Annotated in this window: 101 protein-coding genes, 3 tRNA genes and 1 pseudogene; 55 read left to right on the top strand and 50 right to left on the bottom strand. The window is 62.7% G+C overall.

The window, feature by feature from the left end; all coding sequences use genetic code 11:
* Positions 1–430: 430 nt before the first annotated feature.
* Positions 431–1,090 carry a hypothetical protein gene (locus NE850_RS22645; protein WP_012431345.1) on the top strand — a complete coding sequence of 220 codons (660 nt, stop codon included), beginning with the start codon at positions 431–433 and terminating at the stop codon, positions 1,088–1,090.
* Positions 1,091–1,292: 202 nt separating this feature from the next.
* Here NE850_RS22645 and dinB read toward each other — a convergent pair whose 3' ends face one another.
* Complete coding sequence (gene dinB, locus NE850_RS22640; protein WP_012431346.1) at positions 1,293–2,450, bottom strand: DNA polymerase IV; 1,158 nt, start codon at positions 2,448–2,450, stop codon at positions 1,293–1,295.
* Between the two features lie 1,151 nt (positions 2,451–3,601).
* On the opposite strand from dinB, the gene NE850_RS22635 reads away from it, so the two are divergent.
* The 3 genes from NE850_RS22635 (at position 3,602) to NE850_RS22625 (ending at position 6,295) form a co-directional block, all read left to right on the top strand.
* Positions 3,602–4,063, top strand: a complete 462-nt coding sequence (locus NE850_RS22635) for a nuclear transport factor 2 family protein (protein ID WP_012431347.1) — start codon at positions 3,602–3,604, stop codon at positions 4,061–4,063.
* Between the two features lie 56 nt (positions 4,064–4,119).
* Complete coding sequence (locus tag NE850_RS22630; protein WP_012431348.1) at positions 4,120–5,559, top strand: FAD/NAD(P)-binding protein; 1,440 nt, start codon at positions 4,120–4,122, stop codon at positions 5,557–5,559.
* A gap of 67 nt (positions 5,560–5,626) precedes the next feature.
* Positions 5,627–6,295 carry a glutathione S-transferase family protein gene (locus tag NE850_RS22625; protein WP_012431349.1) on the top strand — a complete coding sequence of 223 codons (669 nt, stop codon included), beginning with the start codon at positions 5,627–5,629 and terminating at the stop codon, positions 6,293–6,295.
* A 27-nt stretch (positions 6,296–6,322) separates the two neighbouring features.
* Here NE850_RS22625 and NE850_RS22620 read toward each other — a convergent pair whose 3' ends face one another.
* Complete coding sequence (locus tag NE850_RS22620; protein WP_012431350.1) at positions 6,323–7,078, bottom strand: helix-turn-helix transcriptional regulator; 756 nt, start codon at positions 7,076–7,078, stop codon at positions 6,323–6,325.
* 131 nt (positions 7,079–7,209) lie between these two features.
* Between NE850_RS22620 and NE850_RS22615 the strand changes: the two genes are divergently transcribed.
* From NE850_RS22615 to NE850_RS22560, 12 genes are all read left to right on the top strand, one after another.
* Entirely contained in the window at positions 7,210–8,586 is a 1,377-nt protein-coding gene (locus NE850_RS22615; RefSeq protein ID WP_202945180.1) for an MFS transporter, read from the top strand.
* A 115-nt stretch (positions 8,587–8,701) separates the two neighbouring features.
* A complete protein-coding gene (locus NE850_RS22610; RefSeq protein ID WP_012431352.1) occupies positions 8,702–10,027 on the top strand; it encodes a lysine N(6)-hydroxylase/L-ornithine N(5)-oxygenase family protein in 1,326 nt (441 codons plus the stop codon).
* 37 nt (positions 10,028–10,064) lie between these two features.
* Entirely contained in the window at positions 10,065–10,433 is a 369-nt protein-coding gene (locus NE850_RS22605; RefSeq protein ID WP_012431353.1) for a cupin domain-containing protein, read from the top strand.
* Positions 10,433–11,497 carry an FAD-binding oxidoreductase gene (locus NE850_RS22600; protein ID WP_106352135.1) on the top strand — a complete coding sequence of 355 codons (1,065 nt, stop codon included), beginning with the start codon at positions 10,433–10,435 and terminating at the stop codon, positions 11,495–11,497. Before NE850_RS22605 ends, NE850_RS22600 begins: the two co-directional genes overlap by 1 nt.
* A gap of 47 nt (positions 11,498–11,544) precedes the next feature.
* Entirely contained in the window at positions 11,545–13,182 is a 1,638-nt protein-coding gene (locus NE850_RS22595) for a methionine--tRNA ligase (RefSeq protein ID WP_083772027.1), read from the top strand.
* Positions 13,175–14,305 (top strand): FAD-binding oxidoreductase, encoded by a 1,131-nt coding sequence (locus NE850_RS22590; RefSeq protein WP_012431356.1) that lies wholly within the window; start codon positions 13,175–13,177, stop codon positions 14,303–14,305. Before NE850_RS22595 ends, NE850_RS22590 begins: the two co-directional genes overlap by 8 nt.
* Before the next feature lie 1,496 nt (positions 14,306–15,801).
* Entirely contained in the window at positions 15,802–16,068 is a 267-nt protein-coding gene (locus NE850_RS22585) for a hypothetical protein (RefSeq protein ID WP_134163151.1), read from the top strand.
* Positions 16,065–16,628, top strand: coding sequence for a Chromate resistance protein ChrB (locus tag NE850_RS22580; RefSeq protein WP_012431357.1), 564 nt, complete (start codon positions 16,065–16,067; stop codon positions 16,626–16,628). The genes NE850_RS22585 and NE850_RS22580 overlap by 4 nt, the downstream gene beginning before the upstream one ends.
* Positions 16,629–16,645: 17 nt before the next feature.
* A complete protein-coding gene (locus tag NE850_RS22575; RefSeq protein ID WP_012431358.1) occupies positions 16,646–17,452 on the top strand; it encodes an endonuclease/exonuclease/phosphatase family protein in 807 nt (268 codons plus the stop codon).
* A gap of 107 nt (positions 17,453–17,559) precedes the next feature.
* Positions 17,560–18,822: an MFS transporter gene (locus NE850_RS22570; RefSeq protein ID WP_039364540.1), complete on the top strand. Its 1,263-nt coding sequence runs from the start codon at positions 17,560–17,562 to the stop codon at positions 18,820–18,822.
* 7 nt (positions 18,823–18,829) lie between these two features.
* Positions 18,830–19,192, top strand: a complete 363-nt coding sequence (locus NE850_RS22565; protein ID WP_039364538.1) for a hypothetical protein — start codon at positions 18,830–18,832, stop codon at positions 19,190–19,192.
* An 863-nt stretch (positions 19,193–20,055) separates the two neighbouring features.
* Positions 20,056–20,637 carry a hypothetical protein gene (locus tag NE850_RS22560; protein ID WP_012431360.1) on the top strand — a complete coding sequence of 194 codons (582 nt, stop codon included), beginning with the start codon at positions 20,056–20,058 and terminating at the stop codon, positions 20,635–20,637.
* A 1,127-nt stretch (positions 20,638–21,764) separates the two neighbouring features.
* Here NE850_RS22560 and NE850_RS22555 read toward each other — a convergent pair.
* Positions 21,765–22,751, bottom strand: a complete 987-nt coding sequence (locus NE850_RS22555) for a GTP-binding protein (protein ID WP_012431361.1) — start codon at positions 22,749–22,751, stop codon at positions 21,765–21,767.
* A gap of 101 nt (positions 22,752–22,852) precedes the next feature.
* Here NE850_RS22555 and NE850_RS22550 point away from each other — a divergent pair, with 101 nt between their 5' ends.
* From NE850_RS22550 to NE850_RS22535, 4 genes are read left to right on the top strand one after another with little or no spacing between them, the layout of a single operon-like run.
* Complete coding sequence (locus NE850_RS22550; protein ID WP_012431362.1) at positions 22,853–23,842, top strand: metal ABC transporter solute-binding protein, Zn/Mn family; 990 nt, start codon at positions 22,853–22,855, stop codon at positions 23,840–23,842.
* 22 nt (positions 23,843–23,864) lie between these two features.
* Positions 23,865–24,668, top strand: coding sequence for a metal ABC transporter ATP-binding protein (locus tag NE850_RS22545; RefSeq protein WP_223274387.1), 804 nt, complete (start codon positions 23,865–23,867; stop codon positions 24,666–24,668).
* Positions 24,665–25,585: a metal ABC transporter permease gene (locus NE850_RS22540; protein ID WP_012431364.1), complete on the top strand. Its 921-nt coding sequence runs from the start codon at positions 24,665–24,667 to the stop codon at positions 25,583–25,585. The genes NE850_RS22545 and NE850_RS22540 overlap by 4 nt, the downstream gene beginning before the upstream one ends.
* A 2-nt stretch (positions 25,586–25,587) precedes the next feature.
* Positions 25,588–26,400 (top strand): metal ABC transporter permease, encoded by an 813-nt coding sequence (locus tag NE850_RS22535; RefSeq protein WP_012431365.1) that lies wholly within the window; start codon positions 25,588–25,590, stop codon positions 26,398–26,400.
* A gap of 383 nt (positions 26,401–26,783) precedes the next feature.
* Here the strand turns inward: NE850_RS22535 and NE850_RS22530 are convergent, their stop codons facing one another.
* Together NE850_RS22530 and NE850_RS22525 are read right to left on the bottom strand one after the other, a co-directional pair.
* The gene (locus tag NE850_RS22530; protein WP_012431366.1) at positions 26,784–26,975 is read right to left on the bottom strand and encodes a hypothetical protein; all 192 of its coding nucleotides are present in this window, start codon (positions 26,973–26,975) and stop codon (positions 26,784–26,786) included.
* Between the two features lie 284 nt (positions 26,976–27,259).
* A tRNA-Arg gene (locus NE850_RS22525) sits at positions 27,260–27,344 on the bottom strand.
* 338 nt (positions 27,345–27,682) lie between these two features.
* On the opposite strand from NE850_RS22525, the gene NE850_RS22520 reads away from it, so the two are divergent.
* A complete protein-coding gene (locus NE850_RS22520; protein WP_012431367.1) occupies positions 27,683–27,829 on the top strand; it encodes a hypothetical protein in 147 nt (48 codons plus the stop codon).
* The gene (locus tag NE850_RS22515) at positions 27,826–28,563 is read left to right on the top strand and encodes a hypothetical protein (RefSeq protein WP_012431368.1); all 738 of its coding nucleotides are present in this window, start codon (positions 27,826–27,828) and stop codon (positions 28,561–28,563) included. Before NE850_RS22520 ends, NE850_RS22515 begins: the two co-directional genes overlap by 4 nt.
* A gap of 894 nt (positions 28,564–29,457) precedes the next feature.
* On the opposite strand, the gene NE850_RS22510 is transcribed toward NE850_RS22515, so the two are convergent.
* Together NE850_RS22510 and NE850_RS22505 are read right to left on the bottom strand one after the other, a co-directional pair.
* On the bottom strand, positions 29,458–30,654 hold the full coding sequence (locus NE850_RS22510) for a Fic family protein (protein WP_106352133.1): 1,197 nt from the start codon (positions 30,652–30,654) through the stop codon (positions 29,458–29,460).
* Between the two features lie 306 nt (positions 30,655–30,960).
* A tRNA-Lys gene (locus NE850_RS22505) sits at positions 30,961–31,036 on the bottom strand.
* A 203-nt stretch (positions 31,037–31,239) separates the two neighbouring features.
* Here NE850_RS22505 and NE850_RS22500 point away from each other — a divergent pair.
* Complete coding sequence (locus tag NE850_RS22500; protein WP_007179723.1) at positions 31,240–31,644, top strand: PaaI family thioesterase; 405 nt, start codon at positions 31,240–31,242, stop codon at positions 31,642–31,644.
* 39 nt (positions 31,645–31,683) lie between these two features.
* A complete protein-coding gene (locus tag NE850_RS22495; protein ID WP_007179722.1) occupies positions 31,684–32,562 on the top strand; it encodes a patatin-like phospholipase family protein in 879 nt (292 codons plus the stop codon).
* A gap of 82 nt (positions 32,563–32,644) precedes the next feature.
* On the opposite strand, the gene NE850_RS22490 is transcribed toward NE850_RS22495, so the two are convergent.
* The gene (locus tag NE850_RS22490; RefSeq protein ID WP_035518441.1) at positions 32,645–33,658 is read right to left on the bottom strand and encodes a D-2-hydroxyacid dehydrogenase family protein; all 1,014 of its coding nucleotides are present in this window, start codon (positions 33,656–33,658) and stop codon (positions 32,645–32,647) included.
* A 380-nt stretch (positions 33,659–34,038) separates the two neighbouring features.
* On the opposite strand from NE850_RS22490, the gene NE850_RS22485 reads away from it, so the two are divergent.
* Complete coding sequence (locus tag NE850_RS22485; protein WP_310699424.1) at positions 34,039–35,895, top strand: phosphoenolpyruvate carboxykinase (GTP); 1,857 nt, start codon at positions 34,039–34,041, stop codon at positions 35,893–35,895.
* A gap of 339 nt (positions 35,896–36,234) precedes the next feature.
* Positions 36,235–37,338 (top strand): LysR family transcriptional regulator, encoded by a 1,104-nt coding sequence (locus tag NE850_RS22480; protein ID WP_007179719.1) that lies wholly within the window; start codon positions 36,235–36,237, stop codon positions 37,336–37,338.
* 163 nt (positions 37,339–37,501) lie between these two features.
* Here NE850_RS22480 and NE850_RS22475 read toward each other — a convergent pair whose 3' ends face one another.
* The 3 genes from NE850_RS22475 to dprA all read right to left on the bottom strand — a co-directional run bounded on the left by NE850_RS22475 (position 37,502) and on the right by dprA (position 42,148).
* Positions 37,502–40,168, bottom strand: coding sequence for a DNA topoisomerase III (locus NE850_RS22475; RefSeq protein ID WP_007179718.1), 2,667 nt, complete (start codon positions 40,166–40,168; stop codon positions 37,502–37,504).
* A gap of 247 nt (positions 40,169–40,415) precedes the next feature.
* Positions 40,416–40,793, bottom strand: coding sequence for a thioredoxin family protein (locus NE850_RS22470; protein WP_007179717.1), 378 nt, complete (start codon positions 40,791–40,793; stop codon positions 40,416–40,418).
* 89 nt (positions 40,794–40,882) lie between these two features.
* Positions 40,883–42,148 carry a DNA-processing protein DprA gene (gene dprA / locus NE850_RS22465; protein ID WP_310699423.1) on the bottom strand — a complete coding sequence of 422 codons (1,266 nt, stop codon included), beginning with the start codon at positions 42,146–42,148 and terminating at the stop codon, positions 40,883–40,885.
* A gap of 244 nt (positions 42,149–42,392) precedes the next feature.
* Between dprA and def the strand changes: the two genes are divergently transcribed.
* The 14 genes from def to NE850_RS22395 all read left to right on the top strand — a co-directional run bounded on the left by def (position 42,393) and on the right by NE850_RS22395 (position 55,293).
* Entirely contained in the window at positions 42,393–42,896 is a 504-nt protein-coding gene (def, locus tag NE850_RS22460; protein ID WP_310699422.1) for a peptide deformylase, read from the top strand.
* Positions 42,897–42,927: 31 nt separating this feature from the next.
* Positions 42,928–43,914 carry a methionyl-tRNA formyltransferase gene (gene fmt / locus NE850_RS22455; protein WP_007179714.1) on the top strand — a complete coding sequence of 329 codons (987 nt, stop codon included), beginning with the start codon at positions 42,928–42,930 and terminating at the stop codon, positions 43,912–43,914.
* Between the two features lie 113 nt (positions 43,915–44,027).
* Positions 44,028–44,669 (top strand): LysE family translocator, encoded by a 642-nt coding sequence (locus NE850_RS22450; protein WP_007179713.1) that lies wholly within the window; start codon positions 44,028–44,030, stop codon positions 44,667–44,669.
* 104 nt (positions 44,670–44,773) lie between these two features.
* Positions 44,774–45,631 (top strand): zinc metalloprotease HtpX, encoded by an 858-nt coding sequence (gene htpX / locus NE850_RS22445; protein WP_165184246.1) that lies wholly within the window; start codon positions 44,774–44,776, stop codon positions 45,629–45,631.
* Between the two features lie 312 nt (positions 45,632–45,943).
* Positions 45,944–47,383 carry a 16S rRNA (cytosine(967)-C(5))-methyltransferase RsmB gene (gene rsmB / locus NE850_RS22440; RefSeq protein ID WP_310699421.1) on the top strand — a complete coding sequence of 480 codons (1,440 nt, stop codon included), beginning with the start codon at positions 45,944–45,946 and terminating at the stop codon, positions 47,381–47,383.
* Positions 47,380–47,979: a DUF4390 domain-containing protein gene (locus NE850_RS22435; RefSeq protein WP_310699420.1), complete on the top strand. Its 600-nt coding sequence runs from the start codon at positions 47,380–47,382 to the stop codon at positions 47,977–47,979. The genes rsmB and NE850_RS22435 overlap by 4 nt, the downstream gene beginning before the upstream one ends.
* On the top strand, positions 47,969–50,383 hold the full coding sequence (locus tag NE850_RS22430) for a PAS domain-containing sensor histidine kinase (RefSeq protein ID WP_007179709.1): 2,415 nt from the start codon (positions 47,969–47,971) through the stop codon (positions 50,381–50,383). The genes NE850_RS22435 and NE850_RS22430 overlap by 11 nt, the downstream gene beginning before the upstream one ends.
* The gene (gene esaR / locus NE850_RS22425; RefSeq protein ID WP_007179708.1) at positions 50,384–51,073 is read left to right on the top strand and encodes a response regulator transcription factor EsaR; all 690 of its coding nucleotides are present in this window, start codon (positions 50,384–50,386) and stop codon (positions 51,071–51,073) included.
* A 120-nt stretch (positions 51,074–51,193) separates the two neighbouring features.
* Positions 51,194–51,269, top strand: a tRNA-Phe gene (locus NE850_RS22420).
* A gap of 389 nt (positions 51,270–51,658) precedes the next feature.
* Entirely contained in the window at positions 51,659–52,390 is a 732-nt protein-coding gene (gene queC / locus NE850_RS22415; RefSeq protein WP_007179707.1) for a 7-cyano-7-deazaguanine synthase QueC, read from the top strand.
* A gap of 99 nt (positions 52,391–52,489) precedes the next feature.
* Positions 52,490–53,122, top strand: coding sequence for a 7-carboxy-7-deazaguanine synthase (gene queE, locus NE850_RS22410; protein ID WP_007179706.1), 633 nt, complete (start codon positions 52,490–52,492; stop codon positions 53,120–53,122).
* A 6-nt stretch (positions 53,123–53,128) separates the two neighbouring features.
* Positions 53,129–53,575 carry a 6-carboxytetrahydropterin synthase QueD gene (gene queD, locus NE850_RS22405; RefSeq protein ID WP_007179705.1) on the top strand — a complete coding sequence of 149 codons (447 nt, stop codon included), beginning with the start codon at positions 53,129–53,131 and terminating at the stop codon, positions 53,573–53,575.
* A 237-nt stretch (positions 53,576–53,812) separates the two neighbouring features.
* Positions 53,813–54,595, top strand: a complete 783-nt coding sequence (locus NE850_RS22400; protein WP_007179704.1) for an HpcH/HpaI aldolase/citrate lyase family protein — start codon at positions 53,813–53,815, stop codon at positions 54,593–54,595.
* 50 nt (positions 54,596–54,645) lie between these two features.
* Positions 54,646–55,293 (top strand): tetratricopeptide repeat protein, encoded by a 648-nt coding sequence (locus NE850_RS22395; RefSeq protein WP_232064235.1) that lies wholly within the window; start codon positions 54,646–54,648, stop codon positions 55,291–55,293.
* Between the two features lie 146 nt (positions 55,294–55,439).
* Here the strand turns inward: NE850_RS22395 and rodA are convergent, their stop codons facing one another.
* The 6 genes from rodA to NE850_RS22365 all read right to left on the bottom strand — a co-directional run bounded on the left by rodA (position 55,440) and on the right by NE850_RS22365 (position 62,256).
* Positions 55,440–56,588 carry a rod shape-determining protein RodA gene (rodA, locus tag NE850_RS22390; protein WP_007179702.1) on the bottom strand — a complete coding sequence of 383 codons (1,149 nt, stop codon included), beginning with the start codon at positions 56,586–56,588 and terminating at the stop codon, positions 55,440–55,442.
* Positions 56,589–56,598: 10 nt separating this feature from the next.
* Positions 56,599–58,917, bottom strand: a complete 2,319-nt coding sequence (mrdA, locus tag NE850_RS22385) for a penicillin-binding protein 2 (protein WP_007179701.1) — start codon at positions 58,915–58,917, stop codon at positions 56,599–56,601.
* A 141-nt stretch (positions 58,918–59,058) separates the two neighbouring features.
* Positions 59,059–59,571, bottom strand: coding sequence for a rod shape-determining protein MreD (gene mreD / locus NE850_RS22380; RefSeq protein WP_007179700.1), 513 nt, complete (start codon positions 59,569–59,571; stop codon positions 59,059–59,061).
* Positions 59,568–60,677 (bottom strand): rod shape-determining protein MreC, encoded by a 1,110-nt coding sequence (gene mreC / locus NE850_RS22375; protein WP_165184249.1) that lies wholly within the window; start codon positions 60,675–60,677, stop codon positions 59,568–59,570. Before mreC ends, mreD begins: the two co-directional genes overlap by 4 nt.
* 153 nt (positions 60,678–60,830) lie before the next feature.
* Complete coding sequence (locus NE850_RS22370; RefSeq protein ID WP_004189550.1) at positions 60,831–61,874, bottom strand: rod shape-determining protein; 1,044 nt, start codon at positions 61,872–61,874, stop codon at positions 60,831–60,833.
* A gap of 232 nt (positions 61,875–62,106) precedes the next feature.
* The gene (locus NE850_RS22365) at positions 62,107–62,256 is read right to left on the bottom strand and encodes a hypothetical protein (protein ID WP_157187803.1); all 150 of its coding nucleotides are present in this window, start codon (positions 62,254–62,256) and stop codon (positions 62,107–62,109) included.
* On the opposite strand from NE850_RS22365, the gene gatC reads away from it, so the two are divergent.
* The 5 genes from gatC (at position 62,255) to NE850_RS22340 (ending at position 67,516) form a co-directional block, all read left to right on the top strand.
* A complete protein-coding gene (gene gatC / locus NE850_RS22360) occupies positions 62,255–62,554 on the top strand; it encodes an Asp-tRNA(Asn)/Glu-tRNA(Gln) amidotransferase subunit GatC (RefSeq protein WP_007179698.1) in 300 nt (99 codons plus the stop codon). The two genes, NE850_RS22365 and gatC, sit on opposite strands and share 2 nt — an antisense overlap.
* Positions 62,555–62,748: 194 nt before the next feature.
* Positions 62,749–64,236: an Asp-tRNA(Asn)/Glu-tRNA(Gln) amidotransferase subunit GatA gene (gene gatA / locus NE850_RS22355; protein ID WP_165184251.1), complete on the top strand. Its 1,488-nt coding sequence runs from the start codon at positions 62,749–62,751 to the stop codon at positions 64,234–64,236.
* Positions 64,237–64,241: 5 nt separating this feature from the next.
* Positions 64,242–65,717, top strand: coding sequence for an Asp-tRNA(Asn)/Glu-tRNA(Gln) amidotransferase subunit GatB (gene gatB, locus NE850_RS22350; RefSeq protein ID WP_007179696.1), 1,476 nt, complete (start codon positions 64,242–64,244; stop codon positions 65,715–65,717).
* Between the two features lie 133 nt (positions 65,718–65,850).
* The gene (locus tag NE850_RS22345; protein ID WP_310699419.1) at positions 65,851–66,690 is read left to right on the top strand and encodes a PPK2 family polyphosphate kinase; all 840 of its coding nucleotides are present in this window, start codon (positions 65,851–65,853) and stop codon (positions 66,688–66,690) included.
* A 46-nt stretch (positions 66,691–66,736) separates the two neighbouring features.
* Complete coding sequence (locus tag NE850_RS22340; protein WP_007179694.1) at positions 66,737–67,516, top strand: exodeoxyribonuclease III; 780 nt, start codon at positions 66,737–66,739, stop codon at positions 67,514–67,516.
* 98 nt (positions 67,517–67,614) lie between these two features.
* Here NE850_RS22340 and NE850_RS22335 read toward each other — a convergent pair whose 3' ends face one another.
* The 7 genes from NE850_RS22335 to argB form a co-directional block, all read right to left on the bottom strand.
* Positions 67,615–68,874 carry a M48 family metallopeptidase gene (locus NE850_RS22335; protein WP_007179693.1) on the bottom strand — a complete coding sequence of 420 codons (1,260 nt, stop codon included), beginning with the start codon at positions 68,872–68,874 and terminating at the stop codon, positions 67,615–67,617.
* Complete coding sequence (locus NE850_RS22330) at positions 68,871–70,265, bottom strand: AmpG family muropeptide MFS transporter (protein ID WP_007179692.1); 1,395 nt, start codon at positions 70,263–70,265, stop codon at positions 68,871–68,873. The genes NE850_RS22335 and NE850_RS22330 overlap by 4 nt, the downstream gene beginning before the upstream one ends.
* A gap of 14 nt (positions 70,266–70,279) precedes the next feature.
* The gene (metW, locus tag NE850_RS22325; RefSeq protein ID WP_007179691.1) at positions 70,280–70,888 is read right to left on the bottom strand and encodes a methionine biosynthesis protein MetW; all 609 of its coding nucleotides are present in this window, start codon (positions 70,886–70,888) and stop codon (positions 70,280–70,282) included.
* A complete protein-coding gene (locus NE850_RS22320) occupies positions 70,885–72,030 on the bottom strand; it encodes a homoserine O-acetyltransferase (protein WP_007179690.1) in 1,146 nt (381 codons plus the stop codon). The genes metW and NE850_RS22320 overlap by 4 nt, the downstream gene beginning before the upstream one ends.
* 311 nt (positions 72,031–72,341) lie before the next feature.
* Positions 72,342–73,043, bottom strand: coding sequence for a nucleoid occlusion factor SlmA (gene slmA, locus NE850_RS22315; protein WP_007179689.1), 702 nt, complete (start codon positions 73,041–73,043; stop codon positions 72,342–72,344).
* Complete coding sequence (locus tag NE850_RS22310) at positions 73,010–73,813, bottom strand: pyrimidine 5'-nucleotidase (protein ID WP_007179688.1); 804 nt, start codon at positions 73,811–73,813, stop codon at positions 73,010–73,012. Before NE850_RS22310 ends, slmA begins: the two co-directional genes overlap by 34 nt.
* A gap of 227 nt (positions 73,814–74,040) precedes the next feature.
* On the bottom strand, positions 74,041–74,940 hold the full coding sequence (gene argB / locus NE850_RS22305) for an acetylglutamate kinase (protein ID WP_007179687.1): 900 nt from the start codon (positions 74,938–74,940) through the stop codon (positions 74,041–74,043).
* A gap of 265 nt (positions 74,941–75,205) precedes the next feature.
* Between argB and NE850_RS22300 the strand changes: the two genes are divergently transcribed.
* Positions 75,206–75,421: a cysteine-rich CWC family protein gene (locus tag NE850_RS22300; protein WP_084747773.1), complete on the top strand. Its 216-nt coding sequence runs from the start codon at positions 75,206–75,208 to the stop codon at positions 75,419–75,421.
* A gap of 64 nt (positions 75,422–75,485) precedes the next feature.
* Here the strand turns inward: NE850_RS22300 and NE850_RS22295 are convergent, their stop codons facing one another.
* On the bottom strand, positions 75,486–77,123 hold the full coding sequence (locus NE850_RS22295; RefSeq protein ID WP_007179686.1) for a tetratricopeptide repeat protein: 1,638 nt from the start codon (positions 77,121–77,123) through the stop codon (positions 75,486–75,488).
* 129 nt (positions 77,124–77,252) lie between these two features.
* On the opposite strand from NE850_RS22295, the gene NE850_RS22290 reads away from it, so the two are divergent.
* Positions 77,253–78,563: an ATP-binding protein gene (locus NE850_RS22290; RefSeq protein ID WP_007179685.1), complete on the top strand. Its 1,311-nt coding sequence runs from the start codon at positions 77,253–77,255 to the stop codon at positions 78,561–78,563.
* Positions 78,560–79,102, top strand: coding sequence for a response regulator transcription factor (locus NE850_RS22285; protein WP_007179684.1), 543 nt, complete (start codon positions 78,560–78,562; stop codon positions 79,100–79,102). The genes NE850_RS22290 and NE850_RS22285 overlap by 4 nt, the downstream gene beginning before the upstream one ends.
* 149 nt (positions 79,103–79,251) lie before the next feature.
* Here the strand turns inward: NE850_RS22285 and hslU are convergent, their stop codons facing one another.
* From hslU to NE850_RS22240, 9 genes are all read right to left on the bottom strand, one after another.
* Positions 79,252–80,598, bottom strand: coding sequence for an ATP-dependent protease ATPase subunit HslU (hslU, locus tag NE850_RS22280; protein WP_007179683.1), 1,347 nt, complete (start codon positions 80,596–80,598; stop codon positions 79,252–79,254).
* Between the two features lie 9 nt (positions 80,599–80,607).
* A complete protein-coding gene (gene hslV, locus NE850_RS22275) occupies positions 80,608–81,144 on the bottom strand; it encodes an ATP-dependent protease subunit HslV (RefSeq protein ID WP_007179682.1) in 537 nt (178 codons plus the stop codon).
* A 450-nt stretch (positions 81,145–81,594) separates the two neighbouring features.
* Positions 81,595–82,014 (bottom strand): RNA polymerase-binding protein DksA, encoded by a 420-nt coding sequence (gene dksA, locus NE850_RS22270; protein WP_007179681.1) that lies wholly within the window; start codon positions 82,012–82,014, stop codon positions 81,595–81,597.
* Positions 82,015–82,677: 663 nt separating this feature from the next.
* Positions 82,678–83,769, bottom strand: coding sequence for a GTP-binding protein (locus NE850_RS22265; protein WP_007179680.1), 1,092 nt, complete (start codon positions 83,767–83,769; stop codon positions 82,678–82,680).
* Positions 83,770–83,958: 189 nt separating this feature from the next.
* On the bottom strand, positions 83,959–85,161 hold the full coding sequence (locus NE850_RS22260; protein ID WP_007179679.1) for a class I SAM-dependent rRNA methyltransferase: 1,203 nt from the start codon (positions 85,159–85,161) through the stop codon (positions 83,959–83,961).
* A gap of 94 nt (positions 85,162–85,255) precedes the next feature.
* Positions 85,256–86,179, bottom strand: coding sequence for a tyrosine recombinase XerC (xerC, locus tag NE850_RS22255; RefSeq protein ID WP_007179678.1), 924 nt, complete (start codon positions 86,177–86,179; stop codon positions 85,256–85,258).
* Between the two features lie 42 nt (positions 86,180–86,221).
* The gene (locus NE850_RS22250) at positions 86,222–86,944 is read right to left on the bottom strand and encodes a DUF484 family protein (RefSeq protein ID WP_007179677.1); all 723 of its coding nucleotides are present in this window, start codon (positions 86,942–86,944) and stop codon (positions 86,222–86,224) included.
* Positions 86,945–87,001: 57 nt separating this feature from the next.
* Complete coding sequence (gene dapF, locus NE850_RS22245) at positions 87,002–87,889, bottom strand: diaminopimelate epimerase (RefSeq protein WP_007179676.1); 888 nt, start codon at positions 87,887–87,889, stop codon at positions 87,002–87,004.
* 99 nt (positions 87,890–87,988) lie between these two features.
* Entirely contained in the window at positions 87,989–88,873 is an 885-nt protein-coding gene (locus tag NE850_RS22240; RefSeq protein WP_007179675.1) for a lipid A biosynthesis lauroyl acyltransferase, read from the bottom strand.
* A 277-nt stretch (positions 88,874–89,150) separates the two neighbouring features.
* Here NE850_RS22240 and metK point away from each other — a divergent pair, with 277 nt between their 5' ends.
* Positions 89,151–90,341 carry a methionine adenosyltransferase gene (gene metK / locus NE850_RS22235; RefSeq protein ID WP_007179674.1) on the top strand — a complete coding sequence of 397 codons (1,191 nt, stop codon included), beginning with the start codon at positions 89,151–89,153 and terminating at the stop codon, positions 90,339–90,341.
* Positions 90,342–90,544: 203 nt separating this feature from the next.
* Here metK and NE850_RS22230 read toward each other — a convergent pair whose 3' ends face one another.
* On the bottom strand, positions 90,545–90,910 hold the full coding sequence (locus tag NE850_RS22230; RefSeq protein ID WP_035517756.1) for a hypothetical protein: 366 nt from the start codon (positions 90,908–90,910) through the stop codon (positions 90,545–90,547).
* Here NE850_RS22230 and NE850_RS22225 point away from each other — a divergent pair.
* Together NE850_RS22225 and NE850_RS22220 are read left to right on the top strand one after the other, a co-directional pair.
* The gene (locus NE850_RS22225) at positions 90,909–91,124 is read left to right on the top strand and encodes a hypothetical protein (RefSeq protein ID WP_165184256.1); all 216 of its coding nucleotides are present in this window, start codon (positions 90,909–90,911) and stop codon (positions 91,122–91,124) included. The two genes, NE850_RS22230 and NE850_RS22225, sit on opposite strands and share 2 nt — an antisense overlap.
* A 245-nt stretch (positions 91,125–91,369) precedes the next feature.
* Entirely contained in the window at positions 91,370–92,131 is a 762-nt protein-coding gene (locus NE850_RS22220) for a phytanoyl-CoA dioxygenase family protein (RefSeq protein WP_007179672.1), read from the top strand.
* Positions 92,132–92,224: 93 nt separating this feature from the next.
* Here NE850_RS22220 and NE850_RS22215 read toward each other — a convergent pair whose 3' ends face one another.
* Positions 92,225–92,431 carry a DUF3185 family protein gene (locus tag NE850_RS22215; protein ID WP_310699418.1) on the bottom strand — a complete coding sequence of 69 codons (207 nt, stop codon included), beginning with the start codon at positions 92,429–92,431 and terminating at the stop codon, positions 92,225–92,227.
* 215 nt (positions 92,432–92,646) lie between these two features.
* Between NE850_RS22215 and mgrA the strand changes: the two genes are divergently transcribed.
* The gene (gene mgrA, locus NE850_RS22210; protein WP_165184259.1) at positions 92,647–93,690 is read left to right on the top strand and encodes an L-glyceraldehyde 3-phosphate reductase; all 1,044 of its coding nucleotides are present in this window, start codon (positions 92,647–92,649) and stop codon (positions 93,688–93,690) included.
* 64 nt (positions 93,691–93,754) lie between these two features.
* Here mgrA and NE850_RS22205 read toward each other — a convergent pair whose 3' ends face one another.
* The 5 genes from NE850_RS22205 to NE850_RS22185 all read right to left on the bottom strand — a co-directional run bounded on the left by NE850_RS22205 (position 93,755) and on the right by NE850_RS22185 (position 101,829).
* Positions 93,755–93,940 (bottom strand): hypothetical protein, encoded by a 186-nt coding sequence (locus NE850_RS22205; RefSeq protein ID WP_007179669.1) that lies wholly within the window; start codon positions 93,938–93,940, stop codon positions 93,755–93,757.
* 268 nt (positions 93,941–94,208) lie between these two features.
* On the bottom strand, positions 94,209–95,429 hold the full coding sequence (locus NE850_RS22200) for an MFS transporter (protein WP_405044891.1): 1,221 nt from the start codon (positions 95,427–95,429) through the stop codon (positions 94,209–94,211).
* 175 nt (positions 95,430–95,604) lie between these two features.
* Entirely contained in the window at positions 95,605–97,134 is a 1,530-nt protein-coding gene (locus NE850_RS22195; protein WP_007179667.1) for an efflux transporter outer membrane subunit, read from the bottom strand.
* Positions 97,131–98,534, bottom strand: coding sequence for an efflux RND transporter periplasmic adaptor subunit (locus NE850_RS22190; protein WP_310699416.1), 1,404 nt, complete (start codon positions 98,532–98,534; stop codon positions 97,131–97,133). The genes NE850_RS22195 and NE850_RS22190 overlap by 4 nt, the downstream gene beginning before the upstream one ends.
* Before the next feature lie 112 nt (positions 98,535–98,646).
* Positions 98,647–101,829 (bottom strand): efflux RND transporter permease subunit, encoded by a 3,183-nt coding sequence (locus NE850_RS22185; protein WP_310699415.1) that lies wholly within the window; start codon positions 101,827–101,829, stop codon positions 98,647–98,649.
* A gap of 451 nt (positions 101,830–102,280) precedes the next feature.
* Between NE850_RS22185 and NE850_RS22180 the strand changes: the two genes are divergently transcribed.
* The gene (locus tag NE850_RS22180) at positions 102,281–102,493 is read left to right on the top strand and encodes a hypothetical protein (RefSeq protein WP_007179664.1); all 213 of its coding nucleotides are present in this window, start codon (positions 102,281–102,283) and stop codon (positions 102,491–102,493) included.
* Between the two features lie 104 nt (positions 102,494–102,597).
* Positions 102,598–103,626, top strand: coding sequence for a serine/threonine protein kinase (locus NE850_RS22175; RefSeq protein ID WP_007179663.1), 1,029 nt, complete (start codon positions 102,598–102,600; stop codon positions 103,624–103,626).
* A gap of 37 nt (positions 103,627–103,663) precedes the next feature.
* Here NE850_RS22175 and NE850_RS22170 read toward each other — a convergent pair whose 3' ends face one another.
* Positions 103,664–105,565: a DUF3857 and transglutaminase domain-containing protein gene (locus tag NE850_RS22170; protein ID WP_310699414.1), complete on the bottom strand. Its 1,902-nt coding sequence runs from the start codon at positions 105,563–105,565 to the stop codon at positions 103,664–103,666.
* A gap of 331 nt (positions 105,566–105,896) precedes the next feature.
* On the opposite strand from NE850_RS22170, the gene NE850_RS22165 reads away from it, so the two are divergent.
* Positions 105,897–106,643, top strand: coding sequence for a PepSY-associated TM helix domain-containing protein (locus tag NE850_RS22165; RefSeq protein WP_007179661.1), 747 nt, complete (start codon positions 105,897–105,899; stop codon positions 106,641–106,643).
* Positions 106,644–106,736: 93 nt separating this feature from the next.
* Here NE850_RS22165 and NE850_RS22160 read toward each other — a convergent pair whose 3' ends face one another.
* The 8 genes and pseudogenes from NE850_RS22160 to NE850_RS22125 form a co-directional block, all read right to left on the bottom strand.
* On the bottom strand, positions 106,737–107,759 hold the full coding sequence (locus tag NE850_RS22160) for an XdhC family protein (RefSeq protein WP_007179660.1): 1,023 nt from the start codon (positions 107,757–107,759) through the stop codon (positions 106,737–106,739).
* Positions 107,732–108,340, bottom strand: coding sequence for a CoxG family protein (locus tag NE850_RS22155; protein WP_007179659.1), 609 nt, complete (start codon positions 108,338–108,340; stop codon positions 107,732–107,734). The genes NE850_RS22160 and NE850_RS22155 overlap by 28 nt, the downstream gene beginning before the upstream one ends.
* Positions 108,331–109,710, bottom strand: a complete 1,380-nt coding sequence (locus NE850_RS22150; protein ID WP_310699413.1) for a VWA domain-containing protein — start codon at positions 109,708–109,710, stop codon at positions 108,331–108,333. The genes NE850_RS22155 and NE850_RS22150 overlap by 10 nt, the downstream gene beginning before the upstream one ends.
* Positions 109,711–109,715: 5 nt before the next feature.
* Positions 109,716–110,603, bottom strand: a complete 888-nt coding sequence (locus NE850_RS22145; RefSeq protein ID WP_007179657.1) for a MoxR family ATPase — start codon at positions 110,601–110,603, stop codon at positions 109,716–109,718.
* Between the two features lie 124 nt (positions 110,604–110,727).
* Positions 110,728–111,525 (bottom strand): xanthine dehydrogenase family protein subunit M, encoded by a 798-nt coding sequence (locus NE850_RS22140; RefSeq protein ID WP_310699412.1) that lies wholly within the window; start codon positions 111,523–111,525, stop codon positions 110,728–110,730.
* 22 nt (positions 111,526–111,547) lie between these two features.
* Positions 111,548–113,929 (bottom strand): xanthine dehydrogenase family protein molybdopterin-binding subunit, encoded by a 2,382-nt coding sequence (locus NE850_RS22135; RefSeq protein WP_007179655.1) that lies wholly within the window; start codon positions 113,927–113,929, stop codon positions 111,548–111,550.
* A gap of 10 nt (positions 113,930–113,939) precedes the next feature.
* Positions 113,940–114,479 carry a 2Fe-2S iron-sulfur cluster-binding protein gene (locus NE850_RS22130; RefSeq protein ID WP_310699411.1) on the bottom strand — a complete coding sequence of 180 codons (540 nt, stop codon included), beginning with the start codon at positions 114,477–114,479 and terminating at the stop codon, positions 113,940–113,942.
* Positions 114,480–114,743: 264 nt separating this feature from the next.
* Positions 114,744–114,965: pseudogene (locus NE850_RS22125) on the bottom strand (transposase); the annotation flags it as partial.
* Positions 114,966–115,075: the final 110 nt, after the last annotated feature.

The raw sequence follows: 115,075 nt of genomic DNA, 5'->3' as shown, positions 1-115,075 counted from the left end.
ACGACGTGTCGCGGTGCATAAGGGAGCCGGGTGTACAGGGCGGTGCCCGTCTCCTGACGGCGCCGGGGCCCCTTTCTTTTCTGCGCGCGATCCTGACCCTGGGTTGTCGGGCCCGATCACCGAGCTCCTTGTCAGATTGCTTCGTCACAATGGCGGATACCGTTGGCCTGCGGATCGGTTCAGCCGAACCGTATTCCTGCCCGACGTCCCGCCGTGAGTGAGCGGAGTTTCCTGGGCGACAATCCCGAAACCGTCGAGATCGCACAGGGCGGAGGTGCCCGACTGCTACTCGTCCCCCTTGGGCTTTAACGCCGATCGCTCTCCCGAAGCTATATTCGCCGCAGGATCATTCGCGCGATCCGGTTCGAGAGCATGGGATGCGCGGGCGCGGCCTGTGAAGTAAGATCGTCGTTCGCCGGGAGAAACGCACATGAAGAGTTCGGAGCACAGACGTGAAGAACGCGAGACGCGGACAGCCGGGAGCACGGTCCTACAGTCAGCGATATTTGTGCCGGAGGAAGCAGAGCTGCTGGTCGCCGAGGCGCTTGGTGCGAAGCAATGCATCGTGTCAACTTCTGCCGATGAGCGGATCGCTGAGGTCTGCGCTGGGCACGTCGCGTCTTTCGGCGAAATCCATGCTTCGGCGAAGACGGCGATCGTCGAATATTGCGAGTCCCGACACAGGATGTTTTCCGTTCTTACGCTACGCGGCAAGTTTGCCGGCTTTGTGCAAGTTTCCGGCCCCCAAGGCCGGCCGCAGTTCACTAACCACGACCTGAACGTACTGCGCATACTCAGCATATTCATCGGAAAGGTGGTCGAGGCGGACCGTCTGCAGAAACTCAGTGTCTCTCCGTTCGCTCAGATAGCTTTGAGACAGTCGACCGACCAGACGATCGGGGATATTGTCACACAATCGATAGAAAACCCCGGTCAGGTATCAAAGATTCTTGCGAAATCGTTCTATCGGGAGATGACGCGGGCGGGATTCGATTTCAGCCAGATCATTGGCGCGGCCACCGAGATCATCTCCGAATTGGCCGACAATGTCCGCAAGCATAGTGATCGACAAAGGAGACGCGGTGGGTGAGCCCGTCCCTCCCGTGCAGTGCGCCCGTCTCGTCCCAGTTTATGTGCTGGCCATGCGCCTCTGACTAGCCTCCAGCGATCAGAGCGTGATTCGCCAGATTTCAGCGCTATCACATACTTCACGCCCACCTGTCCAACCGGGCGGATATGCGCCCCGTCCTGAGATAAGCCGGCAAACAGGGTGTCGTTTAAAGGGGCCAACGTTAGCGATCAAAAGGCAATTCGTGCTGCGCTGGCGACACTGCGGATGTGCTGTCCGATGTTCGCTCGAGCGAACCGATGCGCACGCCGATAAGTCGAATCCGCCGATCCAGTGGCACGCGCTTCAGACATTCGCCCGCTGCGCGCCGGATGGCCGCAGCATCGGTTACTGCTTCGGGCAGCGACAGGTCACGCGTGACAATCCTGAAGTCGGCAAACTTGATTTTCAGACCCACGGTGCGGCCACCGTACCCTTTGCGCTGAAGATCGTCGGCGACCCGCTCGCAAAGACGCGTGAGTGCCGGTGTCAGGGTCACGCGGTCCCGATTCACATGCATGTCCCGCTCAAACGTCGTTTCGCGGCTCATGGACTTTGGTTCGGACGCAACCACGATAGGGCGATCGTCGATACCTCGCGCGACCCGCGCGAACCACTCCGCATACGTGCGCCCGAAGTGTTCCTGGAGCAGACCAGGATCCGCTGCGGCGAGCTCTCCCACGGTTGCGATTCCGATCCCTGCCAGACGCTCGGTTGCGCGCGGGCCGATCCCGTTGATCTTTTTCGCGGCCAGCGGCCAGATCCGCGACTCGAGATCCGCCATCGTGAGAACGGTAAGACCGTCCGGCTTGTCCAGTTCGGATCCGATCTTGGCGAGCAGCTTGTTCGGGGCGATCGCGATAGAGCAGGTGAGGCTGGTCGCCTGACGTACGGCCGCCTTGATCCGGTCCCCAAGCTCGCGGGACTCACCCGTCACGGCGGTGAGGTCAATGTAAATCTCGTCGATGCCCCGGTCCTCCATCTGATCCGTGAACGCGCCAACTGCGTCCTTGAATAGCCGGGAATAGCGTCGGTACGATTCGAAATCCGTAGGCAGGAGAATGGCGTCAGGCGCGAGTTGCGCAGCCTTCATCATGCCCATCGCAGAAAATACGCCGAACGCCCTTGCTTCGTAGGTCGAGGTGGTCACGACGCCGCGGCCGACATAGTCGCGCAGCCGTGCGAAGCGGCGTGTACCGTCGGCCAGGATTTTCGGCGTCGCATTGCGTCCGCCGCCGATCACGACGGGTTTGCCACGCAGCTCGGGATAGCGAAGCAACTCGACGGACGCGTAAAATGCGTCCATGTCCAGGTGCGCAATCCGGCGCGTTCTATCATTCATGATGTTGTGGGCAGAGCAGAATCACCCAGGAGACCCATGAGCGTTCGTGCGTTGCGCTGTCCCTCGTCTTCGAAGCAGTTGGTTTATATACCGTAACCTGTTACTGCACCTCTTGTCTATTTTCCGTGCTGGCGTGCATAGTGGTCGAGCAGTAGCCTTTTTATAAAAGGCGGGTAGCCGGGAGGGATGATGACCAGAACGAGTGACGTAGAACTGGAGCGCTGCAGAAGTTGGACGTAGGGGATGTCGTCCGGATAATCGCTCCATATGCGGTGATCGACACTACGTTCGTTCCCGTAAAGGCGCGGACTTCCAGGCGTTGGCATGTCTGTGTCGGCACCCGACACTTCGAACCGGTGGCAGCCGGTTCGCGATTCTTCGACACGCGCTCGCGCATCGGTGGTGCCGGCGCCGTAGATCTCGCGATGCACCTCTACAGTTCGGGGTTCAAGGCCGCGGTGGCCATATTGCGGGAGCGAGGCCTGTGAGGCTTCTGCTGACAACCGAAGACGTCCGGATTCATGGAATAAGTTACGCGGGCTTTCCGCTACTGCTCGACGATCGCACGAACAACGTCGCCAATATCGGCCCTTCAGCCGATTGGCCTAGATCGTCAACGATCGCCCCGCAGCCCCTAACTTGAACGAGGCAGAATGCCTATCGACCGCTCGCCGTGCCGGAACATGTGACCCAGGCGTCCAGGCCGTCAAGTCGAGAAAGAGGAGTGAATTTCGTCCACGGTGCGAGCACGATGATCCGCTTCAAGTCTTGGCACCACTGCCGGAGTGTAATCGCCATCATCAGTGCCCGTTCTTACTACCAATGTTGCTTTACTCAATGAAGTTGTGGTCGAGGTCAAAGACAACACTTCGTCAATCGCCTTCCGCTTTTTTGGGCCGTGCCGCCCAGCCACCTATCGCCATATCATCGTACAGCGCCGTTGATGGAGCGTTGTGATACGTGGGCCATGAACATCGCCTGTGAACGGCGTTCCCATCATGCTTGCCAGAAGCCGAAATTCGCGCTCACTCGGCTCCGGCACACTTCGATACGTATCGAAGCATTAGCCGACTGCGTGCCGTTATAGTTGGACTCGGTGTGCAGCGAATGACATGGTGCGGCGCGCTAACATATCTGAATGCGGAGGTGCAATGAACCAGACTATCGATCCCACCATCTCCCATATTTATGAGGCTTGGCACGACACAGTGCGCAAGAGGGATCTGGCCGGCACTGCCGCGCTATATGCAACAGATGCTCTCCTCGAAACACCGCTTGCGCTGGCCGTCTATCCTGAACGTCAGTCGGGCTTGATCCGTGGGCGCATCGCGATCAAGACATTCTTCGAAGACAGTCTTCGCAAGTTCCCGGGCGACCTGGGGCAGTGGTATCGGACCGGCACATTTTTCGCAAATGGTCAGCAGTTGACGTGGGAATACCCTCGCGAAGCGCCGAAGGGTGAACAGGTGGATCTCATGGAGATGATGGAGATTGAGCACGGCCTGATTCAATGCCATCGTGTCTATTGGGGGTGGTACGGCGTGCGGCTGTTGACGCCTGCACTCACACGCATCGACGCGAGTTCAGCCTACGGCGATCCAGCGCAGGCGTGAAAGAATCATCCGCCTATGCACTGAGGTAATCATCCGTTCCGGGCAAAAGGAAGGCTATGTTCGATGCGATGGGCAAGCGCGAGGTTGTCATTATTGGAGCGGGCGTAGCGGGAATCGCGGCCTTTGTCAGCGCAGTCAGGAACCGGAGCGTTTCGCGCATCGATATCGTCGATCCGCGTGGCGTCGGCAATGGAATCGCCTTTGCCACGACAGAGCCCGCGCTCCTGTGTAATACATCCGTCGAAACGATGTCTCTGCTCGACGACGATTCATACGATTTCTTGCACTACCTTCACGCGCAGGCAATCGACGTTTCGCCTGACGCGTTTGTTCCGCGTTTTCACGTTTCACATTACCTTGCCGACCGCTATGCGCACTATCGGATGCTGGCGCGCGACGCTGGCGTCCAGCATCGTCATCTAAGGAGGGCCGCGCGGAGGATCGAGAAGCAGCCCACAGGCCGGTATCGCGTATTGCTCGACGACGGTAGTTCGCTTGAAGCGAGCGATGTCCTGATCTGCACGGGTAGCGGTGCACCGTTCCTGCCGGAGGCGCTGCGACCGCATATCGGCGCGCCGGCGTTGTTCGAATGTCTGTACCCCGAGCGGCGCGTGATGGAATATCTGGCAATGCCGTCCCGCATTCTGGTCGTCGGCAGCCGACTGTCGGCGGTCGACGCGGCACTGCTCGCATGCGGCGCCGGGCACTCCGTGGTGATGGCGTCCCCATCGGGCCGGTTGCCTGCCGTACGCACCGCGACACCGCGAGAATGTCCCATCGCAATCGACGAAGCAGCATTTGCGCGGCTCGATTTATCGAGCCCACTGCTTTATCGGCGTCTGCTGCGGCAAGTTGCACGATCGACCGAGGCTGTCGCCGGTCGGCCGTTGCGCAGTCAGATCGACCGATCCGCAAATGCGGCGGAACGGCTCGCACAAGAAGCCGGGTTGGCCCGGCATGGCGCGACGGACTGGCAGAACATCCTGGTGCGTTATATGGACCTTGCGGAGCAGCTGTTGCGCGACGGCACGCCCGAGGCGCGGAGCCAGGCGCTCGGCAACTGCGCCACCGCAGTCGGCCGGTATCTGTTTGCAATGCCACTCGGCACCGCAGAGAAGCTGCTGGGTTACATCAACGATGGCCGGTTGCAGGTGATGCCGGCCGTGCCCGAGCGCTTGCGTCGGGACGAGTTTTGGCGTGTCCAGTGGAGCAGCGGCGCACTTGACAGCTTCGACGCCGTCATCTGCGCGACGGGGTTTCACAGGCCACGTTTCCATGCAACATACGATTCGCTCGCGTTGACGGCAGATACTCTGTTGCCTGTCACAGCGCCACGCGTATCGCCGGATCTTCGCGTCTGGCTGCCCGAAGCAAGCGAGCCCGAACGTATCTGGACTGCGGGCATCGCCTCCTATCTCGCGGCGCCTATGGTCAATGCGGTCTACCAGTCGGTTCGCCAGGCTAACCAGATAACGGCGGCATGGCGCTCGATCTGAAGAGTTCAACCGCAAGGGTCATTAACCGCCGGCTGCAGCCAGCTCGCGCGTTTTCAAGGGGATCAACATGCAGCTCTATGGCGATCGGGGATCGAGCAATACGCGACGCGTCCTGACCGTAGCACGGCACCTGCAGCTCGACGTGGAATTCATCTTCGTCAATCTGTTCGCGGGAGAAAATCGCACTGCGGCATACCTGGCGCTGAATCCTAACGGGACGATCCCCACTTTCGTCGACGGCGATGTGGTGCTGTTCGAGGCTTCGGCCATCATGATTTACCTGGCCGAGAAGGCGGGCTCCGCTCTGTGGCCCGATGGCGCCGCCCGTTTCGAAACCCTCAAGTGGATGTTCTGGGCCGCCGAGCATTTCCGTCGTGGCCCCTCCATACTGATCGAAGAACGCTTCATCAAACAGATTCAGGGACATCCGGAAGACGCGGCGCTGGTCGGCGATGCGCTAAAGTCTATCCATCGCTATGCCGCCGTGCTTGACGCTCATCTGCGCGATCGCCCCTTCGTGGTGGGTCACACGTTGACGCTGGCCGATATCGATCTGGCCGCGCCGTTTAGCCACATTCCGCGCACGCGCGCGCCATTCGACGCCTATCCTGATCTGATGGCATGGCACAAGCGTCTGATCGATGGCGTTCCCGCGTGGCGTTCCACCGGCGAAGATCTGGAGCGCCGAATCACCGAGATACAAAGCGCCACCGCGGCGCGCGCACGAGCTGCATAGCCACACTTCGGCCGCGCTGCGGTGGTCTCATGCGAACGCAGGTTGCTCCTCGACTGGACGGTCGGTTTGCGGCAGCAGCGCAGCTGCTTCACCCATATTACGCCGGATGTCGAAGTGCTTTTCCAGCGCATCCCACCCCTTGGACGTGATCGTGACCGAGCGCGCCACGGGCGACTTGCGCATCCAGTCCCATGCAACAAAAGCGTCCATCAGACGGGCGCCCAGCGGTCCCGCGATGTGGTATTGCCGCTCGGTCCAGTCGAGGCACTGCCGGGCGTGCCCCGTATGGTCCGAGGTCTGCGGGGCAGCATCGACGCCGAGTTCCTGCAGCCATGTGTTGCCGCAAGCGGTGAGTGCGTACTGGCGATCGCCGGCCTCGACGACGAAGCCTCGTCTGAGCATGCTTTGAGTGACGGCGACGCCGACCTGGCCCGCGAGGTGGTCGTAGCAGCAGCGCGCGAAGCGCAGTTCGCGGGCCGAGCGGTTCGGGGTGTTTCTCCAGGCTGGAGTGACGGGGCCGATCGACGCGAGGCTTTCGAGCGCATGCGAAATGTGCGCGCCGGCGAGCTGGAAATAACGATGCCGCCCTTTGCTTTCGACGGTCAGCAGGCCGCCGTCGAGCAGCTTGGCCAGGTGTGAACTCGCAGTCTGCGCAGTCACGCCCGCCGCTTCGGCAAGTGCACTCGCCGACAAGGCGTTGCCGTTTGCTAGCGTAATCAGAATCACAGCCCGAACCGGCTCCGCGATCAAATGTGCAACGGTTGAGATATTGTGCTGACTCATCTTTCAGCCTCCCGGATTAATGCGTTTTAGCTAACGAAAATCCTAGACTACACACTTCGATACGCTCCGAAGCATTCTCAGTTCACACCGGCTTATAGTCAACAGAGAATTGATAAATGGGGTTTGGGCTCGTGAATAATGAAAATGAACATCAAAAGCGGGTATTAACGGCGACCAGTCTCAGCTACGTCGTCGTCATATTAGATACATCCATTGTCAACGTCGCATTGGAGCCCGTTGCTGCGAGTCTGGGCTCGGATATCACGGGTCTTCAATGGGTGGTCAATGCCTATACGCTCACATTTGCGAGCCTGTTGCTGAGTAGCGGAGTATTGGGCGACCGGATCGGTGCAAAATCGGTCTATCTGGCCGGACTGCTGATTTTCGCTTGCGCATCGGCATTATGCGGATTCGCACCGGACTTGCAGATTCTTGTCGCTGCACGGATTTTACAGGGAATAGGTGCGGCATTACTGGTGCCGTGTTCGCTGACACTCATCAATAGTGCGTTTCCGGTTGCGCAGCAGCGAGCCGGTGCGATCGGCGTGTGGGCCGGATGCGGCGGCGTCGCGATGGCGGCAGGGCCGCTCGTTGGCGGCTTGCTGATTCATCTGTTGGGCTGGCGGAGCATCTTCCTGGTGAACGTGCCGATTGCGCTAATCGGCGTCTGGCTCACCACGCGAATCGAGTCCGCACGTCCTGCCGTGTCCGACCGGCCGTTGGACCTGGCCGGGCAGGTGCTCGCCATCGTCGCGCTGGGTGCGTCGGTGGCAGTGCTGATCGAAGGCGCGAAGCTGGGGTGGCATGTGCCGGTCATCCGCGCCGGCGTCGCGACCGCGATCGTTGCATGGATTGCATTCGCGCTGGTTGAATCCAGGCGCCGACAACCCATGCTGCCCCTGTACTTCTTTCGGCATCCGACATTTTCCGCATCGGCGTTTGCGTCGATGATCTCGGGTCTGGTGTTCTACGGATTGTTCTTTCTGCTGAGCCTATATTTTCAGTCCGCGCGCGGTTGGCCGCCGTTGCGGACCGGTCTCGCGTTTTTGCCCTTGACGGTGATGGTGACAGTCGGCAGTTTCGCTTCAGGCGCTTTGAATAGGGCTTATGGTGCACACAAGCTCGTGTGCGGCGGCTTTCTGCTCTATGCACTGGGCTTCGTCGGGCTGCTTGCATTGGCCGAAGATGCCCCCTATTGGCGGATTGCACTCTGTTTCCCGGCCGTCGGCTTCGGTGCCGGCGTGATTACACCAGCGGCGACCGCCGCATTGATGGCTGCGGTGGATAAGGCGCGCGCGGGCGTTGCAGCAGGCGTTCTCAATGCAAGCAGGCAAACGGGGTCCGCATTCGGGGTTGCGATCTTCGGCGCGCTGATGAGCGCCATCCAGCCACTGGATAGCGGGGTTCGTGTCGCGGTCTATCTGGCTATCGGCCTGTCACTGCTCGCAGCGCTTCTATGGAGTCTCGCCTCGGTACTGGCCACCCGTTACGCGCGTGAGACTGCGTAGCCGACATCGCGTTTCTTGTACCCACAGCAAGCTGGCATGCGCAGCGTTCGCGCCGCACATGGCGTCTCTGCGCCTTTTCGAAGCTCTGTTTCCGCCAATCAAAAGGATTTAAACCATGCACCTTACGTCAGATGCGGTAATGGATCTGGTAGGAATCGGCATAGGGCCGGCGAATTTGAGCCTCGCGGCTTTGTTACGCCCGCATCAGCAGATCAAAGGCCGATTCTTCGACAAGCGTAGCGAGTTCCAGTGGCATTCAGGCCTGATGCTCCCGCAGGCAGCGCTACAGGTGCCTTATCTGAAGGATCTGGTGAGCCTCGTCGATCCGACTAACGAGCTCTCGTTCCTGTCGTTTCTGGTCAAGCATAAGCGCCTGCTGTGCTTCATGAACGCGAATTTCCCGCAGGTACTGCGGCGCGAATTCAACCAGTATTATCGTTGGGCTTGTGAACAGATTCCGGACCTGCAATTCGACAGTGACATCGAGTCGGTCGACATCGAAGGCGGCCTCCTGGTCGTGAAGGGCTCGGGTGGAACCCAAGCCACCCGCAACGTCGTGCTCGGTACGGGCCAGCAGCCGAGTGTGCCGGCATGCGCCAAGCCGTGGCTCGGCACGACGTTGCTACATGCGTCGCAATATCTGCTCAATAACAATCCGGTTCAGAGCAAGCGCGTGGTCGTGGTGGGCGGGGGCCAGACGGGCGCGGAGGTTTTCCAGCATCTCATTTCCAATACGGATGCCATGCCGGCAAGCGTGGCCTGGGTATCGCGCCGCTGGAATTTCTTTCCGCTCGACGAGTCGAGCTTTACCAACGAACTCTATACACCTGAATACAGCGACTATTTCTACGGTCTGTCCGAAACACAGCGGCGCCAATTGCTCGCCGAGCAGAAGCTGGCGAGCGACGGCATTTCACCTTCGCTGCTCGAATCGATTTATCGGCGCGTGTATGAATTGCGCAATGTGCTTGGGCATCCTTGCGACCTCCATCTTCAACCCGGCCGCGAACTGGTTGACGTCACCCGCAACAAGGGCGGTTGGGCGCTCGAATTAAAGCATGCACATTCGGGCATTCGCGAAGCGCTCGATGCCGACGTCGTCGTACTGTGCACCGGTTACGACTACCGTATGCCGGCTTTCCTCGATCCTATCGCCGGGCGGATCGATACGAATGAGGGCGAGTTCGTCGTGGACGAGGATTACTCGATCAGATGGGACGGCCCGCAAGATTGCCGGATTTACGTTCAAAACGCCGCGCGCAGCCAGCGCGGTATCGCCGATCCCAATCTCGGCCTGATTCCGTGGCGCTGCGCGCGGATCATCAATAGTGTCGCCCATCGCGCCGTGTACGACGTGGAAGTGCCGGCGCCCTTCGTGAGCTGGGATGCGCGAAGCCATTCCAGCCAAGGAGCCAGCCCCAGCCTGCGAATGGCTTCGTAACTTGCCCGGTCAGCTGCGAATTTGTTTAAGGATGGCTATGGAAAATCATTTGGAAGTCGCATCGGCGGACGCGGTGGTGGCACCTTTTCCCGTCATACCGGAATGGCAGGAAGCCGTGAATATTGAAGGCGTGAAGCTGTTCATGCACAGCTTCGTCGACGCGATGGCCGGGGCGCCGTTGCGCACTTCGCGGTTCACGATACGGCCCGGTTGCGGGACGCTGGAAGACAAGCATGCTGTCCGTGAGATCTGGTTCATCTCCGCGGGCACCGTCGACGTCTTTTACGGCGACGCCTGGCATCACGTGGGTGCCGGGCAGGCGGTATTTTTCGAATCGTGGAACCCCCACTTCGCGAGAAATAGCGGCGATGTCGAAGCGCAGATTTTCTCCGTGTGGTGGGAGTGATGATGAATGACCGATACGACCTGGCGATCGTCGGCGGCGGCATAGTCGGCGCGTGGACCTTGTATCTGGCGACTCTACGGCATCCAGGATGGCGCATCGTACTCGTCGATCGCTACAGGGTAGGCGATGGAGCTACCGCGCATTCGGCTGGCGTGCTGCTCGCCACGGGGCGTTCAGCGCGTGAGCGCAAGCTGGCGGCAATCAGCGCTGACCTTTACGGCAGTGTGCAGGCGCCGTTGGGTTTGAACACAACTCGGGCGGACGTGTTCTGGGTTACCGACGCGCAATCCAGTGACGAGGTGCGCACGGTTGCGGTCGACTTCTCGATAGGTGGCGGTTCGATCCCACAGGCCGAACTGGAAAGCCGGCTCGGTCTTTCGGTGCGTCTCGACGCCGTGCAGACTGTGCTGCGCGGTGGCACGGCGATCAGTCACGATCCAGGGCTCATCGCCAGGTCGCTGATCAGCGCGAGTCTGCGTTCGGCGAACGTAAGCTGTGTAGAAGGCGCTGCCGTGACAAAGATGCAGCCGTCCGCAGGAGGTACGGAGCTATGTCTGGCGGACGGTCGTGCGCTCCACGCCGCGCGTTCCGTGGTTGCCGTCGGGCCCTGGATCATCGAGCAGCCTTTCGAAGCATTCGCCGACGCGCACGACGTGCGGATCAAGAAAGTCGTCGCCTTGCACGTCGATCGCGCGCCGCAGCCTGACGCTGCAGCTGTGTTCTTTCCACAAGACGACGCCTATCTGATGCCGTTGCCCGCGCGCAATCAATGGTTGTTTAGTTTTCGCAGCGACGAATGGGATTGCCGGCCTCGTAAGCACGCTCTCGAAATTAGCGACCGCGACCGTAACGTAGCCGAGGCCGTCTTGCGTCGATATCTGCCGGATTTGGCCGATGTCTGCTGCGGTGGCCGGGTGTTTTGCGATGCCTACACGTCGACAGGGGAACCGCTGGTCTCGCTCGACCCCTGCCTCCCGGCGGTCTTTGCTGGCGCTGGCAGCGGTGCCGGCTTCCGGTTAGCGCCGGGGATCGCGGAGGAAGCGTTGCGCCTGATCGAAGCCTGAGGCAATTCCCTCGCGCTCTTCCTGCTTTCTGTCAAATCTATGTACACATGGACGCTACTGTGATCTCTTCAGCGCGGAAGTTCTTTCTGATGCCCATACCGCCGACACCGAACGGCCGGCTGCACCTCGGCCATATCGCCGGGCCTTATCTGCGGATGGACATGTTGTGCCGCTATCTTCGCAGTCAAGGTCATCATGTGCGCGTCGTGTCCGCCGTTGATGGCTTCGACTCGTACGTGCTCTGGAAGGGACTACAGGAGACCCGCCCGCCGGAGGAAGTCTGTCGTGACTATCACGCGCAGATTGCCCGCGATCTGGCGGCGCTCGACATCGAAGTCGACGATTTTCTCGATCTGGTGCAAGGGTCGCATGCACCTAGCCACGCCAATACCGCACGGCGCGCTGTCGAGATGCTTGTGGCGAGCGGTCATACCGATACCATCGTCGAGAAGGTGCTGTACAGCCGCGCGACCGGCCGGTACCTCGTGGGCGCATGGCTGACAGGCCAATGCCCGCAGTGCGAAGCCCCGGCGGCCGGTTATTTTTGCGAGGCCTGCGGTGCCCACTTTCGCCCTGAGTCGATGCTCAATCCCGGACCGCGGATGGGCGATGCTGATCTGGAATGGCGTGAGACGGAAAACATCTTCCTGCGCGTGCCGGATGAAGCGGAACTCCTACGACGGCTGCAATGCGCCGGTGCGCCCGAGAAGTTCATCGCAGTGGTGCTGCGGTTTTTAGCGCGCGAGCGTGGCCTGGTCAGGCTGACCGCGCCTGGTGATTGGGGCGTCGCCTGGCCAGCGGACCGGTGGGGCAATCCCCGAGTCCTGTTCGAGGCGGGGTGGGAGTACGGCTTGACGTGCGGCGAGCGCTACGCTCAGATGGAGGGCGGTGACGCTCATCCGATGGCCCGCGGCAGCGATGTGACGACGTTGGTCAGCTTTGGCATCGACAATGCCGTCCTGCTGCTGGCGGGCTCGGTGGCGGTAATGAATGCATTGCCGGAGCGTCAGCCGTTCGATCACGTGTTGACGAACTACTTCTATAACCTTCAGGGTTCCAAGTTTTCGACTAGCAGGCTGCATGTGGTTTGGGCTGCCGATATCGTCGACATGACGCCTGCGTCGAGCGATGCAGTACGTTGCTTTCTGGCTCGCGAAAGTCCGGAGGAGCAGACGAGCAACTTCGACGTGGGCGACTTTATCCGCTTCGTCAACGACGACCTGGCAGGCACGATGCAAGCGCGGATCGACGCTGCGTGGGAGACGCTGGCGCGAAGTCCCCAGCGCGAGTGGTCCATGTCGGCTTCAATGGCTGGGCGATTCGAGGCGTCGTCAAGTGCGTTGGATCACGCGTTCCGGCTCGATGCCGTCTCCGCGCGCGCTGCATGTGCCGTGCTGCTTGCATGGGATGGCCTGCCACAGGTCGATCTTGGGAATCCAGAGGAGGCGTACGGTTGGCTCAAAGGCCTCGCGTACTTTGCCGCACCGATCATGCCCCGTCTGTCTTCCGAACTGTGGCGCGCGCTTGGACATGAAGGAATGCCGTTGCGGCGCGAGGTGCGTTGCGTGTCGACACCGCATATGCAAGGCAACTGCCGCGCATGGTTCTCACCGCTGTCGCTGGAATCGCTCAGTCCATGCTTGCCGGCCGGCCTTTCGCTCGCCGGAGTGGCAAGCCATGCGTGAGACAGCCGACGTCGTGGTGATAGGTGGCGGCTCGACCGGAAGCAGCGTCGCGTGGCATCTCGCGCGGGCCGGTTTGACGGTAAGGTTGCTGGAGCGCGGGACAATCGCATCCGGCTCGTCCGGCGATTCTCCAGGCATTGTCCGTCAGTACTATCCGAACCCCGCGCTGGCTCGACTCGCGGCGCGTGGCTTGCGGATTTACCGGCAATGGGCCGAGATGTTCGACGGCGAGTGCGGCTACCAGCGTACTGGTTTTCTGACAGGCGTGACACAAGCCGAGTGGGGACGTACCTGTGTGCAGGTGCATCAGCAGCAATCGGACGGTATCGGCGTGGCGCTCTACTCACCGACGCAGATGCGAGCTTTAATCGCCGACCTCCAGGTCGACGGTCTCGCTGGCGCCGTATACGAGCAGGATGCGGGCTACTGCGACGCACGCGCAACAGCGCAATCTTTCGCGCAGGGCGCGCAGCGGTTCGGCGCGGTCATCGACGAGCACCGCACCGCGTGCCGGATTCACACGCTCAATGGGCGGGTAACCGGCGTGGAAACCGATCGCGGCCGGATCGACGCCGCCGTCCTGGTCAATGCTGCAGGCCCCTGGGCGGCGTCTCTCGCTGCGACTTGCGGCGCCGATCTGCCCATTACCGCATCGAGACAAGGCGTGGCCATCTGCAGGATCGAGGCGCAGGCGGAAGAAGCGCAACTGCCTGGGTATAGCGAAAGGAAACACGGTTTCTACCTGCGGCCGGATAGCCCTGGCATTTATATGATCGGCTCCCTCGCTCCGGACGACAGTGGACCGGTCGATCCTGACGCGCATCGCCCCCAGATGGGTGGCGATGTGAGCCGGCGATATTGCGAACGCGCCGCGCAGCGATTTTCCCGGCTTTCGGATGCGTCGCCGGTTGGCAGCAGGGTGTCATTTTTTGACGATACCCCGGATGGGAACCCGATCGTGGGAGTTGATCCGCGCGTCGATGGGCTGATTGTTGCCGCGGGTTTGTCGGGACACGGATTCAAATTCGCGCCGGTATTTGGACAGGAAATCGCTGCATTGATCGCCGGAGGAAAAATGCATGCTGATCTCGATCAGTTTGAAGTTAGCCGATTTCTCGACTAACGCTGGCCGGTGCCGTTGAGGTTGTGACTATCGAATCAGCTAACTTCGCGCGACAGATTGCGTTTCCTCGGAACGCAGCGACCGCGGGAGAGATCGCTGTGGATCATCGTGCGGAATGTCCGCTAGGCGGTATCTGGAGGTCCGTTGCGGGTTGATCCGAGCCATTTGCATCTACCAATGAAGGTGTTCGCAACTTGGAGCGTTGGCGGAGCAGCGTGTGGTCATGAGTTTTCCGAGGACTACGATAGTGGGGTATTTTCCGTCGAAGTCCCCGCTCACTTCTGGTCATTCGTCTGATGGCTAGGACGGTATTCTCAGCACAAAACGTTACTAAAGAATCCGTCATTGAAATCAAGTGTTTGGCGCTCGGTAATATCACCGCATATAGATAATTTCCTCGCCCGTTGCAGTGGCTTCCGCTACCTCAGACCGCAAATGGTTGTCCGTCCGGACCGGCCTTCGGCGGGATAGCTGGCGTCCGGATGGCCGGCTGCCGCCCAGACGTGCCTGCGGTACTTCCCGCAGGCATCGACGCCATTTCAGCCAGGCGCTGGTGCGTGCGAACGGCCGCCCAAGCGGACGACGGACGGTGAGCATGCCGCTTGACCATGCCAGCCGGACGAGGCTTCAGTCGGACTTCAGGAGGATTCCACTTCGACATAGCGACTCGTATGTACAGCCGCCGAGCTGAACAGGGCAGGAAACGCAGCTGACAGTAGAAGCAGCAGGGCAACGCAGCGGTACAAGGCATTCTCCTTCAGACGCCGGCCATCTTACCGCGTCGGGCAACGCTGCCCGGTGCCGACACAGGATCCATTACATCCGTGGCGGAAGTGGCGATCAAGAATGGCGCGATCAATCATCCACGAATTCGTTGGCGCGGGAATCGGCGTGCCGACCTGACGGCGGTTTTCCCGGGCGAAGAAGGCGGGTTCTCCAGCCTTGCCCCGTTGGATAGCCTTGTCGATGATCGCGTCACCGAATGCTTGGCGCAGACTCGACACCCATGCGGCGATTTCCGGCGTTGGATGCGTCCAGGCTGGCCGTTGCCATGACGCCCGAAGGCGCATCGAAAAAAGTCAACCTGACGAATAGCGATCAGCCAGTCAGCCAGCGAGCGTACTTCCGCACGCTTCCAGGCGTCTCCGGTGCGCCGAGGTTCTTGCGGGTTGTTGTTTCCATTGCTCGATGTCTTTCTGCAACCGCGTTGCGAGGTGCAGAAACTCCCGATATTCCGTTTCCTGCCCATGCTGGAACTGGTCCACAAGGGTCTCCCCGTGGACATCCGCTGCTGTGGCGCCCTCTGCGAAGCGGCTCAGCCGCCACTTCACGTCCGATGCTGGACGCTCGGGCAGAGGCTATAGCCAGGGCCATACGGCCGGCCGCGCCTATGGGAGAACAGGAAGGCCCCGTGGGGAAGATGCCGACCTCCCGCCGATTTCAGGAGGCGCCGCCCTCCCGCCCGGATGGACGTGGAGGGGCTTCGGAGCATGGCAATGATCCACTCCATTGTGGATATGCTTGTAACCGTAGTAACAAAAAAAGTGAAATATTTTTTTCTGCTGAGCAGTTCCACCAGCTGGCCATGGAGGCTGCAAATTCCGGTAATTCGTGCTGCCACGGCGGCTCTCCGCCATGGTCCATCCTTTGATGGTCCTGAACAACCGGGGAAATTGTCATGTCACAAAAATTTTCGAGATAAGTTACCGTTCTGCCCGTTCTATTGTAATGTAACGATGGTTACTTTAGAATCGTCGGCATGAACACTCAGAACTGGTTACTCCTGACCTACAAGGTGCCCGCCGAACCCGCCAGGAAACGCGTTGCGCTCTGGCGCAAGCTCAAGGGCATGGGTGCGGTCTATCTGCAAAGCGGCGTCTGCCTGCTGCCCAGGACGGACGACCATATCCGCCGCCTCAAGATCATCGAAAACGAGATCGACGGGATGTCGGGCGAGTCTGTCCTGCTCGAGACCGTCGCCCTCGATCGGGGGCAGGAGGAAAAGGTCGTCGGCCGCTTCAAGGCGGATCGCAACGAGGAGTACGTCGAATTCCTCGACAAGTGCAGGGATTTCGAGGCGGAGATTGCGAAAGAGACTGCAGACAGCCACTTCACCTATGCGGAGCTTGAGGAAAACGACGTCGATTTCAGGAAGCTCGAGTCGTGGCTGGAGAAGATCGTGAAGCTCGACTTCTACGGCGCGCCCCTGGCTGCCGAAGCCGCCACACGGCTGAAGGAATGCGAAGCGTTGCTCGACACCTATGCCCAGCGTGTTTTCGAGGCACACGACGAAAACCACCTCACGCCACCCCGACCGCAATAACAAACAGCAGGCTCGCCATGACCACATTGACCGTTCTTACCTACAACACCCTGTTCGCCGGCCGCGACGGCGGCGATGATCGCCGCGCGCAGGCTCAGGTCGGGCTGATCAACGATCTTCGGCCCGACGTCTTCCTGATGCAGGAAGCAAAGGGCTTCGATGCGAACGGCGGTGCGTGGCTCCACGCGCTCGAACAGCAGATTGCCATGCGCGGCTTTCTGGCTGTTGCACCGCGCACTGGCCAGAACATCGCCATCTTCATTCGCGAGCCGCTGCGCCCGTTGGGCTTCGAGGCCGACGGTGCAAACTTCCATCACACGCTCGCGACACTGCGGGTCGCGGTCCCCGGCAGCGAACTGCCCGTCACCTTCATCAGCGCCCATCTGTGCCCGAACGGGCCGGAGATTCGCCGCCGGGAAGCCGCCTATCTGGCTGTCCATGCTGCCCCCGAGCGACTGACGCTCGTCACGGGTGACTTCAATTCCGCTTCGCCGCATGACTCCGAGCCGGAGGACTGGGCCGCACTTGCGCCGCACCACCGTGCCCGCTATGTGGCCGACGACCTGCAGGGCATCGACCGCAGCGTGCTCGCGCATCTGGAAGCGGCCGGCTGGGTCGACCTCGGCCAGGAACTGGACGCGGCCGGTGTCCCGACGGTTCCCACAGCGGCCTACCGCGATGCCGAGTTCGCCACCATGCGCTGCGACTACCTGCTGGCGTCCAGCGGGCTCGCCGCGAAGGCCCGCAGTTATCAGGTCATCCGCAACAGCATCACCGACACGGCCTCCGACCATTACCCCGTGCTCGCGACATTCGAGTTGTAGTCATGGGCAGGCACGAGGGCCACGACCGCCAGGATCGCCACCTACCGTATCTGATGCCGCTGACTCCACGTGTCGGTAGCGAACAGGCGAAGAGAAGGGATCACGACATGAGTGAAAACAACGAAGTCGCTGCGACTGCAGTACCCGCCGAGTCGCCAAAAAATTGGCTTAACCGCACCGTGGCGGGCGCGGGGATTACGAGTGCGCTTGGCGATTTCTGCTATGAGACAACGACTGTTATCCTGCCCGGCTTTCTGGCCGTACTCGGCGTTCCAGCCGCCATGCTGGGCATCATCGAAGGCATTGCCGATGCCGTGGCCGCATTCACGAAGATGGTCTCGGGCTACATCGCCGACCGGCTGGGGCATCGCAAGCTGCTGGTTTTGCTCGGCTATGGCCTGACACCGGTCGGACAGGTGCTGATCGCGCTGGCGGCGGGCTGGCCCTTGCTGCTGCTTGGACGCATCGTGTCGTGGTTTGGCAAGGGACTGCGCGGCCCGCTGCGCGATGCGATCGTGATTCAGGCCGTGTCGCCGGCAACGCGCGGCCGGGCGTTCGGCTTTCACCGGGCGGCCGATACGATCGGTGCCGTGCTCGGCCCGTTGCTCGGCGTCGCGTTGCTGGGCTGGGCAAAGGCATTGCCCTGGCTCGGCGCCACAGGCCCGTTCCGTCTGGCCCTGTGGGCCTCGGTGATTCCAGGCGTGCTGGCCGTGCTGGCGTTTCTGACACTGGTCAGGGACCCAGAGCGTTCGTCGAATCCGGCGCTCAGATTTTTCAGCTCGCTGCGCACCTTGCCACGGCGGTTCAGGCGCTATCTCGGGGCCGTTGGCATTTTCGGCATCGGCGATTTCTCCCACAGCCTGCTGATTCTGGCCGCGACGACCCTGCTCACACCGAGACTCGGCACGATCGAGGCCGCACAGGTGGCGGGCCTGCTTTACGTGTGGCGCAATGTCGTTCAGGTTGCGGTCTCGTATCCGGTGGGCGTGGCAGCCGACCGGACCGGCCATCTCCCCGTGCTGGTTGCGGGGTACGTGCTGGGCGCGCTCACGGCAGCGCTGATGGCGCTCGCGTTCTGGTGGCACATCGACAGCGTGCCTTTGCTGGCAGGTATTTTTCTGGTCGCCGGGCTGTATGTCGCCGTGCAGGAAGCGCTGGAATCGACGGTCACTGCGGAAATGGTCCAGCCCGATACGCTCGCCATCAGCTATGGTGCGCTCGGCACCGTGAACGGTACGACAAAATTCGTTTCAAGCGCGATCGTCGGCACGGTATGGACAGCCGCCACCCCAATGCTTGGCTTCGCGCTGGCGGCTGTGCTGATGATCGCCGGAACCATCGCGCTCGCCCGCCTGGAAAGACGGGCATGACGGCATTGTGTCTTCGACGGTAGGGTGCATCGGGAATTTCGATTTTTGCGGCAAAGACCCGAGCCTGATCGATACATATCGCCGAGCACAGGTAATTTGGAAGTCGAACGCGAAGCCGTCGGCCTTTCGAATCCGCTGGTTCGGACAGCGCAGCTATGAGCTTCAACTGCTCCACATTGTCGTGCTCGGCATCTTGCATGAATACGTAACGCGCCAGTACGTCGGGCTGTATGCGAAGCCGCTCTGGCTGGTGTTTTATCTGGCCGCCGCCGCACTTGTCGCCCAAATCGTCTTCCGATATTTCTCCGAGCCCCTCAACAGGTTGTTCAGGCGCGGCGTTCTACATTCGTCCGCCGGATATGTGCGCTAGTGAGAGGTTGTTAGTTTCAGTCACGGGCCCCACATGCGTCTGTCCGCCATGTAGCGACCCGGCGAGGTCCCAGGTGCCTTGCCGAATATGGTCACAAAGCTGCGGCACGCTCATAATCCAGGTCGTCCACGCGCTGCTTCGCCGAAGTGCCGGTGCCCAGTTATTTCAGCGCAAGCAGGAAGTGGAGTTGCTGGCGAGAGCGAACAAAACACACGCCTCTCTCCTGATTGAGAAGACGTGCCAACATGCTTTCGCACCGGTCAGCATGCCGCGGTCGCGTCTGGCTCGTGCCGCAGCAGGAAGGATCGCCCATAAACAAACATCGTGACGATATTGCGAAGCCGGGTTTCGGGCGGCATTAGCATATGAAAATTGTCGATAGGTGTTACTGCGATGGGACGGCAGTAGCGTCCCACATGCCAGTCCCTGTTGGCGTCTGCTATGAGTGCGGGCGCACTTGCGGGGCGGATTATCAACTCACGCAGCGATGGTGCCGCGGAAAGCACACGCAGCAGTCCGACGGAACATTGATAGCTACGCTCGGTCGACAAAGACGGCATAGCATTTAATCATGGCAAGGACAGTGATTTTGCGCCGATGCCATCCACTCGAATTTCCGAGCCGTCATTTTCTGTCCTTTTGGAAGTTCCCAAAGTAAATGAATCTTGGTGTCTGGTCGGCAAAGCAGGTTCACCTTTGGGAAATCTTTGCGCATTTCCTTTTCCCTACACACAAAAATTCTCGACGGTATTCTCGCTGGTTATCATCATTTCGATATGCGTTACGTATATATTTTTAATAACCCACGCGCCATTTTTTACCGAATATGCCTAAATCTGGAAGTAATACTGTCGTAAACCGGTATGCAGTTCATCGAAAACCCAGATAGTGAGGTGCTTGTGAAATTTCTGTTTTCGGCAGTAGCTCTTGCCGCGCTTCCTCCCGTCGCAGCCTTTGCGCAGCAGTCGTCGAATCCTGCTGAATCGACCGACCAGCAGGTTCACGTGACCGTCAAGGTTACGTCTTCGTTCTACGGGTCGTTCACGCAGGAAAAGGATGTAGATATTCGGCAAACGGCGACATTCAGTAATCTATCCGGTGTCCATAAATCGATGAAGTATGATGGCCCCTGCACGCTGAACCCCGCACCTCGCGACATCCACGACGGAGTTGTGGTGAAGATCACACCGTTGCTGTACTCGAAGAACGGTCAGGTCGGGTTCGAGCAGGACGTTGCCGCAAGCAAGCTCCTCGGGTATCACGACTTCAACTCGGGCAAGTGCGGGAATATCTCCGAGGCGTCATGGGCGAGTGATTCTGACGGCTCTAGCGTGCTGGACCGCGTTGGTCAGCCGCTACAGATTCTGCACCAGGTAAATGATGCGAACGGCGCGCACCGGGATCTGGACGTGTCAGTCATTTTCACTCCGGTCACGGCTCGCTGAAAATCTCACGATGTGCGAAACGGGGCAGCGCAAGCGCTGCCCCATAGAATCCGCACGATCGCGTGTCTTTCGAAGCGCGGACTTTTGATTAATTTGTTTCAGCTCGGTAAGTCCACTCCCCACCTCGTAGCTCGCCGTCGTGCTTTTCCATACGTGCATCCTACAGGCAATCCGTCCTTGCCGTGGCTGCACGAAGTCAGGACGGCGGTCTGCGCTCATGACGTGCTCATGTCGCAGGATCGGCACAGTCCTCATCACCTGCCGGGTGAAACGCCTTCCGTCCCGAGCCTGCGTCGTCGCCGCCAGGAAGGTCCGGCATCCGTGCGTCTCGTCGCGTGAGCCACCCCGTTGACAGCAAGGGTGGCTTGGGTCTGACTGATGACGGCAGGCGCGACCAGGACGTCAACGTGTAGCGATGACCACACACCATCTTTCTCAGCGGAAACCATGCCGGCAATCAGTCGACAGGACGTGGAGGTTATCCACAGATGGTTGTGGCTAACTCCTGTACATCACCTTGGCTAACTGTGGGCGGAATCTGCATAACCTGTCGTTTGTTCTGCGCCCCGTAAACTTATCCTTGGCTCATGTTCGATGTTCCCAAAGAATCCTCAGAGTTCTAAAGTTCCTAAAACCTTGATTCACAGCGATTATTCGCGGTTTTCCACATAATAAAGGCGGCCTTGTTAACTGCTACTACGTTTACATCTATATGATGAAAGCTGTAAACGATAGTGGGCCTATTCAGCGTTGGACGACACGGCCGAGCTCAGCGATCCGTTCAGACTGCATCCCGAAATAAGACCTGGTGGACAACTTTTTCGGAGCCCTGACCCGCGCAGCGACTTCGGGTCATCGTTCGGACGGCCAACGGGACGTGGAGCGAAACCGACGAAGGCATCCCGGCCTTGGGAAGCTGCCCGACGGACGGTGCGCGGCCGGTCTGGCGAGATATCAGGATGCGCATGCTGGCCGCCCTTGACGGTTTGCGGATCAGTATCATCACCTCGCTCCCCTGTGGCGCATGCCTCGTCTCGCTGATACGGAGTGCGCGGGCTTAAGGTCTGTTGGCTGGCACGCTACCCGCATGACCGATGGACCACCGGTCTCCCGGCGAGCCGTCCGATCTACACGCAACCGTCGAGCCCCGCCTTGAAGACTTCTACCGGGAGCTGTTTGCCGATGAAAACGATCTTCGTTTCGCGGCGCTCGTCCGCCCGCCACGGTGTGCCCAGGTCGGCGCCGAAGATCATGTGGACGCCCTGGAAGACAAGGCGCCGGTCGGCCCCCGCGACGTTCAGCACGCCCTTGTAGCGCAGCATCGACGTACCGTAGATCGTCACGATGGTGCTGAAGAAGGCTTCGAGTTTTTCCTGGTCGAGCGGCGCGGTGTTGCGGTAGACGAACGACGTCACGTCGTCATCGTGCGTGTGCGAAACGTCCTGCAGGAAGTCCGGCTCGATCTCGACGATCGCATCGAGGTCGAAACTGCGGGTGTCCAGCAGCTGGGTGAGATCGGTCTTGCCAAAGTGTGACTCGCGGATGGGCGCGCGCGGGTTCATCTGTCGCAGCCGCTGCATCAGCGCCTGGGTTTGGGCTTCGCCGGCGAGGTCCGCTTTCGAGACCAGGATACGGTCGGCGAACCCGACCTGTTCCTGGGCTTCATGATGCTCGTCGAGCTGGTCGGCACCGTGGCGGGCGTCAACGACGGTGACGATGGCGTCGAGCAGGTACCGCTCCTGCACGGCCTCGTCGGCGAAGAAAGTCTGGGCAACGGGTGCGGGATCGGCAAGACCCGTGGTCTCCACAATCACACGGTCGAAGCCGAGTTCACCCGCGTCCCGCCGGGCCGCAAGCGTCGAGAGGATCCGCACGAGGTCGCCGCGCACGGTGCAGCAGATGCAGCCGTTGTTCATCTCGATGATCTGCTCGTTGCCGTCCTGGACCAGCAGTTCGTTGTCGATGCCGGCTTCGCCGAATTCGTTCTCGATGACGGCAACCCGGCCACCATGGTGCTCGGTAAGAATCCGGTTGAGCAGGGTGGTTTTGCCGGCACCCAGGAAACCGGTGAGGATGGTGACGGGGATACGCGACAGTTCGGCGGGGGCTTGCATGGTAGCTCCTGGACTCGTGAGAGTTAAAAAGTGTTCTCTGTATATGTAATGTTATATCATTTCATTTAGGTGGCCATAACCCCTGACGAAAGGAAAACCAGATGAAAGAAAACCACGAGATCGATGCGAATATGACCCGGCGTCACCTGTTGCACGCGACTGCGGCGAAGGCCCGGATACCGGCCCTTTCCCACGCGGTGATCGCTGCAGCCGTACTTCTTGGCTGTGTCAACACGGCGTCGGCGGCCCCGGCCGTGATCAAGGCGATCGGCGTCGAGAACGAATATGCGGATGTCATTTCGCAGATTGGTGGCCAGTACGTCCAGGTGACGGCGATCGAGACGGATCCGAACACCGATCCGCATACGTTCGAGGTCAACCCGAAGGTAGCAGGCGAAATCGCGTCCGCTGACCTTGTGGTCAAGAACGGCGTCGGATACGACGCCTGGGCCGACAAGATCATCGCAGCGGCACCGAATGCCAGACGCAAGGTGATCGACGTCCAGCACCTGCTCGGTCTGTCCGACAGCACGCCGAACCCGCATCTGTGGTACGACCCGAAGACGATGCCGGCCGTCGCAAAGGAGATTGCGGCGGACCTTGCCGCGCTGGATCCAGCGCAGGCGGGCTACTTCCAGGCCAACGCGAAGAAGTTCGATGCGTCGCTCAAGCCCTGGCTTGCGGCGATTGCTGCGTTCAAGGCCCATCACGCGGGTACTCCCGTTGCCGTGACGGAGCCCGTTGCGGACTACATGCTGGAGGCGGCAGGCATCGACATCCAGACGCCCTACAGCATGCAGGCGGCCATCATGAACGGCACCGACCCGTCGCCGCAGGACGTGACGAAGCAGAACGCCCTGTTCACGGACCACAAGGTGAAGGTGTTCGTCTATAACCAGCAGGTCACGGATGCACTCACGCAGTCGTTCCTTGCGCTGGCGAAGAAGAATGGCATCCCGGTCGTGGGTGTCTACGAGACCATGCCGACACCGGGCTTCACGTACCAGTCGTGGATGGTGGCTGAGGTCAACGCCCTCGACAGGGCTGTGACAGGCAAGGGGTCGACCGAAGTGCTGCACGCAGGGAAATAACGGCATGTGTCACGGGAGTGAGGTGCTGGTTGTCGAGGGTGTGAGTGTCTCGTTCCCCGGGCATACCGTTCTGCATGGCGTGGGTTTTACCATGGAGGCGGGCCAGTTCTGCGGGCTGATCGGGTCGAATGGATCGGGCAAGACGACCCTCCTGCGCACGATCCTCGGATTCCAGAAGCCCGATGCGGGCCGTATCCGCATCAACGGAGCGGGCGGTCGGGCATCCATCGGCTATGTGCCGCAGCAGATCGTGCTGGACCCGTACCTGCCGCTGCGGGCCCGCGACCTGGTTGCCCTGGGCCTTGACGGGCGACGTATCGGGCTGCCGCTGCCTTCGCGCAGGCGCCGCGAGGCAGTCGAGTCAACACTGCAGGCGGTGGAGGCCCAGTCCTTCGCCGACCAGCGTATGGGCGACCTCTCCGGTGGCCAGCAGCAGCGGGTACTGATCGGACATGCGCTGATTCGCAAACCGCGCCTGCTGCTGCTTGACGAGCCGCTTGCCAGCCTCGACGTGCGCAGCGTCGCGGGCATTGTCGGGCTGCTGCACCGGTTGTGCGTGGAACAGGGGATTGCCGTGCTGCTGTCGGCTCACGACATGAACCCGCTGCTGCCGGTGATGGACCGCATCGTGTATCTCGCCAACGGACATGCGGCGAGCGGGTCCACGCAGGAGGTGGTGCGCAGCGAGGTGCTGGGCAGGCTGTACGGCTACCACATCGATGTCGTCCGGGTGCATGGCCGTGTGCTCGTCATCGCAGCGGGCAGTCCGGATAAAAGCCGTGCGCAGCACCCGCACGATCCCGTTCATGTGGCGCGGATTCCATGACGGTCGCGGACATTTTCTTCACATCGATTGTCGGGCCAGGTTTCCTGACGAGCGGTCCCGTGCATACGGCGATCGTAGTGGGCGGCGGTGCGGCGCTCGTGTCGGCCGTGATCGGTGTCTTTACGGTGATGCGGGGGCAGTCCTTTGCCGGGCATGCGCTCGCGGATGTGAGTAGCGCAGGCGGCGCGGCATCGTTCCTGCTGGGCGTCAATCCGCTGCTGGGTTTTCTCGTCATGGCGGTGCTGGCGGCCACGGGTATGGAGCTGGTACGGATCCGGCGGGCGCGTGAGCGCGATCTCGTGACCGGCGTCGTGCTCGGTGCGGGGCTGGGGCTGACTGCGCTCTTCCTGTATCTCGATGTCACCTCGCACAGCACGACGGGTGCCGCCATCACGGTGATGTTCGGTTCGATGTTTGCCATTCCCGCGTCAATCATCGCGCCGGCGCTTGCCGTCGGGGCCGGTTCGCTGATCCTGATTGCAGCGCTCTACCGCCCGTTGCTGCTAAGTTCAGTCGATCCCGAACTCGCTGCTGTCCAGGGCGTCCATGTACGGCTCGTGAGCCTGCTGCATCTGCTCGCCCTGGCACTGGCGGTTTCGCTCTCCGCCATTACGGTGGGTGCCATCCTGTCGACCGCGCTGCTGATCGGACCGGCAGCGATTGCGCTGCGCATGGTGAAGCGCCCGGGATGGGCGGTCCTCCTGTCCGCGCTGATCGGGCTGCTCGTGACCTGGCTTGGCATCCTGCTCGCTTGGGACAGCTACTACTGGACGCCGGGCCACGGCTGGCCGGTGAGCTTCTTTGTGGTCACACTCATTTTTGTGTTCTATGTCGCCGCTGGCTGGTGGACGCGGAACACCGGGCGCGGCCGGGACGTGAACACCGGGTTCGGCGCGCCCTCACAGGCGGAGGTCTGACGATGTTCGCGAGCTTCATGATCAATACCTGGCTCGTGGCGACGATCGTGGCTGTGGTCGCGGGCTGCGTTGGCTTCTTCGTGGTGGTCAGGGGCGCGTCGTTCGCAGCGCATGCGTTGCCGCTCGGTACGTTTCCGGGCGCGGCGGCGGCGAGCCTGCTGGGCGTCAATCCACTCGTGGGCCTGGTCATGGCCGCTGCTGCTGGTGTCGTGGGCATCGCCTGGCTGGGGCGCCGCGGCCGGCATGAGGTGGCGACAGCCCTGTGTCTTATGATGCTGCTGGGTCTCGGCGCGCTATTTTTAAGCACGACAACCGAGTACTCGCAGGCGGTCTATGCGCTGCTCTTCGGTGAAGTACTGGGCGTGAGCGACAGCGATCTGCTGGCAGTCGCACTGATCAGCGCGGCGTGTCTGGTGCTCGTCGCGTTGCTGTTCCGTCCGCTGCTGCTCGGCTCGGTGTCGGCCGAACTGATCGAGGCGCAGGGGGTATCGAGCCAGTGGGTCGAATTCGCGTTTCTCGCTATCCTGGCGCTCGCCACAGCCATGGCATTGCCCGTAGTGGGTGCCCTGCTGGTGTTCAGTCTGATGGTGGGGCCGGCGTGTGCCGCCCGGTCGTGCTGTAGCCGTCCAGGACCTGCGGTATTCCTTTCTGTCGTGTTTTCGCTCGTGACCGTCTGGGTTGCCATCGCACTGTCGTATGTGTCGGACTGGCCGGTCGGCTTCTTCGTCGGCGCGATGGGCGCGATGTTATATGGACTGGGCTGGGCATGGACACGGGCGCAACGACCGGCCGCTCGCGTCGTTGTTCGCTTTTAGGCGTGTTTCCGACTGTTCGGATATGCCGTTCACGTTGCCGCATCCAGTATCCGGGGACGCGAAGGTACGCAACATGTGCCAATGGTGACAATCTTTCGAATTGCCGATGCGAACGGCTCGAAGTGGTCGGCTTACTACCTGATGCGGCAGCCCGAGGTCGACCCGTTACGGTCGTTCGATCCCGTCTGACCAAAGCGGCGCTTATGGGGTATAAGGGCCAGTCGGCGTCGACCAGCGTAAACGGATTGCGCGACATGCGGCATTTTTAAGCCATTGACCGCCACGCCGCTAACCGAACGATAGGACGGGGCGCACAACGTCAAGGAAAGTAGGGTAGCGTAAAAAAACCGGCTCGCGTGAGCCGGGTTCTATGCACTGTCGTGTTACGACGCGCTCGCGCCTCCCAGCCAATTCTCGGGGACGGGGATGTTCCAGTCCCGCAGGTGGTCCGCGCCGCAATCTAGCAGCAGATCAAGCGCTTCATCGTCCGCACTCGCTGTGTCGATGCCCAGCTCTTCGCCGGCCACGCGCAGCGCTTCGGCTCTCGCCTCGGCCTTGCGTTTAGCATTGCTCATTTTCAGTATCCTCAGCAAGGACGGCAGTCTGCTCACGCTGCTGAATGCGACCGTCACGGGAAAGCGGGAGGTCCGGGTTCATGTTACCGGTTCGCCGCTCACGGAGCGCGGGTTTTTCGGCTGAATACGCCTCACGCACATCGAAAAACTGGAACGCGACTGCGCGGCCGGCACTTTCGAGGTATTCGGGCTGGCCAAGACACGTACATGGAAGGTTCGGGAGGAGTAAACCGCAAAGGGCCCTGTCAGGAGAACACAAAATGCTCACTTGACAGGGCCCTTTGCGGAAGGGATGGGATTCGAACCCACGACAGGCTTTCACCTGTACCAGCTTCGCAGGCTGGCACCATAAACCACTCGGACACCCTTGGAGACTCACAGCGAAGTGACAGTCTCGAAAGGATTGGGGGAACACTATCACAATCGCATAACCATGTCAATAGTCTGAATGCATGGCATTCGGGCGCGCGAGGCAGGGTCCATGCCCTGAAGGGGGCTGACGCCCCCGGAACGGGCCCGGACGGAGGAAAACTGGGCGTTCGTGAACTAACTCGGTGGGCCTATAAACTAGATAAAATATGAATTATTTTTTTAATTTCAACTACTTATAAAGGAATCGAATGTATATTGCGTGCACCTCCATCTAGAAAGAAGTTTGTGGGATAGTTAAAAATTCGCTGTGTGTCCCAGTTCCGGTTGAGGCTCCCATGAGCGAACTAATCAAAACGATTGCTGAATCCATTGAACTCCTGGCGGACAAGTCCGCCGCCCTTATGCCGCTGTTGCAGATCATCGCCATCATCATTGCGCTGGTGGTGATTGGACTCATGGTGACGCATGGGAGCAAGGGATGAAGGTGAAACCGTGGTCAAAGATGCCCGTCGATTGGTGCGGGGACGAACGGCTCAAGAGCTTTACGTGGCGCACGGAGAGGGCGGCGGGCACGGCGGCGCTGATGCTGTATTTCGTCATCTGTCACCTCGCCTCCGAGGCAAAACATCAGCTCAAAGACCTGGTGACTAGGGTGCCAGCCGATCCTTCGCTGTCTCCCGCCGAGGATACGGTTGCACATCTCACCTACGACGATTTTGAGGTGATGGCGGGGCTGTCAAGAAAACTGGTCTCAAACGGGCTGTCGGTCCTCGTCGAGAAACGGATGATCGAACGTCTGGGAAACGCCAGGGCGAGTGACTATGCGCTGCTTGGATCGTCACACAGGCAATTTGCCAAGCTGCCCGGGAAAGCGCTGGTTTCCGGCGGTGGCGACAGTTTCCGACCGCTGGTACAGATGCACCTTCGCAGCCGGTGCGAGCTGGACGCGCTCAAGCTCTACTACTACTACGCGTTCATCCGCGACCGGAGTCACCTGTACTCGGAGGCCGCGTTCGAGACGATTTTTGAAAAAACCGGCGTTTCTGAACGCAACATTCCCGCAGCGAATGCACTCCTGGTGGCTACACAATTTCTGGCCCGGATCGATCCCGGTTCGGGGGCAGGCTTTCGGAAGCGAAAAGCGGGGGCGAACTGTTACTACCTGACCGGCTACACGAGTTTCCCGGATACCCGAGCGGTGGCGGAAGATCAATAAAGGGAAGGGCATGAGGCGCCGTCAGGAGGTGTGGGTAGCCAACTAAGAACGGCCCGTTTCGGCAGCGGCCAGCCGTTTGAACGTCTCCGCTGTCCGGATGATGAACGTCTGGAACTGGCCGGGCTGGGACACGTGCGACATCTGGCCCGACGTCAGTCGCACAAACGTTGCCACGTAGTAGCACGACTGTGGCGCCAGCCGCACTTTGAAAATCGATCACTACAGGGTGGCACAAACCCGCCGCTGAAAGGCGTACCGGGGTGTACTGCTCCGGTGCCGCCCGTGCGTGGACGCACGGGCGCGGGCAATCACCCCAGATAGCTTGCCCGCAGATGCGTGCCGCAAACGCCTAGATGCGTAGTGCGAAGCCGCACGAAAAGCAATCCAGAGGGCACCATCATGGGCGCGCTTCACCAAGGGCCATGCGTCCCAACTCGCCTTTGTCGCCTGTTCTGCGCTATGTCCCGATTGTCACTGCCGGAGTCAGCCGCGCGGCCTTCCTGCCCGCGGTTCCGCAGCGCACTCCTGCTGCTGGCGTGCCCGGCGCTGGTCGCGCTGGCTGGCTGCCCGTCGGCCGCGATCAGTGTCAAGATCAAGCCCGCACAACTGTTATTCCGTCCGTGACAATTGATCCCGTCGCCCGCGGCGGCGACAGCCTACTTAGCTAGCTGCCATTTGAGGTGTCCCCCGGAAAAAAGGGGCTGATGGCAATCGAGGCCTTCGAGCTTCTTTTCCAGTATGCGAAGGTCACGGCGACGCGTCATTCCACGAGCATCGTCGCCGTGGAGGCAGAAGGCGAGGAACTGATCAAGATCGCCGACCTATTACGAAAGGGGCCGCAGACGCCAGCGACCGAAGCCCAAGCTTGTGTAGCCAGTTTGGCCGCAGGGCGACCTAGTCGGCGGTCGCGTTGGGCGCGGGGAGGGGATCAGTACCCTCGCCGAGAATGGCGAGATACCGGCGATAACCGAACACGCGCCCGCGTCGCCGACCGGTCACTTCCTCCACAACGCCAAGCCGCTCGAGATCGGCAAGTGCAGCGTTGATGGTCGGGGCCGATAGCCCCGTACGATCAACGAGAATGTTTGCGGTAAGGAACGGATTTTCCTGCAGGAGATCATGAACGCGTAGCGCCGATCCCGCACGGTCGCTTTCGGTCGTGATGCGTTCCCGATCTTCCTTGAACAGGCTGACGATCCGTGTAGCGGCTTCGAATGCCTGATTAGCCGTTTCCGCAACGCCGGTGAGGAAAAACTCGAGCCAAGGTTCCCAGGCCCCGCGTTCGCGAACTTCCTGAAGGAGCCGGTAGTAATCCGCGCGATGTGTCTTGAGATACAGGCTGAGATATAGCAGCGGGGACCGCAACACCCCGTGGACGTTGAGGTAAAGAGTAACAAGCAGGCGACCGATCCGGCCATTGCCATCAAGGAACGGATGAATGGTCTCGAACTGTACATGGAGGAGTCCGGCCCTGATAAGTGCGGGTAGACGTGTGCCTTCATCGTGCATAAATTTTTCGAGCGCATCCAGGCAGTGGCTCAATTCGTTGACTGGTGGGGGCACGTACAGCGCATTTCCCGGGCGGGTACCGCCAATCCAGTTCTGTGATCTCCTGAATTCCCCTGGGCTCTTGGTCCCGCCACGACCACCTTGCAACAGGCGGGCGTGCATCTCGCGAATCAGGCGAAGTGACAGGGGTAGATCACGCAGCCTGTCCAGACCGTACATCATCGCGTCCACGTAGTTCGAGACTTCGCGGATATCGTCGACCGGTTGACCAGCCTGCGCCTCAGTCTCGAAGCGCAGAAGATCCGTTAGGGTGGACTGCGTACCTTCGATCTGCGACGACAAAACGGCTTCCTTACGTACGTACATGTAGAGGAAGAGCTCTTGGCGGGGGAGAAGCATTGTGATGCCGTCCAGTCGCCCCAGCGCGCGCTCGGCAAGACTTAGCTTGTCCAGCAGGCTCATGACATCGATGGGCGGTTCGGGAGGCAGGCGTGGCGGGACGAAGGCACGTATGGTCTCCCCGCCGACGGTAGTCTGCACAAAGCGACCGAGTCGGGAATGTGTCGTCGTTTCATCAGTCATGGGCGGATTATCGCCGTCGGATGCTAATTAAACAATGGACGCCTGACTTAATTAACGGGGGGGCTAATGTAAGTGGCCTTAAATAGGCGGCACTGGACGCGGATGGACAGCTATTGACTCGCGCGCCAGATAGGAGCAAGCGGGCAGGACATGTGCGTGTCCGAAAGGCGGGAGTCAGGATGCGGGTTTGGTTGAACCCGTTGACCCTTTGAAGGGGTATTTTTGGGCCGTTGAACCTTTGTTGAACCTTTGCCGGATTTCGGGCAAAGAAAAAGGGCTTAGCATTCGCTAAGCCCTTGAATTCTTTGGTGGGGCGTGAGTGACTCGAACACTCGACCTACGGATTAAGAGTCCGCTGCTCTACCAACTGAGCTAACGCCCCCAACAGAAGCGAAATTATGCAGAAATTTTTCGGACTTGCCAAGTCCCCTTAGCAGATTTCTTAAAAAAATTTGCATCGACGGCCTCGAGGCGTTCCTCGGTACGCGCTCTGTCGTGAAAAAAGCGCTGCCTGTATCGTCCCGGTATCATGTCGCGGACGCCTTGCTGCGCGAACTCTCGCGCGGTTTTCGACCGGGGATTGCCATGGATGACAAAGAGATTATCGAATTGCTCGACCGCATCCTCGCGCCGTGGGTCCGTGCCCTCACGCTGACGCCGGTCAAGGTCGATGAAGAAAGCGCCACGCTGCGACTGCCGTTTTCGGGCGGACTGCGTCATGCGGGCGGCGTGATCTGCGGCCAGGTCTTCATGGCTGCAGCAGACACGGCGATGATCGTCGCTATTTCGGCCGCGCTCGGCGGCTTCAAGCCGATGAGCACGGTCTCGCTCAACATCAATTTCATGCGCACGGTGCGCAAGGGCGATGTACTGATCACCGCCCGGGTGCTGCGCATGGGCCGCAACCTGGTGTTCGGTGAGGTCGAACTCTTCGACGAATCCGGCAACATGGCCGTCCACGCCACCACGACCTACGCACTGCTCGACTAGAACGACGGGCCAGAGACCCGCATTAGAGGAAAAATCAGGATGTTCGATCAGGTCGTATTCGCCGGCGGCGGCAATCGCTGCTGGTGGCAGGCGGGTTTCTGGGATGTAGTGCAGCCGGAGTTGCGGATCCGGCCGCGCGTAATCACCGGCATTTCGGCCGGCGCCGCCACCGCGTGCATGCTCTACACGCGCGATTCCGACTGGGTAATGCGTTATTACGAGGACGCTCTGCGTCACAACACCCGCAACGCCTACTGGGGCAACCTGCTGCGTAGAGAGTCAGTGTTTCCGCATTACCGCATCTACCGTCAGGCACTGCTCGACATCTACGGCGAGAAGTTTTCAACGCTCGCCGACGCGCCGGAAATCCGCATCGGCGTGTCACATCTGCCGCGCTGGCTCGGTGCGCGCAGCGCGGTGGCCGCCGGCCTGATCGCGTACAACATCGAAAAGTACGTGCGCAAGACGCTGCATCCCACGCTCGGTCAGACGCTCGGCTTTCATCCCGAGTTCGTGCGCGCGCAGGACTGCGCGAACGTCGAGGATCTGGCGGATCTGATCCTGCAATCGTCGAGTACGCCGCCCTTCACGCCGGTTCTGCGGCGCAACGGCCGGCCGGTGCTGGACGGCGGGATGGTCGACAACGTACCGGTCGGCGCGCTCGACGCCGAGGCGCCGGGCTACGTGCTGGTAATGGTCACGCGCCTCTATCCGCGTCCGCAGATGTTCGTCGTGCCGCACGGTGTACAGCAACGGCTCTATGTGCAGCCGTCGCGCAAAGTGCCGATTTCCAGCTGGGATTACACAAGTCCCTCGCAGATGGTTCACGCTTACAACCTCGGCCGCGCCGATGGCGAGACCTTCCTCGAACGCATGCCCGATCTGCTGGAAGCCGGCGCGCACGAAGCGGCGCGCTGAACTGCGCACCGGCGGTGCGAATCCTCACGGTGACGAGCGGCGCGCCCGCAGAAACTCGCTCGCCAAAGAAAGAGCCGGGCGCTTAGCGCCGGCGGCCGCCCTGCAACGCTTCCGGATTAGCCACGCTGGCCGAATCGCCAGCATCGAAAGCCAGAATGTTATTGAACGCGGCGGTGAAGTACTGCTCGTAGCTCTCCCGTTCCACATAGCCGATATGCGGCGTGCAGATCACGTTTTCCATACGCAGCAGGCTGTAGCCCTGCAGAATCGGCTCGCTTTCATAGACATCGATGGCGACCATCCCCGGGCGATTGTGCGACAGTGCATTCACCAGCGCGTTCTCGTCGAGCAATTCGGCCCGGCTCGTATTCACGAGCAGCGCGGTGGGCTTCATCCGCATCAGGTCTTCCTGTTTGACGATGCCGCGCGTGTCGTCGTGCAGGCGCAAATGTAGCGACAGCACGTCGCTCTGCTCGAACAATGCCTCGCGGCTCTCCGCCACGCCGTAACCGTCGGCGCGAGCAGCTTCGCGCGAATGCTCGCGACCCCAGATCAGCACGTTCATGCCGAATGCCTTGCCGTATCCGGCGAGCAGTTGACCGATCTTGCCGTAACCCCAAATCCCGAGCGTCTGCCCTCGCAACACCTGGCCCAAGCCGAAATTCGGCGGCAGCGCGGACGTCTTCAGGCCAGACTGCTGCCAGGCTCCCTGCTTAAGGTTTGCTACGTATTGCGGAATCCGCCGTTGGGCCGCCATGATGAGAGCCCACGTCAACTCGGCGGGCGCGAACGGTGAACCGGTGCCTTCCAGCACGGCAATGCCGCGCTCGGTACAAGCCGCCAGATCGATGTGGCTCGAGACCTTGCCGGTTTGGCTGATCATGCGCAAACGCGGCAATTTGTCGAGCAGTTGTGAGGTGATGCGCGTGCGTTCGCGAATCAGGACGAGAGCATCGACTTCGGAAAGGCGGCTTGCCAGTTGGCCGAGACCGCGGACGGTGTTGTTGAAAACCTTGACCTCATGGTCGGCCAGCAATTGAAAGCAGTCGAGCTTGCGAACGGCGTCCTGGTAATCGTCGAGGATGGCAATCTTCATGGTATGTGTCTTGCGCCGCACCTTGGTGGTGCGGAACGGAATGTTATGCTGACTGTCCCACCATGTGACCCAGGTCACATGCCGGTCTGGCTGAATGCCTTACCGTAGCAGCTACCGCACAGAATGAACGGAAGCGCACGGCAAGGCCGATTGACATCGTTTTTAACAGTTTGTTGCGTGTTGAGGCAAGCCGCTTTACAGACGGTTGCAGAAGCCCCGTCGGCTGGACTCTCCGTTCAACAGGCTGTGTGGCCCGGAATGACCTGCACAATCGCGCGTCGGGTGGCTGGAACCCCGGCGTGAAGAATTGAACGCCTCTCGCATGCAGCGTCGCTGGGCTTGTACCGTTTTTTTATTGCTTTCAAAACGGAGACAAGTCGATGAACCATCCCTCATTCGAAGGGCAGCCCACTATCGAGGCGCCCGCGTGGGTCAAAAACCGAAAACTGGTCGACTGGGTGCAGCGCGTCGCTGCCATGACCAAGCCGGACAGAATCGTCTGGTGCGACGGCTCGCAGGAGGAATACGACCGGCTTTGCGCGCAGATGGTCGAAGCGGGCACACTCAAAAAACTCAACCCCGTGAAGCGTCCCAACTCTTATCTGGCATGGTCCGACCCGTCCGACGTGGCGCGCGTCGAAGATCGCACCTTCATCTGCTCGCAGCGACGCGAGGACGCGGGCCCCACCAACAACTGGGTCGCGCCGGCCGAGATGCGCTCGACCCTCGATGGCCTGTTCGACGGCGCCATGCGCGGCCGCACCATGTATGTGGTGCCGTTTTCGATGGGGCCGCTCGGTTCGCCGATCGCGCACATTGGCGTGGAATTGAGCGATAGCCCCTACGTTGTCACCAACATGCGCATCATGACGCGCATGGGCCGAAAGGTATGCGACGTGCTGGGCGAAGACGGCGAGTTCGTGCCGTGCGTCCACTCGGTAGGCGCGCCGCTCGCGGCGGGTGAGAAAGACGTGCCGTGGCCGTGCAACACAACCAAATACATCGTCCACTTTCCTGAAGCGCGCGAAATCTGGAGCTACGGCTCGGGCTATGGTGGCAATGCGCTGCTCGGCAAGAAGTGTTTCGCGCTGCGCATCGCGTCGACTATGGGCCGCGACGAAGGCTGGCTGGCCGAGCACATGCTGATTCTCGGCGTGACTTCGCCGGAAGGACGCAAGCATCATGTCGCGGCGGCGTTTCCGTCGGCGTGCGGCAAGACCAATTTTGCGATGCTGATTCCGCCGGAAGGCCTGAACGGCTGGAAAATCTCCACGATCGGCGACGATATCGCGTGGATCAAACCGGGCAAGGACGGCCGCCTGTACGCGATCAATCCGGAAGCCGGCTACTTCGGCGTGGCGCCGGGCACGAGCGAAAAGACCAACTTCAACGCAATGGCCACGTTGAAGGAAAACGTGATCTTCACGAACGTCGCGCTGACCGACGATGGCGACGTCTGGTGGGAAGGCATGACGGATGAACCGCCGGCGCACCTGATCGACTGGCAGGGCAAGGACTGGACGCCGGCCGGCGCGAAGGAAAGCGGCCGCAAGGCGGCGCACCCGAACGCGCGCTTTACGGCGCCGGCCTCGCAATGCCCGTCTATCGACGCCGACTGGGAAAACCCGGCGGGCGTAGCGATCGACGCTTTCATCTTCGGCGGGCGCCGTTCCACCACCGTGCCGCTCGTCACCGAAGCGCGCAACTGGGTGGAAGGCGTCTACATGGCGGCCACTATGGGCTCGGAGACCACCGCCGCCGCCGCCGGCCAGCAGGGCGTGGTGCGCCGCGACCCGTTCGCGATGCTGCCGTTCTGCGGCTACAACATGAGCGACTACTTCGGCCATTGGCTGAAGACGGGTGAGCGTCTGGCGCAACTCGGTGCGAAGCTGCCGAAAATCTTCTGCGTCAACTGGTTCCGCAAGGGCGCGGACGGCAAGTTCGTCTGGCCGGGCTTCGGCGAAAACATGCGGGTGCTGAGCTGGATGGTCGGCCGGGTCGAAGGCTCCGCTCAAGGTGAGGAACATGCATTCGGCGTGTCGCCGCACTATGAAGACATTGACTGGAGCGGGCTGAACTTCAGCCGCGAGCAGTTTGAGCAGGTGATTTCCGTAGACGACGCCGCCTGGCGCGACGAGCTCGCGCTGCACGCCGAGCTGTTTGACACATTGCAGCACGGCTTGCCGCCGGCGCTAACCCAGGCCAAACGCGCGCTGGAAGGAAAACTTGCCGCCTGATCAGGTGAGTATTCACTTCGCATAAAAAGCCGCCTTCGGGCGGTTTTTCTTTTTTGGGCGCCACGCGGCGATTTTTTCCGATTCCGCAACGCCCGCGCGACCCTCACCTCTGTTCGAGCAAAAAAGGTTCTGCAAGCTGCGTTGCGGCAGATTGTTTCTTTTTGCGGAACAATTGGTGGTCGTACCCCATGTTACGCCACACAGTCGCACAAATATTGACAATATTTCCGCTTTGGCGGGCAACTTACACACGATTTCGCGAGTCGTAGGAGAATTCCAAGTTAGCTTCACTGGTTTTCACCAATTGTCAGGAAGCAGTAACACGGCAGGAGTTGTCCTATGGATCATTTGCAGTCGATGCGAGTTTTCGTCAAAGTGGCGGATCTCGGCAGTTTTGCCCGCGCTGCGAGCGCGATGGATATTTCCAACGCAGTTGCCACCCGTCACGTTGCCGACCTCGAAGGCCGTCTTGGTACGCGACTGCTCAATCGCACCACTCGCAGCTTGTCTCTGACCGAATCCGGCCAGGTGTATCTTGAGCGCGCGCGCCAGATTCTCGACGAACTGGAAGACGTCGAGCAGATGGTGGTGGCGCGCAATCACGAACCCGTCGGCACGTTGCGAATCGTCGCGCCGGTCGTGTTCGGGTTGCACAATCTCGCGCCCGTGCTTCAGACGTACGCGGAGCGTTATCCGAAAGTCATTCCCGACGTCACGCTGGTTGACCGCCAGGTCGATCTGGTCGAAGAAGGCTTCGACGTGGGCGTGGTGATCGCGCGGCAAATGCGCAGCGCAAGCATCGTCACACGGCGTCTTACCACCGGCTGCATGACGGTGTGCGCCACGCCGGCGTATCTGGAGAAGCACGGCATGCCCACGCGTCCGGAGCATCTGCTCGAGCATCCGTGCCTGAGCCTGCCTTCCGAATATTGGGGCGACGAGCGTGTGTTCACTGGCCCGGAAGGCGAGGTGCGCGTGCGTCCGTCGAACGTGATCGTCGCGAACAACACCGAAATGCTGCGTCAGTTTGCGCTGCTCGGCATGGGCATCGCGATCCTGCCGAGCTATCTGATTGGCCGCGACATGACGCGCGGCAGGCTCGTGCGTCTGCTCGGCGACTACCGGCTGCCGCAGGTCGAGATCAACATTGCGTATCCGAGCCGGCGCCATTTGCCGGCGAAGGTGCGCACGTTCATCGACCATCTGGTCGAGCATTTCAGCCAGACGCCGAACAGCCTGCTCGGCGAACAGTGGATCAAGGAGGACGGCCTTGGCCGGTCCGCTGTGACGACGGCGCCGGATTCTGCGGATCCCATGCCGCCGGAAGCGTTCGACGGTGCTGAGCCGCTCTCACGCCTGCTGGACAGCGAGTTATCGCCGCTGCCGAAGACGCTTGCAAAAACGACGCCTCGCACTCGGTCAACGGCCTTGTCGCCGCTGTAAGTGTTGGACTTGGTGTTGGATCGATAAAGCCGGTAACGCCTGCAAAGGGCGCTTTCCGGGGGACACATGAAAAAGGCGCGGTCACAAAGTGACCGCGCCTTTTTTCGTGGCAGGCAGCAAACCAGGCGGCTGGAAGCGAATCTCCTTCCCGCCGCCGATTTGATTACGAGCCGGTTTTACGCGCCGCTGTTTTCCTGGCTGGCGCTTTCTTGGCTGCCGCCGTTTTGGTTGCGGGCGCTTTTTTCGCCGCAACCTTCTTTGCTGCCGGCGCGGCCTTCACCGCCACCGGCGCTCCGCCTTCCTCGGACTCCGAATCTGCTGATTCCGCCGCTGCCTTGGCCGCCGCCGTCTTCGCAACAGTCTTCGCCGACGGCTCCTTCTTCTCGAACTCGAAGCCGATCTTGCCGTCGTTCTGCTTGACGAGGAATGCCTTGAAATTCCGGCCGGTACGCGACGACTTGAAGTTCGTCAGCAGGTCCGTGCGGCCTTCTTCGAGCAGCTTGGCCATCTGCTCGCGGGCGATTTCCTGCTGCAGGATCACCTTGCCGGAGCGGAAGTCGCAAGTTTTCGGATTGGCGACCGAGTTCTCGCAGACGTAGCTCATGCCGTGCTCGAACACCCGGCCCTTGCACTTCGGGCACGCGCCGACCGGTTGCTGATCGGAGAAGTCAGGCGGTTCGCCGTCTTCGCCGCCGGCATCCTGGCCGAAGTCGAATTCAAGCTTGTAGTTCTTGATCTCATCATCGAACGAGAGCTTCAGGATCGCCGAGAACGGCCGGCCCATCTTGCTGCGGAAACCCGACAGCGGCCCGATCGTCTTATTCCGCAGCAACTCTTCGACTTCCGGAATTTCGAACTGACGTCCGCCCGGAATCTTCGAAATCGAGAACTCGCACTTCGAGCAGGCAAAGCGCCGGTAGTTCTCCTTCACCTGGCCGCCGCAATTCGGACACGGCGTTTCCAGGGTCGCGTAGTCGCCCGGGATCGTGTCGGAGTCGTACTCTTTCGCGCGCTTCACGATGGTCTGCGTCATGCGGGCGATTTCCTGCATGAACGCGTCGCGCGGCAGGTTGCCGCGTTCCATTTGCGAGAGCTTGTATTCCCACTCCCCGGTCAATTCCGGCGCCGTCAGTTCCTTCACGCCGAGACCGCGCAACAGCGTCATGAGCTGGAAAGCCTTGGCGGTCGGAATCAGATCGCGGCCTTCGCGAATCAGATACTTTTCACCCAGCAAACCTTCGATGATCGCCGCTCGCGTGGCCGGCGTGCCGAGCCCCTTGGCCGCCATCGCTTCGCGCAACTCGTCGTCTTCGACGAGTTTGCCCGCGCCTTCCATGGCCGACAGCAAGGTGGCTTCGTTGTAGCGTGCAGGCGGCTTCGTCACCAGTTGCTGGGCGGCGATCTTGTCCGTCTTGACCTTCTCGTCCTTCTGCACCGGCACGAGGTTCGCGTCTTCGCCGCTGATCTCGCGGCCGTAGACCTGCAACCAGCCCGGCTCGACCAGTACCTTGCCTTCGGTCTTGAAGTGATGGCCGACCACTTCCGTGATCCGCGTCGTCACCTTGAATTCGGCGGCGGGGAAGAACACCGACAGGAATCGCTTCACGACGAGGTCGTAGAGCTTCTGTTCCGGTTCGGACAGGTTCTTCGGCGCTTGCAGTGTCGGGATGATGGCGAAGTGGTCGCTGATCTTCGAGTTGTCGAAGATGCGCTTGTTCGGCTTCACCCAGCCCTTGTCGAGCACCTGCTTGGCGAACGGCAGATAGTTGTTGCTCTCCTTGAGCATGCCGAGCGTCTCTTTGACCGTATCCATATAGTCTTCCGGCAGCGCGCGCGCGTCGGTACGGGGATAGGTCAGCACCTTGTGCTTTTCGTACAGCGCCTGGGCGAGGCCCAAGGTGTTCTTCGCCGAGAAGCCGAAGCGGCCGTTGGCCTCCCGCTGCAAGCTGGTCAGGTCGAAGAGCGCCGGCGACAGTTGCGTGGACGGCTTCGATTCCTCGGTCACCGTGCCGATCTGGCCACGGCACGCGGCGACGATCGTTTCGGCCGCGGGCAGCGACCACAGGCGCGAATCACGTTTTTCCGGATCGAACTCGTCGCGCTTGAATTTCGGATCGAACCAGCGGCCTTCGTAGAAGCCGGCCGAGCAGACGAATTCCGCCTTCACTTCCCAATAGTCGCGCGGCACGAAGCGGCGAATCTTCTCTTCGCGCTCGACCACGATCGACAGCGTTGGCGTTTGCACCCGCCCGACCGTGGTCAGGAAGAAGCCGCCGCCCTTGCTGTTGAACGCGGTCATGGCCCGCGTGCCGTTGATGCCGACCAGCCAGTCCGCCTCCGAGCGACAGCGCGCAGCATCGGCGAGCGGCTGCATCTCTTCGTCGCTGCGCAGACGGGCGAAGCCGTCGCGGATCGCGCCCGCCGTCATGGATTGCAGCCACAGGCGCTGCACCGGCTGCTTGGCTTTCGCGTGCTGCGCGATCAGGCGGAATATCAGCTCGCCCTCGCGCCCCGCGTCGCATGCGTTGATCAGACGGTCGACGTCCTTGCGCTTGAGCAACTTGGTCAGCACCTTCAGGCGCGACTCGCTCTTGGCGATCGGGTTGAGATCGAAGTGCGGCGGGATGACGGGCAGGTTGGCGAAACTCCACTTGCCGCGTTTGACTTCGTAGTCTTCGGGCGCGGCAATTTCCAGCAGGTGGCCGACTGCCGAGGAAAGGACGTACTCGTCGCTTTCGTAGTATTCGTCATGCTTGGTAAAGCCGCCCAAAGCGCGCGCGATGTCGTTCGCGACGGAAGGCTTTTCGGCGATGATCAGTGCTTTGGACATGACTCGATGTGAGGTTGGTAGATCAGGGTTGATGGCCGTGAGTGCGCTTTTAATCAGCGCGACCCTCGTTTGCGACCTTTGCGACCCATTAACGACCGCTTTATAGCACACGCCGCGAAACCGGCGTCTCAAGTGCCATAAAGCGCGCCATCATAATTGCGTGCTCAGGCATTGGGCAAGCGGCGGCAAACGCCTTGTGCGCCTCCCGCAACGCCCGGGCTGCCTGGCTTCCAGGCCGGCGGCCGAATCAGGCGGCGGTCAGCGCGGGCCGCAGTTTGGGCGCGCCGCTGACGCCGGGCAGGGCCGTCAGATCAGACAACATCCGTTCCACAATCGCCGCCTGCGGCAGCACGGTGCCGAAAAACCGCGTCGTAACCGAATCTTCGATCAGTATGGTCGGAAAATTCTCCACATCCAGATCGTCGAAGCGGTCCGCATGAGTTTCGATGTCGATCCATGCGAAACAGATTTCCGGGTGCCGGTCGGCTAATTTGTCGAACGCGTCCCGATACTCACGGCAGGTTCCGCACCATTCCGCGCACAGGCAGGCAACGAACAGCGTCTCGGATTCGTTGACGCGCTCGGCGATCCGGTCTTGGTCGGTGTCGAGATTCAGCGCGGGCATGGTGGTTCCTTACGTACTTTTGTCAGGTGCTTTGGCGCGAATGTAGCATGGCCGATCCCGAATGGTCGCCGAATCCGGTCAATGCGGGGTCAGCCGTGGCTTGCCCGCATGAAGCGGCCGCCGGGCAGCACGGTGACCTGACCGGCAAGTTCGAGTTGCAACAAAGTGCTTTGCAGGGCCGCGTCTTCCATCTCGGTGCGGATAGCGAGAATTTCAAGCGTGGTGGGTGAATGGCCGAGTGCGGTGAGGAGGCGCTCGGCTTCGGGATCGACCGGTCGGCGGGGCGGCGCGGGGTTCGGGGCGGTTGCTGAGTCGGCGGCAGATGCCGCTGCCGTCTGCGCCGTTGCCGGCTTCGGCCGAACCGCTGTCGCGCCGCTTACCGCTGGCGCCTTTCTTGAACCGGCATCGCTCCAGAGAATGGAATGCGCCGGACCCGAAGCCGCCCGCGGTGCTTCCCGCCGCGTGAAACCCAGTTCTTCCAGCACCTCGTCCGGCGTTTCCACCAGCTTCGCGCCTTGTTTGATGATGCGATGACACCCCCGCGACAGCGGTGCGTGAATCGAGCCGGGCAACGCGAAAATATCGCGCCCCATCTCATTGGCGAGTCGAGCCGTTATCAGCGAACCTGAGCGCATCGCCGCTTCGACGATCACCACGCCGCTGACGAGCCCGGCAATCAGCCGATTGCGCTGTGGGAAATTGGCGGCACGCGCAGGCGTGCCGAGCGGCCATTCGGAGAGGATCGCGCCCTGTACCGCGATCTGCCGCGCCAGCGCGTGATGCGCCGACGGGTACACGAGGTCCGCGCCCGTGCCGATCACGGCGACGGTGCCCCCGACGCCTTCCAGTCCGCCTCGATGCGCGGCGCCGTCGATGCCGAGCGCGAGCCCCGAGACGACGGTAACGCCGGCTACCGAGAGCTCCCGTGCGAAACGCTCCGCGTCTTCGACACCTTGCGGGGTAGCGCTGCGGCTACCCACGAGGGCGACCGCTCGCGTATGCAGCAGATTCAAGCGTCCCTTTATATATAGCAGGGGCGGTGGATCGGGCATGGTCAGCAGCGCCGGCGGGTAAGCGGGGTCGTCGAGCGTCACGATCTGATTGCCGGGTTGCTCACGCCACGCGATCACGGCGTCGAGTTGGGCGTCGAATTCGGGGCCGGTCGGCGCCAGCGCCGCGCGTGCTGCGGCGTCGCCGGCAATCGCGGCGAGTGCCTCGGGCGCTTGATCGAAGATCGCTTCAGGCAGTCCGAAAGCGCACAGCAGCAGGCGCAGTGCCGCAGGTTTCAGCCCTGGCGCGAGTGAAAGCCGCAGCCACGCGGCGAGTTCAATGTCGGTTGCAGGCAAGGTGTGCATTGCGTGTCGATCCTCCTACTGGGCCAGCGGGCAGGCGGGCGCCATGCTAAAATTTTTATCATCCGAAATAACTGCAGCGCCGCGCCCACCCGCGCGGGCTCGTCGTCTAGCGCATGTGGCGCGTTGAATCGAACCGGTTCGACACCATCTATCCTGTGCGTAATACGATGAGCCCACAACCTGGCCGAATGGCCAACGCGAGCCTTCCACCGGTCAGCGGCGCCTGAAAATCACACTCGAAATCATGGCTTTACTGAACATCATCAATTACCCGGACAAACGGCTGCACAAGCTTGCCAAGCCGGTCGAAGCGGTCAACGACCGCATCCGCCGCCTCGTCAAGGACATGGCCGAAACCATGTACGCCGCGCCAGGCGTCGGCCTCGCCGCGACCCAGGTGGACGTGCATGAGCGTGTGATCGTGATCGACGTGTCGGACGACCACAACGCACTGCTCGCCTTCATCAATCCGGAAATCATCTGGTCGAGCGACGAAAGAAAGCTTTCCGAAGAGGGCTGTCTCTCAGTGCCGGGCATTTACGACAATGTCGAGCGCGCGGAGAAAGTGCGCGTACGGGCGCTCAACGAGAAGGGCGAAACCTTCGAGATGGACTGCGAAGGCCTGCTCGCGGTGTGCATCCAGCACGAAATGGATCACCTGATGGGCCGCGTGTTCGTCGAGTACCTGTCGTCGCTGAAGCAGACGCGCATCAAGAGCAAGATGAAGAAGCTCGCCCACGCAATGTAATGCGCGTTCACCTCGCCTACCGCCCCCGTTCATGAGTCATTCGCTGCGCGTCATCTTTGCCGGTACGCCGGAGTTCGCCGCGGCCGCGCTGGCCGCGATCCACGGTGCCGGTTTTCCGGTGCCGCTCGTGCTCACCCAGCCGGACCGGCCCGCCGGACGCGGCATGAAACTGCAGACGAGCCCGGTCAAGCGCTACGCGCAGGAGCATGGACTCGCCGTCGCCCAGCCGCCTTCGCTGCGTCGCGCCGGCAAGTATCCTGAGGAAGCCGCCGCCGCGATCGGGCAACTGCGCGCCACGCCGCACGACGTCATGGTAGTGGCCGCTTACGGTCTGATTCTGCCGCAGGAAGTGCTCGATATTCCGCCGCTCGGCTGCATCAACATTCACGCGTCGCTATTGCCGCGCTGGCGCGGCGCGGCGCCGATCCATCGCGCGATCGAAGCGGGCGACGCCGAAACCGGCATCACGCTGATGCAGATGGACGTCGGCCTCGACACCGGCGCGATGATCTCCGAAACGCGCACGGCGATTTCCGGCGACGACACGACGGCCACGCTGCACGACCGTCTCGCGCAAGACGGCGCGAAGCTGATCGTCGAGGCGCTGATCGAACTGGAGCGCACCGGCAGACTGGCGGCCACGCCGCAACCTGCGGACGGCGTCACCTACGCGGAAAAGATCGGCAAGCACGAAGCCGCGCTCGACTGGCGCCGCCCGGCGGCCGTGCTCGCTCGCCAGGTGCGCGCGTTCGACCCGTTCCCCGGCGGCGTCGGCACGCTCGAAGACGGCACGTCGATCAAGATCTGGGGCGCGATTCCTGCCGATACAAAAGCCGGCGGCGCGCCCGGCACGATTGCCGAGGTCACGCCCGAAGGCGTGGTCGTGGCTTGTGGCGAAGGCGCGCTGCGTCTCACGCAACTGCAGAAACCCGGCGGTAAACGCCTGCCGGTGCGCGAATTCCTGGCCGGCTCGGCGCTGGCCGTGGGACAACGCTTTCAACTTCCCGAAGCAAAGTAACACGCTTGCGCATGACCCGAACATCGTCCATTCGGCCGATGTTCAAGCCCCGCTGGACAAGCCGGCCGCGCGTTAGAATCCTCCGTGCAACATCCCGCATTTCAAGGATTCCCATGTTCGGCATCACCCATTTCGAATTTTTCGTCGTCGCGGTCTTTCTTCTGAACGTGACGCCCGGTCCGGACACGGCATATATCGTTGGTCGCAGCGTCGCTCAAGGCCGCGGCGCGGGTCTGATGTCGGCGCTCGGCATTTCCGCGGGTTGCTGCGTTCACTCGCTGGCCTGTGCGTTCGGCTTGACCGCGCTGCTGGCAGCGTCGGCCGCCGCATTTACCGTCATCAAGTTCGTCGGCGCTATTTATCTGATCTATCTTGGAGTGCGGCTGATTTTCGCCAAACCGGCCGCCGACCAGGCGGCGGGCGAAGCGCGCGCGGCCGGTGCGTCCAAGTCGTTGCGGCAGCTTTTCCTGCAAGGCTTCTGGACCAACGTGCTGAACCCCAAGGTGGTGCTGTTCTTCGTGTCGTTCTTCCCGCAATTCGTGGCGATCGGCAGCGACCACAAAGCGCTCGCCTTCCTCACGCTGGGCACCGTGTTCGTCGTGATGAGCACGCTGTGGAACAGCCTTGTCGCGTGGGTCGCGGGCAGTGTGACGCGGCGCTTCTCCGGGCGGCCGTCGGTGAAGCAGTGGCTGGACCGCGGCGTCGGCGGCGCGTTTGTCGGCTTGGGTGTCAAGCTCGCCACTGCATCGAGATGATTGAATTTTCCTCGCGCGCCCATATCTAACGTTTCGCTTACAATCAGGCGCCGCGATCATGTGGCGCAGATATGAACCCCGCGTTAGGGCAAGGAGTTGCAGACATGTTCAATTGGGTCAAAACCGCGATGTTGATGGCCGCGATCACGGCCCTTTTCATCGTGATCGGCGGGATGATCGGCGGGTCGCGCGGCATGACGATCGCGCTCGTGATCGCCCTTGGAATGAATTTCTTTTCGTACTGGTTCTCGGACAAGATGGTGCTGCGCATGTACAACGCGCAGGAAGTCGACGAAACCAGCGCGCCGCAGTTCTATCGCATGGTGCGCGAGCTTTCCATGCGCGCCGGCCTGCCCATGCCGCGCGTGTACCTGATCAATGAAGATGCGCCGAACGCGTTCGCCACCGGCCGCAATCCGGAGCATGCGGCGGTTGCTGCGACCACCGGCATTCTGCGTGTATTGTCCGAGCGCGAAATGCGCGGCGTGATGGCGCATGAACTCGCGCACGTGAAACATCGCGACATTCTGATTTCGACCGTCTCGGCCACTATGGCCGGCGCCATTTCCGCGCTGGCGAACTTCGCGATGTTCTTCGGCGGGCGCGACGAAAACGGTCGGCCTACGAACCCGATCGCGAGCATTGCGGTCGCGCTGCTGGCGCCGATCGCCGGTGCGTTGATCCAGATGGCGATTTCGCGTGCACGTGAATTCGAAGCCGACCGCGGCGGCGCGCAGATTTCCGGCGACCCGCAGGCGCTCGCTTCGGCGCTCGACAAGATCCACCGTTACGCGAGCGGGATTCCGTTTCCCACCGCCGAGCAGCATCCGGCCACCGCGCAAATGATGATCATGAATCCGTTGGCGGGCGGTGGTATCGCGAATCTATTCTCCACGCACCCGGCTACCGAGGAACGCATCGCACGTTTGATGGAAATGGCGCGCACGGGGCGCTTCGAATAACGCCGCGATAACACAGCGCGGCGTTCAGGAGGGCGAGTCTGAGGGCTCGCCTTTTTTTGCGGAACACAAAGGGCAAGCGAACGAGCGGCGGCAGCGCCGGATCACCTGACCATCAATTGTTTTCACGACGGTTGAGGGTTGTCAGCGCATAGCCGAACCTGCGCTAGAGCTTCCCCCTTTCCCGCTTGCCGCACATGTGCAAAGGCCAGCTCCAGCCGCTGCCGGCTGGCCGTGGCGGTCCGTGCACCGCGCCACGCTACAATGTGTGCTGATTGCGTCGCGCGTTCCGCGCGGCCTGCCTTAGCCTTCTTCATGACCACAAAGCCTTCTTCGCGTACTGCTTCCTCACCGGCGCGTCCGCGCGAATCCCGTTTGTCGATGCTGCATCTCGCGCCCGAATCGCTCGGTTTCGCGCTCGACTGCGCGGGCCAGGCTGTCGGCGCCGTGCGTCTGGGCGCGGCCTTGCCGGCCGCGCTGCAATCCGTCTTCGTGTCCGCGCCGGAGGGTAGCGCCGCGGCCGCGCGCGGCGCGGTGCAGGACATTGCGTACCGCACCATGCGGCGTCTGGCGACCGCCGAGTGGCTAATCGCGAAGCTGGTGAAAAAGGCGCCGCCGCCGCACGTCGGTCATGTGCTCGCCTGCTCGCTGGCCTTGCTTATCGACGACGAAGCGAACGCTGCCTACGCGCCGTTCACGGTGGTCGATCAGGCGGTGAGCGCGATCGCCGCGCGTCGTGAATTCGCGTTCGCCAAGGGGCTCGTCAATGCCGTGCTGCGCACTTTTCTGCGTGAGCGCGAAGCGCTGTTGAGCGCCGCGCAAACTGACGAAGTGGCGTGCTGGAACTACCCCGCCTGGTGGATCGATGCGGTGAAGCGCGCATGGCCCGACGCATGGCAGTCGGTGCTCGCTGCCGGCGATACGCAAGGTCCGCTGACGCTGCGCGTGAACGCGCGCCGTTCGACAGTCGACGCCTACCTGCAAGTGCTGCAAAACCATCACATTGCCGCAAGCAAGGGCGGCGACTATGCCGTCAAGCTCGCCACGCCGATGCCGGTAGACCGCATTCCGGGCTTCAACGACGGTGTCGTTTCGGTGCAGGACGCCGGCGCGCAACTCGCCGCGCAACTGCTCGGCGTGCGCGACGGCATGCGCGTACTCGACGCCTGTGCGGCGCCCGGCGGCAAGACTGGCCATTTGCTCGAACTGGCCGACCTTCAGCTCGTCGCGCTCGAAAGCGACGCCGCGCGCGCGCGCCGTATCGGCGAAAATCTGCAGCGCCTCAAGCTCGAAGCGGAAGTGCGGATCGGCGACGCCGGCGCGCCCGCGAAGTGGCACGACGACATCGACCAGCCATTCGACCGCATTCTGGCCGACGTGCCGTGTTCGGCGTCGGGCATCGTGCGGCGCCATCCGGACATTCGCTGGCTGCGCCGCGCGTCCGACATTCCCGCGCTCGTCGCCGAACAGCGCCGCATTCTCGACGCGCTGTGGCCGCTCGTGAAACCAGGCGGCGAGTTGCTCTACGTTACGTGTTCGATCTTTCCCGAAGAAGGCGAGTTGCAGGCGCAGTGGTTTGGAAACAAGTATCAGGATGCGGTACGATTGGACGCGCCGGGGCAGCTGTTGCCTTCAGTCGCTCGCGCGCCCGCCGACACATCGGCCGGTTCCCATGCCGGACAATCCGCTGAAGACAGCGCCGGCGCGAATTCAGACCACGACGGATTCTTCTACGCGCGCTTCCAGAAACGGTGACCATCAAACGCTTCCTCCCGCTTCGGCTCGCTACCGTGCTCTGGATTGCGCTGGCCGTATGGCTGGCGGCGCCGGGCGTGGCGCACGCTGACTCGATCGCGGTGCAGCGTGCGTCGCTGCAAGCCGACAACACCGGCTGGAACCTCGACGCCCGTTTCGACTTCGACCTGAATAGCAACCTCGAAGACGCGGTCAATAAAGGTATCCCGCTCTATTTCACGACCGACTTCGAATTGAGCCGGCCGCGCTGGTACTGGTTCGACGAGCAGCCGGTGAGCGTGTCGCAAAGCATTCGCCTGTCGTTCCAGCCGCTCACGCGCGAATACCGCGTGTCGAGCGTGTCATCCGGCGGTTTGCAGCTCGGCTTCACCACGCTCAAGGATGCGCTCGCGGTCATCAAGCACATCACGTCGTGGCATGTGATAGACCGCAATGACGTGCACGCCGGGGAGAACTACACCGCATCGGTGCGTATGCAACTCGACATCGCGCTGATGCCCAAGCCGTTCCAGATCGACGCGGTGAACAACCGCGACTGGAATCTCGCATCCGAATGGAAGCGCTTTACCTTTACGGTGACCGAACGTGCTAAATAAAGTGCGCTCCGCCACCAGTGTCAGCAGCATCGTCGTGCGCGTGCTGGTGTCGACGGTCGCGGTCACGGCCGTGTTGCTGCTCGTGCTGCTGGCCGCCGCCAGCGCGAACACCGAATTCTTCGACCGCTATTACCAGTGGCTCTATGCCGCCAATCTCGCGGTCGCGATGATCTTTTTGCTGGTGGTGGCGACGCTCGTCATCATCATCATCGCGCGGCTGAGAAAGGGTAAGTTCGGCACGCGGCTCCTCGCGAAACTTGCGTTCTTCATGGCGCTGGTCGGTGTGGTGCCGGGCGGGATCATCTACGTCGTGTCGTATCAGTTCGTGTCGCGCAGTATCGAGTCGTGGTTCGATGTGAACGTCGAAACCGCGCTCACGTCCGGTCTGAATCTCGGGCGCGGCATGCTCGACGCGTCGCTGTCCGATCTGCAGACCAAGGGCCGTTTGATGTCCGAGCAGCTCGCGAGCGCGGATGCCGCGGGCACCACGCTCACGCTGCTGCGTCTGCGCGATCAGTTCGGCGTGCAGGATGCAACGATCGTCGAACCCACGCGCAGCATGTCGGGGGCGACGCCCGATATGCACGTGGTCGCGCAGGCATCCGGCAACTACGCAACGCTCGTGCCGAACGACCTCCCCACGCCGCTGATGATCGACCAGGCACGCGGCCGTGGCTATGCGGCGATCGAAGGCGAAGTGGACGGCGATCCTCACGCGCATGGCAGCAAGGGCGTGCTGCGTCTGCGCGTGGTGCAACGCATTCCCGACTCGAACGCCTCGCTGCTGCAGCCCACCGAACGCTTCCTGCAACTCACGCAGCCGGTGTCGCCCACGCTCGCGCGCAATGCCGACGCGGTGCAGCGCGCGTACCGCGAGTATCAGGAAAAGGCGCTCGGCCGCACGGGTTTGCGCAAGATGTACATTGGCACGCTGACGCTTGCGCTCTTTCTCGCCACCTTCATTGCGATGATGCTGGCGCTGGCGCTCGGCAATCAGTTGGCGCGGCCGTTGTTTCTGCTCGCGCAAGGCACCAAGGAAATCACGGAAGGCGACTACACGCCGAAGCGCGAAATCAAATCGCGTGACGAACTGGGCTTTCTCACGCAGTCGTTCAACGCGATGACGCGGCAGTTGTCCGAGGCGCGTGCGGCCGTCGAGAACAACCGCATTGCGCTCGAACATTCGAAGGCGTATCTGGAAAGCATTCTCGCGAACCTGACCGCGGGCGTGTTCGTGTTCGACCGGCAGTTCAGGCTGACCACCGCGAATCGCGGCGCCGAGCGGATTTTCCGTCAGCCGTTCCAGGCCGTGATGGGTTCGGCGCTGGATCAGATCGGCGTGTTGAGCGAATTCGGCGGCATGGTCCGCAAGGCTTTTGCCGATCGCGAAGCGGCGAGCGGCGACGGTCACGACGATCGCGGCCACTGGCAGCAGCAGTTTTCGGTGCAGGTGCCGGGCGAAACCGAGCCGCTCACCTTGCTCGTGCGCGGCGCGCGGCTCGTCTCGGCAACGGATCGCGACGCGGAAGACATGCAGACGTCCGGCTACGTCGTCGTGTTCGACGATATTTCGGACGTGATCTCCGCGCAGCGATCGATCGCATGGGGCGAAGTCGCGCGACGGCTCGCGCACGAGATCAAGAATCCGCTCACGCCGATCCAGCTTTCCGCCGAGCGTTTGCAGATGAAGCTCGCCGACAAGCTGTCGCCGTCCGACGCCGATGTGCTCAAGCGCGGCGCGACCACGATCGTGAACCAGGTCGCCGCCATGAAGCAGATGGTCGATAATTTCCGCGACTACGCGCGCACGCCGCCGGCGGTGCTCGCGCATCTGCAACTGAATGATCTGGTCAGTGAAGTGCTCACGCTGTACGGTATCGAAGAAGGCAAAGGCGCGATCCAGGTCGAGCTCGCTGCGTTGCCCGCCATTCGCGGCGACGCGACGCAATTGCGTCAGGTGATTCACAACCTGTTGCAGAACGCGCAGGATGCGGTGGCGGACCTCGAGCATCCGCGTGTGTTGCTCGAGACGAGGACAGTAGAATACGGAGACCCCGACGCGGAAGGCAAAGTGCGTGTCGCGGTGCGTCTGACCGTGTCGGACAACGGACCGGGCTTCCCCGCGCGTATCCTCACACGTGCATTCGAACCTTACGTAACGACCAAGGCCAAAGGTACGGGCCTGGGTCTTGCGATGGTCAAGAAGATCGTCGACGAACACGGCGCACGCATTGACATCCGCAATCGTATGAAAGCGGGCGATGTCATCGAGGGTGCGCAGATTTCGATCCTCTTCCTTCAACTGGCAGACGATGCCGCGACGCCCGGAACAGGGCCGCGTCCGGCGCACGGCGGTGCGTCGCAGGGAAAGACAAAAGCAACAGTGCAGACAAAGGCAGCGTAAATGGCAACCATCCTGGTGGTAGATGATGAAATGGGCATCCGGGAATTGCTCTCGGAGATCCTGAGCGACGAAGGGCATGTCGTGGAGGCCGCGGAAAACGCGCAGGAAGCGCGCGAGTTCCGTTTGCGCCAGGCGCCCGACCTGGTGCTGCTCGACATCTGGATGCCCGACACCGACGGTGTGACCTTGCTCAAGGAGTGGGCGGCGCAAGGGCAACTCACCATGCCGGTGATCATGATGTCCGGTCACGCGACGATCGATACAGCGGTTGAAGCAACCAAGATCGGTGCGCTCAATTTTCTCGAGAAACCGATTGCCTTGCAGAAGTTGCTGAAGGCCGTCGAGCAGGGCCTCGCGCGCGGCAACGCGGCGGGTGCGCCGGGCGGCGCGGCCGCCAAGCCGGTGTTGCCGGTGAGCGCTTCGGCGGTGGCTTCGGCGGCGGCATTGCCGATGCTCTCCACCGACGGCCTCGGCAGCGGCGCGCTGGCCGCGCAAACGGCCTCGATCTCGTTCGATATTCCGCTGCGCGACGCGCGCGATGCGTTCGAGCGCGCGTACTTCGAATATCACCTCGCGCGTGAGAACGGCAGCATGACGCGGGTCGCGGAGAAGACCGGGCTGGAGCGCACACACTTGTACCGCAAGCTCAAGCAACTCGGCGTCGATCTCGGCAAAAACAAGGGTGAGTGAGGTCTCCGACAGGCGCAAGTGAAGCCGGCGTTCCCTTCGCAGAAGATTCCGCGCTCACACATTTTTTCGACAAGGGGCTTGCCCCACTGCTGACCCTTTGATATTATTTCGTTCTTCGTTGGCCCGGTAGCTCAGTTGGTAGAGCAGCGGATTGAAAATCCGCGTGTCGATGGTTCGATTCCGTCCCAGGCCACCAGGATTCAGCCCCAGGAAATCGCAAGATTCCTGGGGCTTTTCCTTTCTGCGTCCCTATTGGGGTAGGCATGGTGGGCGTCCGTTGCTTCGGCTTGTGCGCGCCGCGCGGCAAGGGTCACCCGGCGGTATTCGGCGCCGCATGATAAAATCGCGCCAGTTCAAGGACTTGCACGTGAGTGCGTCGCCTGAGTGCCGCGCGGCAACGCCGCCACCAGCACCGAACCCTTCGCCCGACGATCAACGGTATAAGCGCCCAGCGACTCCGCATGCGGAAGGCGCGGCCTATACTGCTTTGGGCCGGCAGCAGTGCCGGTACGCGTCGCGCCGCGTTGCTTGCATGGCGCACCTCGCGCAGCGCGACGTGGCACTCTTCATTCACGGAGTTTCACGGTGATCCGCAAAGACGCTAAACGTAGCGCTCTGGTGCTGTTTTCCGGCGGCCAGGATTCCGCCACGTGCCTCGCCTGGGCGCTCGAACGTTATGAAACGGTCGAGACACTGGGCTTCGATTACGGTCAGCGGCACCGCGTCGAACTGGAATGCCGCGAGGGGTTTCGCAACGCCGTCGCGCGCGCATTTCCGGCATGGGCCGAGCGCCTCGGCGAAGACCATATGATCGATCTGTCGGTACTCGGCGCGATCAGCGACACGGCCATGACGCGCGAGATCGAGATCGAAGCCACGGCCAACGGTTTGCCGAACACGTTCGTGCCGGGCCGCAATCTGATGTTCATGACCATCGCTGCGGCGATTGCGTATCGGCGTGGTTTGCAGGTGCTGGTCGGCGGCATGTGCGAGACGGATTTCTCGGGCTATCCCGATTGCCGCGACGATACCATGAAGGCGTTGCAGGTCGCGCTGAACCTCGGCATGGACACGCGCTTCCTGCTCGAAACACCGTTGATGTGGCTCGACAAGGCCGACACCTGGCGCCTCGCGCACGAGCTCGGCGGCGCTGAACTGGTCGAACTGGTGCGCGTCGAGACGCATACGTGCTACCTCGGCGAACGCGCGGAATTGCATGCGTGGGGCTTCGGTTGTGGTGAATGCCCGGCGTGCCGCCTGCGCAAGCGCGGCTACGAAGCGTATCTGGCCGGTGAAAAGGTCACCGAGCCAGTCTGACGTTTCCCGCACCGGCGCGGCTCGGGGCACGAAGTTCGAGCACATGGCTCAGGCAACGACTCAGGCAATAATTTTCAGGAACACAGGGCAGAAAGCAGCATGACTTACGCGGTCAAGGAAATCTTCTACACGTTGCAGGGCGAGGGCGCGAATGCCGGGCGTCCGGCCGTCTTCTGCCGGTTCGCCGGCTGCAACCTGTGGTCGGGCCGTGAGGAAGATCGTGCGGAGGCGGTATGCCGCTTCTGCGATACGGACTTCGTCGGCACCGATGGTGAGAACGGCGGCAAGTACCGCACGGCTGAAGATCTGGTGCGGATGATCGCGTCGCAATGGCCGCAAGGCGAGGGCGAGCGTTTCGTGGTGTGCACGGGCGGCGAGCCGATGCTGCAGATCGACCAGCCGCTCGTCGACGCGCTGCATGCCGCCGGCTTTGAAATCGCTATCGAAACCAACGGCTCGCTGCCGGTGCTCGAGACGATCGACTGGATCTGCGTGAGCCCGAAGGCCGACGCGCCGCTCGTCGTGACCAAAGGCAACGAACTGAAGGTCGTGATCCCGCAGGACAACCAGCGCCTGTCCGAGTATGCGAAGCTCGACTTCGAGTATTTCCTCGTCCAGCCCATGGACGGCCCGTCGCGCGACATCAACACCAAGCTCGCGATCGACTGGTGCAAACGCCATCCGCAATGGCGCCTGTCGATGCAGACCCACAAGTATCTGAACATTCCCTGATTTGCCGTGCTGACGATTACACGAAAACTCGAATTCGACGCGGGTCACCGCATTCCCGATCACCGCAGCCAGTGCCGTAATCTGCACGGTCATCGCTATGTGCTCGAAATCACGCTGCAAGGCGATCTGGTCGACACCGAAGGCGCGCCTGACCGCGGCATGGTGATGGACTTCGCCGACGTGAAGTCGCTCGCCGTCGAGCATCTGGTCGACAGGTGGGACCATGCGTTTCTGGTCTATGAAGGCGACACGCAAGTGCGCGGTTTCCTTGAGACGATGGTCGGGCACAAGACGGTCGTGCTCGATCGTATTCCCACCGTCGAAAACCTTGCCGCCGTCGCGTTCGACATTCTCGCGAACGTCTACGATGCCCACTACGGCGTGAATCTCCGTTTGCATAAGCTGCGTCTGTACGAGACGCCGAACTGCTGGGCCGACGTGGTCCGCGACTAGACCTCAGCGCCGCCGCACTCCCGCAGGAAATCCCCTCGGGGACCGTCCAACCCTCGCGTTATTGTCACGGTATGATCGCTCCGATAACCACACGGAGCGAGACATGCCGGTCATCGCATTGCGTCGCAGCAGGCATCCAGGCCGCCACGGCCTGAGCCATTGTCTTTGTCTTTCTCTAGCCCATCACGCCGGCATTGCGCCTTGCGGCGCATGTCATCGCCGCCAAGGAGCGCGGCGATGAGCAGCCTGACCAATCCCCTCAAGCAACGCCTCAAGGAAACCGAGCCGCTGTTCGGCCTGTGGCTCTCGCTCGGCAGCGATGCCGCGGCCGAAGCGCTCGCGCACGCCGGTTACGACTGGCTGCTGATCGACATGGAGCACGCGCCGAACGATAGCGGCGACGTCGCCTCGCAATTGCGCGCAATCGCCGCCGCGCATCTACCGAGCGAGCCGGTGGTGCGCGTGCCGGCCAGCGAGGCGTGGCTCGTCAAGCGTGTGCTGGATGCTGGCGCGCGTACGCTGATGTTCCCGAATATCGAGTCCGCAGACGAAGCGGCGCGCGCCGTGCGTCTCACGCAATATCCGACCGCCGGCGCGCTCGACGGCGAGCGCGGCGTTGCCGGCATGGTGCGGGCCGCGGCCTACGGCATGCGGCGCGATTACGTGCAGACCGCCAACGCGCAGATCGCGACTATCGTGCAGATCGAGTCGGCGCGCGGCTTGCAGGAAGTGGAAAAGATCGCGGCGACGCCGGGTGTCGATTGCCTGTTCGTCGGACCGGCGGACCTTGCCGCGAGCCTCGGTCATCTCGGCGATTCGAAGCACGCCGACGTGCAGGCCGCGATGGCGCGCATCGTCAGCGCCGCGGATAAGGCGGGCATCGCCGCCGGTATTTTTGCTATGGATGTCGCGAGCGCAAAGCAGCATCGCGACGCCGGTTTTCGTTTTATCGCTCTGGCCGCCGACGTCATGTGGATGTTGCGCGCGACTCGCCAGGCATTGCAGGAGGTGAGGTCATGAAGGGGATGGTGCAGTGCGTCGCGGTGCGTCTGGTGGTTACGGCGGCGTTGATGGCGAATGTGGCGGCGTATGCGCAGGACCGCGTCGCGAAGTCGGACGATCCGCAGACGCAAACCGCGGTCGCCGACTACAACGCCGGCAATCTCGGCGCGGCGCTGGCCGAGTTCCGCAAGGCCGCCGAGCGTGGCAGCCGGCTCGCCGAGTTCAACTACGCGATGATGCTGCTCAACGGCGAAGGCACCCCGGCCAATGTCGATGAAGGCAAGAAATGGCTGCGCAAGGCTGCGGACGCCAACATGTCGCACGCGCAATACGTGTACGGCAAGATGTACGACGACGGCGAGTTCGTCGGCCGCGATCCAGTGGAGGCGCACCGCTGGTTTCTGAAGGCGGCCCAGCAAGGCCACGTGCAGGCGGAGTTGGCGCTGGCCAATCAGTTCCTCGACGGACGCGGCACCGAACGCGACAACAGGCAGGCGTTCGTCTGGTACAAGAAGGCGGCGCAAGGCGGCGACATGACCGCGCAATATGTGACCGGCTCGTTCTACGAGCGCGGCGGCGACGGCGTGGACAGGAATCTCAACGTGGCGCGCGCCTATTACGCTGCCGCGGCGGCGCAGGGCGATCCGGCGGCGCGACTCAAGTATCAGCAACTCAGCGCGCAGTTGCGGGACCAGAAGGAAGTGAAGCCGCAGTAAATGAAAGGGGCGCTCTGAACTGCACCCCAAAGGTTGGACACCGATCCAACCTTTGGGGTGCAGTTCACTCCGTGGTGATGGTGCGCCTCTTCTGCTTTCGCCGCCTTGTTTCGGGCCGTGTTCGTGTTCGCCGACGGCCCGCCGCGCTAACTCTGCATCAACCGCTTCTGCCGCGCGACGCTCATGATGAGGCCGATGGCGACCCCCAACGTGGTCAGCGCCGTGCCGCCGTAGCTCATGAACGGCAACGGCACGCCGACCACCGGCAAGATGCCGCTCACCATGCCGATATTCACGAATGCGTAGGTAAAGAACGCCATTGTCAGCGAGCCGGCCAGCAAACGTCCGAATAGCGTCGCGCCATTGGCCGCGATATACAGCCCGCGCGCGATCAACAGCATGTACAGCGTGAGCAGTACGATGCCGCCCGCCAGTCCGAACTCTTCGGAGAACACCGCGAAGATGAAGTCGGTGTGCTTTTCGGGAATGAACTCCAGATGCGCCTGCGTGCCCTTCAGCCAGCCTTTGCCGAGCGGACCACCCGAGCCGATCGCGATGACTGCCTGGATGGTGTGGAAGCCCTTGCCGAGCGGATCGGAGGTCGGATCGAGCAGGGTGCAGATGCGGTGTTTCTGATAGTCGTGCATCAACGGCCATTGCACTTCGGGCTGACAGATCTTGTCCTGAAAGGCGGCGACGGAGCCGACCGCGATCACGCCTGCAATCAGCACCGGCACGATCAGCTTGAAACTCAGGCCCGCGAAGTAAATCACGAAGAAGCCGGCTGCGAACACCAGCACGGCCGTACCGAGATCGGGCTGTTTGGCGATCAGGCCTACCGGTAACGCGAGAATCAGCAGACCGACCAGAAAATCGTACCAGCGCATCACGCCTTCGCGGCGCTGGTAGTACCACGCAAGCATCAGCGGCGTGGCGATCTTCAGGATTTCCGAAGGCTGGATCACCACGCCGACATTGATCCAGCGCTTCGCGCCCTTGCGCGTGAGACCGAATAGCGCCACCGCCACCAGCAACGCGATCCCGAATGTGTACAGCGGGACCGCGAAGCGCATCAGCGTAGTGGGCGGAACATTGGCGAGCGCCCACATCAGCACGAACGTCAGCATGATGTTGCGCAGCTGGTCTTCCACGCGGCCGGGGACGTCCAGACTCGCGCTGTACAGCGTGACGATGCCTACGCACAAAAGCAGAAACACGATCAGCGCGAGCGGACGGTCGAAGCCCGCAAACATCCGCTTGATGCGGTCGAGCCAGGCGCGCTTGTCGAATTGCATGCCTTTCTCCTTACTCGTCGATGCCGCCGGAAACCGGCTGGCGTGGCGACGTGGCCTGAATACCGTCATCGCGCGACGGTGCCGCGGCGCTCGGCGCCGGCTCGCTGGCCGGACGGGGTGGATGCGGGGCGCCGGATTTACGCGGCGTCGGATGATTCTTTGCAGCAGCCGACGTGGAGTCGGCCATGGGCGCCGACGCGGCAGCAGGTGCCGAAGCCGAGGCCGAGGCCGAAGCCGCGCTCGCCGCCGAGGCCGCCGCCGCAGCGGAGGCCGCCGCTGCCGCCGAAGCCGCACCGGGAATCGGCAAGGCAGTGAAGCCCGCCGCGACCTTGACTGGCTGCGCCGCGTCCTGTGGCGCCGGTGCGCCGCCGACTTCGGGCGCGGACGCGTCCTCGGTCGCCGACGCCGCTGCCTCGATGGCCGCCGCCTGAGCGCCCGGTTTGTTCTTGCCGACGAGATAGTAGTCGAGCACCTTCCTCGCGATCGGGCCCGCCGCTTCCGCACCCCAGCCGCCGTTTTCGACGATCAGTGCGAGCGCGATCTTCGGTTGCTCGGCCGGTGCGAAGGCGATGAAGAGCGCGTGGTCGCGCAGATGTTCGGCAATCGCGTGGCCCTTGTAGTTCGCGCCTTGCAGCGAGTAGACCTGCGCCGTCCCCGTCTTGCCGGCCGCCTGGTACTGCGCGCCGATGAACAGTTTCGACGCCGTGCCATTGGTCACGACGCCTTCCATTGCGCGCTTGATGATGTCGATGTCCGATTGCTTCACCGCGATCCTGTCGCTCGGATCGCGCACAACCGGCCGGGTCTCTTTCGTGATCGGGTTTTCGATGTCTCGCACGAGGTGCGGCTTCATCACCACGCCGTTGTTCGCGAGCGTGGCCGTGGCATGAGCGAGCTGGAGAATGGTGAACGAGTTGTAGCCCTGGCCGATGCCGAGACTGATCGTTTCGCCTTCATACCACCGTTGCTGTTCGGGCTTGCGGTACGCCTTGCGCTTCCATTCGGTGGACGGCAGGATGCCGCGCGCCTCGCCCGAAATATCGATGCCGGTGATCTGGCCGAAACCCCATGGCTTCATGAAGTTGGCGATATTGTTGACGCCGAGATCGTGCGCGAGCATGTAGAAATACGTGTCGTTCGACACCACGATCGCGCGGTTCATGTCGACCCAGCCCTGGCCCGAACGCACGTCGTTGCGGAACGTGTGGCCGCCGAAGGTGTACGAGCCCGGATCCTGGAAGCCCCAGCCCGGCGTGCGCTTATGCAGCGTGAGCGCGGCGAGCGCCATGAACGGCTTGTAGGTCGAGCCCGGCGGATAGGTGCCGTGCAGCGGCCGGTTGAGCAGCGGGTGGTCGGGTGAATTGTTGAGATCGTCCCACGTCTGCTGGTCGATGCCGTCGACGAACGAATTCGGATCGAAGCTCGGCGCGGACACGAACGCAAGCACGTCGCCCGTGGAGGGCTCGATGGCGACCAGCGCGCCGCGCCGTCCCGCGAAGGCCTGCTCGGCGACCTGCTGCAGTCCGATATCGAGCGACAGCACGAGGTTGTTGCCAGGCGTTGCCTGGGTGCGCGACAAGGTGCGCACGGGGCGGCCGCCGGCTGTCACTTCCACTTCCTCGAAACCGGTCTGGCCGTGCAGTTCGGTCTCGTAACTCTGCTCGACGCCGATCTTGCCGATGTAGTCGGTGCCCTTGTAGTTGTTCGCGTCCAGACGCGGATCGTAGTGGTCCGGATCGCTGTCGTTCTGGTCGCTGGCGTCGTCGATACGGTCCTGATCGCGCTGCGAAATCCGCCCGATGTAGCCGATCACGTGCGCCGCCGTCGGCCCGAGCGGATATTGGCGGAACAGGCGCGCACGCACTTCCACGCCGGGAAAACGGAAGCGCTGTGCGGTGAAGCGCGCAACTTCGTCGTCGGTCAGGCGGGTGCGGATGGGCAGGCTCTCGAAGTTCTTCGAGTCTTCCTGCAGCTTCTTGAAGCGGCGGCGGTCGCGTGCGTCGATCGAGACCACCGTGGCCAGGTTGTCGATCACGTTTTCGAGCGAGTCGTTCAGCTTCGAGGGCGTAATTTCGAGCGTGTAGGCCGAGTAGTTCTTGGCCAGCACGACGCCGTTGCGATCGGTGATGATGCCGCGGTTCGGCACGATCGGCGCGACGGAAATGCGGTTTTCATCGGCCTGCAGCGAGTATTTGCTGTAGTGCCAGACCTGCAGGAACAGGAACCGGAAGCCGATCAGCCCGAAGCAGACGAACACGAACAGCCCCGCCGCCGCGACGCGCAGGCGGAACTTCGAGAGCTGTTGCTGGGTGTCCTTGAATTCGGTCATGCGATTCTGCAAAAGGCCGGATAACGGCCATGATGAGTGTGCGCCTTTTCCGGCCAGAACCGGAAGGCATGAACTGCGATGCGCGTCGAGCGGGCCGGCGACGTGAGTTTCATCAGAACGGCCGGCGGGCCCGATGCGTGATCAAATTGGCCGGGTATCGTCCGGATCGGCCGGGCGGCGCTGCGGCATCAGCAGCAGCATGCTGGCAACCGGCCACAGCGCGGCTTCGACGAAACCGTCGATCAGATAACCCCAGCCTGGAAACGCCGCGCCCGTCAGCAGACGGATCACGAACGGCACCAGTTGCGCGACGACCAGCAGCGGCATGACCGCGAAGGTCTGCACGCCGAGCGACATCCACAGCACGCGGCGGTGGATCGTAATCGCGCCGTACGACAACAACGTATACGCCAGTGCGTGTTCGCCGAGCAGGCTGGCGTTGTGCACGTCCATCAGCAAACCCAGTGAAAAAGCGATGCCCATGCCGACTTTGCGCGGTTGGTGCACGTTCCAGAACAGCAGCACGAGCGCTACGAAGTCCGGCACGCCGACAAGGCGCCCCCACGGCATCAGGTTCAGCAGGAACGCCGCGGCGAGGCTGAACGAGATGAAGTACGGATTGACCGGCTGCAGAATGTATTGCGGACGGTTCATGGCTGCGCCCCCGGCGTGGCTTGCGGCTTCGCGTTCTTCTCAGTAGCCGGTTTCTTTTCGGCGGCGGACTTCTTCTCCGCAACTGCCGGTTTGGCAGGGGCTTTTTCAGCGGGCCTGGCCGCCGCGGACTTCTCGGCTGCGGGTTTTTCGCCCGCTTTTGCCGGAGCTTTGTCCGCTGCGGCTTTGCCGTCCGCCGGCTTGCCGCCCTTCTTCGCTTTCGCGTCCTTTGCGGCTGTGGCTGCGTCGGGCTCTTCGGCGGGACGCGGAGGCACATTGTTCACGTAATGCAGCACGAGCAACTGACGCGCGCCGCGCACCGGCGCGACGGGCAGGCAGATCACGCGCGCGAACGCGGTATCGGCCTGTTTGTCGACCCGTACCACCTTAGCGACCGGCAGGCCCGGCGGATACACGCCGTCGAGTCCGCTCGTGACGAGTTCGTCGCCGGTTTGAATGTCGGCGCTGATCGGCACGAAGCGCAGATCGAGTGTGTCGCCCTTCGGTGTGCCGTAAATCACGCTGCGCAAGCCGGTGCGCACGATCTGCACGGGCACTGCCTGATCCTTGTCCGTGAGCAGCGTAACTTCGGCTTGCAGCGGGAAGACGCGTGTCACCTGGCCGATCACGCCGTCTTCGTTGACGACCGGCGAACCGTTCTGGATGCCTTGCTGCGCACCGCGGCCGATCACCACTTTCTGCGTGAAAGGATCGCGCGTGTCGTACTGGATCTCGGCGGGCAGCGATTGCGTGGTGGACCGCTGGGACAGTTGCAGCAGCGCCCGCAAATGCGCGTTTTCGGCGGCCAGTTCGGCGGCCGTATTGGCTTGCTGCGAGAGTTGCAGATCTTTGCTGCGCAGTCTGTCGTTTTCGCTGCGCAGCGTGGCGCTGGTCACGGCCAGGTCGGCGGCGCCCACGAACATGTCGCGAGGCACGAGTGCCGCGCGTTGCAACGGATAAAGACCCGCGCCGAGCACGCCACGCACGATTTCGAGCGTTTTGAAGCGAGCGTCGGAGATCAGCAGGGCAAGCGCCAGCACGACGAAAAACACGAGTCGTGCGAGAGCGGACGGTCCTTGCTTGAACAGGGGCGGCGGACTGTATTCCATGGTCGGCGCCGGGGGCGTGAGCGGTTGGGTGAGACGGCGGCGCGCGAGGAACGCGCGTTCAGCGCGCGGAGGCTGGCAGGCCCAGCCAACGGCAAACCGGCCCGCAAGGGGCCGTTTGCCAGATCCGCGCTACTGACATGGAGACGGGCTCGCTTACTCGTACGAGAAGATGCTGCCCAGCTTGTCCATGCGTTCGAGCGCCATGCCCGAGCCGCGTACAACGCAGGTCAGCGGGTCTTCGGCGACGAGCACCGGCAGGCCGGTTTCTTCGGCGAGCAGGCGGTCCAGATCGCGCAGCAGCGCGCCACCGCCCGTGAGCATCATGCCGCGCTCGGCGATATCCGCGCCGAGTTCCGGCGGCGTCTGTTCGAGCGCGATCTTCACCGACGACACGATCTGGTTTAGCGGATCGGTGAGGGCTTCGAGAATTTCGTTGCTGGAGATGGTGAAGCTGCGCGGAATGCCTTCCGACAGATTACGGCCCTTCACTTCCATTTCCTTGACTTCGGAACCCGGGAAAGCGGAGCCGATTTCCTTCTTGATGGCTTCGGCCGTTTGCTCGCCGATCAGCATTCCGTAGTTGCGGCGGATGTAGTTGACGATGGCTTCGTCGAACTTGTCGCCGCCCACGCGCACGGAGCCCTTGTACACAATGCCGCCGAGCGAGATCACGCCGACTTCGGTCGTGCCGCCGCCAATGTCGACGACCATCGAGCCGGTTGCTTCCGACACCGGCAGACCGGCGCCGATGGCGGCCGCCATTGGTTCTTCAATGAGGTAGACCTGCGAAGCACCCGCGCCGTGCGCGGCTTCCTTGATCGCGCGGCGTTCGACCTGGGTCGAACCGCACGGCACGCAAATGATGATGCGCGGCGACGGCGAGAACATGCGCGATTCGTGAGCAGTTTTGATGAACTGCTTGATCATTTGCTCGGTGACGGTGAAGTCGGCGATCACGCCGTCTTTCATGGGGCGGATCGCCTCGATGTTGCCCGGCACCTTGCCGAGCATCTGCTTGGCTTCCTTGCCGACTGCCTGGATGGTTTTCTTGCCGTTGGGACCGCCTTCCTGGCGGATCGAGACCACCGACGGTTCATCAAGAACGATGCCCTTGCCACGCATGTAGATGAGCGTGTTGGCCGTGCCGAGGTCAATGGCCAGATCGTTGGAGAAGTAGCTGCGCAAAAAACCGAACATTCAAAATCCTGTCTCGCTTGGGGCCGGGCCTCGCAACGTATGCGCAGGGCGGCAGCGGAAAAAATAACAGCTTCAACCGGGCGGAAGCGGCGCCACAGGAACTTGAAGCTGCGAGGGAGTCTACCGGAGGCCGGTGCAAAGCCAGGCCAGAAAAATCCGAACGATCTTTGGGAATAGTTCAGAAAGGCCTTGGTAAGTCGGTCCGGGTTTGGGTCGAACGCGTAATGATACCTTATAATTTTGCATGATTTGAAGGAAACGGACGGCACTTTTTGCCGCCGCTGGCCCCTTTTTCGAGGGCCTCCTCCAGCGTCGTAACCCGCTGTCGCAGCGTTGTTTTTTGCATGCTGCGGCGGTCCACCACATTTTCCGGTGACTGCATGGCTCTGACCCTGACCGATGTAAAACGCATCGCGCATCTTGCGCGGCTCGAACTGGCCGATGCCGAAGCTGAGCACACGCTTGTCCAGCTCAACGATTTTTTCGGCCTCGTCGAGCAGATGCAGGCGGTCGATACCACCGGCATCGCCCCGCTTGCCCACCCGATCGAGCAGATCGAAGACGTCGCGCTGCGTCTGCGCGACGACACGGTGACCGAAACGGTCGAACGCGAAGCTTTCCAGCGCCCGGCGCCGGCCGTGCAGGACGGTCTGTACCTGGTGCCGAAGGTGATCGAGTAAAACCCCGCGCATCGGGCCCGGCGCGGAGTGCGGGGCAGCTTTCCTTCGACGTGCCGCCGTGCGGCATATCGACTCGTGGCCCCGGCGCTCGCGTGACCGTCGTCTCCGGCTTTCTCGGCTCGGCTTGCCGGCGGGCAGCCGAATGCCTCCACGGCAGCGTGACTGCGCTGCCGCGCTCTTCAGGATAAAACGCAATGCATGAAAAAAGTTTGACCGAACTGCGCGCCGCATTGACGGCCAAGGAATGCTCCGCAGTCGAACTGGCGCAGCTCTATCTGAAGCGGATCGAAGCGGCCAACAGCCTGAACGCATTCATCCAGGTCGACCCCGATCTGACGCTCGCGCAGGCAAGAGCCGCGGACGCGCTGCTCCATACCGGCCACGCCGGCCCCCTGGTCGGCCTGCCGATCGCGCACAAAGACGTGTTCGTCACCAAGGGCTGGCGCTCCACGGCCGGCTCGAAAATGCTGTCGAACTACGAGAGCCCGTTCGACGCGACCGTGGTCGCGCGTCTGCAGAACGCCGGCATGGTGTGCGTGGGCAAGACCAATATGGACGAGTTCGCGATGGGTTCGTCCAACGAGAATTCGTACTTTGGTCCCGTGCAGAATCCGTGGGACGTCAAGGCAGTGCCGGGCGGCTCGTCGGGCGGTTCGGCGGCGGCCGTGGCCGCGCGCCTCGCGCCCGCTGCAACCGGCACGGATACCGGCGGCTCGATCCGTCAGCCGGCGTCGTTTTCCGGCATCACCGGCATCAAGCCGACGTACGGCCGCGTGTCGCGTTACGGCATGATCGCGTTCGCCTCGTCGCTGGATCAGGGCGGCCCGATGGCGCGAAGCGCCGCGGATTGCGCCATGCTGCTCGAAGCAATGGCCGGTTTCGACGAGCGCGATTCGACCAGCCTCGTGCGTGACGACGAGGACTACACGCGCTACCTCGGCCAGCCGTGGAAAGAAGACGGCGCCGGCAAACCGCTCGCCGGCCTGCGCATTGGCCTGCCGAAAGAGTATTTCGGCGCCGGTCTCGCCGACGACGTGCGCGCCTCCATCGACGCCGCGCTCAAGCAATACGAGGTGCTCGGCGCCACGCTGGTCGACGTTTCGCTGCCGAAAACCGAGTTGTCGATCCCGGTCTACTACGTGATCGCGCCGGCGGAGGCTTCGTCGAACCTGTCGCGTTTCGACGGCGTGCGCTTCGGCCATCGCGCGGCGGAGTATCGCGATCTGCTCGACATGTACAAGAAGTCGCGCGCCGAAGGTTTCGGCCCGGAAGTGAAGCGCCGCATTCTGGTGGGCGCCTACGTGCTGTCGCACGGCTATTACGACGCGTACTACCTGCAGGCGCAGAAGATCCGCCGCATCATCGCGCAGGACTTTCAGGAAGCGTTCAAACAGTGCGACGTGATCATGGGCCCGGTCGCGCCAACGGTAGCGTGGGATCTGGGCGCAAAGGGCGACGATCCGGTGCAGATGTATCTGGCCGACATCTACACGCTGTCGGTGAGCCTCGCCGGTTTGCCGGGCATGAGCGTGCCGTGCGGCTTCGGCGCGGGCGCGAATGCGCAGCGTCCGGTAGGTTTGCAGATCATCGGCAACTATTTCAATGAAGCCCGGATGCTGCAGGTGGCCGACGCGTTCCAGCGCGCGACCGACTGGCACCGCAAAGCACCGGCAGGAGTGTGAGCACCATGACCAAGCAATGGGAAGTCGTGATCGGTCTGGAGACCCACGCGCAACTGTCGACCCACTCGAAGATTTTTTCGGGCGCCTCGACGCAATTCGGTGCCGCGCCGAACACGCAAGCGTGTCCTGTCGATCTGGCCTTGCCGGGCACGTTGCCGGTAATGAACCGCGGTGCCGTGGAGCGCGCGATCCAGTTCGGCCTCGCGATTGGCGCGACGGTGGCGTCGCGCAGTATTTTCGCGCGCAAGAATTATTTCTACCCCGATCTGCCGAAGGGCTACCAGATCAGCCAGTACGAAATTCCCGTCGTGCAGGGCGGTCAGGTGACGATTCAGGTGCCGGCCAATGAAAAGGCGGGCAGTCCGGCGTACGAGAAGGTCGTCAACCTCACGCGCGCCCACCTCGAAGAAGACGCGGGCAAGTCGCTGCACGAAGACTTCGCGGGCATGACCGGCATCGACCTGAATCGCGCCGGCACGCCGCTGCTCGAAATCGTCACCGAGCCGGAAATGCGCAGCGCGGCGGAAGCGGTTGCGTACGCGAAGACGCTGCATACGCTCGTCACGTGGCTCGGCATCTGCGACGGCAACATGCAGGAAGGTTCGTTCCGTTGCGACGCCAACGTATCGGTGCGTCCAGTCGGTCAGGCGGAATTCGGCACGCGCGCCGAGATCAAGAACCTGAACTCGTTCCGCTTCCTCGAAGAAGCGATCCAGTACGAAGTGCGCCGTCAGGTCGAACTGATCGAAGACGGCGGCACGGTGGTGCAGGAAACGCGTCTGTACGATCCGGACAAGCGCGAAACGCGTTCCATGCGCAGCAAGGAAGACGCGCACGACTACCGCTATTTCCCCGATCCCGATCTGATGCCGCTCGTGATCGACGCGGCGTGGGTCGAGCGCGTCAAAAGCGAAATGCCGGAACTGCCGGAAGCGATTCAACAGCGCTTCGTCACGCAATACGGTTTGACGCCGTACGACGCCAACGTGCTGACATCGAGCAAGGCAATGGCGGCGTACTACGAAGCGGTGGTGAGCAAGCTCGGCCCGGCCAACGCCAAGGCCGCGGCGAACTGGCTGATGGGCGAAGTGTCGTCGCAACTGAATCGTGAAGGTCTCGATATCGCTGCAAGCCCGGTATCGTCCGCGCAACTCGCGCTGTTGCTGCAGCGTATCGCGGACGGCACGATCTCCAACAAGATCGCCAAGGAAATTTTCCTCTCGATCTGGGAAGAGAAAGCCACGGACGAAGCCGCCGCCGATCGCATCATCGAAGCGAAGGGTTTGAAGCAGATTTCGGATACCGGCGCGCTGGAAGCGATCATCGACGAAGTGCTCGCCGCGAATCAGAAGTCGGTCGAGGAATTCCGCGCCGGCAAGGAAAAGGCGTTCAACGCGCTGATCGGTCAGGCCATGAAGGCGACCAAGGGCAAGGCCAATCCCGCGCAGGTCAACGACCTGCTCAAGAAGAAGCTGTCCTGAGTTGAAGCAGAGTTGGAAAGCACGGCCGAAGCGTTCGCGCTTTGGCCACCGCGGGCTGTTGCCGGAAACGAAAGTGGGGCAGCGGCCCGTTTCGTTTGCGGGCCCGTTTAAACGCAGATCACGGAGTGTGTGGATGGCCAGGCAACCCGAACTCGACGACTTCCGCGTGCCGTATTTCGGCGACGGCAAGAAGAAAAACAAATTCTCGCTCGACGGTTTCGATCCGGCTGCAAAACCATTTTCGGCCGGTTCGAAAGACGCCGACAAAGCCCGGTTATCGGAAATCGGCGCGAAGCTCGACATTCAGCAGGAGCGTCTGCATGCGCAGCAGCAGCGCCGTGTCCTGCTGGTGCTGCAGGGCATGGACACGAGCGGCAAGGATGGCACGATCCGCGCGGTGTTTCACGACGTCGATCCGCTCGGTTTGCGCATCGTGCCGTTCAAGGCGCCGACGCCCGTCGAAATTGCGCACGACTTTCTCTGGCGCGTGCATTCGCAAGCGCCCGCCGCGGGCGAACTGACGATCTTCAACCGCAGTCACTACGAAGATCTGCTGGTGCCCACCGTGCTCGGCAACCTGGACGCACAAGCCTTCGAGCAGCGCTGCCATCATATCCGCCAGTTCGAAGAGTTGCTGGCCTATAGCGGTACGACCATCATCAAGTGCATGCTGCACATTTCGAAAGACGAGCAGCGGGTGCGTTTGCAGGCGCGCATCGACGATTCGACCAAGCATTGGAAATTCGACGTCGCCGATCTCGACGCGCGCAAACAGTGGGACAAGTATCAGGTGGCGTATGGCGAGACGCTGGCCGCGACATCGACCGAATACGCGCCGTGGTACGTGATTCCAGCCAACTCGAAGACGCATCGCAATGTGATGGTGGCGGAGTTGCTGTTGCGCACGTTCGAGGCGCTGAAGCTCGAATATCCGCCTGCCAAAGAATCGCTGAAGGGCATCAAGATCGCGTGACCTTGCCCCTTTGCTCCAGAAACGAATCGACCAAACAAGGAACGACATGTTGCGTGTGATTACCGCCAACCTGAACGGCATCCGCTCAGCGGCGAAGAAGGGCTTTTTCGACTGGTTCGGAGAACAGAAGGCCGACGTGCTGTGCGTGCAGGAAATCAAATGCTCGCAAGACGACATGACGCCGGAATTCATGGCGCCGCACAATTTCACCGGCTATTTTCAGCACGCCGTGAAGAAAGGCTATAGCGGCGCGGGCGTGTACACACGTCACGAACCGGACGAAGTGGTGATCGGCTTCGGCAGCGAGGAATTCGACCCGGAAGGGCGCTACGTCGAACTGCGTTTCGGCAAGCTGTCGGTGATTTCGGTGTACGTGCCGTCGGGTTCGAGCGGCGACGAGCGCCAGCAGGCCAAATACCGTTTCATGGACGAGTTCATGCCGCATCTCGCGGAACTGGCTCAGGAGCGCGAAGTGATCGTGTGCGGCGACGTCAACATCGTCCACAAGGAAATCGACATCAAGAACTGGAAGAGCAACCAGAAGAATTCGGGCTGCCTGCCGGAAGAGCGCGCATGGCTCACCAAACTGTTCGATGAAGTGGGTTACGTCGACGTGTTCCGCACGCTCGACCAGCGGCCGGAACAGTACACGTGGTGGAGCAATCGCGGCCAGGCGTATGCGAAGAACGTCGGGTGGCGGATCGACTATCAGATCGCGACGCCGGATATCGCTAGCAAGGCGAAACGTACCGACGTGTTCCGCGATATCAAGTTCAGCGACCATGCGCCGCTGACGGTCGATTACGACCACAAGCTCAAGAAGTAAGCGGAGTCCGCGTCCCGGCAGCAGACGCAGTTGAAGTCAGCCCCGAGGGGGACGCCATATGTCAGGCAACGGCCGGGAGCGCGCGCGGCCCGCGCGACTCAGTTGCGAGACGGTTTGCTGCGCGGACGGCCCATGCCGCCGTAGTCCGGCAGCGCATCCACCGTTTTGCCGATTGCTTTCGCGTACAGCGGCAACATGTCGGGCAAGCGCTTGATGATGTCCTGGCGGCGCGCCGACGTGTAGGGATGCACGTAGATGAAGCCCTGATCGCGGTTGCCGCGCGTGGCCTGCGCGAGCTTGTCCCAGAGTGTGACTGCCGCGCGCGGATCGAAGCCGGCGCGCGACGCGATATCGCTGCCGATCACGTCGGCTTCGGTCTCGTCGGTATTCTCGTACTTCATTTCCAGCAGGCGCGAGCCGATGCCGAGCGGCGCCGCGCCGAGATCGGCGAGCCCGAATAGCTGCGGGATCGTGCCGGACGAGTCGAGCTGGCTCGCCTGCAACTGGCCGAGCCGCTCGCGTGCATGTTCGCGCAGCGCGTGCGCAATCTCGTGCCCAATCAGCATACCGAGTTCGTTGTCGTTCAGACGCGCGCGGTCGAGCAGGCCGCCATACACGACGATCTTGCCGCCCGGCAGACAGTACATGCGGATATCGGGCGAGCGCACCACCGCCACATCCCACTTCCAGTTTTTGGCCCGCTCGTTCCATTTCAACGAGTACGGGATCAGCTTGTCGACGATCGAGCGCACGCGCGTGACATGCGCATCGGTGTCGCCGTACAGGCGATTGGCGTGCTCGGCGCCGTACGCGATCTGGTTGAACTCTTCGGCGGCTTGCGCCTCGAGCATCGGCGATGGGATCAGGTTGCGGAACACCAGATAGCCGCCATAGCGCAACTGCGTGTTCGTCGGGCTGTACGGTGCGGATGCGACGGGCATCGACGGGGCGGCGGGCGCTTTGGCGGCCGCGGACGGCGCCGACGTCGCAGCGGGCGTCCTTGCCGTGACTGGAGTCGGCGGCGTCGTCGATGGGGCCGACGACGGCGGCGTGGCCGCTGCGGGAGCACTACCGGCGCTGCTCGCACCTTGCGCCGCCGATGTCGCGCTTTCCGGGCTTGCCGCGCCGGCTGCGGGTCTGGCCGTTGGTGCCGCCGATGTGGCCGGCGCCGGCGTCGCTGCGGGGGCGCTGGTCGCGGCCGCCGGCATGGCTGTCGCGTGTGCGTTCAACGGCGCGGCCAACGTCAGGCTCACACCACCGAGCGCCCACACCGCCCGCAGCGCCACGCGCCTGACCTTGCGCGCGGGACGCCGGGACGGAGCCGAGCGCAACACGCCCTTCGGGAGACGCGCCTTCACGACTGCGTCCTCCACGGCGCGATGCGCAGCAGAAGCACCATGCCGGGCACCGCCAGCGCGGTGCAGACGATGAAGTAGTCGAACCAGCCGATCTGCGCGACCACGTAGCCGCTCGCCGCTGAAGCCAGCGTGCGCGGCACCGAAGCGAGGCTCGTGAAGAGCGCGAACTGGGTGGCCGTGTAGCGCGGATCGGTGGTGCTGGCGATATAGGCGGTGAAAGCCGCCATCGTCAAACCGGTGGCGAAGGTTTCGAAGCCGTACACGAGCGCCAGCGCAACCGAACGCGGCTCGAGCTGCACGGCCCAGTCGATGCCCACCAGCGCCAGCAGCTTCGTCGTGCCTTGGCTCAGCCAGACGGCGATGTCGTAGATCGCCGCGAGACCGGGCGAAGCCGGTCCGAGATGAGCAAGCCACGCGAAGCCGAGCGTCGACACCATTTGCAGGATGCCGAAGATCCACAAGCCCCGGCCAATGCCGATTTTCATCAGCCAGATTCCGCCGACGATCCCGCCCGCCAGACTCGCGCCGAATGCGGTGGTCTTCGCGATCACGCCGATCTGCGTGCGCGAAAAGCCGATGTCGAGAAAGAACGACGTGGACAGCGTGGTCGCCATCGTGTCGCCGAGCTTGTACAGAAAGATGAAACCGAGCACGAACAGTGCGCCACGCCAGCCGTCGCGCTGAATGAATTCCTTGAACGGCTGCACGATCGCTTCGCGCAGGTTCCTGGGCGGCGTACCGTGTACCGCGGGCTCGCGCACCACCAGCGTCATGACCATGCCGGGCAGCATGAACGCGGCCGTCACGATGAAAACGGTGCTCCACGGCAAATGGTCGGACAGGATCAATGCGAGCGAACCGGGCACCAGCGCCGCGATCTTGTAAGCGTTCACGTGCACCGCGTTGCCGAGCCCCTGCTGCGTGTCGCTCAGCAATTCACGCCGGTAGGCGTCGATCACGATGTCCTGACTGGCTCCAAAAAACGCGACCAGCGCCGTCAGAGCCGCCACGGTCCAGATCGACTCTTTGGGCGACACGAACCCTAACGTGCCGATGGCGCCGGCCACCAGAATCTGCGTGACCAGCATCCAGCCGCGCCGTCTGCCCGGACGCCAGCCGGGGAAACGCGGCACGTAGCGGTCCATCAGCGGCGCCCAGATGAATTTCCAGGTGTACGGGAACTGGATCAGCGCGAACAGGCCGATTTCCTTCAGATTGACGCCTTCGGAGCGTAGCCACGCCTGCACCAGATAGACGAGCGTGAACAGCGGCAATCCCGACGTAAAGCCGAGAAAGACGCAGATCAGCATGCGCGTATTCAGGAACGCGCGCCAGCCGGGATGTTCTTCGTGAGCGGTAAGTGCAGGCGCCTCGTGCGGCGGGTTCGACATGTGGATAACTTGCGTTAGCTTTTCTTGACGCGATAGACCGCAAGACTACCACGCCAGTTCACCCCCCACCGCACCACCTGACCCTCGTGGAGCACCACGCGGTCGAGAATTTCGATGCCGACTTCCGGCGCGAGCGCCTCGAAATCCTTGATGGTCAGCACCCGCACGTTCGGCGTGTTGTGCCACTGATAAGGCAGCGACTTCGACACCGGCATGCGGCCCCGGAGCACCGAGAGTCGATGTGCCCAGTAGCCGAAGTTCGGGAACGACACAATGCATTCCTTGCCGACCCGCACGGTCTCGCGCAGGATCGCGGCCGTCTGGTGAATGGTTTGCAGCGTCTGCGACAGAATCGCGAAATCGAAGCTGCCGTCTTCGAACAGGCGCAGGCCGTCTTCCAGATTCTGCTGGATCACGTTGACGCCGTTCTGCGTCGACGCCAGCACGCCCGCGTCGTTGATCTCGATGCCGTAGCCCAGCACGTCCAGTTCTTCGGTCAGGAGCGAGAGCAGCGAGCCGTCGCCGCAACCCAGATCCAGCACGGTGGCGCGCGGTTCGACCCAGCGGGCGATCGCGCGGAAGTCCGGGCGCAGCGCCAGATAGTCCAGTGCTCGCTGGTTCATGCGTTCACCTCGTTCGCAATACGTTCGTAGTAGGCGCGCATCAGGTTGTGATAGCGCGCGTCGTCGAGCAGGAAGGCGTCGTGGCCGTGCGGTGCGTCGATTTCCGCGTAAGTGACCGTGCGCTTGTGATCGAGCAGCGCCTTCACGAGTTCGCGCGAGCGGGCGGGCGCGAAACGCCAGTCGGTCGTGAAGCTGGCGATCAGATATTTCGCCGTGGTGTGCGCGACCGCCGCCGTCAGATCGCCGTCGAACGCCTTGGCCGGATCGAAGTAGTCGAGTGCCCGGGTGATCAGCAGGTACGTGTTCGCATCGAAATAGTCGGCGAACTTGTCGCCCTGGTAGCGCAGGTACGACTCCACCTCGAATTCGACGTCGAAGTTGAAGTTGTACGCGTCCAGCGCGCCTTCCGCGCGCCGCAGCGAGCGGCCGAATTTCTCGGCCATGTCGTCGTCCGACAGATACGTGATGTGGCCGATCATGCGCGCGACGCGCAGGCCGCGCTTCGGCTTCACGTTGTGTGCATAGTAGTTGCCGCCGTGAAAGTCCGGGTCCGAGAGGATCGCCGAGCGCGCGACCTCGTTGAACGCGATGTTCTGTGCCGACAGCTTGGGTGTGGACGCGACCACGATGCAGTGCGCGACGCGTTCCGGATACATCATGCTCCACGCGAGCGCCTGCATGCCGCCGAGGCTGCCGCCCATCACCGCGGCGAAACGCGTGATGCCGAATTGGTCCGCGACGCGCGCCTGGGCGTTGACCCAGTCTTCCACCGTCACGACGGGAAACGCCGCGCCGTACGGATTGCCGGTAGACCGATCGATACTCATCGGCCCGGTCGAGCCGAAGCACGAGCCCAGATTGTTCACGCCGATCACGAAGAATTTGTCGGTGTCGAGCGGTTTGCCCGGGCCGACCATGTTGTCCCACCAGCCGATGTCGTTGGGGTTGTCGGCATAGATGCCCGCCACGTGGTGCGACGCGTTGAGCGCGTGGCACACCAGCACCGCATTGCTACGCGCGGCGTTGAGCGTGCCGTAGGTCTCGACCATCAGGTCGTAACCGGCGAGCGAGCTGCCGTTCTGCAACTGCAGCGGCTCGGTGAAATGCATTTTTTGGGGAGCGACGATACCGATCGATTCCATTCATTCCGCCATTTAACAAAACAGGGCGGCTAGATGGCGTCGGCGAAGCACGGAGGAGAATGACTGTGTGCGCGGCTGACGACCTCTTTAGCCGCATTTATAGTGAACCGCGGGAAACATTCCCGGCAGTTCGCGCGCCCGCAATCGAGTCAGCAAATCGGCGCGTACAAGGTTATTGATGCAGGTGTTCAGGGTGCTGCGGATAGCGGCTCCAGATGCATTGGGGTGCCGCAGTCAGGCGCAAAGTATAGCGGAAATTTTCGTGCGGCAACGTCGCGGGCGCAGTCACGGCGCGGTGCATGCGGCGCGGACTACTGAAGAATCAGCAGCAGTTGCGCGTCGGCGTGTTCGGCGGGCGGTCGCGCGAAGCCGCTGCGCACATAGCGGTGCCAGCGGCCGATGATGTAGCTCAGCAGCAGACTCGCGCGAATAGCCGGATCGTAGCCGGCGGGCAGCGGGACGGTGTCGTGCTGCGCGCTGGCGTCGTCAGTCGGACTCGCGCTGGCGTTCGCCTCCATTTGCGCGAGGCGCAGACATTGTTTTAGCGACGCTTCGACGCGCTCCAGCATCTGATTGACGCGCTCGGTCAGCCGCTCATGCTCGCCGACCAGCGCCTCGCAGGTCAGCACGCGCGTCATGCCGGGGTTCTTCGCGGGAAAGTTGAGCAGCATCAACGCGATCGCGCGGGCCTGCAGCACACCGTTGCTTTCCTTGTCGGCGATCTGGTTGATCAACCCGAAGATGGTTTGCTCGATGAACTCGATGAGCCCTTCGAACATTTGCGCCTTGCTGGCGAAATGCCGGTACAGCGCGGCTTCCGATACGCCTAACCGGGCGGCCAGCGCCGCGGTGGTGATCTTTTCGCTCTTCGGTGCCTCCAGCATCGCGGCGAGCGTCTGGAGGATATGCACGCGGCGCTCGCCCGGCTTCAGGCGTTGCGCGCGCGGGGCGGCGAGCGTGGTGGTCGGTTCGTGTTCGGCTAAGACTTCGTCAGGCTTGTCGATCGGCTGCATGGCTGTCGTCCCGTCTGCTGTCCCTTCAATCGAACCGAGCGGGTGCCCAGTCGTAGCGATTTTAACGAACGAATGCTCCGGTCGACATAGTGCGGCCGGCCGGTGCCCGGCAGGCGCTTCGGCACGCCGTCCGCGTGCGGCTTGCGCGGCAGGTGGCCGGTGATCCACACCGTGCGGATGCCGAGGCGCCGGTAGTTCTTCAGATGCGAGCGCGTGTCTTCGACAAGGATCACGTCCTTGAGCGAAACATGGGCGTCGCGCATGGCTTTGCGCAGCATTGCGTGATCGGGTTTGGCGCGCCAGAGGCGGCGATCGCGCATGTGTTCGATGGCGATCACCTGTTCGAACAGACGCTCGATGCGCAGTTCGGCGAGCACTGCGCGCGCATAGGCTTCGGGCGCATTGGTCAGCACGATCTTGCGGCCCGGCAGCGCAGCCACGAGGCGCGCGACGCCGCGTTCGTGGCGGATCATCGAGCCGAGATCGGGGAACGTGTGCACGACCTTCAGGAAGTCGTTCGCATCGAGCGGATGGTGGCGCGTGAGGCCGAGCAGCGCCGCGCCATAGCGCTGCGTGTAGCCGGTGCGCAGACGGTTCGCTTCGTCGATGTCCACTTGCAAGGCGTCGATGATGTACTGCGTCATCCCGTGATTGATTGCAGGAAAGATCGCGTGCGACGCGTGGTGCAGCGTGTTGTCGAGATCGAACAGCCAGACCGGACGGCCACCTGCGATATGCGGACGACGGCGTCGGGAAGTGGGAGTGCGCATGATGGAGAGCGCCGGTCAGGCGCGAACAGTCGCTTCACGCGGCGAACGCGAGCGGTTCACGGTGCGGGCGGCGAAAAAAGAAGGGAGAGCGGGGCGGTGCGCCGAGGCGGCACGTTGCCGGCCGCCGTAGACACTATGCGCGCCGACGAACGACCGGGCAGCGCAACTGCACGGCGCACATGACACGTCATGCTGATGTGCCGTGTGCGCCGGATTCGAGGCAGGAATCAATGCGAACGGATCATCGTGCCGAACGGCTGTTCGGTGAGAATTTCCAGCAGTACCGAGTGCTCGATGCGGCCGTCGATGATGTGCACCGAACGCACACCGCTCTTGGCCGCGTCCAGCGCCGACGAGATTTTCGGCAGCATGCCGCCGGAGATCGTGCCGTCCGCGAACAGGCCGTCGATTTCGCGCGCCGACAGATCGGTGAGCAGATTGCCTTCTTTATCCATCACACCGGGGATGTTGGTCATCATGACCAGCTTTTCGGCGTTCAGCACCACCGCCAGCTTGCCCGCGACCAGGTCCGCGTTGATGTTGTAAGACAGACCGTCTTCGCCGAAACCGATCGGCGAGATGACGGGGATGAACGCGTCGTCCTGCAGCGCTTTCACGACCGCCGGGTTGATCGCCTCGACTTCGCCCACCTGGCCGATATCGACATACTGGCCCGGATTGTCGCGATCCGGCATCAGCATCTTGCGGGCGTGGATCAGGCCGCCGTCTTTGCCCGTCAAGCCGACCGCGTGACCGCCGAAGTGGTTGATCAGCGTGACGATGTCCTGCTGCACTTCGCCGCCGAGCACCCACTCGACGACTTCCATCGTCTCTTCGTCGGTGACGCGCATGCCCTGGATGAACGTGCCCTGTTTGCCGATCTTCTTCAGCGCCTGGTCGATTTGCGGACCGCCGCCGTGCACGATGACCGGATTGATACCGACCAGCTTCAGCAGGATCACGTCGCGCGCGAAGCCCTGCTTCAGGCGCTCTTCGGTCATGGCGTTGCCGCCGTATTTGATGACCACGGTCTTGCCGTGATACTGGCGAATGTAGGGCAGCGCCTCGGCCAGGATTTCAGCCTTCAGGGTGGGCGCGATCTGCGAAAGGTCGGGAAGCTCGGACATGGCGGCAGGCTCAGGCACGGAACAGTTGAATCAGGGCGAATTGTACAGGACTGGCGCGCTGCAACAGGGTTTTCGATAGCTGCGCAAGCGGTGGGCGCCACGGGCTTTGCGCACCGCGCAATCACAGCTCGCAGGCGCCAGCCCACGATCAAGCGTAGCGCGGTTTCGGCAGCCCTGTGAATTAGCCGAACGGACGACTCACGGTGGTCAGTCAGACGTGGCATCATTTCCTGATTCAGGCTGAAGCGAGACCATCCGGCCCGTCATGAAACCGTCCGTCTCCCGCTCACAAAGCAGCGCGCGCTGCCCGCGCTGCGGCAACGCGTTCGATTGCGCCATGCATGGGCAGCCGTTCGACTGCTGGTGCCGCAAAATGCCGCCGTTGCCGGGGCACAGGCTCGATCCGGCCGGACGCTGCCTGTGCCCCGAGTGTCTCGCCGCGGAGATTGCGCGGGCGACTCAGGCGCCGCCCGGCGTGTGATCGACGCACGTGAGCGACGATCAGACCGCCGCGAGAGCCGCTGTTTGAACGAAGCGGGAGCGGCTTACGCCGCGCGGTGCTGGAGCGCCAACGCCCGCAGATCGCGCGCGAGGGATTCCAGCGCCGGCTCCCATTCACCGAACCGCGGCTGCCGATACAGCGTGGCGTCTGGATACCATGGGCTGTCGCGACGGTCGAGCAGCCAGACCCAGTGCGGGTTGACGTCGAGCAGCACCCAGGTGCGCTGGCCGAGCGCGCCGCTCAGATGCGCCACCGACGTGCAAACGGTGACGACGAGATCAAGCGCGCCCACGAACGCCGCAGTGTCGTCGAAGGTCGTGAATTCGGCGGTGTAATCGGTCATTGACAGGCCGGCCCCTCGCGCCGCCGCGACGTCGGCGGTTGCGCCCGGTTGCAACGAATAAAACGCCACGTCATGCATACCGCCGAAATGTGCCGCATAGCGTTCCCAACCCACCCGGCGGAATGGATTGCGCTGATGGCCGTGGCTGCCGGTCCATGTCAGCCCGACCTTGAGCCTTGATTCGGCCGCCAGCCTTTCTTGCCACGACCGGATCGCAGCCGGGTCCGCATGCAGATAGGGTGCCGTGGCCGGAATCGTATCCCCTCGGGTATCGAATATCAGCGGCAGGCTGAGCAACGGGATCTCGTAGTCGAACGCCGGTAGCGATTCGACGCCGCCGCCAGCTGAGAACTCGTCCGCGTGACTGCCCAGGCTGCGCGCGAGCAGTGCGCCCATTTGCGGAAACGTGTTCCAGCTCAGACGGCCGCCTTCGCGATGCACTCGCTCGGCTAGCATCGGGATATACCGGCAGAACTGCAAGACGTCGCCCATGCCTTGCTCGCCCCATACGAGCAGCGTCTTGCCGGCCAAAGGTTCACCACGCCAGAGCGGTGCCGGCATGACCGGACGGTTGCCGCCCAACTCCGCGGAGCCGTCCCAGCGCGCCTCGTGCGATGCCCAGCCGTGCGCGTAATCGGCACGAATGAGTTGCAACATGGACAGATTCGAGCGGAAGGAGGCGTCGTGGGGGCCCAATGCGCAAGCGGTCTGGGCGGCTTGCTCCGCATCGCTCCAGCGTTGTGCCTCGCGCAGCGTCAGCGCATAGTTGTTGTGCGCCAGTGGGCTATGCGGTGCGCATTGCACGGCTTTTGCGCCAGCTTCCAGCGCTTGCGGCAAATCCCTATTCATGCGGTACGCGTTCGTCAGATTGGTCCAGCCGTCACCCTCGCCGGGCTCGTCGCGGACCGCGCGTTCCAGCAGATCGATCTGTTCGTTCAGGTCGCCGCCGGCGTGCGCCAGTGCGCCGGCGAGATTGCTGCGCAGGCATGGCAATCGCGGATCTATAGCGAGTGCACGGCGATACGGTGCAATGGCCTCACCATGCCGGTTCGCTACCTGCAGCGCGTAGCCGTGACGAAAGTGCGCAAGAGCGCGGTGCGGATCGAGTTGGGCAATAATGGCGGCGAGTTCGATCGCGTCGCCGAGACGGTGTTGATCGAGCAACGTAGCCGTAAGCGATGCGAGTGATGCGTCGTCCAGTGGATGGATTCGCGCCGCGGCGTCGAGACAGCCGGCCTCGGCTTGCGCCGTGCCGTTGTGCCGGGCCGCTGCGGCTTGTCGCAAAACAGTCAGGAAAGCTGATGAGGCATCGGCCTCGCAGGGGGAAGTAGGTAGCATGGATAGGCTGCGCGACGGAGGAACCGATAACGAGGGATCGGTCCGTGCGACGCGGTCGCAAAAATTCCCATGTTACCGGCGCAAGGTCGCAAGGTAAGTCGGACGAGTCCGAACAGGTAAACTAACGTCATGCATCGTATAACCAACACCGGCCGCGTCAATCTCGGGCATCTGTTCTGGCTGCGCAGTCTCGCGATCATTGGCCAGTTGATGACGATTGCGTTCGTGCAGACCTTCATCGGCGTGCATCTGCCGTTGCCCGCCATGCTGCTCGTGATCGCGCTCGAAGTGATCTTCAACGGACTCACGTGGTGGCGCGTTTCGCAGCAGCGGCCCGAATCCAACATGGAGCTGTTCGGCCAGATCTGGGTCGATCTGGGCGCGTTGTCCGCTCTGCTGTTTCTCTCGGGCGGCACCACCAATCCATTCGTTTCGCTCTACCTGCCCTCTCTCGCCATTGCCGCGGCTGTGCTGCCGTGGCATCTGATGGCGTGGCTCGCGGCGTTCGCAGTTGCTTGCTACGCGGTGCTGGGTTTCGATTCGGTGCCGCTGAATCTCGACAATCCCGCGAACCTGTTCGACTACTATCGCGCGGGCATGTGGGTGAACTTCATGGTCAGCGTCGGCCTCATTGCATGGTTCGTTGCGCGCATGTCGGGAGCGCTGCGGCTACGTGACGCAGCCCTTGGAGACGCGCAGCAGCGCTTGCTTCACGATGAACGCGCGGTCGCGTTGGGCGTGCAGGCTGCCACTGTCGCTCACGAAATCGGCACGCCTCTGTCTACAATTGCAATGTTGTCCGAAGAATTGCGCGACGCCGCACGCTCCGACAAGGGCCTCGCGCCATACACAGCCGATCTCGAACTGCTCGAACAGCAGATGACGCTGTGTACTTCGGCGCTTGCCCGGCTGCGCAGTCGGGCTTCGACGAGCGCCAGCCGACAACCGGTCGGCGAGTGGCTGGAATCGTTCGGCGAGCAGTGGCGCTTGCGTCATCCGCATGTGAAATTCGAGCGGCTCGGCGTGCCTCCCGCGGATGTCAGTCTTGACGATACCGTGGCTGTCAGTCAGATTCTCACGATTCTGCTCGACAACGCCGCGCGAGCAAGTCGCGATCACGTCACGCTGTCCTGCTCGCTTGCGGCGCGTGGAGATCAGATCGTATTCGAAGTCTGCGACGCGGGCCCCGGCATTCCGGCCGCGTTGCGCGGTTCGCTGGGTGCGATGCCGGTCGAGAGTACGCAAGGCGGGCACGGCGTGGGCCTCTATCTCGCATTTTCGGCGGCGGCGCGTCTGAAGGGATCGATCGAGCTGACCGATGTCAGCACGATCAGGCCGCGCGGTACGCGTGCGGTCCTGAAACTGCCGCTCGCCGCGCGCAAATTTTTTGGCTCGGGCCGTCACGGTGCCGAGCCATCCAACACGGAGAAACAAGTATGAGTGAAATGAATTTTCTGGTGATCGACGACGACGAGGTGTTCTCCGGCATCCTCGCCCGTGGTCTCACCCGGCGCGGCTACACGGTGAGCGAAGCGCACAACGCGGATGAGGCCATCAAGCTGGCGAATCAGCAGAAGTTCAGCCAGATCACGGTGGATCTGCATCTCGGCAATGACTCCGGTCTTACGCTCGTCGCGCCCTTGCGCGATCTGCAACCCGACGCGCGCATGCTGGTGCTGACCGGCTATGCGAGCATCGCCACGGCGGTGCAGGCGGTGAAAGACGGCGCCGATAACTATCTGGCCAAGCCCGCCAACGTGGAGACGATCTTGTCGGCGCTGCAAAGTGAGGCGAGCGCGCTGCAGGCAGAAGAGGCGATCGAGCATCCCACGCCGCTCTCGGTGGCGCGTCTGGAGTGGGAGCATATTCAACGCGTGCTCGCCGAACACGGCGGGAATATCTCGGCTACGGCGCGCGCGTTGAACATGCATCGGCGAACGCTGCAACGCAAGCTCGCGAAGCGGCCGGTCAAGCAGTAAGCGCGGCGTCGCGGCTGCGCTTGCCGTAAGCAAATGAAAACGGGCTGCCTTGGCGAAGGCAGCCCGTTTTTTATGCGGCTCACATCAGATCAGCTCGGTCTCAAGCGGTGATGAACACATCACCGCTTGAGATATTCGCCACGTCGAAATCACAGCACGTAGCGCGACAGATCCTCGTCTTCGGCCACTTCGTTCAGTGCGCGATCGACATAGGCCGCGTCGATCTGCACCGTGCGGCCCGAGTGGTTGCCGGCCGCGAACGAGACTTCCTCGAGCAGCTTTTCGATCACCGTGTACAGGCGGCGCGCGCCGATGTTCTCGGTTTTCTCGTTGACCGCGTACGCGATTTCGGCGAGACGGCGGATGCCGTCGTCGGCGAATTCGAGGTGCACGTCTTCGGTGGCGAGCAATGCCTGGTATTGCTTGACGAGGCTCGCGTCCGTGGACACCAGGATCGATTCGAAGTCGTTCACCGACAGCGAATCCAGTTCGACGCGAATCGGAAAGCGGCCTTGCAGTTCCGGAATCAGATCGCTCGGCTTGGCAAGGTGGAATGCACCGCTGGCGATGAACAGAATGTGATCGGTCTTCACCATGCCGTACTTGGTGTTGATCGTGGTGCCTTCGACTAGCGGCAACAGATCGCGCTGCACACCCTGACGGGAGACTTCGCCGCCGCCGGCTTCGTTGCGCGACGCGATCTTGTCGATTTCGTCGAGAAACACGATGCCGTTCTGCTCGACGTTCTGCACCGCCTTGGTTTTCACCTCTTCGTCGTTCAGCATCTTGGCGGCTTCTTCGTCGGTGAGCGCCTTCAGCGCTTCCTTCACCTTCATCTTGCGGCGCGTTTTCTTGCCGCCGCCGATGTTCGCGAACATCGAACGGATCTGCTCGGTCATGTCCTCCATGCCCGGCGGCCCCATGATGTCCATGCCGACTTGCGGCTGCTCCACGTCGAGTTCGACTTCCTTGTCGTCGAGCAGGCCTTCGCGCAGACGCTTGCGGAAGGTCTGGCGCGTGGTGCTGCCTTCGTCCACGGTATCGGCGGCGCTCGAACTCGCGCCGAAGCCGACCGGGCGCGCACTCGGCAGCAGAATGTCGAGGATACGGTCTTCGGCCTGATCTTCGGCCTTGGTCCGCACCTTGCGCATTTCCGTTTCACGCGTCTGCTTGACCGAGATTTCGATCAGGTCGCGCACGATGCTGTCCACATCGCGGCCCACGTAGCCGACTTCGGTGAACTTGGTGGCTTCGATCTTGATGAACGGCGCGTCGGCCAGTTTTGCCAGACGCCGCGCGATTTCGGTCTTGCCGACACCAGTCGGTCCGATCATCAGAATGTTCTTCGGCGTGATTTCCTGACGCAGCGGTTCTTCAACCTGCTGGCGACGCCAGCGGTTGCGCAACGCGACGGCCACCGCTTTCTTCGCGCGGCCTTGGCCGATGATGTGTTTGTCGAGTTCCGAGACGATCTCGGCAGGGGTCATGGTGCTCATTGTGGATCCTTACTCGATCGTCTCGATAACGCGGTTATGGTTCGTGTAGATGCACATGTCGCCGGCAATCTCCAGCGACTTTTCCACGATTTCGCGCGGCGACAACTCGGTGTTGTCAGCGAGCGCTTTCGCTGCGGCTTGCGCATAAGCGCCGCCCGAACCGATCGCGCAGATGCCGCCTTCCGGATCGAGCACGTCGCCGTTGCCGGTGATGACGAGCGTGGTGGTGGCGTCCGCGGCGATCAGCATGGCTTCGAGCCGGCGCAGCATGCGGTCGGTGCGCCAGTCTTTGGCGAGTTCGACGGCGGCGCGCGTGAGGTTGCCCTGATGTTTTTCCAGCTTCGCTTCGAAGCGGTCGAGCAGCGAAAAGGCGTCGGCCGTGCCGCCGGCAAAGCCGACCATCACCTTGCCGTTATAGATGCGCCGGACTTTCTTCGCGCCGCCCTTCATGACGATATTGCCCAGCGTCACCTGGCCGTCGCCGCCGAGCGCGACCTTGTCGCCGCGGCGCACGGAGACGATCGTCGTGCCGTGAAATTGCTCCATATGCGTTCCTCTTTGCAAAACGGGTAGGACGCGGCGGCGCAATGCGCTACCGCATGAATCCTGAAAGCGGACGGCGCGCGGCGCTAGAACAGAACCGGCCGGCGCGCGCTCGTGCAGCGCATGTCGGGTTTATTTTAGGGCGTGCGCGGTCATATCAAGAGCCGGCAAATGGCATAAGACAAAAAACACGCGATTCGGTGCGGGGGGCGGGGTGTGATGCGGAGGGGGCGTGTGCTAGTGGGCGCCGCGCGGTCGCGGAAGAGAGGCACAGGAGGTGTAAAAGGCGTAAGAGGCGCCGCATCGCATGTCCGCCGGGCGGTCGCGCAAAGCCATCACTTACGGCAACGCCCAAAAGAGCGCCGCACAAAAGAAAAAGGCGCACGGATCACCGTGCGCCCTCTCGACGAAGCAGCGTTTCGGGGCGCGGAGCCGAAGCCGCGCCGCAAGCGTTCAGTCGCCGAACAGCTTCTGGCGCAGTTCGCGGCGTTCCTGTGCTTCGAGCGACAGGGTGGCCGTGGGCCGTGCGAGCAGACGCGGAATGCCGATCGGCTCACCGGTTTCTTCGCACCAGCCGTATTCGCCCGAATCGATGCGCGCGATCGATTGCTGCACCTTCTTCAGCAGCTTGCGTTCGCGGTCGCGCGTGCGCAGTTCGAGCGCATGCTCTTCCTCGATCGTTGCGCGGTCGGCCGGGTCCGGCACGATGACCGTCTCGCGCAAATTCTCGGTCGTCTGGCCGGCATTACGGAGAATGTCCGCTTGCAGCTGTTCGAGCTTGTTCTTGAAGAAGGCGAGCTGATCCTCATTCATGTAATCCTTGTCGCTCATCTTCAGGATTTCGGCTTCGGTCAAGAGTCGTTTCGTCGTCATCTGGCTAACTTCTTCAATGTGAGGCAAAACTCTTACGTAGTGCCCGCACTTTCGTATTGCCCGCAAAGGCACCTTGAGGACGCGGAGCGCCAGGGCGGGCACGGACGGTGGACTGTCGTGACGCCGAAGCGCCTCGTGCCCACACGCCGGGCGTCGCAACGCCAATGCGGGGCCGAACTCCTCTGGAAACCGATTCTCAGATGCTCCTGAGGCATTGCTTGCCGGCAGCGCGTCTTTTCTGACTGTGCCAGCCGGCATTGTCGGCGTATTGTCCGGATAAGATTTTCCGGCGCCGTTCAGGCCCGGCGCAGGATACGCGCTGACCGGGCAATTCGTTCTCATTCTCCAGTGGGCACGTATTGTAACTGAATCACAATCTGGCACCGCAACTGGTGAAAATCCCCCTGCGGCGCGCCGATATCCCGAAAATATAACGCGCGCACGACCAAAAAGCGATGGTCGTGCACGCTTTAATACAGCAGGGTTTTCACGCGTTTTTCACACGCGCGCCTTTTCAACGAGCTTTCGGCCGTCGCCGGCAATATTCAGCAGACGATTATCTCGGACACGCATTTCGCCGATGCACGCGCTCGGGGGCCATCAGCACGATGCGTGCCGCGCCGAACGCGCCAGTGCAACGCTGACCGGGCCCGCCCGCCACGCTCAGACGAGACAGGCGTCCAGACCGTCGGTGATCAGATCTTGCGGCAGTTCGATACCGATAAACACCATCTTGTTGGTCTTTTTCTCGATCGGTTGCCATTTCGCGGCCAGATCGCTGCCCATCATCTGATGCACGCCCTGAAACACGACTTTGCGGTCGACGCCCTTCATATACAGCACGCCCTTGTAACGCAGTAGCCGTTCGCCGTAAATCTGCAGAATGCCGCCGAGGAAGTCTTCGAGCTTGTTGGGATCGAACGGACGGTCGTTGCGGTAGACGAACGACTTGATCTTGTCGTCATGGTGCGCATGGTGGTGGTGATGCCCATGATCGTGGCCTTCGTGATCGCAATGGCCGTGATCGTGATCGCAGTTCGCGTGATCGTCGTGGGTATGGCCGTGCTCGTCATGCGCGTGAGCGTGGCTGTGCGCGTGCTCGTCTTCTACAAGGAAATCCGGATCGATCTCGAGCTTCGAATTCAGGTTGAAGCCGCGCAGGTCGAAGATTTCCTTGATGTCCGCTTCGCCGAAATTGACGACCTTGATCGCCGCGCGCGGGTTCATGTGCAGCAGACGGTGGCGCAGATCGGCAAGGTGCTTTTCATCGACCAGATCGGACTTGGTGATGAACAGGCGATCGGCGAAACCGACCTGGCGTTGCACCACTTCGTGCTCGTCCAACTGGTGGTTCGCGTGCTTGGCGTCGACCAGGGTGATGATCGCGTCCAGCAGGAATTCGTTGGCGATCTGGTCGTCCATGAAGAACGTCTGCGCGACCGGGCCCGGGTTGGCGAGGCCCGTGGTTTCGATCACCACGCGGTCGAAATCCAGTGTGCCGGCCTGCTTCTGCGCCGCCAGATCGCCCAGCACACGCGAAAGGTCACCGCGGATCGTGCAGCAGATGCAGCCGTTGCTCATCTGGATGATCTGCTCGCCCGTATCCTGCACGAGGATTTCGTTGTCGATGTTTTCTTCGCCGAACTCGTTCTCGATCACGGCGATCTTCATGCCGTGCTTTTCATTCAGGATGCGCTTGAGCAGGGTGGTTTTGCCGCTGCCGAGAAAGCCGGTCAGGATGGTGACTGGAATCATGTTGGTCGCCTGTATTGTCGTGAAACGGTGCGTAGTCGAAGCCTGGGCGGGCGCGGCAGCCTGATGGCGCGCAGCCCTGTCCAGCGGGTTATTGAAACATATTCGCCGGGCCGGCGCTGGCGCGCGGATACGGGCCCTGCTTTCGCCCGAGCCGGCGGCGCCGGGAAATACCCCTCAAATTATGGGCGATCAGGCGATTTGCAACAGCAGGCCCTTCAGATACTCGCCTTCCGGGAATGCCGTCAGCAAGGGATGATCCATCCCGGCGCCAAGCCGCTTGAGGATCCGGGCATCCACGCGCGCGTCGGCGGCCGCGCCCGAAACGATCTTCTGGAACAGTTCGGAGTCGATCGCGCCGGAGCACGAATAGGTGAACAGCAGGCCGCCCGGCCGCAGCAATTTCAGGCCGGTCAGATTGATGTCCTTGTAAGCGCGCGATGCACGGTCCACATGTTCACGCGACGGCGCGAATTTCGGCGGATCGAGCACGACCAGGTCGAAGCGCTCGCCGTCGTCGTAAAGACGGCGCAGCGTTTTGAAAGCGTCGGCGTCGAGCCACGTGGCGCGCTCGGCGTCGAAGCCGTTGGCCGCCACGTTCTGCTGCGCGATCGCCAGCGCGTCGCCCGACGAATCGATCGAGACGACCCGTTTGGCGCCGCCTTTCAGCGCAGCCAGTGAGAAGCCGCCCGTGTAGCAGAAGCAGTTCAGTACGTCGCGATCCTGCGCGAGCTGCTGCACCAGCAGGCGGTTGTCGCGCTGATCGACGTAAAAGCCGGTTTTGTGGCCGTTGCGCACGTCGACGTGATACCGCACGCCGTTTTCGCTGACGATCAGCGCTTCCGACGGCGGTTCGCCCGCCAGCACGCCGGTGATCTGCTCGAGTCCTTCCTTCTGGCGAATCGACACGTCCGAGCGTTCGTACACATTTGGGCAGTCGGTCGCGCCCGTCAGTGCCGCGACGATCGCTTCCTTCCACGCCTCGACGCCCGCGGCCATGAACTGGCAGACCAGCTGGCTGCGCTGGCCTTCGTCCTCGGCCATGTAATGATCGACGATCAGGCCGGGCAAGCCGTCCGCTTCGCCGAAAATCAGCCGCACCGCGCCGGTGTCGTGAACCATCGTCTGACGGTGCGCGAGCGCGCGCTGCACGCGGCGCTTGAAGAACGCGTGGTCGATCGGCTCGGTTTCGTCGAAGCTCCACACGCGGGCGCGGATCTGCGAATGCGGGCTGTAGGCCGCGCGCGCGAGGAAGCGGCCGTCGTGCGCGCGTACCAGCACGGTGGCGCCGGGTGCGGGATTGCCGTCGATCCGGTCGATCGCGTTGGCGTAGACCCACGGATGGCGGCGCAGCAGCGATTTTTCTTTCGACGGTTTGAGCGTAACGGTATTCATCGGGGTGTCAGAGTGAGCAATGGGCCGCGCGGCTCAGCGCACGCGGCAGATAAAGCGAAGGCGGAGACCGTACGCCGCGAATCGGGTCGCGGCGTCAGTCGCGTTTTTTGGCGCGTGGATGCGCCTGATCGTAGACGTGCGCGAGATGCTGGAAATCGAGCGCGGTGTAGACCTGCGTGGCGGTGATGCTGGCGTGGCCGAGCAGTTCCTGCACCGCACGCAGATCGCCGCTCGACTGCAGCACGTGCGTGGCGAACGAATGCCGCAGCACGTGCGGATGCACGTTGGCGGGAATGCCGGCGACCAGCGCCGCGCGCTTTACGCGCTCACGCACTACGTTCGGTGACAGCCGATTGCCGCGCGCCGACAGGAACAGCGGATGCGGATCGTGCTTCACCATCTGGTCGCGCACGGCGAGCCAGGCGCCCAAGGCTTCCAGCGCCTTGCTGCCGACCGGCACGACGCGGCGCCGGTTGCCTTTGCCGAGCACTTCGACTTCGGCCGAGTCGAGCTTGAGCCAGCCGGCGGAGCGGTAGCCGTCGGCATCGGCGAAACGGGCGTCGAGGCCGACCAGTTCCGCGAGACGCAAGCCCGACGAGTAGAACAGTTCGAGCATGGCGTGATCGCGCAAACCTTCGGGCGATGCAGCGGGCGGACTCTCCATCAGACGCGTGGCGTCGTCGACGGAAAGTGCTTTGGGCAGCGTTTTGGCCTGCTTTGGCGCGCGCACGGTCGCGACCGGATTGGCCGGCAGATCGACGCGGCCGGCGAGCCAGCGGTAAAACGCGCGCCATGCCGAGAGGCGGTGGCTGATCGAGCGCGCCGTCAGGCCGCCTGCGTGCGCCCGCGAAACGGCGCCGCGAATGTCCACGGCGGTGAGGCTTTCGAGCGGCCGGCCCTTGGCCAGCAGCTTGAGTTCTTCCAGTTCGTGTGTGTAGCCGCGCAGCGTATGCGCCGAGAGCCGCCGCTCGTGTTCGAGATTCGACAGATAGGCGGCGATTGGGTCGGCGGCGGTCACGGTGGGCTTTTTTGAGCGGCTCTGGCGCTGGGCGGAAGCCGCTTAGCGCGGCAGCAGACGGCTCAGCGCGGCGCTTGCCAGCGCCCCGATCTGCGTGAGGAAATCCGTTGCCATGCCGTCGTGAAAGCGGCGCGCGTCGGGCGAACCCATCACCAGCAGGCCGAAGGTCGGTGCTTCTTCGTTGCCTTCGGGGTCGCGCAGCGCGAGCAAGGCGATCGATTCGGTGGTGTGCGCCGACTCGGACGCCGCGTGGCCGGCCGCGCTCTCGTCGCTAACGGATGCGACGGACGGCGCTAGCCACTGCGCCGCTTCGAAGCCGGTATTCGCGCCGCAATACGGGGTGGTCAGGCTACCTGCGAAGATGCGCACTTCCTCGCCGACATGGCGCGCGAAGTCGGCCTGCGCATAAGACTCGGCGACATCCCACACGCGCAGCGCCGCTTGCGGCACGTCGAAAATATCGTGCAAGCCGGTGGCGATCGTGCGCGGCAGAGCATACGGATCGCGTTCGGCGATCACGCGGATGGTCCAGCGGTTGAATTTGGACGCGATGCTGTCGTTCTCGTGGCCGTACCGCAGGAGTTCGGCGAGGCGGCGTTCGAGATGCTTGTTCTTGTCGCGCAGCATTTCCATCTGCCGTTCCTGCAGCGACACCGCGGCTTTGCCGTGCGGATTCGCGAGCCGGATCGTCGCGAGCATCTCCGCATGTTCGGCGAAGAATTCGGGGTTGGCGAGCAGGTATTCGGCGACTTCGCGATCGTTCATGGTTTCGGCTAAAAGACTACGGGGCGACGCCTCGGGGCGGCGCGTCGGTCAATGAGTTCAGGCGGCCTGTGAAGCCGCTAATGAGTCGGGCAGCTCGATCTCGCCTTCGAAAACGGTTACAGCCGGTCCGGCCATCAGCAGCGGTTCACCTTCTCGCGTGTTGTCCCACGAGATGGTCAGATTGCCGCCGTGCGTGTGCACGAGCACGGGTGAATCGAGCCGCCCGCGCCGGATTCCGGCCGCGACCGCCGCGCATGCGCCCGTGCCGCACGCCAGCGTTTCACCCGCGCCGCGCTCGTACACGCGCAGCCTGATTTCACTGCGGCCGACGATCTGCATGAAGCCCGCGTTCACCCGCTGCGGAAAACGCGCATGACGCTCGATCACCGGACCTTCGACCAGCACCGGGAACGCTTCGACGTCGTCGACGACCTGCACGGCGTGCGGATTGCCCATCGACACCGCCGAAATCCAGCGTGTCGTGCCGCTCACGTCGAGCGGCCAGAGCGTGTCCGCACCTTCGCGGCGGCCTTCGAGGCCTTTGGTGGCGAACGGCACGCGTTCCGGGTCGAACACGGGCGTGCCCATGTCGACCAGCACTTCGCCGTTTTCCTGCATGGTCAGCGTGACGGTGCCCTTCTGTACCTGCACGCGCACGCTGCGTTGATCGGTGAGGCCGCGCTCGCGCACGAACTTGACGAAGCAGCGCGCGCCGTTGCCGCAATGCTCGACTTCGCCGCCGTCGCAATTGAAGATGCGATATCTGAAATCGACACCGGCCACCGTGGGCTTTTCGACCAGCAGCAGCTGGTCGGCGCCGACGCCGAAATGCCGGTCCGCGAGCGCGCGCACCTGCGCCGGCGTCAGGTTGACCGGTTGGGTGTAGCCGTCGAGCACGACGAAGTCGTTGCCCGCGCCGTGCATTTTGGTGAATTTCAGTTTCATCACGCTATTGTAAGTGACGCGCCCGCAGGTGAGCCGAACGCCATATTTTTTCCGCGTCGGGTTGCGTTCCGCACAGGCCGCGTGGGCGGCCGTTCGGGTTCAATACACGCTCGGGTCGCCGGGCGGCCGGGTCTTGAAGCGCTTGTGCACCCAGTAGTACTGCTCGGGCATCAACGGAATCTGCTCTTCGAGAAAGGCGTTCATGCGGCGGGCGTCCGCGTCGTCGTCGCCGGTCGGGTAGTTCTCCCACGGCTTGAATACCTTGAGCCGGTAGCCTTTGTAGTTCGGCAGCACTTCGCCGATGAACGGCACGACCTGCGCGTGCCCGACCTTGGCCAGACGCCCCACCGCGGTCAGCGTGCAGGTCGGCACGCCGAAGAACGGCACGAAGGTGGAATTGCGCGCGCCGTAGTCCATATCGGCGCCGAGCATGACCGGTTTGCGCTCGCGCAGCCAGCGCAGCACGATGCGCGCGCTGTCGGCGCGGCTCGCCATGTCCGCGCCGAAACGCGCGCGCGCCGCTTTGGCGACTGCCTCGAGCTCCGGATTCGACATGGGCTGATAGAGCGAGCCGCATTGACGCCTGAGCGAATAGTTCAGGAAGATCGAGCCGGCCTCGATACCGACGAAGTGAAAGCCAAGAAACAGCGTGGGCGGCAGATTCGGGTCGGTCAGATCGATCGCGCTGTCGAGCTGGATCAATTTTTCGAGCTTCTTCGCCGAGCCGAACCACTGCACGCTGCGTTCGAGATAGCTGCGGATCGCGTGGCGGAAATGCTTCTGCGCGACGTCTTCGCGGCGCTCGTCGCTCCATTCGGGGAAGCACAGCTTCAGATTGATATGGACGATGCGTTTGCGCCGGCTCGGGATCTGATACAGCAACCAGCCGAGGCCGTCGCCGAGACGGGCGATCAGGCCATAAGGCAACAGCGCAAACAGTTTCAGCAACCCGATCGCGAGTTTTGCGCCATAGCGGCTCAGCATGCCGCCTCCTGAAAAGAGGCGTTGCGCGTGACGGGCTTCAGCAAAGCGGAGAAGTTGACGTAATACCGCACTCGTAGACACTCTGTGACAATCTGAGGAAGTCGCTATAATAAATGCTTCGCCGAGTTAATAGACAACTTGCGGGGCGAAGCCGGCGGCTGCAAACCATGTGATTTGCGCCTCCTGGTAAGGTAATCCGCTAAAGCGTCGCCGCTTCAAGGCTCCCGAAGCTGGCTACGTGAAACTCAACCGTAACCACAAAACAGGAGTCTGCAACGTGGCAAACGACTATCTCTTCACTTCCGAATCCGTCTCCGAAGGCCATCCCGACAAGGTCGCGGATCAGATTTCCGACGCCATTCTCGACGCCATCCTGGCTCAGGACAAATACTCGCGTGTGGCTGCGGAAACGCTGTGCAACACGGGTCTCGTCGTGCTGGCCGGTGAAATCACCACGACCGCCAACGTCGATTACATCCAGGTCGCACGCAACACGATCAAGCGCATCGGTTACGACAACACCGACTACGGCATCGACTATCGCGGCTGCGCCGTGCTCGTCGCGTACGACAAGCAATCGCCGGACATCGCCCAGGGCGTGGACCGCGCGCACGACAACAACCTCGATCAAGGCGCCGGCGATCAGGGCCTGATGTTCGGTTACGCGTGCGAAGAAACACCGGAATTGATGCCGCTGCCGATCCACCTGTCGCACCGTCTGGTGGAGCGTCAGGCGAATCTGCGCCGTGACGGCCGTCTGTCCTGGCTGCGTCCGGACGCGAAGTCGCAGGTCACCGTGCGTTATGTCGACGGCAAGCCGCATTCCATCGACACCGTGGTGCTGTCCACGCAGCATTCGCCGGACATCGATCTGGACACGCTGCGCGAAGCCGTGATCGAAGAAGTGATCAAGCCGACGCTGCCGGCCGACCTCATCAAGGGCGACATCAAGTTCCTCGTGAACCCGACCGGTCGTTTCGTGATCGGCGGTCCGCAAGGCGATTGCGGTTTGACCGGCCGCAAGATCATCGTCGATACGTACGGCGGTGCCGCACCGCACGGTGGCGGCGCGTTCTCGGGCAAGGATCCGTCGAAGGTCGACCGTTCGGCGGCCTACGCCGGCCGTTATGTCGCGAAGAACATCGTGGCCGCGGGCCTGGCTTCGCGCTGCCTGATCCAGGTTTCGTACGCGATCGGCGTCGCCCAGCCGACTTCGGTGATGGTCAACACGTTCGGCACCGGCCGCGTGTCGGATGCGGTCATCACGCGTCTGGTGCAGGAGCATTTCGACCTGCGTCCGAAGGGCATCATCCAGATGCTCGACCTGCTGCGCCCGATCTACGAGAAGAGCGCCGCCTATGGTCACTTCGGCCGCGAAGAGCCGGAATTCACGTGGGAATCCACGGACAAGGCGCTGGCGCTCGCCGAAGCCGCCGGCACGGAACCGGTTGCCGCGCTCGCAGAGTAAGCGCAAGCCGTCCTTCGTTAAGCAAAAAACCCCGCCCGGCGCATTGAGCCGGGCGGGGTTTTTTATCGCCTTCGCCAGTCCATGAACTGAATGGCCACGCTATCGACCGCGGGCTTCACCAGCCGCGAAGTCATGTCGCGTCCTCAGTCAGTACGGCACTTGAGCCGCGCCAGGTCCGGCAGCGCGTTCTGTACTCGGGCGCCTTAACGGCTCGCAAACGCGAACGCGAACCAGCCGGTGCTGCCATTCGTCGACATACGACGCGGACGGCGACTCGAGTTCTGCGGCACGGCAACCGCTGCGCGCGGCGCGGCGAGGCGCAGCGGCGTGGGTTTGCGCAGCAGTGTGCGCAGCGAAAAACGGCGCGAACTGCCTTGCAGGCGCAGCGCGGAGAAGAACGTATTGAACCAGGTGCGAATGCCGTCGACGGCTTTGGCATCGCGCCACTGTTCGCCCAACGCGCGCGCGCGTGTGGCATGGTGACGCAGCGCGCGCACGACATGGCGACGCGCCGGACGCGCCGCTTTCAGTGCGGCGCGGGTAAGACGGGTGCTCAGGAGAGTATGCATGGCTTCACTGGTAGGCAACGTGTCGCGCGACGGAGTGTGCGCCATGAAGAGCACCAAATGTGCCAATGGCGATGTCGCAATGAACGGCGCGAAAGCCTCGAATTCGATGGAAAAGTGCACGGAATACAGCGGAGTCGGCCTTGTCGGCCTCGACGCGGCGCAAAAGTGCGGGAATGGCGATCAACATGCAGCGCAGGTTACACGCGATTCGTGACGTCAGAAAGTCGGTTTTTACCCTGCGAATGCGGGTTTTTCCGAGGGAAATCGTGGATCGCGGCGGCGGGTCGTGCCCTGTTGGGGCGATTATCGTGCGCGCTTGCCCATTCGAAGTGCCGCGAAATTGAGCGGCGCGCCTGAAAGTAGTGCGAAAGGCTGCGCTTTCAGATCGTGAAACAGCACACTCGGCGATCGCGCCCGTTTTACAATCGAGCATCGGCTAGTCGACAGTAACGGAACGCCATGTCACTTCATTCCAAGAAAGAGCAGATTCAAACGTTGCGGGAGCAGGGTTTTGTCGTGGTGCCCGGATTGGTGTCGGCCGAGCGCTGCGAAGAACTGAAACAGATCGCGCAGCGCCAACTGGAAGAGGCAGCCGCGCCGATCGAGTTCGAAGCGGATCTGCAATATCCCGGCGCGCCGGTGTCCAGGCAGGCAGCGGGCGGCCATACGGTGCGGCGGCTGCTGGATGCGTACGCACGTCATCCGAGTTTTGCGCGCTGGGCGACCGCGCCGGAAATTCGCGGCTGGATGGAGTTGTATTTCGGTGAAGAGCCGCGCCTGTCGCGCGCGCACCATAACTGCATGATGACCAAGCATCCTGCGTACGGCAGTTTGACCGGCTGGCATCGCGACGTGCGGTATTGGTCGTTCGAGCGCGACGATCTGGTTTCGGTGTGGCTCGCGCTCGGTTCGGAGACGGTGGATAACGGCGCGCTGTGGATGGTGCCGAAGTCGCACAGCGCCGCGTTTACGTCCGACCGGTTCGATCAGGCCAAATTCTTCCGCTCCGATCTGGAAGAGAATCAGGGATGGATTCGCACTGCGGTGTCACCTGAGCTCAAGGCCGGCGACGTGGTGTTCTTCCATTGCAATACGCTGCATTCAGCCGGCAAGAACATCACCGATCAGGTGAAGTTTTCGCTGGTGTACACCTATCACGGCGCGAGCAACGTGCCGCTGCCGGGAACCCGCTCGGCTGCGAAGCCCGAGGTGGCGTTCTAGATTTTTTTCGGTTCCAGGTTTTTCGGTTTTTCGCGGCGGCGCTTGCGGTCCCTGTACCCCGATATCGCAAGCGCCGCGTAGCCGCACACGCTGTTATCGCTTGCGTCCCGACAAAGCCATGCCCGTCAGGCCGGCGATCGTCGCCACCACGCCGCCCACGATCAGCAGGATCGCCTTGTTGGTCGGCGAGCCGGTAAAGACGCGCGAGACGTCGCTGCTCACCGAATTGAACGCCTGCCCGCCGAAATACAGCAGCACGATACCGCCGACAATCAATACGATGGAAATCGCCTTCGTCATCTATCTCTCCCGTCAGCCTGAATCGGGCAAAGTGTAGGGGAGCCGCAAGCAATCGTCCATCCCGCATACTGGGCGTCTGCATGCACCACGTCGATTCGCTACCATAGCGGTCTGGCCGCATCCCTAGCTACAAAAATAAAGCGGCACGCCTCCCGCAGCATGCAATTGCCCATGCCCGCACCGGTCGGGCGCTTTCAACATCAAGGACACTAGCAATGGCTTACGAAGCAGCTTCAGAACGCTATTCAGATATGCAGTACCGCGTCTGCGGCAAGTCGGGTCTCAAACTGCCGGCGCTGTCGCTCGGTCTGTGGCACAACTTCGGCGACACCACGCCGATCTCCACGCAGCGCGACATCCTGCGCACGGCTTTCGACCTGGGTATCACGCACTTCGACCTCGCCAACAATTATGGGCCGCCGTACGGCAGCGCCGAAACCAACTTCGGCCGCCTCTTCAAGGACGACTTCAAGCCGTATCGCGATGAACTGCTGATTTCGTCGAAGGCCGGTTGGGACATGTGGCCGGGTCCGTACGGTCAAGGCGGCGGCTCGCGCAAATACGTGCTCGCGAGTCTCGATCAGAGCCTGCAACGTATGGGCCTCGACTACGTCGATATTTTCTATTCGCATCGTTTCGATGCCGATACGCCGCTCGAAGAAACCGCGGGTGCATTGGCGAGCGCCGTGCAGCAGGGCAAGGCGCTGTACATCGGTATTTCGTCGTACTCGGCAAGCAAGACGCTCGAGATGACGAAACTGCTCGCCGAATACAAGGTGCCGCTGCTGATTCATCAGCCTTCGTACAACATGCTCAATCGCTGGATCGAGCACGAGTTGCTGGACGCGCTGGCGAAGGCCGGCGCGGGCGCCATCGCGTTTACGCCGCTGGCTCAGGGTCTGCTCACGGGCAAATATCTGAACGGCGTGCCGGAAGACGCGCGCGTCAACAAGCCGGGTGGCGGTTCGTTGAAGCAGGAGCATCTGAGCCCGCAGAACATCGAGCACGTGCGTAAGCTCAACGACATCGCGCAACGTCGCGGGCAGAGCCTCGCGCAGATGGCGCTCGCGTGGGCGCTGCGCGATCCGCGCGTGACGTCCGTGCTGATCGGCGCAAGCCGCGCGGAGCAGGTGCGTGAAAACGTCGGCGCGCTGAAGAACCTTGCGTTCTCGAAGGACGAACTGGCCGAGATCGACCGCTACGCGACCGAAGGCGGAATCAACCTGTGGGAAAAGCCGTCGACGGATCAGGCGATCTGATTCCCGCGTCGTCGTCTTTCACGCCATAGAAGCAGCAAAGCCGCCCACGGGCGGCTTTTTTCATCTAGACGAGCGCCGGCAAACCTTCCACCAGCACCACCGCGAACACCACGCCGATCAGCGCACCCAGCACGCGCAGCGCGTTGTGCCGGAATTCCGTCTTGCAGGGAAGCGCACCGACAAACAAAGCCCCGGCCAACGCCATCGGAATGACCAGGATGAAATCGCCGATCGTGAAGTAGGTCGTCATTCTCGTCTCCTTTATATTTCCGGCGAAGGCGGCGGCTCGATTTATGGAGTCATGCACCGCCCACGCTCGATTTGAGTATAGGAGACAGTCCGGTCGATATAACGACGCCTTGCGGCGTTGCAGCGGCTATTCGCAAGCCGCTGAACCCGGCAGCGCATGGGCCGCCACGATTGCCGCGGCGCAGCAAATACGTCGAAAAAGATGAAGCGTTTGCTTACGCGGGCCTTACTTTCAGGCGTCATTCAATGCGCGTTGGGTCATCGAGCGATCATGCGCGAGGCTGCTCACGTCTGCGCAGACGCGCCGCCGCAACCAGGCCGATGACGAGCAACGCGCCGACCAGTCCGGCGACGCCGTTCCATCCGTAGCTCGTCCACATGTGGCCGCCATACGAGCCCACCACGCTCGAGCCGATGTAATACGCGAGCAGATAGAGCGCCGCGGCCTGACCTTTGGCATCTTTGGCGAGACGTCCGACCCAGCCGCTTGCCACCGAGTGTCCGGCGAAGAAGCCGAATGTCACGCACGCAATGCCGGCCGCAATCGCCGTCAGCGGATGCAGCATGGTGAGCGCGAGACCGAACGCCATCAACAGCAGGCTGGCGGTGAGCACGCGTGCGCGGCCGAAAGTATCGGCCATGCGTCCCGACCACGGCGAGGCCACCACACCCGTCAGATACACGACGAAGATCGCGCCGATTTCCGTCTGATCCAACCGGTACGGCGGCGCCAGCAACCGGTAGCCGATGTAGTTGTACAGCGTGACGAAGCTGCCCATCAGCACGAAGCCGAGCAGGAACAGCAGAGGCAGGCCGGGTCGAGTGAACTGCTTGAGCAGCGCGGTACGGTGATGCATGAAGCCGAGTCCACGCCGCGGCACGAAATGACGCGACGGCGGCAACAGCGCGCGAAACGCGAGCATGGACAGAAGGCCGAGCACGCCGATCGTCCCGATCGCCACGCGCCACGAAAACAGATCCGCGACGACGCCGGTAATCACGCGCCCGGCCATCCCTCCGATCGCCGTGCCGCCGACATAGAGTCCCATCGCGAGGCCAAGGCCGTCGGGGTGCACTTCTTCCGCGAGATAGGCCATCGCGACGGCGGGCACGCCACCGAGCGCGAGACCTTCGAGTGTGCGCAGCACGAGCAGTTGATGCCATTGCGGAGCGATCGACACGCCGATGGTTGCCAGCGCGGAAATGGTGAGCGACAGCGTCATCAGCTTGTGACGGCTCCAGCCTTCGGAGATGAAGCCGGCAACGAACACGGCAAGCGCGAGCGCGGCCGTGGTCAATGAGAGCGACAGGCTGCCTTGGGCTGGCGTCACGTTGAACGCTGTGGAAAACGACGGCAGCAGCGGCTGTACGCAATAAAGGAGCGAGAACGTGGCGTAGCCGGCGAACAGCAGCGCGATGCTGGCGCGCCAGTACGCGCGCGTGCCGCGTTCGAGGTAGGGGATGTCGGGCACGGCGGAAGCGGGTTGCAAAGGAGAAAAAGGGAGTTAAGGATACGCTGAAAAGAGGCGGAGCGGGTCGCTGGAGCGCGCTGCGAGCCGCGACCACGCCGGGACCACGGCGCCACCCCGACGCAACCACGACGCCACCACGACGCCACCAGGCGCCGTGCCCGGCGCCCTTTCGCTGCATCGACAACCCCCCCGGCTACCCACGCGCCGCGGCATCGCTCGCGGGTGTGGACGGATGCACGATCTGTTCATCCGTCGGCAGCGCGGACTCGTTCCAGCCGCCGCCCAGCGCCTTGATCAACGCCACGCTCGCGGCCATGCGACGTCGCGCGATCGACACGGCGTCGCGTTCGTTGGTGAGCGCGGTGGTTTGCGCGACCACCACGTCGAGATAGGTGATCGCGCCGTTCCTATAGCGGTCCGATACGACCGCCAGCGCACGTTGCGCGGCTCTCACCGCGTCGTCCTGGGCGCTCGCTTCCTGCTCGAGCACGCGCAGGGCGGCGAGATTGTCCTCGACCTGGCCGAAGGCGGTCAGCACGGTCTGCCGGTATTGCGCGACGCTTTCGTCGTAGTGCGCGCGGGCCTGTTCTTTGACGGAGGCGCGTCCGCCGAAGTCGAGCAGCGTTCCGGCCAACGTCGGCCCGAGCGACCACAGCCGGCTCGGCGCCAGCAACCATTGACTGTAGTTGGTCGCTTCGAGGCCACCCGTCACGGACAAAACGAGGTTCGGAAAAAACGCCGCCGTCGCCACGCCGATCTGCGCGTTCATCTCGGCGACGCGCCGTTCCGCCGCCGCAATGTCGGGGCGCCGTTCGAGCAACTCAGACGGCACGCCCGCCGCCGCGACGACCGGCACCGCCGCGAGCGGCGCAACCGGCAGCGCAAACGTGGAAGGCGGCTGGCCGATCAGAATCGCGATCGCGTGTTCGAGCTGCGCGCGCTGCACGCCGAGGTCGAGCGCTTGCGCCTGGGTGGTTTTCAACTGCGTCTGCGCCTGCGCGACATCGGCGTCCGTGGCGATGCCGCCGGCGTAGCGGTGCTGCGTCAGCTCCAGCGCTTGCCTGTAGGCCTCGATCGTGTCGTCGAGCAGTCGGCGCTCCTGATCGAGTCCGCGCAGCTCGAAGTAGTCGGTGGCGAGTTCGGCCTGCATCGACAGCAGCGCGGCTTGTGTGTCGGCGGCGCTTGCCTGCGCTTCGGCTTTCGCGCCTTCGACACTACGTGACACGCGGCCCCACAGGTCGGGTTCCCACGACGCGTCGGCTTGCACGAGGTAGTCGTTCAGCGTGAGACCCGCGGTCGATTTGTGCAGTACGTTCTCCGATGAACGGGCGCGCGAATAGGCACCGGTCGCGCTGACGAGCGGGAAGAAACTCGAACGATATTGCGCGACGGTGGCACGGGCGGCGCGAAAGCGCGCTTCGGCAGCCTGCACGTTCTGATTCGCGCTCGCGACCTGCTGTTCGAGAGCGTCGAGCGACGGGTCCGCGTAGACGCTCCACCACGCGCCGCGTGTGAACGTGTCGGCGGGTTGCGCGGGTTTCCAGCCGGTGCCGTCGAGTTCCTTGTAGGTTGCGGCGGTGGTCGCGGTCGGCTTCACGTAGTCGGGGCCGACGGTGCACGCGGTGAGTGCGCACGCGCCTGCGAGTGTCAAGGCGCACGCATGCAGCGAGACGCGCCGCAGCGGCCGCACGACGAAACGGCGACGGGATGCCGGCGCGTTCATGATGATGCCTTTACGGACAGCGACGCGGCGACATGCGTGGTTGGCGTGTCTGCCGCAACAGCGTTCGAGCCGCCCGCCACCCGATCATTGCCCGCGGCTGCGCCGCTGGCGCTTGCGGCACCGTCGCGGCTCGCCGCTGCGCCGGACGCGCCTGCCGCGCCCTCACCACCCGCCGCCGCGCCGGAAGCACCGGTCGCTCCTGACGCGCCCGTGGCAGTTCCCGCTTTCGCAGCCACGATCCGCACCGGCGCGCCGTCGATGATCGAGTCCTGCGGATTCAGGATCACCCGCTCATCGCCCTGCAGGCCGGATGCAATCGCGACACGCGTGCCGAAGTCCGTTCCCAGCGACACCGCGATCAGCTTTACCTTGTGCTGCGCGTCGACGGTCGCGACTTTCACGCCATCCGGGCGGAACAGCAGCGCGTTGCCAGGCAGCGTGAATGGCGCCGCGCCCGTGCCCAACTCGAAGTGCACTTGCGCATACGCGCCCGGCAGCAAATCGCCGTTACGGTTGTCGACGTCGACTTCCACCAGCATCGTGCGCTGTTGCGGATCGACGGCGCCCGCGGTGCGCGCCACGGTGCCCGGATAATGTCGGGACGGCGTCTCGGTCAGCGTCAGGAACGCGGCTTGCCGCGCGCGAACCTGCTGCGCGTAGGCCTGCGGTACGTTCACATAGACGCGCAGCCGATCCGCCTGCGCGACGTGAAACAGCTCCTTCGCAGGGCCGCCCGAACTGCCCGCGTCGATCAGCGCGCCGACATCGACATTGCGCGCGGTCACGATGCCGTCGAACGGCGCATACACTTTCTGGAACGACTGCGTTTTCTCGAGTCGCGCCACGTTGAAGCGTGCAGCGTCGAGCGTGGCTTTCTTTGCGAGCATGTCGCCGACCTTTTCGTCGGTTTCCTGCTTCGAGACCGATTTGCTTTTCAGCATGTCGGTCCAGCGCCCGGCGGTGCTCTTCGCAAGCGCATAGTTGGCGTCGGCGTTTGCGAGATCGGCGCGGGCCGCGCGCAGTTGATCGTCCACTTCCGGCGTGTCGATCTCCGCCAGCAACTGGCCGTTTTTCACCCGCGCGCCGATGTCCGCGTACCACTTCTTCAGATAGCCGTTGGTGCGCGCGTAAATCGGCGTGTCGAGAAACGCCTGCACGTTGCCGGGCAGCACGAGATCGAGCCCGGCCGTCGATTTCTGCGGCCGCACGACTTCGACGCTGGTCTGGCTGGTGTGCTCGGCATCGCGTTCGAGCGCCGCGTGCGCGTCGTGACGCGACCAGATACCTTGTGCCGCAAGCGCGATGACCACCACGGCGACCGCGACGGCGATCCAGCGTGCGCGCTTTGCCTTCGCCGGATCGCGCGTGGTGCCGGAACTGTCTGGACGTTGTCCTTCCATCAAACTTCCCGTGCAAAAATGGTTGCTGTGAAGATGCTCGGGCAGTCGAAGCTGCCTCTCGTGCTGCCTGCTATTGCCGCTGTTGCCGACACGATCGCCGCGGCGCTGCACATCATGGCTTCTGCACCACGTGCTCGGCTGCACGCAGGCGTCGTGCCGCGAGTCGCCGGTAGATCATCGAAAACACCACCGGCACGAAGATCAGCGTTGCCAGCGTGCCGATCGTCAGACCGCCGATCACCGCGCGCCCGAGCGGCGCATTCTGCTCGCCGCCTTCGCCGAGACCGATCGCCATCGGCACCATGCCGATCACCATCGCGAGCGCTGTCATCAATACCGGACGAAAGCGCGTGAAGCCCGCTTCGATCGCCGCGCGCGCCGCGTCGCCGTGTTCGAGCAACTGCTCGCGCGCAAAGCTGATCACGAGAATCGAGTTGGCGGTGGCAATGCCTATACACATGATCGCACCCGTGAGCGCAGGAATCGACAGCGTGGTGTGCGTGAGAAACAGCATCCATACGATACCGGCGAGCGCGCCCGGCAGCGCGGTGATGATGATGAACGGATCGAGCCACGACTGGAAATTCACCACGATCAGCAGATACACCAACAGAATCGCGAACACCAGACCGGCGAACAGGCCGGAGAACGAATCGTTCATGGTCTGCACCTGGCCGCGCACTTCGATAGTCGAGCTTTTGGGCAGATCGGCCTTGGCGTCGTCGATGATCTTGCGGATGTCGTCGGACACGCCGCCGAGATCGCGGCCGTCGGCGGTGCCGAAAATATCGATGGTGGTCTGCGCGTTGTAGTGGGTGAGCGTGGCGTTGCCTGCTTCGCGCTTCATGGTGGCGAGCGAACCGAGAATATTGCTGCGGCCGTTCGCGTTCAGCGGAATGTTCGCGAGCGATTGCAGTGAATCGATCGTGTATTGCGGGGCTTCCGTGATCACGTTGTAGCTCACGCCGTTGCGCGGATTGAGCCAGAACGTCGGCGTGGTTTGCTGGCTGCCCGATAGCGTGATCAGCAGATTGCTCGCAATGTCGCGTTGCGAGAAGCCGGCTTGCTGCGCACGCGTGCGGTCCACGTCGATAAAGATACGCGGCAGATCGGCGGGCTGCTGGATGCGTGCGTCGACGAGACCGGGCACCGTGCGCAGACGGTTCAGCAACTTCGCGGCGAATGCGCGATTGCCGGCCACTTCACGGCCCACGATCTGAATGTCGATCGGCGACGGCATGCCGAAGTTGAGCGTTTGACTGACGATATCCGCGGGCAGGAAGGCGAACTGCACGCCGGGGAATTCGTCGGTGAGCGTACGCCGCAGCGTGCGCACGTAGTCCGCGCTCGGATGATGGTCGGGATTGAGCGTGATCAGCACGTCGGCGTCCGAGGTGCCGATCGTGCCGGTGTTGCTGTACGAGAGGTTGATACCCGAGACCGGCAAGCCGATGTTGTCGATGATCGAATGCAGCTCGCCCGCCGGTATCAACTGACGGATACGTGTGTCGACGCGATCGGTGACGACCGCGGTCTCCTCCACCCGCATGCCGGTTTTCGCGCGCAGATGCAGCGCGATCGTGCCGGCGTCCACAGCCGGGAAAAAGTCGCGGCCGAGAAACGGCATCAGCAACATCGAGGCGCCGCAGCAAACAAGAAACAGCGTCACGAACAGGCCCGGCCGCGCGACGCGCGCTTCGAGAAACACGCGATAGCGCTCGCGCAAACGCGCGAAGCCGCCTTCGAATGCGTAGTGCGCGCGCATGAACGGATTGCGCGTTTGCGCCGGGGTGTGATGCAGGTCCGCGGGTTTATGGTGATAGCGCAGCAGGTATTTCGCGAGCGTCGGCACGAGCGTGCGCGAGAAGAAATACGACGCCAGCATGGCGAACACCACCGCCTCGGCCAGCGGAATGAACAGATAGTGCGCGACGCCCGTGAGCAGAAACATCGGCACGAAGACGATGCAGATGGACAAGGTCGACACCAGCGTCGGAATCGCAATCTGATGCGCGCCGTCGAGAATCGCCTGTTCGAGCGTCTTGCCCTGTTCGAGTTGATGGCTGATGTTTTCGATCGCCACCGTCGCATCGTCCACCAGAATGCCGACCGCGAGCGCAAGCCCGCCGAGTGTCATGATGTTGATGGTTTCGCCGAGCAGGGAGAGCGCGATGATCGAGGTGATCATCGACAGCGGAATCGACACGGCGATGATCAGCGTGGCGCGCCAGTTGCCGAGGAACAGCAGAATCATCAGGCCGGTCAGGCAGGCAGCGATCAGCGCCTCGCGCAGCACGCCTTGCACGGAAGCGCGCACGAACAGCGACTGGTCGGCAACGGGGTCGATATTCAGAGAGGCGGGCACGAGATTGCGCAACGTCGGCATCAACGTCTTGATGCGATCGACGATTTCGAGCGTGGACGTATTGCCGCTCTTGTTGATGGTCAGGAGCGCCGCGCGCTGGCCGTTCACGCGCACGATATTGGTTTGCGGCTGGAAACCGTCGCGTACATGAGCGACGTCGCGAATATAAACGGTGCCGTTAGCCGTGGATCGGATCGGAATATTGTTCAGGCCTGCCAGCGAATCCGGGCTGCCGTTCATTTCCACCGAGTATTCCGTTGAACCGATTTTGGCGGTACCGGAAGGCAGGATCAGATTCTGTGCGGTGACCGCGTTGACCACGTCCAGCGGCGAAAGATTGCGCTCCTGCAATTTGCGCGAATCGATATCGACCATGATCTGCCGTTGTTTGCCGCCGTACGGCAGCGGCGCGGAAGCGCCCGGCACGGTGGCGAGCTGGGTCTTCAGGAAGTTGTTGCCGAAGTCGTATAGCTCCTGCTCGGTGAGCGACGCGGACGACAGCGCGAGCCGCAGAATCGGCACCGTCGAAGCGTTGTAGCGCAGGATATTCGGCGGCGTGATGCCGGGCGGCAGCGAGCGCAATTGCGTTTGTGACAGCGCGGTGACTTCGGCGAGCGCCTCGTCGATATTCGCGTGCGGCTGGAAAAAGATCTTGATCACCGCGATGCCGTTCAGCGAGGTCGACTCGGTGTGCTCGATATCGTTGACTGCCACCGAGAGCCCGCGCTCGTAATTCAGCACGATGCGTTTTTCCATCTCGTCGGCGGGCAGGCCGTTGTACGACCAGATCACCGAGAGCACTGGAATGTCGATATTGGGGAAGATGTCGGTCGGCGTGCGCAGGATCGTCAAAGGTCCGACGATCAGCAATAGCAGCGCCAGGACGACGAACGTATACGGGCGCCGTAGCGCAAGACGAACGATCCACATGACTAGTTCAACCGCTCAAAGCCGTGCGAAGAGATGTCGCGCGCGTGCCACGCATGCCGGACACAATGCGCGTAACGGCCGCCGCAGCGGCGCGAGCAGGCCGGCCCAGCGGTCGGATCGAGCAAATGGTCTGGTTGGTGCACGTTTTTGATATCTCACCCCGGCAGGGTTTATGATGACCTTATTGCGACGCGTTACGCTCCGAATCATCGGTCCGCCGCGCCGTAATGGGAATAGGGCGAAACGACGGGTAAAGAATGTTGAGTCTGCAGCCTCGAGTTCGCGCTTTCCCCGGCCCCGCAAAACGGGAACAGTGACTCGAACCTCTCACGCGTATCACGCGCAGCAGATTGGGTGCGTACGCAACGTTATCGGCGGAGCGACGCTTTTATCATCACCTTGACCGGCAAGGAAATCATAAAGCCGGCTATGGGAGAAACGGGGAAACATCATGCAAATCGGTTCCATTGTCCGATCGGTGCATATCGCCGTGCCGCAAGGCGCGCGCGGGATCGTCATGCGCATTCTCGGCGACATGGCAATGGTGGCGTGGTATGCCGGCGAGCCCGGCGCTTCGCTGCAACTGAACACTGAACCCTTTTTCCTTGAAGACCTGATCGATACGGGCGAGTTGGTGCGACCGTCGAGCGCGCAGATGCATTGAAGGCCGTTCGAGTGCAAGCCGTGTGCGAGTTGTAAGCCGCGGGTTGCGCCGCGTTGTGCGTTGTCGCCCTCGTCTTTGACGCCGGCGCGGCGCACAATGCGGGCATGAACGACGACATCCTCGATCCACAGGACCGCGCGGACAGCGCTGTGCCTTTCGCCCGGCTCAAGCCGGAAATCGTGCTCGACGCGCTCGACGGCGTGCTCGGCACAGTCGGCGTGCGCACCGACGGCCGCATGCTGCCGCTCAACAGCTACGAGAACCGCGTGTACCAGGTCGGCGTGGAAGATGGTCCGCCGGTGGTCGCGAAGTTCTATCGACCCGAGCGCTGGAGCGACGCCGCGATTCTCGAAGAACATGCTTTCGTTGCCGATCTCGCTTCCCGCGAAATTCCAGCGGTGCCTGCGCTCACTTTCGAAGGCCGCACGCTGCATAGCTTCGACGGCTTTCGCTTCTCGATCTTCGAGCGTCGCGGCGGCCGCGCGCCGGATCTCGACCGGCCCGACACGCTGGAATGGCTCGGGCGTTTCATCGGCCGCATCCATGCGGTTGGTCAGACGCAGAATTACGTCGAACGTCCTACTCTGGATATTCATACCTTCGGCTACGAGCCGCGCGACTTCCTGCTCTCTCACCGTTTTGTGCCGGACGACGTGCGCACCGCATGGGAAACCGTGGTCAATCTCGCGCTCGAAGGCGTGGAACGTGCGTACGAGCGGGCCGGCGATATCCGCATGTTGCGAATGCATGGCGACTGTCATCCGAGCAACGTGTTGTGGACAGACGCAGGGCCGCATTTCGTCGACTTCGACGACAGCCGCATGGGACCGGCGGTGCAGGATTTGTGGCTGTTGCTGCCGGGCGAGCGCGTAGAAGCGTCACGCGCGCTGGCGGATCTGCTCGCCGGTTACGAAGACTTCTGCGACTTCGAGCCGCGCGAACTTTATCTGGTCGAAGCATTGCGCACGCTGCGGCTGATTCACTATCAGGCGTGGCTCGCGCGTCGCTGGGACGACCCGGCGTTTCCCGCAGCGTTTCCGTGGTTCAACACGCAGCGTTACTGGGAAGACCGCATCCTCGAATTACGCGAGCAGATCGGCGCGATGCAGGAAGGGCCGCTCTGGCCCGTTTGAGCGCATCCCCGGCGAAGGCATGCGCTTTCGCCGGCGCTCACGGCGCCTGCGAAGCAACACTCGATGACTCCACTAGCGTCGATCTGACAATCACTTCCGCACGCACGTCGCGCCCGATGGCTTCGATCGCAGGGCGCATCTGCGCGAAGTCGTCGGGTGTGCAGACGTCGCTATCGAAATGCGTGGCGCCGTCGCGCGTCATCGTGACCACGTTGCTGTGCGGATCGAACGTGTACTGCGACTGGAAATCGACAAGGCGGTCCTGGGTCCGCTTCGCCTCCGGCATGTCGAGCACGCGAAAATTGGCGGGCAACTCGATGCGCGCGCGTTCATGCAGCGCCTGGTTGCGACAGATGAACGGCTGCGTGCGCTGTCGCTCGCCAAGCCAGTAACGCGTATCCGCCTCGAAGCCGCCGGCCAGACTCGTCAGCGCCGGAATCGACGCCGCCGCGCCGGGCACCACGAGACTTTCCAGCGTGCCTTTCATCGTGATGGTGAGCGGGCCGTCGGCCACGGTGAGGTCATTCGTGGTGAGCGTAGCGGTGCCGCGCAGGTTGGCGCCGCGCAATTCCGCCTGAATCGAATCCTCGCGCTGTGCGGGTGTTTGCGTGCGTAACATGGCGCGCGTCTGTTCGGCGGAAGCGCCGGCCGCCTCCAGCCGATACGTGAAGCTTGCCGAGCCATCCGGTTCGACCTTGATCGACAGGTCGGTGCTGCGCGTCAGGAGCGCGGTGGCGGGCGTGCGCGAGAGCATACCCTCGCCGACGAGCACGGTCGGCCGGTTCATGTCGGAGGGCGGCAGAAAACCGAATTCGACATTCGATGCGGTCGAATCGGCGTATTGCTGCAAATCCGGCAGCCACGTGATGATGTGATTGATGACGCCGTAACCCGGCACGCTCGGCAGCGTGTAGATCGTGCCGCTGCTGATCAAGGCCGGCTCGTTGCGCACGCCGGCCGCGTCGAGCAACGCGCCGTAAAGCGCGACGTGATCCTTGCAATCGCCGTAGCGGTTCGCGAGGACTGCGCTCGCGCTGTGCGGCACAACCGCGCCGCGTCCGACGTTGATAGCCACGTAGCGCACATTGCGGCGTACCCAGTCGTACAGCGTTTTGGCTTTGTCGCGCGGCGTGTGGTCGCGCGCGGTGAGCTGTTGCGCGAGACGCGTGACGGCGGCATCGTGCGCGCTCGGGTCCGCTGCGGATTCCCGGTAGGTCGCGGCGAACGCGGCATAGTCCGGGAAGGTCGAGACCATCAGCCGGTCGCCATACGACACGTACGCAACCGAGCCGCGCTCCAGGCGGCTGAAATGCGCCTTGTCGTAGCGATATTCGTAGCGCGTGCGGCCGTCGCGCGTTATGGGCTGCGCGACGGTGAAGCCGCGCGCATCGGCATAAAGCGGCTTACCGGCGGGCAGATCGTAGATCAGGCGGAAGTTGTGCGTGGGCGCGAGATCGGGCGGCGTGAAGTCGCTGAATTCGCCCGGCACGATCGGCTGCTTCTGCGTCTTGCGATAGGTGAGATGCACGCGCGCGCCCGGCTCCACGGCGGGAAACACGATCACCTTTTCCTGAATGTCCTGAAACATCGGCGCGTCGAACGAGCGGGCTTCCTGGACGTCGCGGATCTGCTCGGGCTGCACGTCGTGACGTACGCCGTCGGCAGTGATCGTGTAGGCCTCGATGATCTGCACGTCCGCCATGTTGCGGTTGAACCAGACATATTGCTGCGCGACCCGCGCGACGCCTGCTTCGTTGTTCACAAGCAGTGTCATCGAATCGAGCTTCGAATAGGAGCCGTCCGCGTTGACGGTGAAGGTCTGCGTCTCGCCTTCGTTGGTATAGGGATCGTCCAGTCTGGCCGCGACGCCCGCCCCCGCGCCGTGGATGCCGGCAAGCCAGCCGAAGGAGGCAAGACAGACCAGGGAAGAAAGGCGCATGGCAGGCTGGTGTCCGAACTGAACGTTGGCGGGATCGCCAGCTAGAGTCGGGGCGCGCCGCGCCGATGTCAAGCGGATGCCGCGCGTTGTGATTGAGTAAATCGCTTAATTATGTAATGATATCCATTATCAATTGAAAGGCGTCGCCAGCTTTCTGTCACATTCTCCTCCTCTGTGACCGCCAGCCAGCCTCTCAGCCGGACGGCCCGGACCGCAAGCCGGGTTGTCCGGCACTCCCTTTTCGATACTTCCCTCGACCACTGCCGGGTGAGCATGCGCTTTGTCGCCGCGTGACGGCGATGGATCGACTTGCTGCGCCTGGAGCCCGGATTTGAATGCGCCTGACTCGATCGACATCGACATGAAACCCGCCGCCGGTCACGGCACGCAATACACGGCTCACACGCCGGAACGCGGCCAAAATCTGATGGACGACGCCGAACAGGCGGCGCGGCGTCAGCGCTCGCGGCGCGCGAATTTCATCAAGTGGCTGCGCAAGGTGCACGGCTGGGTCGGCCTGTGGGGCGCGGTGCTGGGCTTGCTGTTCGGTGTGACCGGGTTTCTGCTGAACCACCGCGGCGGCCCGCTGAAGGTCTCGTCGGGCGAGCCGCAAGTCGAGCAAATGCAGATTCCCGTTCCGCAACAGCCGCTGCGTTCGCCGATGGAGATGGCGAAGTGGCTCAAAGCCGAGTTGAAAATAGACGGCAAGCCGGGCAGGACGAAGCGCGAGCCGGCACATCCGGTGGCGTGGGGCGATCGCAGCACGATGCAGCCGGAATTCTGGCAGGTCGGCATCATGGGACCGTCGCAGAGCGTGCAGGCCGAATACTGGGTGGGCAACGGCTTCGTCGCGGTGAAACGCACGCAGAACTCGTTTCTTTCGACGATGAACAACCTGCACAAAGGCGTGGGACTGAGCGTCGGCTGGGTGTTGCTGATCGATACGATCGCCGGCAGCATGATTCTGCTTTCGCTGACCGGCGTTCTGCTGTGGACCGAGTTGAACAGGCGCCGCGTGGTGGGCGTCGTGCTGGTGGGCGGGTCGGTGATCGCTGCCGTGGTTTGCGGCTTGATGTGAGCGGATTGTTGCGCCGCGCTGAGTTGCTCTGACTCTGCGGCGCTCTGCGTCGCGGCGGCTGAGAACAGCGCGCCGCGCGCAGGCAGATTTCCGTTAAACGCTACACGCCGTTCCGCCCGAAGCGGCAATTTCCCGCGCAGCCTTGGCGCCTTCGACCTGAAGCAAGGTCGGCAGGGACACACCGTTCTTGGCCGCCGTCACTTCGGCAAGAATCGAAACCGCGATCTCAGGCGGCGTTCTGCTGCCGATATAAATGCCGACCGGTCCATGCAGGCGGCCCAACTCCGTATCGTTCAGATCGAACTCCTTGAGGCGCTCGCGCCGCGCCTGATTGTTCCGTCGCGAACCCAACGCGCCGACGTAAAACGCGGGCGTTTTCAACGCTTCCATCAGCGCGAGATCGTCGAGCTTCGGGTCGTGCGTCAGGGCGATCACCGCGCAGCGCTCGTCGAGCTTCATCTCGATCACCGTGTCGTCGGGCATGGTGCGCACGATCTTCGTGCCGGGAATGTTCCACTCCTCGGTGTATTCCTCGCGCGGATCGCACACAGTGACCTGATAGTCGAGCCCAACCGCGATATGGCACAGATAGCGCGACAACTGCCCCGCGCCGATCACCAGCATGCGGTAGCGCGGGCCGTGAATCGTCAGCAGACGAGCGCCGTCGAAATGCACGCCGTCCGTTGCCTGCGCGTTTTCCAGCCGCGCCGCGCCGGTTGCCATATTCACTTCGCGGGCCACGAGGCGCCCGTTCTCCACCGCGCCGCACAGTTCGGCGATGCCGCTGTGCAGCGTCAGCGGTTCCAGCACCAGCTGGATCGTGCCGCCGCACGGCAGGCCGAAGCGATGCGCTTCTTCCGCGGTGATGCCGTATTTGACCGCTTCGGGCAGCGTCTGCTCGATACCCCGTTGCCGCACGCGGTCGATCAGATCGTCTTCGATGCAGCCGCCCGACACCGAGCCCACCACGAGCCCATCGTCGCGCACTGCGAGCATTGCGCCCTCGGGACGCGGCGACGAGCCCCATGTCTTCACCACCGTTACCAGTAGCGCGCGATGTCCCTCTTCCAGCCAACGTGCGCTGGACTTCAGGACTTCGAGATCCACGCTGTCCATGATTTCTTCCTTTTCGTTGCGTCGCCGCCGGATTCACCGTCCGCAGCGTCAGTCGATGCTGTATTGTGCGGCACCGTTTGATCGGCTGCATTTTCCTTGGCGTCCGGGGCCGCCGCGCCATCACCGTTACCGTCACCCGAGCCGCCCAGCCGGGCGCCGAAGCGCTTGAAGAATTCGCCTGCGATTTTACGCGCCGCGCCGTCGACGAGCCGCGAGCCGATCTGCGCGAGCTTGCCGCCGACCTGCGCATGCGCCGTATAGCTGAGCTTCGTGGCGGCCTCGCCATCGGCTTCGAGCGAAACGTGCGCGTTGCCCTTGGCGAACCCTGCCGCGCCGCCCTGGCCTTCGAACACGATGCTGTACGAGTTGGGCGCCTCGATGTCGATGAGTTGCATGCGTCCCTTGAAACGCGCCTTGACCGGGCCGACCGCGGCGCTCAGTGCCACCAGATAGGCGTTCTCGCCGTCCGGATCGATGCTTTCGCAGCCGGGAATGCAGGCGCGCAGCATTTCCGTGTCGTTCAGCGCGTCCCACGCGGTTTGCTGCGAAACGGGTAGCACATGGGTTTCGGTCAATTCCATGAAGTCGCTCCTACGGCCCTCGCGCCGACGCTGCGAAGAGGCGCGCGCGTGAGTTGCGCGAGGTCGCGGCCGAACGCCGTCAGGCTGTCCAGATTATGAACCGGCCGATGCGCATCGACATACGGCAGGATGGCCTGCACGCCGCGCGCCTTCGGAGAAAAACCGCTGAAACGCAGCAGCGGATTGAGCCACACGATACGGTGAGCGAAGCGGTGCAGACGAGCCATCTCGGCGTCGAGCACGTCGATCGCTTCGTGATCGAGGCCATCAGTGACGAGCAGCACCGTGGCACGTCCGGTGAGCACCCGCCGTGCCCAGCGGCGGTTGAATTCGGCGAGCGCCGCGCCGATCCGCGTGCCGCCGGACCAGTCGGCCACCTGCTCGGTGAGCGTCGCAATCGCCACGTCGGGATCGCGCTCGCGCAGCGCGCGTGTCGCGTTGGTGAGGCGCGTGCCGAACAGAAACACCTGCAGGCGTTCGCGCGACTGCAGCAGCGCATGGCAGAAATACAGCACCGCGCGCGAATAGCTGCTCATCGAGCCGGAAATGTCGAGCAGCAGCACGAGCGGCGGTTTGCGTTCGACCACCGCGCGATACTTCCACACTGTCCAGTCGCCGCCCGCGCGCACGGCGTGGCGGGCACTCGCGCGCAGGTCCGCATGCGTGCCGTGCGAAGCGGCTTTCAGGCGGCGCGTCGGCTCGGTTGCGAGCGGCAGACGCTGGCCGCGAATCAGATGACGCAAGGTGCGCCACTCATCGGCGGAAAGGGTATCGAAATCGCGATGACGCAGGCGTTCTTCCGCGCTGAAGGTGACGTGCGCATGCAGTTCGTGCTGCTCGGTTTCCTGCGGCGCCTTGCTATGCGCTGACGGCGGCGCGCGCACGGCCAGCGCGTCGGCGAGACGGTTGTTGCGTTTGGGCGGCGGCAGGCCGTCGCGAACCTTCGGTAGAAGCAGCGCGCGCAGCTTGCCTTCCCAATCGGGATCGGGCCAGAACAGGTCGAATGCGGCGTTGAACAGATCGCGCTCGTTGGGCGCTGAAACCAGCGACGCCGCGAGCGCGGCGCGCACGTCGTCGCGGCGGCCCAGATCGATCCAGTGCAGCGCGGCGAGCGCATCGACGGCTTGCGCGGGCGACATCGGCAAGCCGGCGCCGCGCAGCAGGCGGACAAAATGGATCACGTTGCGGGCGAGCGTTGGCGTGCCGTCGAGCGAGGTGGCTGCGGTTTTGCCCGATGAGGACGACGCCACGACTCGTTGGCCAGGCTGACCAATGTGTGAGCGGTCGCCAGGAGCGTCGCTATTGCCGGCGTCGAGCCGTGAGCTCTGGCCCGAGGCGCCGTCGTTGCCGGCGTGAATGGAGTTCGTCATGCTGGCTATCCAGGCGCCGCAAGACAGTGCGCGATCTGCGCGGCGTCGACACGCGCCAGATCGTCCTGATATTTGAGCAGCACGCCGAGCGTGTTGTGCACGGATTGCGGGTCGAGCTCCGTCACCGACAAGGCTTCCAGCGCGCGGCACCAGTCGATCGTTTCGGCAATGCCGGGCGCCTTGAACAGATCCATGCCGCGCAGCCGGTGGACGAAATCCACCGCGCGCCGCTGCAATTCCGCCGACGTTTGCGGCGCGCGAGCGGCAACGATCTCCAGCTCGCGATCACGTTCCGGATAGCCAATCCATTGATACAGGCAACGGCGCTTCAACGCGTCGTGCACTTCGCGCGTGCGGTTCGAAGTCATCACGACGAGCGGCGGTTGCTCCGCGCGGACCGTGCCATATTCGGGAATCGATACCTGGAAGTCCGAAAGCAGTTCCAGCAGAAAGGCTTCGAACGGTTCGTCGGCGCGATCTATCTCGTCGATCAGCAACACGCGCCGTGCGCCGGGATGATTTTCATCCGGCATCAGCGCTTGCAGCAGCGGGCGCTTCAGCAGGAATTCGCCGCGATACAAGGTGTCGTTGTCGGGATGCTCGCCGGCGGCTTCGGCAAGACGCAGCGCCATGATCTGGCGCGGATAGTCCCATTCGTAGAGCGCGCTCGCCGTGTCGAGGCCTTCGTAACATTGCAGCCGCAACATCGAGGTGCCGAGCATGCCCGCCGCTGCCTTGGCCAGCTCGGTCTTGCCGACACCCGGCTCGCCTTCGACGAACAGCGGCCGTTCCATGCGCAGCGCGAGATAGAGTGCGGTTGCCAGCTCACGGCTAGCGAAATAGCGCTGGGCGGCGAGTTGGGCGAGGGTGTCGTCGATTGAAGCGGGCTGCATGGTGGTCCTGAATCTGCGCAATGAAGCGAAGCCAATGAGGCGACGCGTCAGTGGCGCCCGTGAGCGAATGCGGCTGAAGTGCCCGCGCGAGCACGGGCACTTCAGCCGCGAACAGCGGGGAAAGCTAAGCGTTCGCCTTCGTCACCGCGCGCGCGGCCAGTACCGGAATCAGATGCGCGCGATATTCGGCGCTCGCGTGCATGTCGGTGTTCAGGTCGGCGGCCGACACCGTCACCGCGCGTGCGGCTTCGGGCGTGAAGTTCGCCGACAACGCGCTTTCCAGTTCCGGCACATGAAACACCGACGCCGCCGCGCCCGTCACCGCGACGCGCACGCCACTCGCAAACTTCGCGACGAACACGCCGACCAACGCGAAGTGCGAAGCGGGATTGCGGAATTTCTCGTACGCCGCGCGCTCGGGCACCGGAAACTCCACGGCGACGATCAACTCGTCGGGCGCCAACGCCGTCTCATACATGCCGACGAAGAAGTCGCTCGACGTAATGCGCCGCCGGTCGGTCACGATAGTCGCGTCCAGCGCCATCGCCGCGGCCGGATAACAGGCGGCCGGGTCGTTGTTGGCAAGCGAGCCGCCGATCGTGCCGAGCGCGCGCACCTGGCGATCGCCGATATGCGCGGCGAGATCCGCGAGCGCCGGCGATACGCGCCGCAGTTCCGCGTGATCCGCGACGTCCGCATGACACACGGCGGCGCCAATCGTCACCGTTTTTCCGTCGACGGTGATCGACTTGAGCGCGGGAATGCGCGTCACGTCGATCAGTTGCGACGGCTGCGCGAGACGCAGCCGCATGGTGGGCAGCAGGCTTTGGCCGCCGGCCAGAAACTTCGCGTCGCTGTCGGTGGTGAGAAGGGCGGCGGCCGCTTTGGGATCCGTCGCGCGTTGATACTCGAATGAATACATGTCGAATGCTCCGCTCAGGATCTCAATGGGCTTGCTTGGCGGCGTGGATCGCGGACCACACGCGATGCGGCGTCGCCGGCATTTGCAGGTCGGTCACGCCGAGCGGCACGAGCGCGTCGAGGATCGCGTTGATCACCGCCGGCGGCGAGCCGATCGCGCCCGCTTCGCCGCAGCCTTTCACACCGAGCGGATTGTGCGTGCACGGCGTGCCCTTCGCGGTTTCGACGGTGAAGTCCGGCAAGTCGGACGCATGCGGCATCGCGTAATCCATATACGAGCCGGACAGCAACTGGCCGCTCTCGTTGTCGTACACGCAGCGCTCCAGCATCGCCTGGCCGATGCCCTGAGCGAGCCCGCCATGCACCTGGCCTTCGACGATCATCGGATTGATCACGTTGCCGAAATCGTCGACCGCGGTGAACTGCTGGATCCGGCACACGCCCGTTTCCGGATCGACTTCGATCTCGCAGATGTACGCGCCGGAAGGATAGGTGAAGTTGGTCGGATCGTAGAACGCGCTTTCTTCGAGGCCGGGTTCGAGCACGTCGAGCGGATAGTTGTGCGGCACGTATGCAGCGAGCGAAATCTCGGCAAACGCCTTGGTGCGATCGGTGCCCGCGACGCGGAATACGCCGTCCTTGAACTCGATGTCTTCCGCCGCGGCTTCGAGCAGGTGGGCGGCGATCTTCTTCGCCTTGGTTTCGATCTTGTCGAGCGCTTTCATGATCGCCGAGCCGCCGACCGCGATCGAGCGCGAGCCATACGTGCCCATGCCGAATGGAATGCGGCCGGTGTCGCCGTGGACGATCTCGACGCTTTCCAGTGAGATGCCGAGCCGGTCGGCCACCACTTGCGCAAAGGTCGTTTCGTGTCCCTGGCCGTGACTATGCGAGCCCGTGAACACGGTGACCGAGCCGGTGGGATGCACGCGAATCTGACCGACTTCGAACAGGCCGGCCCGCGCGCCCAGCGCGCCCGCGATATTCGAAGGTGCGAGACCGCAGGCTTCGATGTAGCACGAATAGCCAAGGCCGCGCAGTTTGCCGTTCTTTTCGGATTCCTGTTTGCGCGCCGCGAAGCCTTTGACGTCCGCGAGTTCGAGCGAGCGGGCGAGGAGGGTATCGTAATCGCCGGTGTCGTAGGTGAGGCCGACCGGCGTCGCGTACGGAAACTCGTGGATGAAATTGCGGCGGCGAATCTCTGCCGGGTCGAGCTTCATCTCACGCGCGGCGGTTTCCACCAGCCGCTCCACCACGTACGTCGCTTCGGGGCGGCCCGCGCCGCGATAGGCATCGACGGGAACGGTGTTGGTGAAGACCGCTTTCACTTCCGCGTAGATCGCGGGCGTGGCGTACTGGCCGGCGAGCAGCGTGGCATACAGAATGGTCGGCACGCTCGACGCGAACGTGGACAGATACGCGCCCATGTTGGCGGTCGTGTGGATGCGCATGCCGAGGAATTTGCCGTCCGCGTCCATGGCCAGTTCGGCCTTGGTCACGTGATCGCGGCCATGCGCGTCCGAGACGAACGCTTCCGAGCGCTCGGCCGTCCACTTGACCGGACGGCGGATTTTCTTCGACGCCCAGGTCAGCGCGACGTCTTCGGCGTACAGGAAAATCTTCGATCCGAAGCCGCCGCCGACGTCCGGCGCGATCACGCGCAGTTTCGATTCTGGCAGCGACAGCACGAATGCCGCCATCAGCAGGCGCTCCACATGCGGATTCTGGTTCGCGACGTAGAGCGTGTAGCTGTCGTCCTGCACCGAATAGCTCGCGTTGACCGCGCGCGGTTCGATCGCATTCGGAATCAGCCGGTTGTTGACGATGTCGAGCGTGGTGACGTGCGCGGCTTTGGCGAAGGCGGCGTCGGTGGCGGCTTTGTCGCCGTGGCCCCAGTTGTAGCAGATGTTGTCGGGCACTTCGTCGTGCACGGCGGGCTGGCCGGCGTCGGCTGCATGCGCGGTGTCCACGACGGCCGGCAGCACGTCGTAGTCGACTTCGATCAATTCGGCGGCGTCTTTGGCGGCCTTGATCGAATCGGCGATCACGAGCGCGACCTGGTCGCCGACGTGACGCACTTTCGTATGCGCGATGACCGGATGCGGCGGCTCGTTCATCGGCTTACCGTCGGTGCTGTGGATCAGCCAGCCGCACGGCAGGCCGCCGACGTTGTCAGCGGCCATGTCCGTGCCGGTGAAGATCGCCACTACGCCGGGCGACTGCTTGGCCGCGGCAGTGTCGATGCTGTTGATCTTCGCGTGCGCGTACGGCGAGCGCAGAAATACCGCGTAGGTTTGCTGGGGCAGGACGATGTCGTCGGTGTACTGGCCATTGCCGGTCAGGAACCGATAGTCTTCCTTACGTTCGACGGAGGCGCCGATCAGGTGAGTTTCGGGTGCGTTCATCGTCGGCTCCTCAGGCGGTGGCCGGTGCGGTGGCCTGCGCGGTGGCATTGTCGGCGGCGTTGGCGGCGGCGTTGGCGGCGGCGGACTTCATGCTTTCGGCGCCTTCGAGCACTGCTTTGACGATGTTGTGATAGCCCGTACAGCGGCACAGATTGCCGTCGAGCTGGGCGCGTACGTCATCGCCGGTGAGATCCGGCTGGCGCTGGACGAGCGAGACCGCGCTCATCACCATGCCGGGCGTACAGAAGCCGCATTGCAGGCCGTGGCAATGTTTGAAGGCTGCCTGCATGGGATGCAGTGTGCCGTCTTTGGCGAGCCCTTCGATGGTGGTGATTTTCGCGCCGTCCGCCTGCACCGCGAGGATGTTGCAGGATTTGATCGCGCGTCCGTTCAGATGGACCGTGCACGCGCCGCATTGGGCCGTATCGCAGCCGATGTGTGTGCCGGTGAGACGCAACTGATCTCGAAGGAACTGGACTAGCAGGGTGCCAGGATCGATTGAGGCGCTGATGGGCGCGCCGTTCACCGTCAGACTGATGCTGATCGCCATGAAGTTGTCTCCTTATGGGGTGAGACCGGACCTTTTGCGGTTGGTGTTTGCCTTCGGCTGCCTGTTTTTTTGCGGTCCGATTGGGGTGTTGCGGGTTTTCTTATAGGGCTGCCGAAAAGTAAAGCACAAATTGGGCTGGGGCGCTATGAGGGGTTTTTTTTTGACTGCTGGGTGGTTGGGTTGTTGGCCTTTCCTTGGGAGTGTCTGAATTTTTGTGTGCAAGGCAGATAAAAGCCTGCCGTCTGGCAGGTCGTCAATTGCATTCTACAAATGAATCCTGGTGAAGCGATCCTCGTAGAGGATCGCGAACTGGTTCATCGCAGCTTTCCAGTCATGCGCCGCGCGGCTCCAGTCAGCCGTGATATTGCGTAAGGCCAGCCACAGCAGTTTGGTCGCCGCCTCGTCCGTCGGGAAGTGGCCACGTGTCTTGACGATCTTGCGTAGCTGGGCATTTACACTTTCAATGGCATTCGTAACCGGCATGATATAGCCGGTGCCTCACGGTCCCGCGCCGTGCATTTCTGGCGTATGGTGTGACCATCCGGGACAAGGGGCACCGGGGAGCACTTCGGGTGGGCAGGCCGTTGTTATACGAT

The sequence above is a fragment of the Paraburkholderia sp. USG1 genome (assembly GCF_031570135.1).
Lineage (GTDB): Bacteria > Pseudomonadota > Gammaproteobacteria > Burkholderiales > Burkholderiaceae > Paraburkholderia > Paraburkholderia dioscoreae.
The sequence above is the reverse complement of the archived record's forward strand: the minus strand, read 5'-3'. Positions and strand labels throughout refer to the sequence as shown.

What these genes read in the sequence shown, in the direction of transcription:
- NE850_RS22645 (WP_012431345.1), top strand. Translation starts at nt 431, where the DNA reads ATGAAGAGTTCGGAGCACAGACGTGAAGAACGCGAGACGCGGACAGCC.
- dinB (WP_012431346.1), bottom strand. Translation starts at nt 2,450, where the DNA reads ATGAATGATAGAACGCGCCGGATTGCGCACCTGGACATGGACGCATTT.
- NE850_RS22635 (WP_012431347.1), top strand. Translation starts at nt 3,602, where the DNA reads ATGAACCAGACTATCGATCCCACCATCTCCCATATTTATGAGGCTTGG.
- NE850_RS22630 (WP_012431348.1), top strand. Translation starts at nt 4,120, where the DNA reads ATGTTCGATGCGATGGGCAAGCGCGAGGTTGTCATTATTGGAGCGGGC.
- NE850_RS22625 (WP_012431349.1), top strand. Translation starts at nt 5,627, where the DNA reads ATGCAGCTCTATGGCGATCGGGGATCGAGCAATACGCGACGCGTCCTG.
- NE850_RS22620 (WP_012431350.1), bottom strand. Translation starts at nt 7,078, where the DNA reads ATGAGTCAGCACAATATCTCAACCGTTGCACATTTGATCGCGGAGCCG.
- NE850_RS22610 (WP_012431352.1), top strand. Translation starts at nt 8,702, where the DNA reads ATGCACCTTACGTCAGATGCGGTAATGGATCTGGTAGGAATCGGCATA.
- NE850_RS22605 (WP_012431353.1), top strand. Translation starts at nt 10,065, where the DNA reads ATGGAAAATCATTTGGAAGTCGCATCGGCGGACGCGGTGGTGGCACCT.
- NE850_RS22600 (WP_106352135.1), top strand. Translation starts at nt 10,433, where the DNA reads ATGATGAATGACCGATACGACCTGGCGATCGTCGGCGGCGGCATAGTC.
- NE850_RS22595 (WP_083772027.1), top strand. Translation starts at nt 11,545, where the DNA reads ATGGACGCTACTGTGATCTCTTCAGCGCGGAAGTTCTTTCTGATGCCC.
- NE850_RS22590 (WP_012431356.1), top strand. Translation starts at nt 13,175, where the DNA reads ATGCGTGAGACAGCCGACGTCGTGGTGATAGGTGGCGGCTCGACCGGA.
- NE850_RS22585 (WP_134163151.1), top strand. Translation starts at nt 15,802, where the DNA reads ATGATCCACTCCATTGTGGATATGCTTGTAACCGTAGTAACAAAAAAA.
- NE850_RS22580 (WP_012431357.1), top strand. Translation starts at nt 16,065, where the DNA reads ATGAACACTCAGAACTGGTTACTCCTGACCTACAAGGTGCCCGCCGAA.
- NE850_RS22575 (WP_012431358.1), top strand. Translation starts at nt 16,646, where the DNA reads ATGACCACATTGACCGTTCTTACCTACAACACCCTGTTCGCCGGCCGC.
- NE850_RS22570 (WP_039364540.1), top strand. Translation starts at nt 17,560, where the DNA reads ATGAGTGAAAACAACGAAGTCGCTGCGACTGCAGTACCCGCCGAGTCG.
- NE850_RS22560 (WP_012431360.1), top strand. Translation starts at nt 20,056, where the DNA reads ATGCAGTTCATCGAAAACCCAGATAGTGAGGTGCTTGTGAAATTTCTG.
- NE850_RS22555 (WP_012431361.1), bottom strand. Translation starts at nt 22,751, where the DNA reads ATGCAAGCCCCCGCCGAACTGTCGCGTATCCCCGTCACCATCCTCACC.
- NE850_RS22550 (WP_012431362.1), top strand. Translation starts at nt 22,853, where the DNA reads ATGAAAGAAAACCACGAGATCGATGCGAATATGACCCGGCGTCACCTG.
- NE850_RS22540 (WP_012431364.1), top strand. Translation starts at nt 24,665, where the DNA reads ATGACGGTCGCGGACATTTTCTTCACATCGATTGTCGGGCCAGGTTTC.
- NE850_RS22535 (WP_012431365.1), top strand. Translation starts at nt 25,588, where the DNA reads ATGTTCGCGAGCTTCATGATCAATACCTGGCTCGTGGCGACGATCGTG.
- NE850_RS22530 (WP_012431366.1), bottom strand. Translation starts at nt 26,975, where the DNA reads ATGAGCAATGCTAAACGCAAGGCCGAGGCGAGAGCCGAAGCGCTGCGC.
- NE850_RS22520 (WP_012431367.1), top strand. Translation starts at nt 27,683, where the DNA reads ATGAGCGAACTAATCAAAACGATTGCTGAATCCATTGAACTCCTGGCG.
- NE850_RS22515 (WP_012431368.1), top strand. Translation starts at nt 27,826, where the DNA reads ATGAAGGTGAAACCGTGGTCAAAGATGCCCGTCGATTGGTGCGGGGAC.
- NE850_RS22510 (WP_106352133.1), bottom strand. Translation starts at nt 30,654, where the DNA reads ATGACTGATGAAACGACGACACATTCCCGACTCGGTCGCTTTGTGCAG.
- NE850_RS22500 (WP_007179723.1), top strand. Translation starts at nt 31,240, where the DNA reads ATGGATGACAAAGAGATTATCGAATTGCTCGACCGCATCCTCGCGCCG.
- NE850_RS22495 (WP_007179722.1), top strand. Translation starts at nt 31,684, where the DNA reads ATGTTCGATCAGGTCGTATTCGCCGGCGGCGGCAATCGCTGCTGGTGG.
- NE850_RS22490 (WP_035518441.1), bottom strand. Translation starts at nt 33,658, where the DNA reads ATGAAGATTGCCATCCTCGACGATTACCAGGACGCCGTTCGCAAGCTC.
- NE850_RS22485 (WP_310699424.1), top strand. Translation starts at nt 34,039, where the DNA reads ATGAACCATCCCTCATTCGAAGGGCAGCCCACTATCGAGGCGCCCGCG.
- NE850_RS22480 (WP_007179719.1), top strand. Translation starts at nt 36,235, where the DNA reads ATGGATCATTTGCAGTCGATGCGAGTTTTCGTCAAAGTGGCGGATCTC.
- NE850_RS22475 (WP_007179718.1), bottom strand. Translation starts at nt 40,168, where the DNA reads ATGTCCAAAGCACTGATCATCGCCGAAAAGCCTTCCGTCGCGAACGAC.
- NE850_RS22470 (WP_007179717.1), bottom strand. Translation starts at nt 40,793, where the DNA reads ATGCCCGCGCTGAATCTCGACACCGACCAAGACCGGATCGCCGAGCGC.
- dprA (WP_310699423.1), bottom strand. Translation starts at nt 42,148, where the DNA reads ATGCACACCTTGCCTGCAACCGACATTGAACTCGCCGCGTGGCTGCGG.
- def (WP_310699422.1), top strand. Translation starts at nt 42,393, where the DNA reads ATGGCTTTACTGAACATCATCAATTACCCGGACAAACGGCTGCACAAG.
- fmt (WP_007179714.1), top strand. Translation starts at nt 42,928, where the DNA reads ATGAGTCATTCGCTGCGCGTCATCTTTGCCGGTACGCCGGAGTTCGCC.
- NE850_RS22450 (WP_007179713.1), top strand. Translation starts at nt 44,028, where the DNA reads ATGTTCGGCATCACCCATTTCGAATTTTTCGTCGTCGCGGTCTTTCTT.
- htpX (WP_165184246.1), top strand. Translation starts at nt 44,774, where the DNA reads ATGTTCAATTGGGTCAAAACCGCGATGTTGATGGCCGCGATCACGGCC.
- rsmB (WP_310699421.1), top strand. Translation starts at nt 45,944, where the DNA reads ATGACCACAAAGCCTTCTTCGCGTACTGCTTCCTCACCGGCGCGTCCG.
- esaR (WP_007179708.1), top strand. Translation starts at nt 50,384, where the DNA reads ATGGCAACCATCCTGGTGGTAGATGATGAAATGGGCATCCGGGAATTG.
- queE (WP_007179706.1), top strand. Translation starts at nt 52,490, where the DNA reads ATGACTTACGCGGTCAAGGAAATCTTCTACACGTTGCAGGGCGAGGGC.
- NE850_RS22400 (WP_007179704.1), top strand. Translation starts at nt 53,813, where the DNA reads ATGAGCAGCCTGACCAATCCCCTCAAGCAACGCCTCAAGGAAACCGAG.
- NE850_RS22395 (WP_232064235.1), top strand. Translation starts at nt 54,646, where the DNA reads ATGGCGAATGTGGCGGCGTATGCGCAGGACCGCGTCGCGAAGTCGGAC.
- rodA (WP_007179702.1), bottom strand. Translation starts at nt 56,588, where the DNA reads ATGCAATTCGACAAGCGCGCCTGGCTCGACCGCATCAAGCGGATGTTT.
- mrdA (WP_007179701.1), bottom strand. Translation starts at nt 58,917, where the DNA reads ATGACCGAATTCAAGGACACCCAGCAACAGCTCTCGAAGTTCCGCCTG.
- mreD (WP_007179700.1), bottom strand. Translation starts at nt 59,571, where the DNA reads ATGAACCGTCCGCAATACATTCTGCAGCCGGTCAATCCGTACTTCATC.
- mreC (WP_165184249.1), bottom strand. Translation starts at nt 60,677, where the DNA reads ATGGAATACAGTCCGCCGCCCCTGTTCAAGCAAGGACCGTCCGCTCTC.
- NE850_RS22370 (WP_004189550.1), bottom strand. Translation starts at nt 61,874, where the DNA reads ATGTTCGGTTTTTTGCGCAGCTACTTCTCCAACGATCTGGCCATTGAC.
- gatC (WP_007179698.1), top strand. Translation starts at nt 62,255, where the DNA reads ATGGCTCTGACCCTGACCGATGTAAAACGCATCGCGCATCTTGCGCGG.
- NE850_RS22365 (WP_157187803.1), bottom strand. Translation starts at nt 62,256, where the DNA reads ATGCAGTCACCGGAAAATGTGGTGGACCGCCGCAGCATGCAAAAAACA.
- gatA (WP_165184251.1), top strand. Translation starts at nt 62,749, where the DNA reads ATGCATGAAAAAAGTTTGACCGAACTGCGCGCCGCATTGACGGCCAAG.
- gatB (WP_007179696.1), top strand. Translation starts at nt 64,242, where the DNA reads ATGACCAAGCAATGGGAAGTCGTGATCGGTCTGGAGACCCACGCGCAA.
- NE850_RS22345 (WP_310699419.1), top strand. Translation starts at nt 65,851, where the DNA reads ATGGCCAGGCAACCCGAACTCGACGACTTCCGCGTGCCGTATTTCGGC.
- NE850_RS22340 (WP_007179694.1), top strand. Translation starts at nt 66,737, where the DNA reads ATGTTGCGTGTGATTACCGCCAACCTGAACGGCATCCGCTCAGCGGCG.
- NE850_RS22330 (WP_007179692.1), bottom strand. Translation starts at nt 70,265, where the DNA reads ATGTCGAACCCGCCGCACGAGGCGCCTGCACTTACCGCTCACGAAGAA.
- metW (WP_007179691.1), bottom strand. Translation starts at nt 70,888, where the DNA reads ATGAACCAGCGAGCACTGGACTATCTGGCGCTGCGCCCGGACTTCCGC.
- NE850_RS22320 (WP_007179690.1), bottom strand. Translation starts at nt 72,030, where the DNA reads ATGGAATCGATCGGTATCGTCGCTCCCCAAAAAATGCATTTCACCGAG.
- slmA (WP_007179689.1), bottom strand. Translation starts at nt 73,043, where the DNA reads ATGCAGCCGATCGACAAGCCTGACGAAGTCTTAGCCGAACACGAACCG.
- NE850_RS22310 (WP_007179688.1), bottom strand. Translation starts at nt 73,813, where the DNA reads ATGCGCACTCCCACTTCCCGACGCCGTCGTCCGCATATCGCAGGTGGC.
- argB (WP_007179687.1), bottom strand. Translation starts at nt 74,940, where the DNA reads ATGTCCGAGCTTCCCGACCTTTCGCAGATCGCGCCCACCCTGAAGGCT.
- NE850_RS22300 (WP_084747773.1), top strand. Translation starts at nt 75,206, where the DNA reads ATGAAACCGTCCGTCTCCCGCTCACAAAGCAGCGCGCGCTGCCCGCGC.
- NE850_RS22295 (WP_007179686.1), bottom strand. Translation starts at nt 77,123, where the DNA reads ATGCTACCTACTTCCCCCTGCGAGGCCGATGCCTCATCAGCTTTCCTG.
- NE850_RS22290 (WP_007179685.1), top strand. Translation starts at nt 77,253, where the DNA reads ATGCATCGTATAACCAACACCGGCCGCGTCAATCTCGGGCATCTGTTC.
- NE850_RS22285 (WP_007179684.1), top strand. Translation starts at nt 78,560, where the DNA reads ATGAGTGAAATGAATTTTCTGGTGATCGACGACGACGAGGTGTTCTCC.
- hslU (WP_007179683.1), bottom strand. Translation starts at nt 80,598, where the DNA reads ATGAGCACCATGACCCCTGCCGAGATCGTCTCGGAACTCGACAAACAC.
- hslV (WP_007179682.1), bottom strand. Translation starts at nt 81,144, where the DNA reads ATGGAGCAATTTCACGGCACGACGATCGTCTCCGTGCGCCGCGGCGAC.
- dksA (WP_007179681.1), bottom strand. Translation starts at nt 82,014, where the DNA reads ATGACGACGAAACGACTCTTGACCGAAGCCGAAATCCTGAAGATGAGC.
- NE850_RS22265 (WP_007179680.1), bottom strand. Translation starts at nt 83,769, where the DNA reads ATGATTCCAGTCACCATCCTGACCGGCTTTCTCGGCAGCGGCAAAACC.
- NE850_RS22260 (WP_007179679.1), bottom strand. Translation starts at nt 85,161, where the DNA reads ATGAATACCGTTACGCTCAAACCGTCGAAAGAAAAATCGCTGCTGCGC.
- NE850_RS22250 (WP_007179677.1), bottom strand. Translation starts at nt 86,944, where the DNA reads ATGAACGATCGCGAAGTCGCCGAATACCTGCTCGCCAACCCCGAATTC.
- dapF (WP_007179676.1), bottom strand. Translation starts at nt 87,889, where the DNA reads ATGAAACTGAAATTCACCAAAATGCACGGCGCGGGCAACGACTTCGTC.
- NE850_RS22240 (WP_007179675.1), bottom strand. Translation starts at nt 88,873, where the DNA reads ATGCTGAGCCGCTATGGCGCAAAACTCGCGATCGGGTTGCTGAAACTG.
- NE850_RS22225 (WP_165184256.1), top strand. Translation starts at nt 90,909, where the DNA reads ATGGCTTCACTGGTAGGCAACGTGTCGCGCGACGGAGTGTGCGCCATG.
- NE850_RS22230 (WP_035517756.1), bottom strand. Translation starts at nt 90,910, where the DNA reads ATGCATACTCTCCTGAGCACCCGTCTTACCCGCGCCGCACTGAAAGCG.
- NE850_RS22220 (WP_007179672.1), top strand. Translation starts at nt 91,370, where the DNA reads ATGTCACTTCATTCCAAGAAAGAGCAGATTCAAACGTTGCGGGAGCAG.
- NE850_RS22215 (WP_310699418.1), bottom strand. Translation starts at nt 92,431, where the DNA reads ATGACGAAGGCGATTTCCATCGTATTGATTGTCGGCGGTATCGTGCTG.
- mgrA (WP_165184259.1), top strand. Translation starts at nt 92,647, where the DNA reads ATGGCTTACGAAGCAGCTTCAGAACGCTATTCAGATATGCAGTACCGC.
- NE850_RS22205 (WP_007179669.1), bottom strand. Translation starts at nt 93,940, where the DNA reads ATGACGACCTACTTCACGATCGGCGATTTCATCCTGGTCATTCCGATG.
- NE850_RS22195 (WP_007179667.1), bottom strand. Translation starts at nt 97,134, where the DNA reads ATGAACGCGCCGGCATCCCGTCGCCGTTTCGTCGTGCGGCCGCTGCGG.
- NE850_RS22190 (WP_310699416.1), bottom strand. Translation starts at nt 98,534, where the DNA reads ATGGAAGGACAACGTCCAGACAGTTCCGGCACCACGCGCGATCCGGCG.
- NE850_RS22185 (WP_310699415.1), bottom strand. Translation starts at nt 101,829, where the DNA reads ATGTGGATCGTTCGTCTTGCGCTACGGCGCCCGTATACGTTCGTCGTC.
- NE850_RS22180 (WP_007179664.1), top strand. Translation starts at nt 102,281, where the DNA reads ATGCAAATCGGTTCCATTGTCCGATCGGTGCATATCGCCGTGCCGCAA.
- NE850_RS22175 (WP_007179663.1), top strand. Translation starts at nt 102,598, where the DNA reads ATGAACGACGACATCCTCGATCCACAGGACCGCGCGGACAGCGCTGTG.
- NE850_RS22170 (WP_310699414.1), bottom strand. Translation starts at nt 105,565, where the DNA reads ATGCGCCTTTCTTCCCTGGTCTGTCTTGCCTCCTTCGGCTGGCTTGCC.
- NE850_RS22160 (WP_007179660.1), bottom strand. Translation starts at nt 107,759, where the DNA reads ATGGACAGCGTGGATCTCGAAGTCCTGAAGTCCAGCGCACGTTGGCTG.
- NE850_RS22155 (WP_007179659.1), bottom strand. Translation starts at nt 108,340, where the DNA reads ATGGAATTGACCGAAACCCATGTGCTACCCGTTTCGCAGCAAACCGCG.
- NE850_RS22150 (WP_310699413.1), bottom strand. Translation starts at nt 109,710, where the DNA reads ATGACGAACTCCATTCACGCCGGCAACGACGGCGCCTCGGGCCAGAGC.
- NE850_RS22145 (WP_007179657.1), bottom strand. Translation starts at nt 110,603, where the DNA reads ATGCAGCCCGCTTCAATCGACGACACCCTCGCCCAACTCGCCGCCCAG.
- NE850_RS22140 (WP_310699412.1), bottom strand. Translation starts at nt 111,525, where the DNA reads ATGTATTCATTCGAGTATCAACGCGCGACGGATCCCAAAGCGGCCGCC.
- NE850_RS22135 (WP_007179655.1), bottom strand. Translation starts at nt 113,929, where the DNA reads ATGAACGCACCCGAAACTCACCTGATCGGCGCCTCCGTCGAACGTAAG.
- NE850_RS22130 (WP_310699411.1), bottom strand. Translation starts at nt 114,479, where the DNA reads ATGGCGATCAGCATCAGTCTGACGGTGAACGGCGCGCCCATCAGCGCC.